Genomic DNA, 112177 nt, shown 5'->3' on the forward strand with positions numbered 1-112177 from the left:
CCAGACAGCGTCCTTTTTGCACTCCTGCTGCATCTGTATGGCGAATTTTATCGATTGGGATCCATTGGCAAAGAGAGCAAGGACACCGTCGCCAGCAACATTTTTTACCGACCCGCCATAGTCTTTCACCAATGATTTAACCAGGTTGATCGCGTGCTCGACACGCTTGGCGGTGCGCTCCTCGTCAGCAGCCATCAGGCGGCTGAAACCGCAGATATCCGCGAACACGACTGCGGAAAGTTCGCCACTGAGTTGTTTCTGAGCAATCATCCAATATTCCGCGCGGTCCGTGTTGGGTACAATCGAAAAGAATACAAGAACGGATAAAATATCTATTCCCGCACTATAACTGCAACTGCGGCACTCGAAAACGCTGAATCTAACCTTCTAGGTGAAATGTAATAAAGACATTTCCTCAAGTGATTGGCTAGTGGTCAGGTTGTTATTTTCGCAGATAGCCGGGCTTCACAAATGAGTGTTCTTTCGAAACCACTGAAAACAACAATCAACCAATGCATTGCTTTTCATCGAGAATTCGTCATCTACGTCAAGTAAGATGGAGAAGCACTCGTCCCTCGGCCGTCACCTCGTTCACTCAAAAAAGTATCGGATTTTCAACGGCCTGTGCCGCGGCGAAAGTGCTGAGGTGCATTCAGGCTCTATTGATTGAAAGTACCTGCCTACCCGCTGCGATAAGTGCGGTCGCAAAACGGCACGTCGGCCATCATTCTGTCGATCTGATGAATGAAGAGACTTTCCGCCGGATTTAAACTGCGTGAAGGATTTACGACAAAGAACACGTCCACTGCCGGTAGATCCTCATAAGGCGGCAAAGGCCACAGATTGCCCAGATCGACATCCTTCCTGGCGATATGAACCGGCAATGCACCAAGCCCCAGCCCTGCCATGATCATCCGGCGTATCTCTGGAAGGTTGGCGGAAATCCCCTTGGGAGAAATCTTCAAAAGCGCGCGTTCACGCAATTGACTGACTGAATGAAGCGGACCGCTTTCGCTTTCGGTTTGAAAGGAGATGGAGGATTCTCCTCGTAGCTCGTTCAAGTCTATTTGTTCTTTCCCGAAGAGCGGATGGTTGGGCCCGCAATAGAGACCAAAAAACTCGCGAAAGAGAGGCGCGGCCCGAAGCACTGAGTCCGGCTCTCGCATAAGACACAATCCGAAAGATGCCCTGTTCTGACGCAGACGGTTCATCACTTCGCTGCTCTCAGCTACTGAGATCGAGAATGTCACATCCTGATGGCTGTCGTTGAAAATTCTCAACAGCTCATCGAAGTGTGGAGATACCACATGACTGGTCATGACAATGGAGATGTGCCCGGTGACCCGTCCCTCTGTTTCGCTGACCAGACTGGGGATTTGTGAGACCGATCCATAGATGGCACTGCATTCCCTGTAGAGGGTCTGGCCCGCTTCCGTCACCTCGAAGAAGTTCGGGCGGCGGACAACAAGCAGTTGACCGATGGAATCTTCCAGTCTTTTCAGTGCGCTGCTGATCGTCGGTTGGGTCACTCCAAGAAACTCGGCCGCCCGGGTGATGCCCCCCTGGTCAACAACAACCATGAAAGTGCGCAGCAGGTTCCAATCCAGCTGCCAGGGAAATCGTTGCTCGTATGGTTTCATCATAAATTTGGTCTATCATTGCAATTTAAATTATTTTTTTGCCCTATGATGAATGCTCATGCAAGTGTCTCGCGACGATCGAGGACCAAGCCGCTTCGTCCAGAACGGTGCTCTCGTGACATGCAAGGGAGGACAACTTCATGAAGACCATTTCAAACCTGTTCAAGTCCGCACTCGCAGCCGGTGTTATGGTTGTGGCAACGTTGGGCGTTTCGCAGTCAGTTCAGGCTGACGAACTCGACACGATCAAGGAAAACGGCGTCATGCGCATCGCAATGAGCGGCGCCTACCCCCCGTTCAACTTCGTCAACGAGCAAAATGAGGTGGTCGGCTTCGATCCCGCCATCGGTGCCGAAATCGCCAAGCGCCTGGGCGTGGAAGTCGAAGTCGTGACCACAGCCTGGGACGGCATCATCGGCGGTCTTCTGGCAAACAAATACGATGCCATCGTCGGGTCCATGTCGATCACCGACGAGCGCAAGAAAGTGGTAGACTTCGTTGGTCCTTACTATCGGATGAGCCGAGGCATCTTCGTCAAGCAAGGTTCGGATGTTGCCGATCTGGCGGGACTTGAAGGTCGCAAGATCGGGGTTACGCTCGGCGAAACCCACGAGCAGTGGGCACAAGAACAGGAAGGCTGGGAAGTCCGCACCTACAAGGGACTACCCGAGCTGCTGCTGGAACTTGACAACGGCCGCATCGACGCAATCGTAACCGACGATATCCCTGTACTCCTTGCGATCCGTGAAAACGGAAACGCGATCACTCAACTTGATACCTCTGGTCTGGCTGGTGTCGCGGATCAGGCTGGCATCGCCATCCGCAAGGGCAATCCTGAACTGCACAAGGCAATGCAGGCAGCACTTGATGCAATTCAGGAGGACGGAACGTATCTCGCGATTGCAGAAGAATGGGTCGGCGGGGACATCCGCTAAAATATCCCATCGGGCCCGGCACAAATTCTCCCCCTTTTCACTGGGCCCACTCTTTCGGTTTAGCTTTACCGAGGAACTGCAATGGATTTCGACCTGATCCTGCGCGTCTTCCCTTATTTCCTGCAGGCTGCCGTGGTGACAATCGAGTTGTCGGTCTATTCGACAGCACTCGGCCTCGTTTGCGCAGCCCTTGGAACATTTGCCCGCCTTTCCCGGCACAAGATGCTGCGCGCCATCGGCACCACCTATGTGTCGGTTATCCGGGGAACACCCGCTCTGATCCAGCTCTTCATTCTCTATTTTGGCGGACCGCAAATCGGCATTCAGCTGGACGCTTTTGAAGCCGGTGTCATTGGGCTCGGGGTCAATATCGGCGCCTATATGACCGAGACGATGCGTGGCGCAATAATTGCGGTAGACAAAGGTCAAACCGAAGCCGCCCGTACCTTGGGGCTGAGTCGGACGCAGGCAATGCGGAAGGTTGTGCTTCCCCAGGCAGCCAGGTTGATGGTCCGTCCTCTTGGGGTGAACATCAACGCTCAGATCAAGGGCACTGCGCTGGTCGCAGCAATCTCCGTGGTCGAGCTGACCTACACCGCACAGCGCTACATCGGCTCGACCTACAAGCCGTTCGAAATGTTCCTGCTCGCCGGTGCCCTTTACATGGTGATCATCTACGTGGTGGGCATTTGCGTCACTTATCTGGACAGAAAGGTGGCCCTGAAATGACCGGACCTCACTTCTGGATCGGAGGCTGCAATGGGTCTTGATTTTGCAGTTGTGCCGGAATACCTGGATCGGCTTCTATTGGGATCCGCATGGACGATCGGCATCACACTTGCGGCCGCAGCTCTCAGCTTTTTCGGAGGCATCCTCTTTGCTGTCATAGCACTCTATGCACCTGCCTTTGTCAGATGGCCGTTCAAGGCCTTTGCCTGGCTGTTCATGGGAACACCTCTGCTGTTGCAGTTGTTCCTGATCTATTTCGGCCTGATCCAGATCGGCATCGATCTACCAGCTGTCGTTGCAGGGGTCATCGGTCTGGGGCTGCACTTTGCGGTCTACAATTCCGACATCATCCAGGCTGGCATCAGGGCAGTCGACAACGGGCAATACGAGGCGGGTCGGACACTGGGTCTCAGCCAGGCACAGACTATCCGCAAGATCGTTGTTCCCCAGGCAGTTCGCGCGGTTGTGCCGCCAATCGGCAACAACATGATAGCGCTGTTGAAAGACAGCGCGCTCGTGTCCGTTATTGGCGTCACGGAGCTGACACTCAGTTCGCAACTCGCCATATCCAAGACCTTCCGTCCGTTTGAATTCTACCTGGCTGCGGCCGCTTGTTACTACGTCATCAATCTGGCTCTGGAAGCAGGATTGCATCGTATCGAGCGCCGCATTCAGGTCGCGCGTTAGACCGCGCAAGGAGTGACTTTCATGACAGACAAACCCTTTGTCGACATTCGGCACGCCGCCAAAAGCTACGGTTCTCTCGAGGTCTTGCACGACATCAGCCTTCAAGTGAACAAGGGCGAGATCGTCGCCATCATCGGCCCTTCCGGATCCGGCAAGTCGACCTTGTTACGTGCGATCAACGATCTCGATCCATTGACCTCGGGTGAAGTGTGGCTGGAGGACACGCAAGTCAACGAGACACTGCCGCATCGCCAGTACGAAAAGCACATCAACAAGGTGCGCCAGGAGATCGGAATGGTGTTCCAGCACTTCAATCTCTTCCCGCATTTGACCGCACGCGGCAACATCGTGCTGGCCCCGAAGATGCTGAAAGGCATCTCGGACGCCGAAGCGAACACTCTGGCTGAGGAGCAACTCGACCGCGTCGGTCTGCTCGATCGGATCGACTACTACCCCAGTCAGTTGTCCGGAGGACAGAAACAGCGCGTGGCAATTGCACGGGCTCTGGCGATGAAGCCCAAAGTGATGCTGTTTGATGAAGCAACTTCAGCGCTTGATCCGGAACTGGTCGAGGAAGTCAATCTCGTGATGAAACAGCTCGCTGAAGAACACATGACCATGATCATCGTCACCCATGAAATGAAATTTGCCGAAAGCGTCTGCGATCGGGTCGTCTTCATGGATGGAGGATACGTCGTTGAGGAAGGTTCTCCTGAAGTGGTGTTCCGCAATCCGACTCACGATCGCACCCGCAACTTCCTGCGCAAACATCTGCAGGGCTAGAGTTACCGTGAAAGAAATGCTTCCTAAAGAAATCAACTCAATCTCTGGTCTACCGACGAACACCAGGAAACAGCGGGTGGTTTCATGATGTCTTTTTCCTTTCGGCATGCCGGTCCTGATGATGCTCAGACGATCTTTGAGCTGGTCCAAAAACTCAGCGAATACCTTGGGCAAACAGAAAAGCTGACCGCGGCTCCGGACGATTTCAGGGAGGTTGGACAGGGATCTCGCCCACTCTTCAGTGCCCTCCTCGCAGAAGATCGCGGTGAGACAGTCGGCATTTGTCTTTATTTCGACAGTTTTTCAAGCTTGCGGGGCCAACGCGGGGTCTACGTGCAGGACCTCTACGTGACGGATGCCGCACGCGGCTCGGGGCTCGGAAAGGCCCTGTTGGCGCAGGTAGCCAAGGAAGCAGCCGCCCAAGGTGCCACCTATCTTCGCCTCTCGGTCGATGTCGAGAATATTGCTGCCCAGAAGGCCTATGAAAGGATCGGATTGTCCGCTGCCACAGACGAACAGATCCGGAAAATCGACGGCTCCGCCTTTCAGCAATTGGCCGCCCTTGCAAATGAAACTTGAGACAAGATCCAACCACAAGAAAGACACCGAGATGGCGCAGTCAAACCTGTTCTACCAATCCCGACTGAGACGTCCGATGCTGGATCGGGCTGAAGGTATCTACATGTGGGATACATCGGGCAAGCGTTACATTGACGGTTCGTCCGGTGCGATGGTCAGCAATATTGGCCATTCCAATCCGAATGTCATTGCCGCGATGAAGGCACAGATGGACAAGTCCACATTCGGATACCGCCTGCATTTTCAAAACGAACCTGCGGAAACACTTGCGCGCAAGACGGCCGAATTGATGCCTGATGGTCTGGACCGGGTTTTCTTTGTCTCCGGTGGCTCTGAGGCAGTCGAAAGTGCCGTCAAACTTGCACGGCAGTATGCACTGACACAGGGACAGGACAACAGATGGAAAGTCATTTCCAGGTTCCCTTCCTATCACGGAGGTACCCTGGGCGCAGTAGCACTGACCGGATATGACCCGCTCTCCAAGCCATTCGCCCCCTTGCTTCGGGACATGCCAAAGATCGCGGCCCCCCTTTGCTATCTGGATAAGGACAACTTGAGCGAAGAAGAGCGTGGCTTGAAGTATGCGGAGTTGCTGCGCGAGAAAATTCAGGAAGAAGGGCCTGACAGTGTTCTGGCCTTCATCATGGAACCTGTCGGTGGCGCTTCAACCGGCGCGCTCGTGGCGCCGGACAGCTACTACGCGCGCATCCGCGAGATTTGCGGCGAATTCGGCATTCTTCTGATTTACGACGAAGTGATGACCGGGGCCGGACGCACAGGCAAATTCGTGGCCTCAGAACACTGGGGAGTAACGCCCGACTTCGTGGCTCTTTCGAAGGGGTTTGCCGCCGGATACGCTCCCCTCGGTGCAATGGTGGCCAGAACTCCGATTGTAGATGCGGTCCTTGATGCCGGTGGTTTCATGCATGGCTTCACATATGCAGGCAATCCGCTGGCCTGTGCTGCCGGCGTTGCGGTGTTGGATGAGCTGAAGCAACAGGATCTGATCGGCAATGCTGCAGACATTGGCGGCGTTCTCGAGCAGGAACTGACCGGCCTGATGGACCGCTACCCCTTTATCGGCGATGTGCGCGGAAAAGGTCTGCTTCTCGCCTTTGAACTTGTTTCCGATCGTGAAACGATGAAACCATTGCCGAAAGATTTCAATGCCTTCAACCGACTTGTTGATCTGGCCTATGAACGAGGCCTGATCATTTATTCCCGCCGTACACGTGGAGGTCACGAAGGCGACCATTTCCTCGTCTGCCCCCCCTTGATCGTGACCCGGGAACAGGTGAACGAGATCTTGGAAGTTTTGACAGAAAGCCTCGACGCTATGGCGAACGAGATGAACTTGCAGGTCATACGCTGATGCCAATGCCCGACAAATCCCGCTCAATTGAAGAGGCAATTGCGCAAATCCCTGACGGCTCAAGCATCATGCTTGGCGGTTTCGGAGTGCCGGGCACGCCGTTCTGCCTGATTCAAGAACTGGTACGCCAGGGACAAGGGGGACTGACCCTCATAAAGAATGACGCCAACGAAACCGGAATGGGTGTCGACTGGCTGCTAGAGAACGGACAGGTCGCCAAACTGATCACCAGTCACATCGGTTTGAACTCAAACGCTGTTTCCATGATGAACGCGGGCGAAATCGAAGTGGAATTCGCACCACAAGGTATTCTCGCCGAGCGCATCCGCGTGGCCGGAGCTGGAGTGATGGGCTTTGTGACCGACATCGGTCTCGGAACTCCGATGGCGGAAGGTAAGCAGAAGGTCACGATTGACGGGAAAGAAGGCATCGTGGAGACAGCGCTCCGGGCAGATTTCGCCTTGTTGCACGCCGACCGGTCCGACCCTTTTGGCAACCTTTGCTTCTCGGCAACCGCCCGCAATTTCAATCCTCTGATGGGCATGGCAGCCACCAGAACCATTGCGGAGGCGGAAGCCATCGTTCCGCTCGGCGGCATCACACCGGATGACGTCAACCTGCCTGGTCCCTTCGTCGATGACGTTGTTGCCCTTCCCGAACTGATGGAGGTCTATGGTGTCGTCGAGCGCTAAGGACAGAATGCTGAAACGGGCCGCGGCCGACATCAAGGCCGGCATGACGGTCAACCTGGGTATCGGCCTGCCGACACAGGTGCTGAAACACGTACCGGAAAACCTGCCTGTCTGCCTGCATTCGGAAAACGGCATTGCCGGCGTTGGCCCTGTTCTTGCCAATGAGAAAGCGGACCGTAACCTGATCGATGCAGGCGGAGCTTACGTGTCACCTGTTCCGGGCACATCCTATTTCGACAGCGCGCTCAGCTTTGCCATCGTGCGCTCCGGACGTCTCGACCTTACACTTCTGGGAGCATTCGAAGTTGCCGGCAATGGCGACCTCGCCAACTGGATGATCCCTGGAAAATTTACACCTGGAGCCGGCGGAGCCATCGAATTGGCGCAGAAGGCCCGACGGGTAGGAGTTATCACCACCCATACGGACAAGAAGGGCAATCCCAAAATCCTGTCTGCGTGCACTTTACCGCTGACCGCTCGCACGTGTGTCGACCGGATTTACACGGACATGGCAGTTTGTGATGTGACGGCGGACGGACTGTGCCTTACCGAAATTGCGGAAGGTGTCTCCGTTGACGATGTGATTGCCGCAACCGGGGCAAGGTTGATCATTCCCGACCAGCCCCTGCCCACCTTTTGATCGGACTTTCCATGGATACGCAGATCAAAACCTCGATCATGAACGCCGTCGACAATCTGTTCGATGCGGAAATCGACTTTCTGAGTGAATTGAGCAGCCATCCGTCAACACGCGGCAACGAACAATCCGCTCAGACCTTCATGGCAGAGGAGTTGGCGAACCGTGGCCTGGAGGTTGATCGTTGGCAGATCGATGTTGACGAGATTGCTCACCTCCCCGGTTTTTCTCCCGTTCTTGGCAACTATGACGACGCCGTAAACGTTGTCGGCACACTCCGGTCAGCATCGCGCAAAGGACGCAGCCTGATCCTGAATGGTCATATCGACGTCGTTCCGGAAGGCCCGCTCGATATGTGGGAGACGCCTCCATTCGCGCCGCGAGTGGAAGATGGGTGGATGTATGGGCGCGGCACCGGTGACATGAAGGCTGGGCTGGCAGCCAACCTGTTTGCCTTGGATGCGTTGCGCTCGCTGGGCGTTGCGCCCGCTGCCGACGTTTTCTTCCAATCCGTTGTCGAAGAAGAATGCACCGGAAACGGTGCCCTTGCCTGCCTGCATCGCGGTTACAAGGCGGATGCCGCCCTGATACCGGAGCCCTTTGCCGAAGATCTCGTCACCGCACAGCTCGGCGTTCTCTGGTTCCAGGTGCATCTACGCGGATTGCCGACCCATGTTGCGTACGCAGGAAGTGGCTCCAACGCGATCGAGGCCGCAATCCCTTTGATCGCGGCACTCCATGAAATGGAGCACCGCTGGAACCTGCCTCAGAACCGCCATGAGGACTATTGCAATCACAATCATGCACTCAACTTGAATGTCGGCAAGATCCAGGGAGGCGACTGGACCAGTTCGGTACCAGCCTGGTGCATCTTCGATGTCCGGATGGGACTGTTTCCAGGACAAGATCTGAACGAAGCCAAGCGCGAGATCGAAGACGTTCTGAGGGTCGCAGCCCAAAGCCACCCATTCCTGAGCAAGAATGCACCGGAAATCGTCTATCACGGGTTTCACGCGGAGGGTTATGCCCTTTCCGAAGACAAGGGCACTATAGCCAAAACGGCCATCGGAACTCTGGAACAGGCCCACCATGCTGTCACAGGACGGGATTTGAACAAGGTTGCAATCACGGCAACTACGGATGCCCGGTTCTTTGGTCTCTACGCGGATACTCCGGCACTCGTCTACGGACCAACGGCGGAAGCCATTCACGGGTTTGACGAGCGGGTGGATCTGGAGTCGGTCCGGCGCATCACCCAGGCAACAGCCCTTTTCATCGCCGATTGGTGTGGACTGGAAAAGATCTGAAGGATATCCCCATGCGCGACGCCGTAATCGTCTCGACCGCCCGTACACCAATTGGAAAAGCCTATCGCGGGGCTTTCAACGCCACGCAGGGGCCCGTCCTGGCCGCACATGCTGTGCGGGCGGCGGTCTCCAGAGCCAAATTGGAAGGAGGCGAAATCACAGACTTCACCATGGGCTGCGCATTGACCCAGGGTTCGACAGGGATCAACGCGGCTCGTCATACTGTCTTCGCCGCCGGACTGCCGGACAGCGTTGCTGCAGCAACCGTCGATCGACAGTGTGCGTCCGGTTTGTCCGCAATTGCGATTGCCGCAAATCAGGTTGCGACGGGTGAATGCGAGATTGCCCTCGCAGGCGGAGTGGACAGTATTTCGCTGGTACAGAATTCGGACTGGAACGGAAGTCACTATCGCATTCCGTCTGTGCGTGACGGCTACTACATGTCCATGCTGGAAACCGCAGAACTGGTTGCCGAGCGATATGGCGTAAGCCGTGCGGAACAGGATGAGTACGCACTGCTGAGCCAGCAGCGCACGGCAGTGGCTCAAGAAAAAAGATTGTTTGCGACCGAGATCGTGCCCGTCGAAACCATCAAGCGCTCAAAGGACAAGACAACCAATCAGGTCCACGACGAAACCGTGACGCTGGATGCCGATGAATGCAATCGACCGCAAACCACGTTGGAAGCTTTGTCTGCACTGGAGCCCGTTCTTGAAGGTGGCTCTGCAGTGACTGCAGGCAACGCCAGCCAGATGTCCGACGGCGCTGCTGCTTGCGTGATCATGTCGACTGCCGAAGCCGGTCGACGCAATCTCGAGCCACTCGGCCTCGTCCGGGGCATGTCGGTCGTCGGATGTGCACCTGAGGAGATGGGGATCGGACCGGTTCTTGCCATCCCGAAGCTGCTGCAACGGCATGGATTAAGTGTCGATGATATCGATCTCTGGGAAATCAACGAAGCCTTCGCCTCGCAGCTTGTCTACTGCCGGAACAGGCTCGGCATCGATCCTTCAAAGCTCAACGTGAACGGCGGAGCAATTTCCATCGGTCACCCTTATGGCATGAGTGGCACAAGAATGACCGGACACGCCTTGCTTGAAGGCAAGCGCCGCAACGCGAGGTTTGCAGTTGTCAGCATGTGTGTTGGCTGGGGTATGGGTGCAGCAGCACTTTTCGAGTTGTCCTGACCACCACGGCAACTCTCAAACAGAAGGAAAAGGCAGACATCGCGAGACCGAAAAAACTGCCTTTTCTTGCTTCCACCAGGTCCGTAGCAATCTGATTTCCGTCACTTACCGGCCGCGCAAGTCTGCGACGGAACCCCGTTCGACAATCTCTGCGTCGAGCCGGAGCGTCTCGATCTCTTTTGCGGCATCCAGTCTGCCCATCAGCGCCTTTGCGACGCTGGTGCCCATGCGCGCGGTCGGAAGGCGGATCGTGGTCAATGGCGGTACACTGTGCGCAGCCCAATCCAGATCATCGAAGCCCATCAGAGACAGATCCTGCGGAACTGCAATGCCATGACGGCCTGCCTCGAAAAGCACACCCAGCGCCAGAACATCCGACAAACAAAGGACTGCGCTTCCGGGTTGCCGTTTGAGAGCGAAGATGTTTGCAGCGGAACTCGCACCTCCGGCAACATCAAGTGATGTTTCGAACAGGTGAACCTCAGCCCCCGCCTCTTTTGCACCCGCCAGAACACCATCAATTCTCAGTCGTGTGCGATCATTGTTTTCTGTTGGCCCGTGAATGACCGAGACATTGTCATGACCTCGTGAAGCAAGGAAACGCAACGCTTTCTCGCCCAGCGCGGCATTGTCATAGCCAATAGCTGGCAAGCCGTCCTGTCCTTCACAGACACTGGTGCAAATCGCAGGAATGTTTCCAGCGGCAAGAAACTCAAGCAGAGCCATGTTGTGTTCCGCGCCAGACAGGATCAAACCTTCCGCACCCAGATCGACCAATTCACGGGCGCGCCGCTCTTCTGCTTCGGCATCACCTCCTGAAGTGGCGATCACAAGCGCATAGCCTTGACCGGCCAATTCCTGCTCAATCGCGTTCAGAAATCGCGCAAAGATCGAGTGAGCAAGCGTCGGCACAACGGCACCGATCGTTTTCGTGCGCTGCGTTGCCAGGGCACGAGCGGCTGGATTGCGCGTATATCCCGCCTTTTCAATGGCTTCCAGAACCTGGCGGCGTGTATCCTTGTTCACCAGCGCGGAATTGTTCAGCACTCGAGAGATCGTCCCCGTCGAGTAACCGGTCATCTTGGCCAGGGCCCGAACGCCCAGCTTTTTTGTGCCGGATGGTTCTTCCATCCATTCGTCTCCATCTTGTCCGGTTTCATAGAACACCAAAGAAATTTATTACAGGTTATTGACAATTGGAACCGGTTCCAGTTCAAATTATGGAACCGGTTCCAATAACCATTCCTCCAGAACCGACGGAGCTGATCGAATGCAGATTTATGCGCCTGTTTCAGGTGGTCTGTCTTCAAAGGGAGCGCGATATCCCGGGTTCGACGCCGAAGGTCGAACGAAGGTGATCGAGATTCATTGCGGCGAAGCAAAACGCGTGCACGTCTTTGAAGGTGCTCTCGTCACTCTGACGGATGTTGACGGCGACATCGCTGCCTTGGTCTGCGCTCTGACACCATCTGGTGAGGATGCGCTTGCAGAAAGCGAGATTGGTTTCAGCAGATCCAGTGGAATTCCCGACGGTATCGACGGAGAAGAGCTGCGCGGCTGGGTGGCTTCCAACGGTTCTTCCGAAGCGGATCTCGCTTTCAGAAGCGTGTTTGCTCCATCCGGGGCTCCCGATAACAAGTTTACACTGCGAGTTCCGACAGACTGCGATCTATGGATTGCAGTTCCTCGTTCCAACGACACGCTGGAGCATGGCGGCGGAGGTTCGGTCATTGCCGAGGTGTCCGAACTCAACAAGTCGGTATCCCGGCTCCCTGCCCCACTGGGAGACATACGCGATGAATTTCGAGTAAATCGCGGAACAGCTTATGCATATGAAGTCAAAAAGGGTGACCTAATTCAGGTCATCGACGTGGACGGTCGGCAATGTTCGGACTTCATGGCTCTGCGATCAGATGCACTTGACGCTGGTCTGGAACGTCATATCGATTCAACTGTAACACGGACGCTTGTTGGCGGCGGATATCCAGCCCCCGGTCTTTATGACAAGTTTTTCGACCAGGACATGCGCCCTCTGCTTTCAGTCGTTCAAGACACCGTCGGTCGGCATGACACGTTCGCCCTGGCCTGTACCGCGCGTGGCTACGAGGAACGGGGTTTCCCAGGCCATCTGAACTGTTCAGACAACATCTCGGATGTCTTTGAGCCCTATGGCATCGGACGCCGCAACGCATGGCCAGCTATCAACTTCTTCTTCAATTCGTGGATCCTGCCCGGAGACAATCGTTTGCAGTCCGACGAAGCCTGGTCGCGCGCCGGTGATTACGTGCTCATGCGCGCGATGACGGACCTGCTGTGCGTTTCGACCGCCTGTCCCGACGACATTGACCCTATCAACGGATGGAACCCGACCGACATACATGTGCGCGTCTACAAGCCGGAAAAGACAATCCGGCACGCCATCGCCCATCGTCCGTTTGCCGAGAGTGCCCCAGTCATGACAAGCGAAAGCGCCTTTCATCCAAGAACAAGCAAACTGACGAGCTCTTTTCACGTCGCACGCGATGTTTGGCTTCCGGCATCCTATGACGGCAGTCGAACGCTGGATGAATACTGGACCTGCCGAGAAGCCGTCACCGTCCAGGACATGTCATCCTTGCGAAAATACGACATTGCCGGACCGGATGCCGAACAGCTTTTGCAAATCTGCCTGACACGCAACATCGCTAAGCTTTCAGTCAATCGCGGCGTCTATGCACTTCTGCTGAACAACACCGGGTCGGTCATTGATGACGGAACTCTGTTCCGGCTTGCTCCTGATCTTTTCAGATGGTGCTGCGGCTCGGAGGAGAGCGCTCGCCAACTCAAACAAGTTGCAGAAAGTGAAGGCCTCAAGGTCTGGGTCAAGGCTCAATGGTCGTCCATGCCCAACCTTGCGATCCAGGGACCGAAAAGTCGCGAGCTCCTGAAACGCATCGTCTTTACACAACCCCATCAGCCTTCGCTGGAAAACATCAAGTGGTTCGGCTTCACCATCGCCCGTCTTCGTGACCGGGAAGGCCCGGCATTCATGCTGACACGCACCGGCTTCACGGGCGAGCTGGGCTACGAAATCTTCTGCGATCAGGGCTCTGCCTTAGAGATCTGGGACGCAGTCATGGAAGCAGGCGAAGACTTCTCCATCAAACCGATGGGGTCCGGGGCCCTCGAGACGATCCGGATAGAGGCGGGGTTGATGGTTGCGGGCGCTGAGTTCACCCCCGAGGTCGACGCTCTGGAGGCTGGCCTCGGTTTCGCTGTCGACATGAAGAAGGGCTCGTTTATCGGCCGTGAGGCGTTGGAGCGTAACGGAACAGCTACTCGGAGAAAACTGGTCGGTCTGAAGTTTGAAGGAACCGAGGTTCCCATTCACGGTGCTCCGGTTTTTGCGGGCCATCATCAGGTTGGTGTCATCACAAGCGCCACGCGCTCACCCATGCACGGTGCCGCAATCGCCATGTGCCGCCTCGCTATTGAAAATGCGGATATCGGAACGGAACTCGAGGTGGGTTGCCTGGACGGACACATGAAACGCCTGCCGGCACGGGTTCATGAACTTCCCTTCTTCGACCCCAAACGGGAGCGCGCTCGCGCATGAAAACGAAGTATTGAATGACAGGAGGACGCGATGAAAAAGGTACTACTTGGAGCAACTCTTGCGATCGCCACGGGTCTCTCATCGGTTTCGGCGAACGCCGCCGACAAGGTGACGATCGGTGAGCCAAGCTGGCCCGGAGCAAAGATAATGGCCAACCTGATCGGTCAGGTCATCACCTCACGTTTGGGCGGCGAAGTCGGCTACGCCCCAGGGGCCAATGCCGTCATCTTTGCCGCCATGGATGGAGGCAGAGGCGATATCGACGTTCATCCGGACGTGTGGCTGCCCAACCAGAAGTCCTTTACCGACGAGTACGTCGACCAGAAGGGAACCGTCGTGTTGTCGGAAGGGTCATATGAGGGCAGATCCGGTTTCTGTACACCGACCTACATGGCAGCAGAACACAACATCAAATCGGTCTTTGATCTTGGAACGCCGGACGCTCAAAAGCTTTTCGACGCCAACAATGACGGAAAAGGTGAGATCTGGGTTGGTGCATCGGGTTGGGCGTCCACCAACGTTCACAAAGTGAAAGTTCGGGACTACGGGATCGAAACCTTCCTGGAGCCGACAACCGAAGACGAAACTGTCTTCTACGCCCGGCTGAAAGATGCAGTCGATGCCAAACAGGGCGTCGTGTTCTACTGCTACAAACCACATTATGTTCACGCACTCTACGACGTGACGATGCTCGAAGAGCCGGAATTCGACCCGGAACAATACGCCATCGTTCAACCGGACCAGGATGCCGACTGGTACGAAAAGTCGAAGATCACCACAGGTGACCAGGTAAAGACCGTCCGCGTTGCGCACTCCAGGTCTCTTGAAGAACGTGCGCCCGCAGCTGCTGCTTTTCTCAAGAACATCAACATGAGTGCGGATGATCTGTCCGAACTGACCTATCAGGTCGTTGTGCAGAAAAAGGAAATCGAACCGGTCGTGTCTGAATGGATCGCCGGCAACTCTCAGACTGTCGACGGCTGGCTTGGGCTCAACTGACCACTGGCAACTTCCCGGCGCATCTGCGCCGGGTCCTTTTTGATAGATCCCGGGGGATGTCATGGACGCGGCCGTGTCGATCAGTGTTCGCGGTGTTTGGAAAGTTTTCGGCGATCGTGCCGGAGAAGCACTTGCGGCAATCAGAACCGAGAATCTCAGCAAATCTGAAGTTCTTGAAAAGTTTGGCTGTGTCGTTGGTGTAGCGGATGCTTCTTTCGACGTGCGCGAAGGCGAAATTTTCTGTGTGATGGGCCTGTCCGGCTCAGGCAAATCCACCCTGGTTCGTCACATCAACCGTCTGCTGGAGCCCACCGACGGGCACATTCTGATCGGCAATGAAGACGTTACAGAGCTGAACGAAACGCAATTGAGAGAACTGCGCAACCGCAGGGTCGCCATGGTCTTCCAGAACTTTGGCCTGATGCCGCATCGCACGGTTCGAGACAATGTCGCCATGCCGCTCGAAATCCGGGGAACCGGAAAGGCCAGACGCTGGGAAGAAGCCGACCGGGTCCTGTCGCTTGTGGAACTGACCGGCTGGGAAGACAAGTATGCGCATGAACTGTCAGGAGGGATGCAGCAGCGGGTCGGCCTGGCAAGGGCAATTGCCGCGGATCCGGACATTCTGCTTATGGATGAGCCGTTCTCGGCCCTTGACCCGCTTATCCGCAAACAGCTTCAGGACCAGTTCATGGAGCTGTCTGCCGAGCTGAAGAAAACCACCATCTTCATCACACACGATCTTGATGAAGCGATCCGCATCGGAAACCGGATTGCAATCATGAAAGATGGCCGCATCGTTCAGGTCGGCACACCCCAGGACATCGTGCTCAATCCCGCGGACGAATATGTCGCTGATTTCGTTGCCGGTATTTCAAAACTCAACCTGATCTTCGCTCACTCTGTCATGTCTCCCGTGGAAGATTATGAGGCTCGGCAGGGTGCCGTCGGAGCGGATGTTCCAAGAGCACACCCCGATACCGTTCTCAACGACCTGATTGATCTGAGCGTCGAAGGCGATGGCCTCATTGCCGTTGAAGACAACGGAGAGACGGTGGGTGTCATTGACCGTGTCGGGTTGATGAAGGCAATCCAGGGCGGCCGTGGAGGCGAAGCATTGTCATGAAGGACAACGTACAGACGGACACAAGCAAACTGGATGCGCTGATCTCAAACTTCGTTGGATCCAGTGTCGACTACTATCGCAAGACCTTCCATTACATGATGGAAGCGCCCGGCTACCGCTTCACACTGAACTGGACAGCCGGATTGCTTGGACCGGTGTGGTTTGGTGCCCGCGGGATCTGGTCATGGTTCCTCACCATGCTCGTTCTTGAAACCGTGGCATTCATTCAACTGGCAAACGGGCTGTTTGGAGACCTTGGACGTGACTCGCGCGAGCGCGCCGAAAGCATAGCCGCAACCCTCGAACTCAGGCGCCAGCAGATCGAAGCAGCCGAAAGGGCCGGATCCGGTTCTCTGGACGCATTGAAACGAGCAGCTCAATCTCTTGAGACAGCGCTCGCAGACGCAGAAGCTGCCACATCAGCAGCTGCTGCGACCGGTTTCACCTACATAGTCATCGGTCTCGTCCTGCTGGCCATATTCAAGTTCGCAAGCGCTGCAACGGCAAACTGGGTGCTAGAAGGTCAGTTTACCCGCTGGAGGTCCGACAACTCCGTGGCCAACGGTTTCAACCCTTCCCGACTCGTGATCGCAGCAGCGCTCTCCCTGATTGTCATCGTCCTCTCGGCAATCAAGTTTGCGCGGCCGGACGCGATCTCCCTGCTTCAAACGTTCCCGAACAACCGGAACTGGAGATTGTCTGTCGGGGACTGGGTTCAGGCGGGGTTCGACTGGGCCAAGACCGCCGGTCGCGGTTTCTTCGACAGTCTGACGTTCGGAATGCGGGTTCTGCTTGATGGCGTTGAAACGGTGCTCGTTGTCACACCCTGGCCGGTCGTGGCTCTGGTCATCATCATGCTTGCCTATCTATCAGCCGGCGCAAGGGTTGCCATCTTCACCGGTGCAGCACTTGCCTATCTGGGTCTCCTGGATTTCTGGGACAAAGCCATGACCACGGTCGCCTTGCTCGGCGCGGCAGCCCTGATTTCCATCACTCTGGGTATTCCGCTTGGCATATTGTGCGCACGAAGGCCGAAACTCTTTGCAATCGTGCGTCCGGTCCTGGATTTCATGCAATCGATGCCCTCGTTCGTCTACCTCATTCCGGTGGTTGCCTTTATCGGCTCGGGGAAGCCCGCCGGCGTCGTTGCCACGATGATCTTCGGAAGCCCACCGGTCATCCGCTTCACCGTTCTCGGACTACAACAGGTACCCGAGACCGTGCGCGAAGCCGCTCTCGCCTTTGGGGCCTCGCCCCGCTACCTCTTGTGGAAGGTGGATCTGCCTCTTGCTGCAAGAACCATCATGGCCGGGGTGAACCAGACGATACTCCTGTCTCTGGCCATGGTTGTTGTTGCGTCCCTCATCGGAGCAAAAGGTTTAGGTGAAGACGTTCTGGAGGCGCTTCAATATGCAGCCGCTGGACAAGGCATTCTCGCAGGGCTGGCAATTCTGTTCTGCGCCCTGATCCTTGACCGCATCGTCGCCGGAAAACCTAGTCGCTGATTTAGAAACAAGGAAGTTCCGTACCTTTGGCTGAAGGACACATGAAATTTCGAAGTTAAGTGAGAGTGTGAACCGGTACCGATCGCGCCTATCGGTTCCGGATGCTGGCAGGAATGGGATCGGGGTTGTCGTTTTGACACCCAGAATGGCGGCAGCCTCGTCATAGTGAAGCAGCGTTGCAAGACGAAACGTCAAACCAACGCTGCTTCGAATGATCAGCAGCTTGGACGTTGTCCTGGCAAGAGAACCTTGTCGATTACGTGGATGACACCGTTTTCTGCCTGGATATCAGCGATGATCACATTGGCGGTTGCACCGGAACCATCCGCAATACCTACTCCCTTGCCGCTACGCGTAATGCAGGTTCGCTCGCTCGTAAGCATCGGCTTGAAGTAGTTTGACCCCATTGGGATCTGCTTGGAGGTCAGCTTCCTGTCATCAACATGATAGAGCAGCACGTTGGTCAGCTGGCCTTTGTTCTCAGGCTTGAGCAACGTCTCCACAGTACCTTCCGGTAATGCGGCGAAAGCATCATTGACGGGTGCAAAGACGGTGAACGGGCCAGGGCCCTGGAGTGCATCCTGCAACCCGGCAGCCTGTACAGCGGCCACCAGCGTGCTGAAACGCTCATCATCTGCAGCAATCTCTACGATAGTCTTTGCGTTAACTTGCCCAGCAAGAAGACACACTGATGCTGCAAGTGCCAAGAGGCCTTTTTTCATGATCTATACTCCCGTTTTGATCAGATAACAGCATCAATTACGGAGTGAACTCACAGCTGGATCAGAAAAGGCGGTTTTTTTATTAACTATTTTCAATCCAATTCAGAAATTATTCCTCAAATCATTGACAGAACGATGTTTTTCCAATCGAGCATAATTTGATTGTTGAACACCTGACCGGATGTGAGGCCATTTCCGCGACTAGACATTCCTGTCTCCCAAACTAAATGCTAGAGCAAACGAAACGGCATCGACAGCTAAGACGGGATGACCTGATGGAGCTTGGCTCACCGCATTTCCCCTTTGACAATTCCTACGCCCGCGACCTGCCTGGGTTTTACGTTGACTGGGAAGGCGCGAAGGTGCCCGAACCCAGGATTGTTCTGTTCAACGCACCGCTCGCACGCGAACTCGGTCTCGATCCTGAGGAACTGAACACACCTGAAGGTGCCGAAATTTTTGCAGGCACTCGAAAGCCCGATGGTGCATCTCCCCTCGCCCAGGTCTATGCCGGTCATCAATTCGGAGGTTTTTCGCCTCAATTGGGAGACGGGCGTGCCCTGCTGATCGGCGAAGTGATCGACACTTCCGGCAAACGCAAGGACATTCAGCTGAAGGGCTCCGGCCCGACACCTTTTTCGAGGGGGGGTGACGGAAAGGCGGTGATCGGCCCTGTCCTTCGCGAATACATCATCGGTGAAGCGATGCATGCCCTAGGTATTCCGACAACGAGAGCACTGGCGGCTGCAACAACCGGCGAAACGATTTTCCGTGAAGGTCCGAAACCTGGCGCGGTGCTGACAAGGATCGCAAGCAGTCACCTGCGCGTAGGCACGTTCCAGTTTTTTGCCGCACGCGGCGAAACAGAAAAAGTCCGCCGACTGGCTGACTACGCGATAGCAAGACACGACCCGGACCTGGCGAATGCGGGAGACCGCTATCTCGGACTGTTGCAGCGGGTGACCGCAAGACAGGCTTCTCTGGTCGCCCGGTGGGTTCTGGTCGGATTTGTCCATGGGGTCATGAACACGGACAACACGACGATATCCGGCGAGACAATCGACTACGGACCCTGCGCTTTCATTGACACATACGACCCTGCCGCCGTCTTCAGCTCCATCGACCATGGTGGCCGATATGCCTTCGGACGCCAGCCGATGATCGCCCAATGGAACCTGGCGCGGCTGGCGGAGGCACTTTTGTCGCTCATAGATGCTGACGATCCGGACAAGGCCGTAGAAAGCGCAAGCGGCGTACTCAATAAATTTCCAGATCTCTATCGCAAGGCTTGGCTGGATGGCATGCGGTCGAAGGTTGGACTGAAAAGCGAGGAAGAAGGCGACCAGAAGCTTTTCGAACAATTGCTCACGACAATGCACGAGCAAAAGGTCGATTACACGATGCTGTTCCGCAGCCTCGGAGCGGCAGCGATCGGTGAAACTGGAAGTGCCCGATCCCTTTTTCAGGAGCTTGAACCGTTTGACGCCTGGGTTTCTGACTGGAAGGAACGACTGGCCCGGGAAAGTGCACAGCCATCGGAACTGAAATCCGGTATGGATCGGATCAATCCGGTTTACATCCCTCGTAATCACAAGGTGGAGGAAGCGCTGCAGGCAGCCGAAACCGGTGACTACAATCCGGCCCGGCAGCTGCTGGAAGTCCTGGCTTCGCCATTCGACGAGAAACCTGAGTTTCAAGCTTATGCCGGCCCTGCCCCAAGCGAGTTCGGACCCTACAGGACGTTTTGCGGAACCTGACCTTCAATCCTCTCATTACTGGTACTGACAGCCGCTCAAACTCCAGCAAGACGGTCGACAAGATACATCAGCTCGCTGTCCATCGAGTCCCCGGAAAGGCCGACAAACCGTTCCTCAAGACTGATTTCGACCAATCCATGGACGGCTGCGAAACAAGTACGTGTGCGCGCAGCGAGCTGTTCGTCGGAAAAGGTCGGGTCCAGCCGGCGCAATGGATCGGCGATGAATGCCAACAGCGCAATGTTGCCCTCTATATGTGTTTCCGGCACAGGCCTGCCCTGTGGGAGGCGATGAACAAACAAGGCTGTCCATAAATTCCGATTGCGTCGCGCGAACTCCAGGTAAGTTCTGGCCAGCGCTTTCAGCTGCATCAGAGGATCTTCCTCATCCCTGACGGCATCGGACATCGCTTTTCCTATACGCGCCAGCGTCAGTGTGTTGACCGCAATGAGCAGCTCATCCTGATCGGCGAAATGCTTGTATACAGAGCCAACCGAATAGCCTGCTTCCGCAGCAATCTTGCGGATGTTCACGGCATCCAATCCGCCTGCTTCGACAGCCTTGACCGCCGCGTCAAGAACCCGCCTTTGTGTTTCTTCACTTTTCGCTTTTTGAATACCGGCCATTTTCTGACACCTCCACTAAAAGTGAACTGAGTTCATTTTTCTCTTGACCTACCTCGATTCTTATGGCTTTGTCAAAAGGTGAACTGAGTTCACTTTTTTGGAGGCGATATGTTTGAACCGTTCATAAGTCAGCTGAAAGCACTGTTTGAAAACAATGCGACCAACAACCAGAACCGCCAGTCCTTGGCCGTTCTGAACGCCAACCTGCGCAACGCGGCAAACTCTGTCAGAGCTGCTCAGGCAGCGCTTGCACGGGCAAAAGCTGAGCAGCAGCAAGATCGCAAACGACTGAAACAAATAAAGAATTCCATTGAAGATCTGGAGAACCGGGCCAGAAACGCCCTCTTGAAAGGTCTGGAACCGCTTGCTCGCGAGGCAGCTGAAGCCATAGCCCAACTGGAAGAAGAAAAGTCTGCACTTGAGACCGCCATCGGGTCCTTCGATCAGGAGCTCGGCTCTCTGACCGAGACTCTAAACCGGTCGCAAAGCCGCTTGCGGGCTCTCAAACGCGGAGAACGTACAGCCGAGGTTCGAGAGCACATCCAGAAAGCGCAATCCCTGGGTTCTGCAGCCGGGCAGTCATCGCTAGCCCGGGCAGAAGAGCAGTTGGACACCATTTTGCAGCAGCAGGAGCGTGACCAGCTCGCGGACAGGGAATTCGCAATTCTGGCTCCTGCCGACACCCCCGGCGCTCTTGTCGAGAGACTTGCAGATGCTGGATGCGGAGAACCGGTGCGCAGCAGCGCCGATGACGTTCTTGCGCGGCTGAGAGCAGAAACACCTCTCCTTATTGAAAAGAGTAACTGAGAAAGGAATTTCCCATGCAGGAAGCACAAATCAAACATTCCAATAACTGGACAATCTTCACCATGGTCAGCTTCGGCGTTGCTGCGATCATGATGGCACTCGGCATCTACAACCTGGAAGCCAGCTTCTCCGCCAAGGGCTTTTACACGATGGCGTCGATAATGCTGGTCCACACGGCCGTCACGCTTACCAAGACGCTTCGGGACCGCGACGAGTCCGAAAAATTCCACAACCGCCTGGAAGACGCCAAGACCGAGAAATTGCTGATGGATATCAGCAAGCCGGACCAGGACTGATTTTTTCATCAAAACAAACGGGCGTGCCGTCAGCGGCCGTCCGGGAGGAATAGAGATGAGCAATTCACTCATGAAAACCAGGCGATTTGCGCCACTGTTTTGGACCCAGTTCCTTTCAGCCTTCAATGATAATTTCTTGAAAAACTCCCTGATCTTTCTGATCCTTTTTCAGGTCACCACAACTGGTATGGCCTCAGGGGATACCGGCGCCCTCATCGCATTGGCAGGCGCGGTCTTCATCGTGCCTTTTCTCGCCCTTTCCGCCCTTGGTGGAGAGCTGGCCGACCGATACGACAAGGCCCGCATGGCGAGAGTGACCAAACTGGTGGAAATTGCAGGGGCAGGATTAGCTGCGACCGGAATGGCTCTCTCTTCTCTTCCTGTCCTGTTTTCCGCTCTGTTTGTCTTTGGCGCAATGTCCGCGCTCTTCAGCCCCGTCAAATACGGAATGTTGCCGGAACTTCTGAAGACAGCAGAACTGCCTCGTGCCAATGCATGGGTGGAAGCAGGAACGTTTCTGGCCATTCTGGGCGGCACGATTTCAGCCGGATTGCTCTTCACATCCGGTGCTCCTGCACTGATCTTCGCACCGCTCATGATCGCTCTTGCCATTGCCTGCTATCTGACAAGCCGACAGATCCCTTCCGTACCCGCAGCGGCTCCGACACTCAAAATCGACTGGAACATTGCGACTTCAACCTGGAGGATCCTTTCCGACCTCAAGGCCGACAAGCGCCTTTTCAACGTCGCTCTGATGAACGCCTGGTTCTGGCTGATCGGTGCCATAGTTCTGTCGGTCCTGCCACTGATCGTATCCGACAGTCTTGGAGGCAACGAGAATGCCGTTACTTATTTCCTGACCATCTTCGCTGTATCGATCGGCATCGGCTCTGCACTTGCTGCCTGGATTTCCGCCGGCCGGGTGATCCTGCTGCCCGCACCTGTTGGCACCGCCTTGCTGGCATTCTTTTGCCTGGACGCAGCTATCGTCCTCTATGGGCTTCCCGCTGCTGTTCCGTCAGCCAATCTGATGGAGTTCGTTCAGCGTGACGGCGTCTTGCGCCTCAGCCTGGACATGGCAGGTCTGGCGATTTCCGGAGCACTTCTGGTGGTCCCCACCTTTACCGCCCTGCAATCCTGGGCGAAGCCTGAAAGCCGCGCACGCCGCATCGCCGGAGCCAATGCGCTTGGCGCCGGAATGATGACCATCGGCGGTCTTGTTCTTGCCGGTGCTCAGAAGGCGGGCATTTCCCTGCCGATGATCATGATTGCGCTGGCCGCTCTCAACGCCATCGCCTGCATGTTCATGTTCAAGATCTTGCCGACCAACGCTGTTCGCGATGCGATTTCCATCCTCTACCGCGCAATCTTCCGGATGGAAGTGAAAGGTCTGGAAAATCTGAAAACGGCCGGAGAGGCACCCATTCTTGCCCTGAACCATGTCAGCTATCTCGATGCAGGCCTCGCCCTGACACTGACAGACAAGGCTCCGACCTTTGCCGTTGATTACGAAGTTGCAAAACGCTGGTGGGTCAGACCGTTTCTGAAGCTCGCAAATGCACTGCCGGTCAACCCCGCCAAACCAATGGCAACGCGCTCCTTGATCAAGGTGGTGAAGTCCGGTGAACCGATGGTCATTTTTCCCGAAGGCCGCTTAACGGTCACCGGTGGCCTGATGAAGGTTTATGACGGCGCCGCAATGGTTGCGGACAAGACCGGCGCAATGATCGTCCCCATTCGCATCGATGGTCTGGAGAAAACACCTTTCTCTTATCTAAACCCTGCCCAAATCCGCAAACGCCTGTTCCCGAAAGTGAGGGTCACAATCATGGAACCGAAACGCCTGGAATTGCCGGAAGACCTGAAAGGGCGCAAACGCCGTGCGGCGGCTGGAAGTGCACTCTATCAGGTGATGTCGGACCTGATGTTCGAGACGAGCCTTGCGGAGAACCACACCATTGTCGATGAAGTCATCTCAACGGCCAGGGAGCGTGGCTTTTCTGCCCTTGCCCTTGAAGACCCGCTGTCCGGCACGCTGAGCTACGGCAAACTTCTTACTGGTGTTTCAGTGCTCGGCCGGAAGATCACGAAACTGACCGATGGCGAAGACACTCTGGGTGTGATGCTGCCCAACGCTAACGGTTCCGCCGTCACCGTCCTGGCAGTCATGTCTGCAGGCAAAGTCCCGGCAATGATCAACTTCACGGCTGGTAAGGAAAACATCCTGTCCGCTTGTCGCGCAGCCGGTGTCGAAACCATTCTGTCTTCCCGTACCTTTGTTAAACAGGCAAACCTGGAAGCCTTGGTTGCCGGCTTGGAACCGCATGTAAAATTCATCTGGCTGGATGAAGTGCGCACTCAGATCAGCATCCTGGAGAAGATCAAGGGAGCTCTCACCCGCAAACGTCCGATCGTGGAGCGTGGATCAAACGATACGGCCGTGATCCTGTTCACATCTGGCTCTGAAGGCACTCCCAAAGGCGTTGTGCTGACGCACAAGAATATTCTGGCCAATGCCAATCAGGCGGCCGCACGGATCGATTTTACGCCCTCCGACAAAGTGTTCAACGTCTTGCCGATGTTCCACTCGTTCGGTCTGACAGCCGGTACGATCCTGCCGCTGATCTCAGGCGTTCCGACCTATCTCTACCCGTCTCCGCTGCACTACCGGATCATTCCGGAACTGATCTACAGCTCCAACGCCACGATCCTGTTCGGCACGGATACGTTCCTCAATGGCTATGCCCGCGTTGCCCACGCATACGACTTCCGCTCCCTGCGTTACTGTTTTGCAGGTGCTGAACCGGTCAAGGCATCAACACGCGAAACCTACATGGAACGCTTCGGCTTGCGCGTGCTGGAAGGCTATGGAGTGACTGAAACCGCACCGGTCATCGCCATCAACACGCCCATGTTCAACAAACCGGGCACGGTCGGCAAGTTGATGCCAGGCATGACTGCAAGGCTGGAGCCTGTTCCAGGAGTAGAAACCGGCGGTCGCCTCTATGTGTCAGGACCGAACGTGATGGTCGGTTACCTGAAGGCAGACAATCCGGGAGTGGTTGAGCCTCTGGTCGACGGTTGGCACGATACGGGTGATATCGTTGAGATTGACGCCGATGGCTTCATCACCATCAAAGGCCGAGCCAAGCGCTTTGCCAAGATCGGCGGAGAAATGGTCTCGCTGGCCGCCGTGGAAGCCCTGGCCGGTCAGGTCTGGCCCGAACACCTGTCAGCGGTCGCTGCGGTAAAGGATCAGCGCAAAGGCGAAAAACTCGTCCTTGTGACCGAATGCCCTGATGCCAGCCGGACGACATTCGTTGAAGCGGCAAAAGCTCGGGGTGCTCAGGACCTGATGATCCCCGCGGAGATCCGGGTGGTGTCCAAGGTGCCGGTTCTGGGGTCGGGCAAGATCGACTTCGCAGGCGTCGCAAAGCTTGTTGCCAACGCAGCCGCGTTGGACCAAGCGGCCTGAATTACCCCTGAAACCGCATCTGTCGTTTCGCGGTAGATGCGGTTTCCGCCAACATTCATCACCCCTATTTCAAATCTCCTCAGCGAATGCACCAGCTGGGACTTGCCACCCAGGATTTAGCTGTATCATATTGCAAAATCAGTTCTTTACACCACAGGGATTGCAATGCGCGCACTGCTCTTAGCTTGGATTATCACTTTCAGTTTTGTCAGCAGCGCATTCGCCATGAACTTCAATGATCCTGACGGACGTTTCGATCCGAAGTTACTCAGCAAATCCGAAAGAATTCTCGTTCAGGCGGCTCTTTCCTTGACCAGGGACTATTTCGACGAACTTGATGGCATTTGGGGTCGAAATAGCGCGAGAGCTCTAAAGAACTACTTTGAGAGAAGCGAAAACATATCCGACTCAAGATACGTTCCGAATTGGGTCGTGATGTTGCTGGTTGCCGACACAGTCATAGAATTCAGGACGAATGACTGGGGTGAATTTCATCTGACGGACTCCAACGTTTCGTTCTTTGCGCCGGATCTGGAGCTTGTAGAAGAAAAACCCGGAAGTGCTCCACAAGGTCGATACAAAGGCACTAGCACAGGCTTGAAGATCTATTATTCGAGACAATCCAAAACGTCGATGCGCAGGTTTCATGAACATGTGGCGGAAAACGGCGGCGAAATCTCAAGACAAAAATCCAGCTATCACTGGAGTACCATTCTCAGGGTAGGAAACGGCGTCCAAGTCGTGGACTCAACGCGAGTTGGAAACCGCTGGTCAACGTTTCTCATATCGGCTCCAGAAGAAGATCTTGGCCGATTAAACCTCATCCTTCCAACGATCAGGAAAGGTAGTCCGGGTCTCATATCCGTTTCTCGCCGATTTACACTGCTGACCAACAGTTTCGAGGAGAAACTGGAAGAGAAAGAAGCCGAGGAACGGGCTCGCAGCGAGCAAATCGCGAAGGCCGAGCAACAGCAGGAGGACAAAGAACCCGTCTCAAGCACCGGAACGGGTTTCATTGTTTCGCTGGAAGGACACCTGCTGACGAATGCACACGTTGTGAGAGAATGTGAAACACTTGAAGTGAAGGGCCATCCAGCTTCGGTAATTGCAAGCGACGAACAATTCGATTTGGCACTCCTGCAAGTCCCGGACTTGCAGGTCAACAGTATCGCCACGTTTGCGACAACACCTGCCACACTGAATTCCGATGTTACAGTCGCTGGATATCCATTGTCAGGTTTGCTCGGCGGACTGAATGTTACGCGAGGCTCGGTAACCTCTCTCAAAGGTCTCGCTGGAGACGGCGTCACAATGCAAATTTCAGCACCGTTGCAACCCGGAAATTCGGGAGGTCCTGCAGTCAATGCTCAAGGCGCCATTGTCGGCGTGGTTGTTGCCTCTTTGAGTGGTGCCGATGTGGCGAGTGTGATTGGCGACATTCCTCAAAACGTAAATTTCGCGATAAGAGGAACGTTTGCCCAATTGTTCCTGCACCAGAACGGGATTACGCCAAAGAATGCTGGGAATGACAACTTGCTTGAACCTGAGGAGATTGCGTCGAACCTCAGCAGCATTACCCATCTCGTAAAGTGCAACTGACTCTCCATTTCGAAGAGTTCGAATTTCGCTGGAGTGAACCGAAGCGACTTCCGACGTTCGTCAATAGACGCGCTGCTGGTTCAGCACAGGAAATATATCACTCTTTCGTCGCCCCCAACTCGCCAACTTCAAACGCAGGGACTTAGGAAAAGAACTGGACACAGGAAAGCTGACGCGGGCCAAACGTTCACTCCTGCCGACGGGATCTAGCCTCAAATTATCCCAGCACTCTTGTTCTCATGAACCTGGCGCAAATCTGGGAAGTTTCCAATGAACCCCATCGGTTTTCAGGAACACCGATCTTGCTGTCTCTAAAAGTACGCCGTCGAACCTACAGCCAGACAACGAGTTACCAAGCTGTTCAATACACGCTCACCAAACTTCCGCTGAGCGCATCCCCTTCCACGGTCTATTTTTCCTCGAAAAAACAATGTGTAAGGAATATTACAACTCTCAAAAAAGATCTGACAACGTCTTGCAGCCCTGAGTTTAGCTGCGCCATATTGAGGAAACTTGGGTGATTGTCTGTGGGGCGGAAAATGCGATATCTGATTACTTCGCTCATTGTGTTGTTTGGTCTGACTAGCCCGGTAAGTTCCGAGAGCTTTCACGACGCAAACGCGACTTTTGATCCCGAGTACTTGTCCTTCTCAGAACGGCGGTTTGTACAAGCCGGCTTGGCATTCCAAGGCGTCTATTTCTCAGCGCTCGATGGCACCTGGGACTCCAGGAGCCAAGAGGCTTTGGAAAACTACAACGAAAAGATGCAGATCGACCCGGGCAAACCCACAAACTTCTCAGCACTCTATTTGGTTGCGCAGACGGTAATCGAATTCAGACTGCACGGATGGGAGTACAACTATTTTGATGGTGTCGATATTTCCATCCTCACGCCAACCCTGACCATTGTCGAGCAAAGCGAAATCGACGGCTACCGCAAGTATTATTCAGGCGGCTTATATGTCTATGAGTCGCTTGATGAAGCGGCTCGCATGCAAGAATACCATCTTCCTGACGAAGACGATGTCAAGTTTGCCAAAAGGGTTCGGGAAAAGGATTTCTGGATCACCTTTGCCGAAACAGAAAACGGTCTTGTGTATTCCTTCTCAACCAAACTCAAGCGCGCCTGGAAAACAGTTTCATTTTTTGCGAACCATGACGAATTCGATCGACTGAACCTCGTAATGGCAAGTTTACAACCAGGAAAAGCCAGACCAATTGGTCCTTCCCGGCGATTTGTAGACATGAGTGAAGAGTTTCTTGAGCTACTTGCCGAAGGCGAAAAAAATTTGGAGAAGGAGCAAGGAAAGTCTCGCGGCAACCGTGAAATGGCTGAAAGCGGCAAACCTTCAGACGCCCCCAAACAAAGGCAAAAGTCCTCCGGCACGGCGTTTGCCGTGTCTTCCAAGGGTCATCTCCTTACGAATGCTCATGTCGTCAATGAATGTGAACTGCTAGCTGTAAAGGACCTGGAGGCGTCACTGATCGCAAGTGATGAACAGTTCGATCTCGCTCTAATTCACGTGCCAGACCTCCAGAACGAAGAGGTCGCGGTTTTTGCTGATCGTCCAGCTGCATTGAATTCAGACATAACCGTTGCTGGGTATCCCTTGACCGGCCTATTGAGTGGCCTGAATGTCACTCGAGGTTCGGTCACGTCGCTCAAGGGTCTGGGTGGCAATGGCGTCAACATGCAGATTTCGGCGCCGGTGCAACCTGGCAACTCGGGAGGACCTGCAGTCAATGCTCGTGGCGCCGTCGTTGGCGTGGTTGTTGCAAAATTGAATGCTACGGAGGTCGCCAGCGCAATAGGTGACATTCCGCAAAATGTGAACTTCGCGATCAGAGGGTCTATTGCTCAACTGTTCCTGCACCAGAATGGAGTGATTCCTAAAAAGGCCAGTGATACAAAGCGACTGCAACCAGAGGAAATTGCCTCCAAACTCAGCGCGATGACATTTCACGTCCTGTGCAATTAAAAATTCCATTTCGTGGAAATGTTGCAGGGGCAAAGCAAGTTTTGCAGACCCAAGCGGCTCGCATTCGACAGCGATCGCTCACGAGCGCTTTTCCGCGTCCGTAATGTGACAAATCGCTGCCAGGACACGTTCAACGCACGTTGGTTTCCATGCAGTTCATCGAGCTTCAACCTCACTGAGCCCTGAAGTCGAAATTGTCATAACAGCTGCGCTTTCGCGTCTTTGATTGCCGAAACAAGCCGGTCCACGTCGTCATCAGATGTCGTCCAGTTCGAGACACTTATCCGAAAGCCTTTGCGTCCCTGCCATACCGCAGGACCGAACCAAGCTTCACCGGATGCCTGAACATGGGCGACAATTTGCGCGCACATTTCTTCGTTTCCGGGCAGCGTTGCAAACACCTGATTGAAGTGAACCTGATGCGGGACCTCGAACCCGAGTTCACGAAGCTCTCGAGCAACACGTACCGCGTGAAGATGAAACCGCGTCACCATGTCGGAAACGCCCTGGCGTCCCAGAGACAGCAAGGCCGCCCAGGTCTCGGCGCCACGCGCGGAGCGGCTGAATTCTGGTGCCCTGTCTGAGGGCCCCGGGTTGGTCGCCGGCAAGTACCCTGCCCCGATTGCCATGGACGCCTGCATCTCTTCCGGGTGGCGGCAAAGCGCTACCCCTGCGTCATAGGGGGTGTTCAGCGTCTTGTGAGAATCGACGACCCAGCTGTCAGCAAGCTCCAGACCGTCGAACGCGCGCCTGAGAAAACTGCCGGTGCGCGACCATAATCCGAACGCTCCATCGACATGCATCCAGGCACCGGCGGCTCTGCAGCTCTCCCCAATCTCTGTGAGGGGATCAACGGCTCCTGTGCAGACGTTGCCGGCCTGGCAGAGAACAAGCGTGCGTTCGTCCAGCTTTGGCATCTTGCCTGTGAGCATTCTGCCTTCGCCATCAACTTCGACCCACTCAATCCCATCCGTAGAGAGTCCCGCCATGCGCACGGATTTCAAGACTGTCGCATGGATTTCCCGACTGGCGACAATGCGCAATTGCGGAGCCCCGACCAATCCCGCTCCCCGCGCGTGTCCCAGGCGGCTAAGCAGCGTATCCCGGGCAGTGACCAGCAAAGTCATGTTCGCCATGGTCGCGCCGGTCGTAAAAGCACCGGAGGTTCCTTCCGGTAGTTGCAGGAGGTCAACAATCCAGGACAGAGCGGCTTTCTCCATTTCCAGAACCGAAGGACCGGTCAACTGATCGGCAACCTGGTCCCAGGCAGAAAGGAGGGCTCTGGCACCCGATGCGGCAGGCAGCGCACCACCGATCACGTATCCAAAGTAGCGTCCAGCCGCGGTGGCCACCGTGCCCTCGCCGCCCACGGTTTCCATCAGGTCGAGAACGCTTTTCACGTCCCTTCCATGCTCCGGTAGCGAAACTCCGAGTTCCGCGATTCTGGAGGTGTCGGCATCAACGTGACGCGAGCCGATCTGTCTGAGATAACGAACACCCCGGTTGGCAGCATCTGAAAAGGCTTCCGCCTGGAGTTCAAGAAGGCTATTTTCCATGCTCAAATCACACCACCTATATCGAAGAGTTTCTATATAGATGAATATCAATATAGATATTGAGTCAAGCTCCACTGCAATGTCGGCACTGTCGAGCCCTGTCAGGCTTCAAATCATGCTTTGGATTCTGGATCCTCGCGCTCACTTTCCCGAGCAAAAAGATGGAGACCTTGTGGAAGATGGCGTCTGCGTGGGGTTCATCACCGAAAAGGCGGGACTTTCACAACCGACGGTGAGCTCACACATGAAGAAGCTGGCTGACGCCGGGCTGGTAACCGGTAAAAAATTCGGCAACTGGATGTTTTACAAGCCCGACAGAAGCCGCCTGCAGGCGATTGGATCCAGCCTCGCTGAGGCCGCCAGAATTGAGCCGGTCAAACGAACGGTGAGTTAGACCGGATTCGAACACACGAAGGAACCTGGCTTCCCCCCTTGCCCCTTGGCAGACACAACGGCTAGTCTCCGCGCAACGGCCAGCAACGCCACAGACTCTCCTCAACACGGACCCCGGACCATGACAACTCCCGCCTATGACGATCAAAATGTTTTCGCAAAAATCCTGCGCGGAGAACTGCCGAGCCACAAGATCTACGAAGACGACATGACAGTCGCGATTATGGACATCATGCCCCGTGGTGACGGTCACCTTCTGGTGATTCCCAAAGCACCTTCGCGCAATATTTTTGACATTGCGACAGAAGATCTGAATGCCGTGATGGCTACGGTTCAGAAAATGGCGCGCACGGTCGTCAAGGCATTCGATGCCGACGGCACGACAATCCAGCAGTTTTCAGAACCAGCTGGCGGCCAGGTCGTTTTTCATACCCACGTCCATGTCATCCCGCGCTTTGATGGCGTCTCCCTGAAGCCGCATACCGGGGAGATGGCCGACAATGAACTGCTCGCCGCACAGGCAGCCAGGATCCGCGCAGCACTCGACTGACTCGGATACTTTTGTTGAATTTGCCGATGAAACACGCCCGCCTTTTCACATTTCAGCGGGCGTGTATCCTCAACCTGTTTGATGAGACAGGCAAATATACGCCAACCTGGAAAGGCATAAACGCCTCCGCGAAAGACCGGATTGCATACACATATGCCGGCTCGTTCCTGAAACGTCTCGGGCTGTCCGATGGAAACTGCCCTCCTGTCTGGACCTATGAGACCCAACCTGAAAACCTGGAACACCTCGCGACCATGCTCCTCTCCGATCATGAGTTGTCTCAGTCCGACTTCGTAACGCTTGAGCTTTCCGTCCCCTCAAACATGATCCTGCGCAGCTCTTATCACCAATGGTGCTCTGTCTATTTCGACTGCCTGGAGACCGGTGAGATCGGTGACGATGGCGGTTGGCTCGACTGGAGTTCCGCTTCAACTGACGATGCTGACGATGTCATCCAGGCAATTTTGCCATTCTTGAAGAGAACCTGGATCGTAAGCTGCGCACCTTTGCATCAGAACCCGCAAGTCTGATCGCATCATCAGAAGTCAAGCAATCCCCGCAAGAACAGCAGCATCCTCCTGCTCCGCAGCCATGGACTGGTCCTCTTCCAGAACCTTTCTTGGCGCGTCCCGCTGAAAGTAGCTATCCGTGAACGTCTTGAATTCCTCCAGTTCCGGGACGATCCCGAACATCATTCCCCAGCGCAGCCCCATGGCCCACATGATATCGACTGCTGTCATCCGTTCCCCCAGAACATACGGGCCGGTTGCCAACCGAACCCGCATGGTTTCCATCACCGTGTCAAACGTTCCGTAAGGCGACATGGAATGAGGTGGCTCGTCCCGATTTAGGGCCTTGTCCACCAAAGCCGGTTCGAAACAGGACGCCATGTAGACAAACCAGCGCAAATAAGGTCCGCGCAGCGGCTCGTTCAGCGACGGTGTAAGTCCTCGTTCGGGGAAGAGATCAGCAAGGTAGAGATAGATAGCCACCTGCTCGGTGATGATTGCATCGCCGCGGCGGACCACCGGCACCTTGCCGGACGGATTGATCTTCAGATAGTCCGGTTGACGGTTTTCACCCAGCTTGAAGTTCAGGACGTTCAGTTTGTAGGGCGCTCCCAGTTCCTCAAGGAGCACGCGCACACCGGTGGCACGGGTCTGCGGGGCGTAAAAGAGTTCCACCTGATCCGTCATTTTCGCCTCCTGCAATTGGAATCTTTCCCAGGAGACCTCAGCCTACCTTATCAAGCAGCAACCAGCCACCAATCAGGAAAACCTCGGCCGCAAGAACACCGACGATGACCCTTTGACGGGACAGGAAAAATGCACCGAATCCGAAGCCTGTTGCTGCAAGGCGAAGCCAGAGCGGCGTTTCTGCCAGGATGCCTTGAGGAAACAGGATCAATTTCGAAATCAGACCGGCAACCAGGGCTGTCGCCACGCAGCGAACCCAGATCAGAATTTCGCTGTCTTCCCGCAGCTTGCCGCCTGCAAAAACGCCTATCCAGCGCCAAATATCGGTTGCGAGCCAGCCGGCAACCAGGATCATCACAAAGGGCCACCACCAGGTGTCTGCAACAGAGCCCATCATGAAAACCCTCTGCGCATGAGGCGGGTACCGAAATAGGCTGCCGTTCCGCCGATCAACCCGGTCCAGAGAAGGTCCAGCCCTGGCGCGACGAGAAACACGATTGGTCCAAGTACGAGCCCCGCTGCCATCGCCACCTTGTCCGCATTCAACTGTGCCGCTCCCCAGAGTGAACAGAGGAAATAGACCGGTGTCAGCAGCACAAGCGCGCCGGCCACCACATCGGGCATTCTTTCAACAACGAGATAGGCTATGCCCGTCATGCAGAACACGAACCCAGTCAGCGCGGAACCGAAGCCGACAAAAAACGGGAGCCGCGCCTCTTTCGGATAATCAGGCAGGTTCTTCATTGCAAAGACCCACGCAGTCACCGCAACGAAATGCGAGGCTATCAGCAACTGCCAGGTCTTTGTCTTTCCCGGGATCTTGACCAGCGGCAGAAACGCTATGGTCATCGGCATGAGCCGCACCGACGCAAGTGCGACGGCAATCGCGGCGGGTATCAGACCCATTCCGGAATTGAGCGCCCCGGTCAGAACAACAATCGACGGCAATGCCCAGATCAGCCCGGTCATGGCAAGGGTTTCGGCAAGCGACAGCCCACTTTCCCGTGCAAGCCCTGCATAGCCAATGAAGGCAGCGGTCAATATCAACGCCGGAATCGACATCGCGGCCTGGGCCCCGCGAAACATCCAGACTCTGCCCGGCAGATTATTGTCAGCACTATCGATTGCAGCAACGCCATCTGGCGGAGACATGGCCAGCCCCTGACGAAATAGTAAGGTCTCCTTATAAAAATCCCTGATCAAAATTTGTCAATGTAAGACCTGTTCAGCTGCCCGCTGACCACATGGCAGCCATGCAATTCCAGTCGTGACAGGTTACGTTGGAAGTCTCTGTTTCCAACGAAGGTCAATTGCATGGGCGACATTGCCAAGGATGCCTGGCTGAACCAGCTGCTCGAAGAGTATCTGCTCGCAGACACTTTCTTTGACGACACTTCAATTCGTTGGGGAGAGTTTATTCAACCAACATCAGGCCCGAGCGCCAGCATCACACCCTCAAAGTTGAGAATTGCGGTGATCGGCAGCATGCCAGTCGGATTTTTGACCCTAAAGACTCTTCTTTCCTACGCACGACACTTTCCTGACCAGCTTCACATTGTTTGTCTGTTGACCGACGATGCGGGCAATCCGGACGCCAAGATCGGAGTGAGGAAGCGGATCTGGCACGTTTATCCGGAAGAAGTGCAACGCAGAATCGAATTCTCCACGATCAGGTCTGCTCTGGATGCCGGTGTTCCAGTTTACACAGGAGACATCAAAGCAGACTGGTTTCGCGAGACATTTTCTCAAATGAAGCCAGATGCGGTCATTTGCTGCGGCTACGGGCAGCTGATCGACGGTCCAATTTTGAAAACTCCGAAGCTCGGTATCTATAACCTTCACCCTGCGGACCTTGCCCATGGTTTCGGAGCCGGGCCTGCAATGTATGACGACAGCAGATCGAGAAATGCCGAGACGACCTGCTGGACAGTTCATCTCATGAACGAAGCCTTGGATTCAGGCCCGATTGTCGGCTCATCACCTGTCATCAATATCCGAATGCCCAACGGCGATTTTCCGGAAAACAAGATCGACTACTATACCAAGGTGATGGACGGGCTCGACTACCTCACCTTTCACACCGTTCAATCATTGATCGAGTGGTACCAAAACGGGCACACCACGCCCATGAAACATCTGGACTTTAATGCGCTTTTCCCAAGTGCCATCAAAAGCTGGATGCAGGAACCCATCCGGGAGTTTCCCCAACACATCGTTCCTGATCCAGCGCTATTTGATTGACCGGAATAATCCGGGCGAAACTAAACCGACCGTGTCAGCCCCCCGTCAATGCGAATGTTCTGACCGGTGATATATCCGGCTTCATCGCTGGCAAGGTAGGAGACCAGACTGGAGACCTCATCCGACCGGCCATAACGCCCCATGGGGATGCGCGCACGTCGATCTTCCTTCTCCGGCAGACTGTCGATGAACCCCGGCAGGATATTGTTCATGCGCACATTGTCCGCAGCGAACTTGTCGGAAAACAACTTGGTGAAACTTGCAAGCCCGGCCCGGAACACTCCGGACGTCGGAAACATCGGATCCGGCTCGAACGTGGCAAATGTCGAGATATTGATGATCGAACCACCAGCCTGACCCGCCATGATCGGCGCGACCAAACGAGCCGGTCGAATGACATTCATCAGGTAGTAGTCCATACCGAGATGCCAGTCTTCGTCAGAGATTTCCAGGATATCTCCCTTGGGACCATGGCCTGCGGAATTGACAAGAACATCAATTTGGCCAAAAGCATCCATTGATTTATTCACAAATGACTGCAGATCGTCAGGAACAAGGTTCGACCCAGTATGGCCAATCCCGCCAAGCTCCTTGGCAAGGGCTTCTCCCTTGCCGGAGGAAGACAGGATTGCAACCTTCATTCCATCTGCAGCGAGACGCCGGGCTGCCTCAGCCCCCATTCCCGAGCCGCCGGCCGTGATCAGTGCAACTTTCGCTTGGGACATCCCGCCACTCCTTGTTTCTCTTTAGTGGAAGCTAGGCATAGAAGCCGCCATCGGCAAATGATTTTGCCGAATGAATTGGATCAATGGAGTTGATGTTTGGATGCAAAGAAAAAGCCCCGGAATTTCCGGGGCTTTTTGGGATCAATCAGCCAACGGCACTTTGGGCACGAGGCTTTTCTTGGAGGTACCGCCTTTGCCTGATGAGGACTTCGTGTCCTTGGCAGCGGTCTTTGCAACGGCCTTGCGTTTGCGTTTTGGCTTCGGCTTTGCACTCGCCTTGGCCTTGGGTTTTGGCGGCGATGCTCGCTCTTCGACGCTTTCAAGCAGCAGGCCTTTGCCGTCTTCAGAGACCGAGACTTTGACCATCCCGCCTTTTTTCAACTTGCCGAACAGAACTTCATCCGCGAGCGGCCGCTTGATGTGTTCCTGGATGATCCGTCCGAGTGGACGCGCTCCCATCCGGTCATCATAGCCCTTGGTCGCCAGCCACTTCACGGCGTCTTCTGTCAGCTCGAAGGTAACGTTCCGATCCGCCAGCTGGACTTCCAGCTGCATGACGAACTTCTCGACAACCTTGTAAACCACTTCCATCGGCAAGTTGCCGAAGGGAATGATGGCATCCAGACGATTGCGGAACTCAGGCGTAAACAACTTGTTGATCGCCTCGGTATCATCCCCTTCACGCTTCACACGGTTGAAGCCAACAGGCATTTTTGCCATGTCGGCTGCACCCGCATTTGTCGTCATGATCAGGATGACATTACGGAAATCAACCTGCTTGCCGTTGTGGTCCGTCAGCTTGCCGTGATCCATGACCTGCAGAAGAATGTTGAACAGGTCCGGGTGCGCCTTTTCAATCTCGTCAAGCAACAGCACGCAATGCGGGTGCTGGTCGACTCCATCGGTCAGGAGCCCTCCCTGATCAAACCCGACATATCCTGGAGGCGCACCGATCAGTCTTGAGACTGTGTGCCGCTCCATATATTCCGACATGTCAAAACGGATCAGTTCGACCCCGAGCGAAGAGGCAAGTTGGCGCGCAACTTCGGTTTTACCAACACCGGTCGGGCCGGAGAACAGGTAGCTGCCGATCGGCTTGTCCGGTTCACGCAGACCTGCACGCGCGAGCTTGATCGCAGACGCCAGGGTCTCGATCGCATCGTCCTGACCGTAGACAACCCGCTTCAGGTCCTTGCCGAGGTTTTCCAGAACTTCGGCATCGTCCTTGGAAACGGACTTCGGCGGGATCCGCGCCATGGTCGCGATGGTGTTCTCGATTTCCTTCACACCGATCGTTTTCCTGCGGCGAGCTTCGGGAACGAGCATTTGCGATGCGCCGGTTTCATCAAGCACGTCGATCGCCTTGTCCGGCAGTTTTCTGTCGGAAATGTATTTGGCCGAGAGCTCCACCGCCGTCTTGATGGCGTCGTTCGTGTAACGCACCTTGTGGAAGTCTTCGAAATACGGCTTCAGACCTTTCAGGATGTCGATCGCATCCGGAATGGTCGGCTCATTGACATCGATCTTCTGAAATCGGCGGACGAGCGCCCGATCCTTCTCGAAAAACTGCCGATATTCCTTGTATGTCGTCGACCCGATGCAACGGATGGTTCCCGATGCCAGAGCCGGCTTGAGCAGATTGGACGCATCCATCGCTCCGCCGGAGGTCGCACCGGCACCGATCACCGTATGAATTTCATCGATGAACATCACCGCGCCCGGGTAGTCCTCAATTTCCTTGACGACCTGCTTCAGGCGTTCTTCAAAATCGCCGCGATAGCGGGTTCCGGCTAGCAGTGAGCCCATATCAAGCGAGAAGATGGTTGCATCGACCAGAACGTCAGGCACATCACCATTGACGATACGGTGCGCAAGCCCTTCGGCAATCGCCGTTTTGCCCACGCCAGGGTCGCCAACGAACAACGGATTATTCTTCGACCTACGGCACAGGATCTGGATCGTGCGTTGGATCTCGCTGTCGCGGCCGATCAACGGATCAATCTTGCCGTTGGTAGCCTTCTCGTTGAGATTGACACAATAGGCTTCAAGAGCATCGGTCTTCTGATTGGACTTCTTGTCGCCCTCGCCTCCCGGAAGAACATCCTCTTCGTCAGCCCCTTCAACCGGGCGCGCTTCGGACATGCCCGGGCGTTTGGCTATGCCATGAGAAATATAGTTGACCGCGTCGTAGCGGGTCATGTCCTGGTCCTGCAGGAAATAAGCAGCATGACTCTCGCGCTCGGCGAAGATCGCAACAAGGACGTTGGCACCCGTCACCTCTTCCCGTCCGGATGACTGGACATGGATGACTGCCCGCTGGATCACCCTTTGGAAACCCGCGGTCGGCTTGGAATCCTCGTCATTGTCGGTAACCAGATTGTCCAGCTCGGTCTCGATGTATTCCAGAAGATTCCGGCGGATCGTATCCAGGTCGACATTGCAGGCCCGCATGACCGCAGCCGCGTCCTGGTCGTCCAACAAGGCAAGAAGTAAGTGTTCTAACGTCGCATATTCCTGTTGGCGCTCGTTCGCGAACGCCAGAGCCTGATGGAGGGCTTTTTCAAGACTGCGTGAGAAGGAAGGCACGTGCGTTGGTCCTCACTTTTTTTCCATGACGCATTGCAGCGGATGCTGATGCTTGCGTGCAAAATCCATCACCTGGGTAACCTTGGTTTCCGCGACTTCGTAGGAATAAATCCCGCACTCCCCGACGCCGTGATGATGAACATGCAGCATGATACGGGTCGCCTCTTCCCTGTTCTTCTGGAAGAAGTTCTCCACGACATGAATGACAAACTCCATTGGGGTGTAGTCGTCATTCAAAAGCAGCACACGATAGAGATTGGGCCGCTTCGTAATTGTTTTCGTTCGGGTGACAACAACCGTTCCGGCGTCGCCACCGTCATTGTCATAATCAGAGCCCGCCGACATTGCCGTTTCTATCGCCTTTTTCACTCTGGCCACTACCAGTTTATCCGCTCGGTTCGTCCGATGTTACCGGCATTCCCGAGGCTATCTCGACAAAGCTGAGCTTCATCGAACCACGATCTGTCTGGTAATCCTGCCGCGCAAGTCGCGCTCGCGCAATGGCCGATTTTATCAACATTTGGGTGAACGCCGCATTTTGAGCGTAAACACCTCTGCTAAAGCTGAATGTAGGTGTCTGAAATGCGATTAAAAGATCAGGAAGCAAGGCAATTCGAAACGCGGGACAAAAGCTGCGCATGAATTGTGATTGGCTGGGCAAATCTGTGCATACACGAAAAAACCCGGCTCAGACGAGCCGGGTTTTTGTCCTTTTGCCGTCCAGCGGCAAGGAAAGCAGCGTTTATTTTGCCACTTTGCCAATAACACCTTCGTAAGGCTTGTAAGCATCCTTGGAGAGGTCGGAGACCATCTCGCCGATTTTTGTCATCTCGCCGACAAAACCTTCATAGGAGTTCTTTACGTATTCAGCCTGAGCTTCGAAAGCCTTGTCCAGGGACTTGGAAGCAACGACTTTCTCAACGGCTGCTGTACCTTCTTCGAAGGACTTTTTCTGATAGTCGGCAACTTCAGCAGCAATCGCCTGGAAACCCTTGCTCATGGAGCCGAAGGATTCCATGGCCATGTCCATGCTGTCTTTGCTCAACTTCTGAAACTCATCAAAGCTGTTCATCATTTCACTGACCTCATCCGGCGTACCGGTTCACAGAGACCAACAACGGCCCGTCGTGGCTGCCCGGCGCGCATATCGCGTTACCTAACGGGACCTAAATAGTGCACCGCACAATTTAAGTCAAGGTGATTTTGCAATGCAAAAACAACCATTACGAGAAATTAATTCTAAATACATTCCAACGCGCACCTGAGAACCGTGCATGCGATAAGTTGAATTTGCTTTTCAGCTCCATCCCACCTTCGCACGCCGGCTAATAATCGAAAGAAATGAAATAGAATTATTCAAACTTAACTCAAGACGAAACAACAAATATGCAAAAATAAACAAACTATTAACCGAAAAACTCGCAAAATTTCGACAAACTACACGAATTAATCAACAAGGTTATTTGTATCTTCCAATCTTTTGGAATTAACCAAAGATTAACTCTAACAAAAATCTATTTTTTAAAGTGGTTTTTATGTCGACTATTTACACATTCGTAACCGTGATTCCGTCAAATGTTTCGTAGATCGTTGGAGCGATGGGTTGAATCGCACGGGGGAATGATTAGACCCCTACCGCTCCGGAAACGAACCCAAGTGACCCGAAATGGGATAGTAACTGTGTTTGGTATGCGTATTCTCCGCAATGCAAAAGCTGTTGTACGCCTTGGCAAGGTGCTTGCCCTTGGCGCGCTGCTTCTCAGCGCACCCGCTGCTGCATTGGCAAACTCCAAATATGCCGGCATCGTTGTCGATGCGAAAACCGGCAAGACCCTCTATTCGTCCTCGGCAGACGCGTACAGGTATCCGGCCTCGCTCACAAAGATCATGACACTATATGTCGTCTTTGAAGAGCTTGAGGCAGGCCGCCTTTCATTGAATTCCAGACTCAAGGTATCGAAATATGCCGCTGGACGCCCGCCCTCCAAGCTTGGCCTGAAAGCCGGCACCTCAATCAAGGTCAAAGACGCGATCCTGGCTCTGGTGACCAAATCCGCAAACGACGTTGCGACTGTCGTGGCGGAGAATATTGGCGGTTCGGAGAAAAGATTTGCCGAACGTATGACCCGCACTGCGCGTCAGCTTGGCATGAAAAAGACCACTTTCCGTAACCCGCACGGGTTGCCCAATTCGGGTCAACGCACCACGGCTCGGGACATGGCCACGCTCGGTCGGGCGATCCAGGAACATTTTCCGCAGTACTACAGCTACTTTAAGACCCGTTCGTACAAGTACAAGGGCCGCACATACGGGAACCACAACAAGCTTCTCGGCCGCGTAAAAGGCGTTGACGGGATCAAGACCGGTTACATTCGTGCCTCCGGGTTCAATCTCGTAACTTCGGTAAACACCGGAGGCCGTAAGATCGTAGCGGTCGTCATGGGCGGCAGGTCGGGCGCTTCCCGAAACGCACAGATGACAAAGCTCATCAACCGCTACCTGTCAAAGGCAAGTCGCGGCAAGAAAACCGTTCCGATGATCGCCAAGCGGGCCGTGCAGCCTACCTTTGTGGCCGCCTCCATCAAGAACCCGCCTGCACCCGTTGCAAAGCCTGGTCGTGAACCAGTTCCCGCGACCGGCAGCCCGATGGTTCTTGCTCTTGCGGCACCAACCAAACCCGCAGCCGCCCCATCGCCTGCAGCGGCTGCTGCCGCGCTTGCAGACACAGCACCTCAAACGGTTCCCGGCTTTGGAGATGCCATTCCCGTTCCGCCGAAGATCGTAAAGCAGCGCTTTGACAGCACCTTCGCAGTTGCTACGGCCCTGCCGCCGATCCCGCCGCAAAGCCCGGATGGCAATGTGACCACCAACTCGATCTCGAAAACCGCGCTTCTGCAGGCCGCTCGTGCCGAGGCACTGAAACTCGGAACTCCGACACCTGGAGCAACTCCGTCCGACCTGCCAAAGACAATTGAGGTTGCTACGGTAAAGATCGAAGCCGTTCCGGCAATTGCTGTAGGCGCCGCCTCACCAGAGCCCGCAGCCCCGGTCACCAGTGTTCAGAGCGTTGCTGTAACGCCTGAAGTCGAGGACAAGGACGACACGGTCACCGTCGCAACCAGCGACACCCCCGACATCGAACCGGGTTGGCAGGTGCAGATCGCAGCGGCCGAAACCGAAGGCCAGGCCATCACCATGCTGAAGAAAGCCAAGGCTAGAACTGGAGCAGCCCTGCGAGGCCGCTCACCCTACACCGAACCCGTCGAAGCAAACGGCCAGACCCTTTATCGGGCTCGCTTTGTAGGCTTCGAAACGAAATCCGCAGCCCGGAAGGCCTGCAGAACCCTGAAGAAGGCGAAATACGCCTGCTTCACCATCTATCAGTAATCGCGTAACGGATGCCGTCAATGTCTTCTGAGAAGCGTGTCTTTAGCCTCGTTGATTTTCGCCGCGAGGAAACCGGAGCCCCCCTGGTCGGGATGAACCCGCATCATAAGCCTGCGGTGCGCGGCTCTAATTTCCGCGTCCCCGGCATCGGGCGTAAGCCCCAGGATCTGGTAGGCCTCCTCATCTGTCATGGGGCCCGTGCTCGTCGCGCTTCCCTGCCCCTCTGCTCCATCAGACTGGAAGTGTTCACGCCATCCGGCAAGCCGGCGGTCGAGATAGGCTTCGACTAGCTTGCGGCTTTGCTCATCCTGGGCTGTCTCCTGCCAGAAGGTATGGAGTTCCTCGTTGCTCAGTTCATCCAGCCTGCGGCCCTGAAAGCCGCCGGCAAGCACAGTACCGGTCATGGCTCCGGAATCATGATCCAGTTCCATTTCCACCATGGCGGTACGCACCCGTGAACGTTGCCCCGCTGATTTCCGGGGTTTGTAGCCACCGGACAGTTTTCGAAAGCCGGCAGCTCCCAGAAGCGACACTCCAAGTCCGAAAATCGGAATGGCGAACATGATCCGCCCGCCGATCGCGAAGAGCGCCGCAATCAATATCAGCAGCACCCCGCCGTAAGTCCTGATGCTTTGGGCAAGTGTTGCCGGATTGGCTTGTACGAAACTTCTTCCTGCCAGCAGGAGGACGAGAAGCAGGATCAGTCCGATCAGAAGATAGATCATTTGGCCGGTTTAAGTTGTTCCAACAGCAAACGAGCACCCTGCCCGCCACTTCTTTCAAGCGCTTGCAGCGCCGAATGTCCACCGCTCGCAAACACAGCAACAGCCTTTAGCAACTCGGCAAGTTGTCTCGCGGAACCAGCATCGAAGGGACAATAGGCTCCGTTCGTAAGCCGCGCCATTTCCCGAAAGGCACGTTCTGCCACGGCATCTCTGCCTTCCTGAAAAAGGAACATTGGCACTCCGCGCAGACCCAGTTCACCTGCCTTGTCACAAAGTATGTCGACATCCTCTTCCATGCAGTCGCCAACATAGACAAGCGCCGCGATCTTCTCCTTGTCGGCAGCTGCCAATGCAGCGGTTAGAACCTTGCGAATTTGAGTTCGTCCGCCCTGACAGGAGATTCGGCCCATCGCGTTGGCCAATTCTCCGCCATGTTCGAACCAACGAGAAGCCTTGCACTCTCCAAAGCCCCGAAAATAGACAAGCTTGATTTTCAATCCACTGATCTTGTCGGCTTCCTGGAACATTTCAGCCTGGATATGGCAAGCCTGGTCCCAGGTAGGTTGTCGGCTCATTGTTGCATCAAGTGCAAATATCAGTCTGCCGCAGCTGCCCGGCTGTGGTTTGATCTCCTTGGCCTTATCCAAAAACGCGGAAATATCAGAAGCGGCCGACGGAAAACTGTTTTTTTGCTGCTGAACCAGTCCTTCCTTTTTGGTGCCGCTGGTTTTTGCCATCCTGCGAGTCCTTCCTGCCTGTTCCTGTTACTGAAATTGGGACTGTTGGAACGATTTGACAAGATTGCTGACACACCTTCCACGAGAGTCGGTGACAGGGTGGGATTGCATCATGACTTTTGATGGCCTGAAGAAAATTTTGCCGATTGCCTCATCTGGACCTGTGCCAGAAACGGGCTGAAGGCGACCTGATGCCGGTCCTCCCCCGTGCTCAGTTTCAGCTATAGAAGGCAGAGTTCAGTCAGATCCCTGCGCATTGCATCGGGCATGGAAGCCGCCTCACCGGCAACACGCATATCGGCCGGCGCTTCATCCACCTTCAAATAGCGCCACCCCTGAAACGGGCGCTTGGGCTGGTACCGGGTCAGAATGAGGCGCGGTTCCATGACGAGATCGCAACGCTTGATGCCAGCCTCATCGGTAAAGGGACGAATGTCCAGAAGGTGCTGGCGGGCCTGTATCTTGCCCTTGATCACCCAGTAGAGCGATCCACCGTCCAACAGTTCATCCTTGCGTGTCGGCACCATTCTCGTCGTGTGTGTGGTTTCTTCCGGGAGGCCGGCCAACCTCGCCTGTTCGACCCGGTAGTCGATCCAGGCCTGCAACGATTCAGCACTGTCGGCGCCAACGCACAATTTCACGAGATGCAAGGTCATATCTTTGACCTAACAGCCCTGTAGCCAAGGTCAAGCGGGAGATCCCAAACGCCGGTGGATTGTATGGGGGGAACTCCTGCTTGCTCTTGCACGATCATCACGAAAGGAGTTCTCTTTAACTATGGACGTATTTGTGACTGGCGGAACCGGCAGCATCGGTACCGCAGTGGTGAAAAAGCTGGTTCAAGAGGATTTGCGTGTCATTGGCCTGGCAAGGTCCGATGATGCGACCGAAAAGCTGAGGTCTCTTGGCGCAAGTGCGTTTCCTGGTGATTTGCGCAACCCGGATAGCTGGGTTGCTCGGGCAGCCTCATGCGATGCCGTCATTCACACGGGCGCGACATTCACCGAGGACATGGGTCGCGTCGACCGGCAAAGCATGCTTGCACTCAAACAGGCGGCAAAGCACCGAAAACAACCTTTGCAGATTGTTTATACCGGAGGCATCTGGCTTTATCCCGCCTCCCAGGGTGACAAACCCATCACCGAGAAAACGCCCTTTTCACCACTTCCGGCATTCCGCTTCATGTCCGAGACAATTCGTACAATGTCCCATGGAACTGATCTGAACCTCACGGTCGTTCACCCGGCGCTGGTCTGCAGTCAGACGGCAGGACCGATCGCCGACATGACCAGGGCTCTTAAGGCTGGCGAACCGTTTGAAACCCGTGCGACCTCTTCAACAACCTGGCCTCTGGTGGAAGTGGGCGACCTAGCCTCACTTTACCTGCTCGCCCTTCGTCACGCCCGTTTCAGGATGTCCCTCATTGCCGGTAGTATCCCGGGAATATCAGTCGGCCACCTGGCCTCTCATATTTCTGCAAGGCATGGGAAACCGCTGGAAATAGTATCAGCACCGGAACCAGTCGAAAGCGTTGGCGACAATGACTGGGCTGCCGGATACGCCCTGTCGCAGAAGATCGATGTATCACATGCCCAAAGGGCGACCGGTTGGCAGCCGGAGCTTTCAACGATCGAAGACCTTGTCGTCACTTTGTCCCGATAACGCAGCGAGGGCTCAAGCCCTTCGGATGCAATCGGGAACTCGCTGATCAACCGTTTCGAATACTTTCTAAAGCATTGGGACATATGATTGCCTTGATATGACCTCTGGGGCGGGCAATGCTGAGAACACTCACTGTATTTCTATTTTCAATTTTCCTTTCCATCCATGTTTCAACCGCCAACGCCGTGCAATCGGGCAAGTACAAAGTGATCAATACTGACGGCTTTGTTCAGCACGAGGGAAAACGAACAAAGCTCGAAACAGAACGCAAATCGGGATTGGCAACGGTGGAAGTTGCCCCGGATGATAGCCTTCTTCTGCAAATCAACGGATCAACGATACGTCTCTTTCCAATCGAAAACGGGCTCGCGGCTGTGAAGTGGAATTCACAAGGCTCCACCCTTCTGCATGACACCGATATCCTCGCGCTAATTGAAGTCGACGACCCGTCCAATGTCGCTGCGTGGGGAGCAGATCTCGCGTGGCCGGACACAATCAGAACGCAACTGGTCCTTTTTACGCTCAGTTCCGATGCACTCGCCGGTTTTCTGGTCAGCGAGACAAAGGGCAAAACAATCGTTCGGCAAATGGAATTTCGGCAGGTCTTCGGTCCCTCCAACCGGCCTCACACTTCGACTCACTCAAATGTCGCAAGCAAAACCAGATAGAAATCAGTCTTGAAAACACAAAAGGCGCAGCCTGCCGCTGCGCCTTTGTTCTGAAAACGTCCCGTTGACTTACTTGGCAACGGCGACGGCTTGTTGTGCACTTTCCACGTCGTTGAACAGCACGACCATCGTCAATGCGAGACCAACTGCAGCGACAGTCCAGAGAGTGACGCTCCAACAAGATTTCTGCACGTTTTCGTCCATAAAGCCCTACACTTTGTTATGCGGCGCCAGCCCCCTGCGAGATCAAATATGGCGCCATTGAGGCGAGGAGGTAAACGATCGCTTACCATTTCGCAAGCGCAAAAAGTGTGCAGCTGCTCAGCCATTTTTGCAGACCTTGAATTATGTTCGGTTCTTCAGAGGTTTACGGTTAATTCTGTCCTCGCTTAGCGACTTGGTCATTCTCTGGTAAGAGATTAACGACGCCGGATTCGGCCCTGTTATCGCCTGAAAGGTTTTCGATGCAGTCGCTCTCGCAACTGGATTTTGCCGCCGCAGCCTGGTTTCTTTTTGCCTGGTTCGGCTTCAATCTGCTGATCGACGTCAGCCCGCTGCGCAAAAGGACACTGTCCTATGCAATGGATGACTACCGGCGAGGCTGGATGAACTCCATGTGCCTGCGCGAAGTGCGGATCATGGACACCGCAATCATGTCCGGCCTCCAACAAGGCACGGCGTTCTTTGCGTCCACTTCTCTGCTGGCAATCGGTGGCGGTTTCGCACTACTGGATGCGACAGAACGCATCGTCCAGGTGGCAGGCGACCTTTCCATTCCCGTCGCCGACAGCCGCGCACTGTGGGAAATCAAGGTGCTCGGCTTGATGCTTATCTTCGCCTACGGATTTTTCAAATTCGGCTGGGCATATCGCCTGTTCAACTATGCCAGCATCGTCATGGGAGCCGTTCCGGAAAAAGGCAACGCCACAGACGAGGATATCAAAAAGATGGCGATGCAGGCCGGCGAGCTGAATGTACTCGCCGGACGTCATTTCAATAGAGGTCAACGGGCATTCTTCTTTGCCATCGGCTTCCTGGGATGGTTCGCCGGACCTTATGTTTTTGCAGCCACTACTCTTGCGGTGCTGCTGGTGCTCATTCGCCGTCAGTTTGCCTCAAGAGCGAGGTCAGCAGTCTTGTCGGGACAGTATCCGAACCTGGGATCTCCCGTAAGATCCGGCGAATACACAGCCACCGGATCGTCGAACCCTTTCACCTGATAGCGACCGTAAAGACCGGAACGGCATCCCATGATTTCCGACAGGGCGTCGGAAACCAGGACCTGGCGTTCCAGATCCTTCGCCAGCTCGGCAATGCGTGCCGCCAGATTGACCACGGGGCCAACCACGGTAAAGTCCAGCCGCGTTTCACTGCCGACATTGCCGTAGAACACGTCACCTGCATGCAGGGCTATGCCGACGCTCATGTCAGGTGTCGCATGGCAGGTGTTCGAAGTGTTGATGGCTTCGATGCGCTTCAAGGTGTCTCGTGCAGCCAGAAGCGCCCTCATGGCAGCTTCCCTGGCTTCTTCTTGCGTTTCATACGGGAAGATTGCCATCACCTCATCACCGATGAACTTCAGCACTTCACCGCCATGCGCTTCAACTGCAGCCGTCATCGCCCCGAAATACTTGTTCAGGAACAGTACGATCTTGTCGGCCGGAAGGGTATTGGAGAGCCGGGTAAAGCCCCGAATATCGGCAAAGCTGACGACCGCCTTGATCCACTCCCCCTCGCCGCGCCGGGTCGTTCCGTCCAGAACTCTGGATCCCGCTCTTGGGCCAACGTAAGTGTCCAGAACCGTTTCAGCGGTTCTGCGAAGCGTCTTCAACTCACAGACCAGTGCAAGTGGCCGGATCAGGGACTCAAACACGCTGAGATGCGAACCGGAAAAACCACCCGGCGCCTTTGTCGCGAAACTCGCGACTTTGACCGAACCATCGGAAAACGGCATCGGCAGAGACACGTAGTCCGTATATCCTTCCTCGCGCAGGTCTACGGTGATCGGAAATTCATCAGCAGCCTCAGGGCTACGCTCGATTTTCACACGAACGGGTTTCAGGGTTTCGTGAACGCGTTTGATCGGGCTGTTCGTGTAGTCCTCATCGGAACTGTTGTCGGAGGTGTAAAGCCGCAGCTCACTGGTGCCATCGCTTGCCCACAGCGATTGCTCAGCTCGCACATTCGGATGAACAACCCAAATACCGGTGCTCGCCCGGTCAACCGGCACGTTGCCGGCACGCAGGCGTTCAGCCATTTCGCTTACGATTTCAAGCGTTCCATCCAGTTGCGAGGCATCGCTGTAGAGCCACTGCACAACGTCTGCCGTAACAATCGGCGCTTCGAGGACCATCTGCCCACGTCCTTTCAAATCCCTGAGACTGCTAACATATGGTGCGGCGCGGCATCTTGTAAAAGAGGCAAATTTCAAAATCAGCAGGTAAGATTAAAGTGATTTTTTAATCCTTTGGCCCCGGAAAGAACGACGTACTGCGGTCAGTCAATCGATAGACAGCCAGCCCCACCCATTCCTTGAAAGCTACGTCAAATCGCCGCAATCCCTTTGAGGCACCGCTGAAACCCAGGGTTTTGTCCTCCTCTCCGCGCGTTCTGTAATCCACCGGATAGGCAGTAAGACCCGTCCATCCGGCCCTTTCGAACACACCCATGGACCTGGGCATATGATATGCGGAGGTGACCAGTAGCCATTTTTGGCCTGGTTGAGGTTCCACCAGATCCTTGGAGAAGACGGCATTCTCCCAGGTGTTTCGGGAAACGTCTTCCAGGATTACTCTGTCCGGCGTAATGCCGAAGTCCTCAAACAGCCTTGCCGCACCTTCTGCCTCGGTCGCCTGTGCGCTGACAATGACACCCTGACCTCCTGTATGAATGATTTTCGCTTCAGGAAGTTTCCCGGCAAGGCGCGCGGTGATCGTGATGCGCTCACCCGAAGTCGTCAGAGCCGTGTCGCCGCGTCCACCGGTTACGATAGTATCCACAGCCCCCCCAAGAACAATGATGCCGTCGTAACTGCTGTCGAGCTCTGGTCTTGGAAACCGTTCCTCAAGCGGAAGAATTAGCCAGTTTGCGGCAGGTGAGAAGCCGCAGATCATCAGGCCAAACACGCCGAACCACGCAAGGCGTCGGCCGCTTCTCTTCCACTTTTCAGCGATTGAGAGAATCATGCCGAGCAAAACGCAAGCGACAAGGAAATTGGACGGCTGAATAAAGAAATAGCCGATTTTCGCCACATAAAAAAACATGTGTCACTTCCGTTTGCGGTCACACCAAATCAGTTCCGACGATAGCAGAGCACGGGAATGAAACATGGCTTGTTCGGGTGCGAAGTTGTTGAAATCTTCGGCTTGAGCCAGAAGTTGACACCCCTGAATTCTGACAATGTCATTTCATGAAGCGCTTCTGTGCGGTCGGTTTCATTATCGCCTCCCGCCCGTAGAGACGAGAACACCATCAGCAACCGGATCAAACGCCAGTTTATAATTTATCTTTTAATTTCAACAATTTAACACGAGAGCAGCAATTCTTCTACAATGACGAAGGTCCACATATACGTAACAAATCCGTAATCCGATTGACACACATTCAGGTGAAGCTTCAGCCCGAATTTTTGGTTCCTGACGAGTGTACCGGCAAAACAACGCGTTCTCCGGATGGGGAAAGATTGTCGTTTTTGGCAAAGGTAATATTCGTGATGGAGGTCACAGGGGCGTGAACCCAACTGCGGCAAGTTAGGGGTGTAACGTCAACGACAAAGTCGAGGGTAATCAAATGACGCTTTATTTGAAACTCGGAGGGCGCGATGCAATCATTCGTGTTATGCCGCGCCTGCAAGCACGACTTGAACAGGACGCTTGCTTCGATCATGCAGGGTTCCGGAAGGAATTTGAACACTCAGATGATCTGACGGAATTCCTGATCTTCCTCTCAGGTGGTGCACCGTTTTACGAGGGAAAACCCGTTTGCAACCTGCTATCTCCCATCTGCACCTGTCCAGATGTCTACGAACGGTTTGTTGACCATCTGGTTGCAGTGTTTTTTGCAGGAAGAGATCACCATAGCGATGAAGAGCACCTTCGTGACTTGATGGACCGCCTGCGTCCCCAGGTTCTGGACCCCAAACCCGTTTCCCCCATCCTTGTCTACTCGGTCGAGCAGGAAACTCTGAGCGCCTGACACAACTTGCCTGAGAAAGACGCAAAAAAACGCCAGCGGACTGAACCGAAGGCGTTTTTTGCTTGAGAATAGTTCTTTTCTTAGCCGAGTTCGTCGACGCTGGTGACAACCTTGCCCACGAGGCCGTACTCAATCCCTTCTTCAGGACCCATCCAGTAATCGCGATCGGTATCCTTCTCGATCCGCTCAATCGGCTGCCCCGTTGCATCCGCGAAAATCTTGTTCAGACGGTCACGCATCTTGATGATTTCCTTGGCCTGGATCTCAATATCCGTTGCCATACCACCGGCACCACCGGACGGTTGATGCAGGAGGAACCGTGTGTTGGGCGTGCAGAAACGCTTGTCCTTGGGCACCGACACGTAAATCAGAGCGCCGGCGCTGGCGACCCAGCCCATACCCAGAATGCGGACTTCCGGAGCGATGAACTTGATCGTGTCATGGATCATGTCACCGGATTCCACGTGTCCACCGGGTGATGAAACGATAACCGTGATCGGGTCGTTGGAAACCTGCGCCAATGCCAGAAGACGGGCACAGACGTCGCGGGCCATATCCTGGGTCACCGGACCGGTGATCAGAACTGTGCGCGCTTCGAACAGATGCTTATCAACCTGGATTGACGGCTGGCTCTTGGACTTGTCCTCGTCTTCATCGTCGAGGCGTGCAGGCACCGTGGTCGAATAGTTTTTCATGCGCAGGATTAAGCTCCCTTGGCTGTTGGCCGGTTTTCCGGCGTTTTCAACGGACTCACGGACTAATCCGCGGCCCTGGCATTGGTCCATGTGTAAGCGATGTCACGAGCACTCGCAATTCATGAGAACCTGAATAGCGTGAAAAGAGTTATCAGATTGGCAACGCCACACAGATCCATCCATTTCAATCTCCATGTTGCGTGTGCCCATGCGGATTTTTTTCCCTGCGTCCGACGATCACATGCCACACGAGCATCGCAGCAAACGGCAAGGATGGCCAAACGAACCAGAGAGACGACAAACCGGACGTCACGAGGTTTAGGAGAAAGAAGAAACCGATCATGAAAACGCAACTGCGCACTCGCCGCGGCTGCGCCCTCAACCAACGGCGCGCCTGTTCGAAACTGTTGGCGACAGCTTGAGTGTCCTTGTCCCATTGCGGATGACCAGCTCCACTGGGGCGGCCATCGGCTGAACGGGATTTATCCGAAACGTCCTGATTGGCCTCGGGTTCATTCCGCCCGCCCAAGCGTACCGAATAGGTTTCAACAGGTTCACTTACATTCTTGACCTGCTGCGGCCCCAAAGGGTCGAAACCGAGCGCAATCTTGGTCTTGACCTGATCATAAACGGATTGCGACAGCATGATGCCGCCTCTCGGCGCCAGTTCCTGAAGGCGCGCGGCAACGTTTACGCCGTCTCCGTATATGTCGTCGCCTTCAACCATGATGTCACCAAGGTTGATCCCGATACGGAATTCCATTCTGGTCATGTCTGGAAGGGAGGCATTCCGGTTTGACAATTCGTTCTGGATATCGACTGCGCACTGAACAGCTTCCATCACCGATACGAATTCGATGATGACGGCATCACCCCAGGTATTGACGATACGGCCATTATGCCGCTCTGTCAGTGCCGACATTACCGAGCGATAAGCCTTCAGCCGGTCAAGCGTGCCGTCTTCATCCCGCTCCATAAGCTTGGAATACTGCGCCACATCCGCGCACATTATGGCAGCCAGACGCCGCCTCACCCGTTGCATGCTCTTACCCCTGATTGGCTCAAGCTTAGGAATGGTAAGCGAGCGCCGGAATTACAAGGGCAAATCGCCTTGCGACGCCATGCGACACCTAATTATCTGTTCATTCCGCACCTGAGGACTTCAAGCTTGCTCAGCCAACTCTCGCAATGCCGTCAATGCGTCCTCTGCACGCTCCGCCGGAACGAAAACATGATCATGAAAATATGCGGCAACAACATTGGCAGAGATACCCTCTTCGGCAAGGGCCGCGGAAATAGCCGCAGTCAGTCCCACAGCTGCAAGGGATGAGTGTACCGTCAGCGTAATCCTGCGAAACCATTCAGCCTCGGCAAGACCCAGTTCGCGGGCCCGCTCGACTGGCAAAATCGCCGTAAGCCCTTCCGTTTCGGCAAAAAGTCCCACCGGATCATATTCCGCCATTTCGGCAATACTCTTCGATGCGAAGGTGCAGAAGACATATGGCTCAGGATCGAGCATCGGTCTCATGTGAGAAATCAGGGTCTTCAAATCGGTTTCGCCCGACATTGCGGAACTCCGGTAGCAAGTGACACTTTGGCGCTCTGTCATGGTCGCATGACGAAGAAATTGAGACCTGGGAACACCATTTTTGGGGAGCTAACGCTTCTAAGATGCAGGAATACTTGTTTCAGAAACGCGCAAGGCCATGTTGCACAACATCTCGAACATGATCGAAACCCCAAGAAACGCTGTTCCACCGCTGGCATCGAACGGAGGCGACACTTCCACAAGGTCTGCGCCGATGATGTTTACACCTTTCAGAAGCCTGGCAACCTGGAGTGCCTGATACGAATTCGGTCCACCAACTTCCGGCGTCCCTGTTCCGGGAGCGAACGCAGGATCGACAAAATCAATATCATAGGAGACATAGGTTCGGCCCTCCCCGGCGACCTCTCTGGCTTCCTGCATGACATCTTCCACACCACGATCATGAAACTCCTCAATGGGAATGACACGGATGCCAACGCTTCGCGCAAAATCTCGATCCTCGGTATCATAGGTCGAACCGCGTATGCCGATTTGGATTACTCGCTTCGGGTCAAGCAACCCTTCTTCAACGGCCCTTCGAAACGGCGTCCCATGGGTAAATTTCATACCCCCGAAATAGCTTTCATAAAGATCGGTGTGACTGTCGAAATGGATCATGCCCACGGGCTCGGACTTGGCGAGCGAGCGCAATATCGGCAATGAACACAGATGATCGCCGCCTGCTGACAGCGGTACGATACCGGCGTCGACAACGCGATCGTAAAATGCAGTCATGCGCCGGAGGCTGTCGTCTACGCTGGCCGGGTTGGGGCCGACATCTCCGAGATCTGCACAATTGACCAGCTCGAAAGGTCGAATTCCTGTCGCCCCGTTCTCCGCCCGGATCATCGTCGACATGTCACGCAATTGACGCGGTCCGTGCCGTGGCCCAGGACGATTTGTGGTCCCGCCATCCCACGGAGTTCCGATGAGGCCGATTTGAACATCTGAAATTCGAGGATCATCAAGATCCACATGCGGCAAACGCATGAAAGTCGGAACGCCTGCAAACCGGGGAAGATCAAACCCGGATACCGGGTGAAAGAATGAATCAGCCAACTGTGCCTCCCCAACCGTTCCAACTGACCGGATGTAAGCAGAAGTTCGCCGGGCTTCCAAGCCCGGCCGAGAGGTTCGCTGGTGCTCGTGTCGCAAAACCACCCGATTTTTTCAGATGGTCGGTAGCCAGATGCCTTTCACATATTCGGCCTCGTCATCTCCTGGCCAGGGTGGCATGGAGATACAAATGAACTTGAGCGAAGCATCACCGTCACACCGGTACTGAAACGCTGTTCCGGCCGGAATATCTATGGACACGCCAGCCTCAAGGTCGACGGTTGTTTCCTTCACGCCGTCTGAGCGCCAGATCTGGCCCTTGCCTTCCAGGACATGCCAGAATTCATGCACGGTCTTGTGGCGCGTCGCCCGGTTCACCTGCCCCGGAGCAACGGTTGAGTGGATCATGTTTCCGGTCGGGCCATCCATGATGAAACGGATTTCTGCTCCGGCCGGTGACTTGGCGTCGGGAAAACTCGGTAAGACAGTCTGCTTCATGATGTTCTCGTCCGCGCATCAATTCTGACCTGAAGATAGTTCGAAAACCACCCGTTGTATCGTTTCTACAAACCTGTGATTTGCCAGTCCTTCCCCGTGACGGTTCCACGACAGAGGAAAGATCCGCAAGCGCATTTCATTTGCCAGTCGTCGGCATCGCCGGTTGCATAATCGAACGTCAATTCCTCACCTCGCGCGATGTCACGCATGGCATGAAAGCAAATCTGTCCCCTTATGCCGACATTTGGCTCACACGAATGATTGAGATGCATCATCGATCCTTCCCGCTCCTCCGGCGTTACCGGGCCGATAAACAAATCATCCTCGATCTGGATTTCAGACGGTCCAAGTGTCAGGGACAGCTGATCTCTTTTGTTTCGATCAAAGAGGTGACCGCCTTTCACAACGAGCAGCTCGCCCTTCGCGATGTCCGTCAAGGCAAACAATCCCTTGCCTTCAATCTCGCTGAGCCGTTTTTCAACCTTGTCGGAAAACCAGGATCGTACCATCTGGTGCCTCGTCCTTATTGGGAGACGAGGCACAATAAACGATTTCAGGTTGTCTTGTTGAAAATCTCGCGGCCGATCAGCATCCGGCGAATTTCAGACGTTCCCGCACCGATTTCATACAGCTTGGCATCGCGCAGCAAGCGTCCGGTCGGGTATTCGTTGATGTAACCGTTGCCACCCAGAAGCTGGATCGCATCAAGCGCAAGCTTGGTGGCGTTTTCGGCCGCATAAAGAATTGCTCCGGCCGCATCTTCGCGTGTGGTTTCGCCCCGGTCGCATGCCTTGGCGACAGCATAGACGTAGGACTTTGTCGCGTTCATGGCGACATACATGTCAGCAATCTTGCCCTGGACCAGCTGGAAGGTTCCGATCGGTTTTCCGAATTGCTCGCGCTCGTGAACATACGGGATAACCACATCCATTGCTGCTTGCATGATACCGATGCAGCCTGCCGCCAGAACTGCCCGTTCGTAGTCGAGGCCGGACATCAGAACGTTGACGCCCTTGCCGACTTCGCCAAGGACGTTTTCTTCCGGAACCTCGCAGTTCTGAAAGACCAGTTCGCCTGTCTCCGAACCGCGCATACCAAGCTTGTCCAGTTTCTGCGCGACAGAAAAGCCCGGAAAGTCCTTTTCGACAAGGAACGCAGTAATTCCCTTCGGCCCGGCATCCGGATCGGTCTTGGCATAGATGATCATGGTGTCGGCGGAGGGGCCGTTGGTGATCCACATCTTGGAACCGTTCAGGATGTAACGGTCGCCTTTTTTCTCGGCGCGCAGTTTCATGGAAACCACATCAGAGCCGGCCCCCGGCTCCGACATTGCCAGCGCACCAAGGTGCTCGCCGGTGATCAACTTTTCCAGATAACGCTTCTTCTGGCTCTCGTTGCCCCAGCGTCGCAGCTGGTTGACGCAAAGATTTGAGTGGGCACCGTAGCTCAAGCCAATGGAAGCCGACGCCCGGCTGACCTCTTCCATGGCAATGCAGTGTTCCAGGTAGCCGAGGCCGGAACCGCCCCACTCCTCTTCCACCGTGATGCCGTGAAGACCGAGTTCACCCATCTCCGGCCAGATCTCACGCGGGAACCAGTCTTCACGGTCGATCTTTTCTGCCAGCGGTGCGATCCGGTCCTGACTGTAGGACCGGACAGTGTCTCGCAGCATGTCGGCGGTTTCACCCAGGTCGAAATTGAAACCCGGAAAATCGTTGCGGATCATTGGTGTTTCCTCCCAGGGCCCCTGTGTTCAGGGGCGCTCATAGCGAACATAATCACTCAAGACGCCGATGCGGTCGTAGAGCAGACGCGCCCGCTCGTTGTCTTGATTGGTGTGCCAGTAGACGTTGCCGCTGGCCGTCGGTTCGGCCTCGGCCGCTGCATAAACAGCTTCGATCAGCTTGCGTCCGGCCCCGCCACCGCGGGTTTCCGGGCTGACAAAAAGGTCTTCCAGATAACAGGTCTTTTTCAAAGACCAGGTACTGTCATGAAAGAGAAAATGGACAAACCCGACAAGTTTGCCATCGTCGACCGCGACGCACGCCCGGTGAAAGTCAGGCGACAGCAACCTTTGGAAGAGCTCATTCGATAGGGATTCCGGCAGGTCCTGTTCGTAGAACTCCAGATAACTTCGCCAAAGCGCATGCCAGGCAGGCTCGTCCGTGGCCTGCAAAGGTCGAATCGTGACGTCTGACATTTCTCAGTCCTTCACTCCGGAAACACTCATCAGGGTGAAAAGGCCCGTTGCGACATGGACCCGGTCACCATCGTCCAGTCCGTAGACATCGGCCTTCGCGATCGTCAGCGTACGACCCGGTTTCACCACACGGCCTCTGGCCAGAAGAACCGGCTGTTTTGCAGGATTGAGCAGGTTGATCTTGTATTCGCTGGTCAGAACCCCGAAACCTGATGCAAACAGGGTCAGAGCGGCATATCCGGCTGCGCTGTCCGCGATCGATGAGGTCGCACCGGCATGAAAGAAGCCGTGTTGCTGGGTAAGGTCATCCCGCATCTTCAACTCAAGATCGACCCCGCCAGGCGACAGATGCACCATTTGGGCTCCAAGGTGCTTCATGAAGTTCTGAGCACCGAAACTGGACCTGACACGGTTTTCCCAATCAGGGTCTCTCGGAGACAGTTCCATCACACTTCCTCCGGCTTCGCATTGCTCTGAAGCTCAGTCATACGCACCTTCGCACCGGCTTCCACTTCTTCAAGTTCCAGCAATGTCAGTTCGATGTCCCGTTGCTTTTCAAGCAACTCTTCGCGGCGGGCTGCAATCTTGTCCAGCAACAGCCTCAGCTGCCCGGTTTCTCCGGGAGCCTTGCCGTACATTTCGATCAGTTCCTTGACTTCGTTCAGGGAAAACCCGAGACGCTTGCCGCGCAGAATAAGCTTGATGCGCGTGCGATCACCGGGCGTGTAGAGCCGCTGACGTCCACGCCGTTGAGGCATCACCAGACCCTGCGCCTCATAAAACCGCAGGGTGCGTGTGGTGATGTCGAATTCCTGCGTCAGCTGGGTGATCGTAAAATAGCGTTGCATGCCCAATCCTTTTCGCGGGCACAGTTCCGTCTTTTTACGTTAAAGTCAATACATTGATTTTAAACATTACAAATCAATAAGTTAAATAATCATCTAAGATCGTTCAGCGTCGCACCGCTCGCCAGAACGTTCAAATCAACATTGCCCTCAACACCCTTGATGGACCCCCGGTCCTGATATTGCCAGAGGGACCAGTTTTTCACGTAGGAAGGAGAATGCCAGATCGAGCGTGCCCAGAACCGGCGGTTCAATCCCTGCCCTTTCAGGTAGGTTAGAAAGAAGTCTTCCGGTACGTAGAAAATCACCTGCTTCCCGCGTTCGCGCTCCACCAGCCCGGCAAAGTCGCTGACTTCCTGAAGGAGTTCCTCGACCGGCGGACGTCGCGCGCAATTGCCAAGAAATTCAAGGTCGAGCGCAGGCGCAAGCATCTCCGGATCGTCAGGCAGGACACTCAGAAAGTTTTCCGCCTGCTTCAGACCAGGCTTGCAAAGACTGAAATAGTGATAGGCGCCTCGGCGAATCCCGGCCGCTCCCGCTCCGGCCCAGTTGCGCGCAAATGCACCGTCCTTGAAGTCCTCGCCTTCACTGGCCTTCATGTAGGCAAAGGCAACATCATCCCCGGCGACCTGCCCCCAATCGATTTCACCCAGGTGATGCGAAACATCGATCCCGCGAATTGGAAAATCGTCTCGGTCAGGTTCCCAGTTCATGAAAAAAAAGGCCGCTCCCGCTATCGATATGACACCACCAACGACAACGTAGAACAAAGTCCGCAAAGCTGCCTGCAAGAAATTCATTCTGCCACCCAAAACAACCGCAAGTGGCTTTAGGGTGACGCAAACTTCTTAAAATTCACGATAGAAAATTCGGCCAAAGGGGAGCTGCCGCCAGTTCAAGGACATTGCCATCAGGATCGTTGAAATAGAGGCTGGTTCCTCCCGCCGACCATTTGACTTCGCTCGTAATCGCCACTCCCTTTTCGGCAAGATAATTGCGCCAGGGCTGCAGCTGGTCTTTTGAAATTCGAAAAGCGAAGTGCCCGTGCCCCGAAGTATCGTGCCCCGGCACCGTTCCTCCTGACGTGACAACATCTTCGCCGCAGTGTCCGCGGTGAAACACGAGCAACGTCTGGGCTGGTCCACAGTCATAGGCAAAGAGCCTGTCCCCCTCGACCATCCGCTTCAGTCCGAGAACTTCGGAGTAAAATGCATGGGCTGCTTCCATGTCATCGACATAAACAGCCGTTTCCAGAATACCGCCGATTGTCGGCCTGGACATCTTCCCTGCTTCCTTCTCTTATCCACCTACAAATTTCCCGTCCCGGCCGTGTGAATCCATCCGTTTCAGGCGCCGCATATTTCCTTCGCTTCTCACCCCGCTCCGGCTGTCCTTCGAACTTTGGCACATTAAAAGCTGAACTTGTATCTCTGCACGACCTCAGCCTGGAAACAAAACGCTTGCCCGCGGCGCTCAACAAGGGTTCGCGCTCAAAGACAAAAAGAAAAGAGCGCACTGCGAAGGCAGTGCGCTCTCAGGTTCAACGCGATCAGAGCCAAGCCCTGAGAAACTCAGCTCACGGTCAGCTTGACGTCAATGTTGTTGCGTGTGGCGTTTGAATACGGGCAGACCTGATGCGCCTTGGCGACAAGATCTTCCGCAGCAGACTTCTCCATGCCCGGCAGTGAAATCTCCAAGGCCACTTCCAGGCCAAAGCCACCTTCCGAACGCGGCCCGATGCCGACGGTCGACGTGATCGACGTATCTGCCGGAACTGCAATGTTTTCCTGCCCGCCGACGAATTTCAGTGCACCAATGAAACACGCCGCATAACCGGCCGCAAACAATTCCTCGGGATTGTTTCCTTCCCCGCCAGCGCCGCCAAGCTCCTTTGGAGTGGCAAGTTTTACATTGAAGGAACCACTCAGGGTTTCCGCTTTTCCATCGCGCCCGCCAGTCGCCTTGGCCCTGGTTTCATAAAGCACATCAACAGTCATCGTTTCATTCCTTTCAGCTTGCCAGCCACTGAATATCGCCAGCGATAAAATCGCGCACGATATAATTTACTCACATATACCTGCACCTGAACGACGTCAACAGGTTGCGACCATATCGCGCACGATTTATAAGATGCCGGATGAGCGAGACGACAAATCAGATGTCTCTCCTGGACGCGATTGGATTAAACGCGCCCGAAGAGACGAAAAAGACCAAAAAAGAAACTTCGGCAGAAGAGCAGAACACTGCGGAAAAGCCGAAGAAGAAGAAATCCGGCAAGGCAAAGGCAAAAGCGGAGAGCAAGCCTGAGCCTGTCCTGGCGGATGCCGAAACACCGGAACAGGCGAGCGAAATAGCGCCCGCTTCACCCGCCGTTGTTCAGACGGATCTCGAGGTAAGTGCGGAAGAGACCGTCGCGGCACCAACACCCGAAGATCCGCTGACGCTCGACAAGTTCCTGTGCTTTGCGCTCTATTCGGCCAATCACGCAATGCACGGGGTCTACAAGTCCCTTCTGAAGGAAGTTGGCCTCACCTATCCGCAGTTCCTTGCACTTAACGTGCTTTGGGAAACCAACAATGTTCCGGTGGGAACAATTACCTCGAAACTGCAGCTCGACACCAACACCTTGACCCCGCTGCTGAAACGCCTGGAAACCATGGGGCTGGTGACGCGCACACGCAACACCAAGGACGAACGTCAGGTCATTTTGAAACTGACTCGCAAGGGACGTGCGCTCCAGAAGAAAACCGAGCATTTCAGCAACTGTGTTCTGTCATCCACCGGTCTGACCATGGAAGACGTCATGGATCTTCAAACGAAGATCATGAAACTGAGAGACAATTTGCGGGACACCGGCACCGCCTGATGCATTCAGTTGCCGGCGGCACCATTCGAGCGAACAGGAAGGTCGGTTGATCTACCGGCCTTCCCGGCCAAGCAACGTTTGACAGCTTGTCCTTTTCAGGGTTGCCAGGGCCTCATCGACCGGCCATTTGCAATCGACGGTCAACAGTCCCCAGATTTGAACGCTAAACGACGCCCAGAGAAACTCCGACGCGGCTTCCGCGGTCCATTGTTCGTGCAGCGCCCGGTCTTTTTCCAATGAGCGTGTCAGCACGAGAAGCCATTCCCTCAGCTCACTCATGCGATCTTCCCAGGCCCCCGATGCCGCCTCATCGGTTGTCCTGAGCCGGATGAGATCTGTCGCGACCGGGAATATCTCCTGCACGAAACTGATCCAGACATCAATCGTCGCCTGAAGGCGAAGTTCCGGGTCAGCCTCCTCAAAGGCAGCAAACAGACGTGCCTTGATCTCAAGTCTTTCATCCGCCCTTCGCACAAGAGCAAGAAGCAATCCGCCCCGAGACCCGAAGTGGTCGTAAACGGACTGCCGGCTGATACCGGCGGCCTTGCCGATTTCAGCCAACGAGACTTCCGCCCCCCTCTGAACGATGAGGCTCCAGGCGCAATCCAGAATTTCCTTGCGTGTTCTTTGCAATTTTCCAGAACTTGACATATGTAAAGCTTCTCATAATTTGACACGTGTAAAGCTACGGAGTTTCACGATGGACGTCAACAAACAGGTTATTCGATACACCGACTGGTACGGCGACGGCACAACTGGTGAGAGCCCCACGTCACAACAGTGGCAAAGCATCCTCGGACGTGCGGACGACAAGCCGGTTACGCTCATAAACTTCTTCAAGCTTAGGGAAGTTGCGGACTACGGTGATGGCAAAAGCGATCTGACCGGAGAACAAGCTTTCGCAAAATATGCGGAGGTCAGCATACCGACGATGGAGCGGGTTGGCGGGCGATTTCTATTCGTCGGCCCCCATCAGGGCTCATTTCTTGGAAACAACGAGGACTGGGACCTGATCGCGATTGGCACCTACCCCGATCTGAAAGCGTTCAAGGAGCTCTATGCCGACGAAGGATATCGGAAAGTCTTCCATCACCGCTCAGCTGCATGCGCAGATCAGAAAGTGATTGTTTGCGGAGAATGAGCAAATCGGCCGCAGTTGAAGGACTGCGGCTCCCTATGAATCAAACGTATTCTTGACGTTCGCGTCTCAAAGTTCACCCTTCATGGCCTGACAAGCAACTTTGAATAAGTAATACAACATCGCAGAACCAAAGACTAAGCACGCCCCCAACCACAAATAGATTTTAAATGCGCTATCTATATAAAGCATCAAATACGCAACCGAAAACATCAGCACAAAGCAAAGAGCTAGCCTCTTTACATTTTTGTTCAGCCAAAAGCGCACAGATCGCGATACTTCTTTCAATTGGTCTCGCTCCTACTGAGTCACACCAAGCAGACCGGTGAAATACGCTTCAACGATCTTGCTATTGACGATGATATCGATGCTGAACCCTGCCAGCAAAAGCCGCACCCCGTCATCGACTGCCATTTACTGCTGCCGGTATTTCACGCCTCCTGCTCCTTTTACGGCCTTGAATCACTTCGACATGACAAAATTCAATGTCTGCTTTGGCGCCAAGACACTGCGGCTTGGTCCGTTAGGTCGACCGGTCGCTTGGAGCCCAAACCTACCGAGCTAAGCACGCCGAGTTTTGCTCGCAGGTGGCTTCCGGCAAGTCAAATAATCGGATCATCGTAAAGTCTAAATCGTGAGCAGACGGGTCACGCATTGCGATGATAACCGTGACCCAATTCTCTTCTTCGTGGTAGTAATTAGAGCTACTCCACTTTACCTCACCGAGTGCGGCATTTAACGTTGGATCTGGATGCTCGAAACCTTCCAAAAGGTCCTGTACCGTAGCCTTAATTTCGGAAATTATTTCGCTGCCATAAGGAACTGTTCCATTTGCGCATTGCTCGGTGGCGTCCTGTATTTTTGTCCCAGTTATGACAACTAAAGCACTGAACCCGCTCGCCTTGGCACGCGGATTAGGCCCATCCAAGACTTCCAAGCTAGCGACATTCTGATCCAATTCGCTGAGAAACTGAGAAACCCTCGAAGCATTGATTTCTTCAATTTCCGAACACAAGACAATGCTCTCGGCACTTAGCAAATTCGCATTACTGCGAAATGGCATTGGAATTTCTGCGATAGCAGAAAACGGCGTTAGGCAAATCCACAAGGACGCAATGAAGTAGAATTTCATTTGTACAGTTTCCGCAAAGGTCTTTTTCGTCGCAAGGCGACAATCGCATAAGAAATTGATGGAGCAAGCAAAACACTTGGGCTGGGAACAAAAAAGGCCAAAGGCTTCCTATGAGTCAATGAATCGAACAGACACCGACATCGCAACGATAGGTGAACCCCGGTTGCCCGAGATCATCATGAGGCGGCAGACCGCCCAGCCTGACCCAAACCCATAAAAGCACCAACGTTAAGAGAACTGCCGAAGCTATATTCTTCTTTCTCGAAATCACTGTGCGCTCCCTAGTTTTAATCCATGAATTTTCTGAACCTGAGAAATGCGTACAACCACATCGTGAACAACGCGATTAGTCCGACGTACTTTCCATAGGGACTCGGAGTGATGACAACAACAAATAGAAAAGCCATTGCACCCAAGAAAATGAAGAGCAAATACCAAAAAAAGTTCCCGAACTTTTCTAAGTCCCTCTTGTCCACGACTTCGGCTCCCTATGAGTCACGGTTCAAATTGAGACAGCGGCGGCCGGGAACCTCCAACCCTTCAACCCTGGTACGGTCTTATCGACTTACGCCAGGGGAGAAAAAGACCCGGCGGCGACCGCTGAATTCGCTCCTTATGAGTCAATCTTACTTTGGGGCATGCTTGCTCTGGCATCATCATTCAAAACCTTCGAAGCGAGCATTTTTCTTGCAGAAAGAAAAAACCGAACAAGAAAAAATGGGGGGAAAAAGAAAACCAACAGAGCGAGAGTCTGCGTATACTTAGACGGCTCTGCGTTTCGGGCAAACAAGAAGTAACCTATGGCAGCAACACACCACACAAAAAACTCTGAACGATGTGTTCTCCAGGCATGCTCGTAAGCGGATTTACGTTCTTCACTAAGAGATATTCTTGATCGAATAAAACCCGCCATATCAGCTCCTTAGTTACACACTCTTGAATTCGGCAATGATCGCTTCCCACCGTGCTCGAGTGGCTTTCCGAGCTACGATTTCATCCTGCGTAACGTCAACCGGTTCACCGCCTTCAGTATACGCAAAAGACTTTTTATCTCCGCGCTCGTAGTCTTCGATTTGCTTAGAAAGCTTTGCGATCTCGGACTCTAAATTTTCAATCGCGTCTTCAATAGACATTTGAACTCCTATTTTAACTCATCGTCATTTTTAAAGTGCCCTTGCGTATAAAGACGAAGTACCATCAGCCCTGCCAAAAAGCCGGAAATGAGAGCATATGGTATCAATACCAGAAAGTCTGAAATCTGATGTCCATGACCAAACCAAAACATGGCAGTCAGAACGACCCAAAACACGAAAAACCAAACCTTGGAAGAATCCAAAATTGCTAAGTATTTCGATTTTTTATCTAACTTTCTCACGAGCCACCGGCTCCTTATGAGTCACGGTTCAAATTGAGACAGCGGCGGCCGGGACCCCAACCCTTCAACCCTGGTACGGTCTTATCGACTTACGCCGGGGGAGAAAAAAACCCGGCTGCGACCGCTGAATTCGCTCCCTACTTATTCAACTAGGTGCTCAGTAGAATTGCCAGCTGGCGGCGAAAAGAATTCGCTAAACACCCCTTCCAACTTAGGGTCAAACAAACAAACAAGATCTTGCGCCAGATTTTGGAAGAGCTCTTGCAAAATACCGCTAGCTCCGTACCACTCGCGTGATCTTTGTTCGTCGTTGAAGATTGTTTCGTCAGAAAACGATACCCCAGCCGCGCTTGCCAACTTCGCCAGCTCAAAAATCTCCTGGAAACTCAGTTCATAGCGCAGATCATGGGCCATAGTGTTCCGAAGCTTTCCGATCTTTCGAAGCAGTCCTAAAACGTTGTCATCAATCATCCCCAGCGCCCGACACATCCCAACAATTCCGGAGTAGCTAAGCCTATCCAGCTCAATCGCTTCGGGATGCTCAAGCTTAGCTCGCAACGCTTCGACTAAAATGCCCTCGACAACTAACTGGCCACGCAAAAAAGCATAGTTCAAGCTATCTCCAGACGTTAACAAATCAAACACCTGGTCAACCTCAGGCACAGGTCGTTTCTTTTGAACCATCTGCAGTCCTCTATTTCCGTTTCATTTTCCCAGCACTCTGAAGCTCTGCCCCCCAATTGTTTCGCAGCGTTGCATTCGTAATGCCGTACTTCTTGGCAATGGCATTCATTGAAATCTTCGGATCAGCACAGTCTTTGAGGATTGCCGCAGCCTTCTCCGGCTCTTTCTCCTCCCAGACCTGACGCTTTGGAAGCGCACCGATCTGCTTGCCCTCTGCCCTCGCCGCTTCAAGACCTTTCTTGGTCCGCTCCGAAGCCAGCTCGCTTTCCATCTGAGCGAACGCCGCCATCATGCAATGTGCAGCTGTCCGCGCACCCGGTTTAACGGCCCTCAATTTGAGTGCCCGCAATGTCGTTGAGAAAGCGTGTTTCCCGCTGAATATATCGCGACCTGCCCCCCCAAATGGAACCTTTTAGTCTGGACGGCCATCTGCAATCCGCAAGGCCAAGCTCGATTAAAGCGGCAACCCGAACCAGAGGGCCGCGATCCCCAGAAACGCAAAGAACCCGACAACATCGGTCACCGTTGTCACAAACACGCTGGAGGCAATGGCCGGGTCCACATTGAGCCGGTCAAGCACGAGAGGAATAAGCAGGCCGGAGAGACCTGCAAACAGCATGTTGATGATGATTGCCCCGGCGATCACGATGCCAAGGCCGGGGCTCGCGAACCAGAGCCAGGCCGTCAGACCGATCAATATGGCAAGCGCAAAGCCGTTGAGCGCACTGACCAGGACCTCCCTGTTCAGAACCCGCATCATGTTGCGGGCGGTCAGCTCCTGGGTTGCAATTCCGCGCACCGCCACGGTCATTGTCTGGGTTCCGGCATTGCCGCCCATGGACGCCACGATCGGCATCAACACGGCAAGCGCCACCATGGCTTCGATCGTGTCCTCGAAAAGGGCAATCACCACAGAGGCCAGTATTGCCGTTCCCAGATTGACCACCAGCCATGCCAGGCGGGAGCGGGCAATCGTCACCACGCTGTCGGAAATCTCTTCGTCACCAACACCGGCAAGTGCACGCAGGTCTTCTTCAGCTTCCTCCTGGATAACGTCGACGATGTCATCGACCGTCAGGACGCCAACAAGCCGCTCGTTTTCATCGACCACAGCGGCAGAGACAAGGTTGTAACGCTCAAAGCGGCGGGCGACCTCTTCCTGATCTTCCGTCGCCAGAACCGCTTGCCGGGTCTCTTCCATGATGGAAGTGACCTTCTCCGCTCTTTTGGTGCGCAGGATCTTGTCCAGGTGAACCGACCCGAGAAGCTTGAAAGTCGGATCGACAACATAGATCTCGTAAAAACTGTCCGGCAGGTCTCTGGCTTCTCGCATGTAGTCGATCGTCTGTCCGACGGTCCAGAAAGGTGCGACCGCGATGAACTCGCTCTGCATGCGCCGGCCGGCGCTTTCTTCCGGATAATCAAGCGCCTTTTGCAGCTGGGCGCGGTCGGCATAAGGCAGCTCTTCGAGAATGGCTGCCTGATCGTCTTCATCGAGATCTTCCAGAATGTAGACGGCATCGTCGGAATCCAGGTCCTCAAGACCTTCCGCGATGACTTCATTCGGCAAGTCTTCAAGAACCTGCAGACGCACCGCCTCATCGGTTTCGGTCAGCGCGGTGTAGTCGAAGTCGTCGCCGAGCAGCCGGATGAAGTCGGCACGTTCGTCAGCACTGAGCGTCTCAAGAAGGTCACCGGTATCGGCTTCATGAAGATCACCGGCAAGCGCCCGCAGCCCGTACTGGTCCTGGGCCTGAAGGGCCGCTTCCACGGCCGCGATGAATTCTGGATTGAGCCGGTCTTCTTCGTCGCGTACGGGAATAGAGGGTTCTTCGGAGGCGATCACATCAAGCTTGGCTGCTTCGCTCATCCGGCGCCTCCCTCTCCAGGCCTAGACTGCTTCCGGTAGCGCTCTACCGGCATTCCCCGACCAGAACTAGCGTTTGCAGGACGAAAGCGCTACCGGAAAAGGGAAACAAGTCCACAAGCTTAGGCACGCTTGGCTGTTTTTTTGAAACGAAACCCGACACTTGGCTCCTCAAATGCGCCAAGGACAGATCAAAAACCCGAACAGCCCTTGTCCCTTGCCGTCTGTCTCAACTGACCGAGATAGTCACGCGCCTTGCGCGGCAAAATGCTCTCGTCCGCCGATATGCAGCGTTCAGCCCGGCTGAATGCCCGCCGCGCCCGCTCCGTCTTCAGACAGACCCGCCCCTCGGCCAGGACCTCCTGCTCCACGTACCAGAGTTGCTGACAAGTCATTCCTCTGAAGTTCGCCGGATTGGTCGAGAGCGATTGAGCTGAGGCCAGCGTTACGCCCTCCCCGACAAAGAGTGCCGAAAAAAGCAGGATTTGCAGTACGGTCTTCAACCTGTGCAACAGAGACAAGAAGACCCTGTCACCCGTGCTGTTGCTGTCCAAGTTGGAGCTCCCGTGCGTTGCGCGTGCATTCTTCAAGAGACATTGCAAACGGTCACCTTTCATTCCCAACGCCCCAGTCGCTGAGCATGAGGAACGAACGAGGCGGACAAGGATTGCGCCCTCGCGTGCAGCAACTCCCTGCGTCCATCCTGGGACCTGACCGACACCAGTTCGGCATTTGACACCCATTTCCTCCAGCACCTGGCAAAATGCTCAGCGTGCGTTTTCTTTCCTGCAATTGCATCGGGAACAGGGTGATAGTCAATGTGGGCCTTTCCGAAGAAGCGGGACTTGCGAACCAGAATGTATTTGGGTTTGCCCAAGGGTCCCAGAACTTGTTCCAGCGACGACAAAAACAGTTCGCGCTCTTTTGGCGCAGCACCTTCAAGAAAACAGTAATGTTCGTCCCCCTGTTTCCTGACGACAAACTTGAGTTTGCTGACAGGCGCCTGCATCTGACCGGTGTGCCGCAGTGTCTCAAGAAGAGCCTTGCCGATTTGCCGCAGATTACCTTGCACCGTCCCATTTCTCAGGAGAAATCCTGCGGATTTAACAATTTTCGGAGCTGCCAGCAGGGCGGCGAAAGCTCCCAGGGCAAAGATGGCAGCAACTGCCTGAATAGATGCTCCGGCCGACAAGGCCGCTAACAGAGCAAACGTGAACATCAAGACCCCGCCTCCACCTGCAGACAGCACACTGATTGAACTCCGATAGACCCAGTGCTGGCGGGCGCGCTGCGCGGTAACAGTAGGCCGCAGGCGGGCGTCAGGAGTGCAGGTCTGAAGCGCGTCGTGCCATTTATGCGCAACAACTGTCCTGTCGGCACTCTTCGCAAATGTGGCACCGTTAATCCGGTTCACCTCCTCTTCGTTCCAGGTGACATTGGAAAACCCCATCCGCCACAGACCCGACTCGATCAGAATCGGTTCAGTAGAGGTCAGGCCCTCAAAGGCCTTGAAGCGCCGGCCAAGCATGCTGTAATCCTCACCCAGTTCCTCTCTGATCGGGTTCCAGCCGCTTCTCGCTCCCGTTCCTGCCCCGCTCAACTTCCCTATCTTGATGAGACTCTCAAGAGGATTGCTGAGCTCTGGCAAATTGATGCAGGCCAGATGCCAAATGTTGGCGACTTTTCCCGGAGCCCTTGGATCATTCCGGATAGCACGTCCCCGCATCTGATTTGACAACATGAACGAACCGACAATGCTGGCGAGAACAAGACTGTTGATAGAAGGCGCATCCCAACCTTCGCCAAGCAGCGACTGCGTTCCGATGAGAACCGTAACCTCTCCTTGCTGGAACACTTCGGTCACGACATGAACCATTTCGTGCCGGAGAGGCCCCTTCAACTCGACTTCTACATAGTCACTGTCATGCCGAAGCCGGCGGAACCGGACATCATCATCGACGATCCCCTTTTCTCTCGCTGCAGCCCGGAAAGCCGGTTTGGCATTGCGAGGCAGAATAACCAGAGACCCGGTCAGAACACCAAGCTTGTAGTGATACTCTCCACGCTCGCGCAGGACTTCAAACAGCGGCACGACACCGATCTTTGCGGGTTGGTAGTTCCCTTTTGAGCCGCTCTGCATCTGATCCCGATGAATGTAGTCGGTCAGGATGACCATCCGCAGCGCATTGCCCAGGCTTGAGGACTCCGCCGCAACAATGGACCGGATGGACTGGATCTTCCCCAAACTGTTTTTCAAGAGTTTGTTTGCTTCATCCAGGTTTGCGAGCATCGGTTGCCCTCTGTGCAGGCCGCCAAACGTTCGCAGACGCTTCTGGATATCCTTGCGCATCCGGCCGGCGTCGAACCACCGGGAAAATTCCTCGCAAATCACTCCTTTGAGCAGCTGTTCAAGAAGTTGACGGTTGAGTTCCGGCAGCTCCTCAAGTTTCAGACTACAATAATCCAATGCATCCGGGTGTATGGGCTGCCCCGAGGCTTTCAGAAACACGAGCCCAGCAAGAAAAAAATCCGCATTCCCGACGATCTCGTCTTCACAATCTCCGGGAACCAAATACCAGGGCATGTTTGACAGCGCCGACAGGAACCGGCTGTCATTCAGAAGATCATAGGCAAACGCATTCAGATCCTTGGCAAAGGTCTCGATGAAATCAGCTTCCGGGCCCGTTGGGGCTGAAAAACACACGAGATCCTGATGGGGACAAAGATCACCCGACTTAACGAGTTCGGGAATCGGGATTTCACAGTCGACAGATCCGCACAAGCTCTCATAGTTCGCCCATTCCGAAGCATCTGCATCGTAAGGGGGGGTCGCTGTCAGGGAGACCGTCTTCACTGGCGCCGATAAAGCTTGCCTCAGCTGAACCAGAGAACGATACCACTCCTTTCGAAGATGGTGCGCCTCATCGAAAATGAGCGTGCCAACACCCAGATCCCGGCACTTTTGAAACAACGCTTCACCCAGCGGTTCACCACCGCTTTCATCTTCTTCGTCCCCCTCGCCGCTAAGCGCCGCATGCAGACCCTGATATGTGCTTATCGTCAAAAATCGAGGTCGCCGGATGTCCAGGGAAATCCAGTCCGGATTCGATCCCTCGGGCATAAACAGATCCACCAGCCGGGTCTTCCACTGGTTTCTGATTGCCAGGGATGGCGCAAAAATCAGTGTCGGTTTGCCAAGGCGCCGCATGACTTCCAGGCCAAGCACGGTCTTGCCCGACCCAGGAGCAGCAACGACGTGCAATTGAGCATCGCTCAGATGATCGTTCAGTTCATCGAGAACCCGTTGCTGGTAACTTCGCCAGGGAAACTTGAAACGCAATTCTTCCAATCAGCCGGCCCGGATTTCGATCAAGGGAATCAACGGTGTGTCCATCCAGCTTACAAGATCTTCACGCCGGAATTTGCAAAATGAATTCCAGTGCTCATTCGACGATTTTTCTCTCAACGTTGCCATCCGGCAATGTTTTCTGACAACTCTGAGAATGACAATCAGGGACCAAAAAACGCTGAGCGATTCTTCGCTCACGGCAGCAGTGAAACGAATCTCGCCGCAAGGCAGGCCCATCAAACGACCCGCTGGCATCTCCTGCCGATGACAAGCTCGCACCGGATTGTGTGCATCGCGACCTTCAATGAATCCTGATCGATTTTTCAAGCAAACGCAGCGCGCTCCTCACAGACAGATCGAACCAGCTGTTCTGACCCTATTGAGTCGGCGCCTCCAAGTTATTGAAAGTAAAACCTAAAAACCACTCCCTCGACCGACTGGTTGACAAGCAATTCCGTTTCTGCTTTTCAATATTTCAAATAAAGTAATATCATTTCATTATATGAAATACTCTGTTTTAACCGGTAGGGAGGCTGGTTTGAAGGACAAGAAGGAAGAGCAAAGCGGTACTTTGCAGACGGTGTCGCGCGCTGTGGCAGTGCTGAGGTGTTTCGACGAGGGAGAGAGATCACTAACGCTTGCTGAGCTGACGGCTCGCACGGGATTGAACAAGGTTACGACCTTCCGGCTTGCCGAAACACTTTTCGCCGAAGGCCTGCTCAACAAGGATGCGCGCACGGGCATCTATTCGATTTCGTACGGACTGATTTCGATGGCACGAGCGCTGCTCGATCCTTCGGGCCTGATCTCCCGTGCCCAACCGATCATTCAGGCAGCACGCGAGGCCACCGGCGAAACCGTCGACATCAACCTGCGCGAAGGACGTGAAGCCGTGGTCGTGAGCGAGATTCACTCACCTCAGCCCGTTCGATACACACTCGGTCAGGGTTTTCGTGCAGACCTGCGTGTTGGGGCTGCAGGTTGGGCAATCCTGTCACAACTTCCCGAAGAGGAAACTGAAAACATTCTGGCTGCCTCGGACATTCGCCTGGCCGATGGCGGGGACTTGTCGCCTGAGCTCATCCGATCTGGATTGGAAAAAGCCCGCGCGGAAGGATTTGCAACCACGGAAGGCCAGCGCGTTCCCGATGCTGCCGGCTACGCGGCGGCTTTCCGGGGCCCCAACGGTACGGTTATGGGGTCAATTGCCATCATCATGCCGTCCAGCCGCAACCGCAAACCGGAACGAAAAGAATTGTTCGCGGCAACTGTTCGCAGATCGGCTGACGAGTTGAGCAACATCTTGGGATCGGAGCGGTCCGTTGCTTAACAAAACGCAGCCCCAACCGAGGCAACAGGACAGCGCGGATCAGGCAACCGGTCCGCTGCGCGGCCTCAAGGTTCTGGACATCGCAACCATCATAGCCGGGCCTCTGGCCGGCGGCCTGCTCGCAGATTTCGGTGCTGACGTACTGAAAGTCGAAATGCCTGGCGATGGTGACGGATTGCGGGCCCTTCGCCCCCACAAGAATGGCGTCTCGCTGTGGGCCAAGGTCATCAACCGCAACAAGAAGGGAATAACTCTTGATCTGCGCACGCAGGAAGGCGTCGAGATCGTCAAGAGCCTGGTTCAGGAATGCGATGTTCTCATCGAAAATTTCCGTCCGGGCACCATCGAGAAATGGGGGATCGGACCGGAAGATCTGTGGGCAGTCAATCCCAACCTGACGATCCTTCGGGTAAGCGCTTTTGGCCAAAAGGGTCCATATGCAAATCGCCCCGGCTTTGCGCGCGTTGCCGACGCCATGTCAGGTTTCCTGTCGCTGTGTGGACAGGCTGACGGCGCACCCATGCATCCGGGCTACCCAATCGCCGACTCGGTAACTGGCCTCTTTGGTGCACTTGGAATTCTGATGGCTCTTCTGGAACGGCACGCAAACCCGGACGCAAAGGGACAAGTTGTCTCCGTATCGCTGTTTGAATCGATGTTCCGCATCCTCGATTTTCTGCCGATTGAATACGACCAGTTGGGCGAGATCCGGCAACGGACCGGCAATCGCAATCCCTACGCCGCTCCGGGCAATTGCTACCAGGCGCGCGATGGTCAGTGGTGCACGGTCGCAGCCAGCACTCAGACCTTGTTCGAACGGCTTGCATCCGCAATAGGTCGTGAGGACCTGATCATCGATCCACGCTTCCAGACCAATGTTTTGCGTCTGCAATACGCGGATCAGTTGGACGAGATTATCGGTGACTGGTTCGCGCAACGGAGCGCGGAGGAAGCCTGCGGCGAATTGGAGGCTTTCAGCGTGACCGCCGCCAAGGTTCGAACGATCGACGAGCTTTTCACCGACCCGCAGGTGATTGCCAACCAGATGATCGTGGGTCTGGAAGACGACGAACTGGGATCAGTGCGTATGCAGGGCGTAACCCCGAATTTCTCGCGCACCCCCGGGTCCGTTCATTCGCCCGGCCCCGCTCTCGGCGCGGATAACAACACCATATATGCCGGCCGCCTTGGCCTGAGCGAAGCAGAAATCACAACCCTGCGGAACAAGCAGGTGATCTGACGAATAACAAAACCAATGGGAGGATTGGCAACATGAAAAAGATACTGGCAACGCTCGGAATAATAACGACAGCAACCCTTGTTCCCGTGTCCGGACAGGCGACCGACAAGACTCAAATCTCGCTGATCACAGGCCCGTTTGGCACCGGTTCCTATGTTCTTGGCAATGCGGTTGAACAAATCGTCGCCAAACACTCAGACAAGGTGCAGGTCACCTCTTCGGAAACCCCCGGACTGGTTTACAACGCCAAGCAGCTGAACAGAGATCCGGACATGAAGAAAAACACCTTCATGGCTTTCACAACCGGGATCAACTACCTGGCTACCAGCGGCCAGAAACCTTTCGATAACAAGCTGCCGGACGTCAAGCTGATCGGCAACTACCTGCTCGGTTCGGTTTGGCTTGCCACCTTCGATCCTGGAATAAAGAGCGCCGCCGACCTTGAAGGCAAGACGATTGCTCTAGGACGACCGCCGCAGATCCTGTGGACCATTGAGCCCATGCACATCATTCGTGATGGCTGGCAGATGGAGGACAAGATCACCATCGAGCGCCTGGGTACCAAGGACGCTGCACAGGCACTGCTCAACGGCTCCGTGGATGCGGCGATTGTCGGTGGATATGCAGACCCGTTGACCGGCGAATTCAAGCCAAGCCCTCAAACGGTGGAACTGCTGGCTGCTGGCAAAAAGCTCTACCACATTCCGTGGGGCAAGGATGCCGTACAGGCCGTCATCGACAAAGGCATTGCCATGAATCACCTGTCTGTTCCGGCTGGATCCGTTGAGGGAGTTGATAGCGATCTTGACGGTTTCTTCGACGCAATCGCGTGGGTGTCCTATCCTGAACTCGACGACGACGCGGCTTATGAAGTTACCCGGACGCTGATCGACAATGTTGGCCAGTTCGGTGACTATCACGCGCTCGGAAAACTGATGTCGGCCAAGTCCCTCGCCTATGGCTGGGATCCCGAGAACATCCATCCTGGTGCCCTGCGGGCCTATCGAGAAGCCGGAATCATAGAATAAGTGCGCCGGAGGGAGGCCGGATGATGTCCGCAGACACAGCAAATGCAACGGGCGACAGCCTGCGCGGTCTCGCCCGCCGCGCCTTGATGATCCTCGGACTTTGCATGGTGCTCTACCACCTGATCAGCGCACAATTCCTGCTGATCGGGAGCATCGAGAACCAGAACATCCATCTGGCCTTCGTCTTCTCAATGGTGTTTCTGTCGGCGATGGCGGCAAGCCCGACGCGCCTGCACTTCGCGATCAACGGCCTGTTGCTGGCTGCCGGTCTCGCCGTAACGGCCTATGTCGGCTTCAATCTGAACCATCTGGAAGAACTATACGGATTTCCCGAGCCGATGGACGTCTTTGTCGGCGTCGTCATCGTCCTTCTCGCTCTGGAAGGAACCCGCCTCGCCTGGGGCTGGACCCTTCCGATTGTCGCCGCCGTGTTCGTTGCCTACTTCCTGTTGGGACACTTGATTCCAGGACCGCTCTTCCATCGTCCCTTCAGCTTCGACTACGTTGTTTCTTACCTGTCGATCGGCCTTTCGGGTGTTTACGGGAACTTTCTGTCCATCTCCGCCAATCAGATCTTTCTGTTTGTGGTGTTCGGCGCGCTGCTCAGCGTCATGAACGTCACGGACGCTCTCAACGAAATCGGAAAACTGGCCGGTGCACGGCTACGGGGAGGTCCCGGCCAGACAGCGGTGATTTCAAGCTCGCTTGTCGGCATGGTTTCAGGAGCTTCTGTTGCCAATGTCGCAATCACGGGCGCGTTCACAATTCCTTACATGAAACGCGTCGGATATTCAGGAGCGCTTGCCGGAGGCATCGAGGCAACAGCCTCAACGGGAGGTCAGTTGATGCCGCCGGTGATGGGAGCCGCCGCATTCCTGATGGCCTTTTTTGTCGGCGTGCCGTACGCGGACATCATGCTGGCCGGCATTCTTCCGGCAATCCTGTTCTATCTCGGTGTCATGGCGGCAGTGCAATATGTTTCCGTTGCCGAAGACATTGAGCCCCCCCATGAAGCTGCCGATCTTGGATTGATTGCGCGCGGACTACCGCTCTTCATCATTCCGGTCGGGATCATCACCGTGCTTCTCCTCTTGCGCATGAGCCCGGCCGTGGCGGCTTTCTGGGCAATCCTGGCGGCCTTTGTACTCAGTTTCTTCAGGCCTGGCCCAAAGCCAACCGTGAACGAGTTTCTGGAAGCTTTGACCAACGGCGCAGCGGTCGGAGCAAAAATTGGCATTTCGCTATGCGTTGTCGGGCTCATTTCGCAGACACTGATCACAACTGGCCTCGGTGCCAAGATTGCCGGGCTGGTCGAACTGTTGAGCGCCGGAAACATGCTCATGGGTCTGGTGATCACGATGATCGTATCGATCATCCTTGGGTGCGGCGTGCCACCTGTGGCTGCCTACAGCCTCGTTGCCATCGTCGCTGTACCCACATTGATCAAGATGGGTGTTCCGGTGATTTCCGCGCACTTCTTCTGCTTCTATTTCGCCATTCTGTCCGCGGTCACCCCGCCTGTCGCCCTCGGAGCCCTGGCGGCTTCGGCCATATCCGGAGCCAACTACTTCACCACGTCGCTGAAAGCCTTCAAACTTTCGATCGCGGGCTTCATCATCCCCTACCTGATCGTCTTCAATCCGCTGCTCAACTTACGTTCGGAGAGCGCAATGACCACCGTTCTCTCCTTGATCGCCATACCGGTGGCCCTGCTCACAATGACGATGTTGATCTACGGTGTGCAGAAGATCTGGTTGACCGCGATGGAGAGACTTTTCGCCCTGGTCGCCTGCGTATCCATGTTTGGATACGCAACATTCGGTCACGATCACTGGGGCGTTGCAGGTATCGCACTATTCGGCGTTGGTTTCACCGGCTTTGTGGCTCTTCTCGTCAGCCAGCATGTCAGGGCAAAAGCACCGGTCAAGAATGTGACGGCTTGAACTGAACAGTTGATAAACGCTCTGAGAGGCAGAAGTCGACAAAATCTCATCGTGCAACAGCCAATGGCACTGCTGACCAGTTTTCCGACAAGTATCGTTTCTGAATGCAAACGCAAAAAAACCGGCGCAAGGCCGGTTTTTTTGTCGTACCAAACTCCTGAGAGAATGGTGCGGTCGAGAAGACTCGAACTTCCACGGGTTTTACCCCACAGCGACCTCAACGCTGCGCGTCTACCAATTCCGCCACGACCGCTTATTCGATTGTTTTCGGCGCCTCTCAGCGTCGAGGCGCCCCATGTAGCAAAAGGAATTTAGGGGCGCAAGTACTGAAATGGCAATAATTCACAGGCATGCAAAATTTCTTTTGAAAGCAGCTCATTATCGCTCATAGCGGCCCGTCGGTCCGCATGGGCCTGATCTCTGGTGCACGCATCAGAACTTCCGTGATGGAAATACCGATCCGTTCGCCCAGCAACACCACCTGTCCTCTGGCAACAAGCGTGTTGTTCGCATAAATCTTCACGTCGTCATCCTCGTTGACGTCGAGGTCGATGACCGCGCCGCGGCCCATGCGCAAAAGCTGATGGACCGGCATTTCGGACTCACCGAGAACGACGGAAATATCGACTTTGATTTCATCAAAGGTGGTCATCGGACGCTTGGTTCCTTAAATAGGCGATACCCGCCAGCGCTTAACCATACCACGGCCCGGCAAGCCAGCTCAAAAAACAAAGAACTGTCATCCACATGTCACCTGACGAAAGAGACAACCTATCCGTCAATTTCCTGCCGAAAACGGGCGATGCACCGGTCGAATGGAAGATTTCCGACGAACTCGTTGACTATGAGACCGCCCTGGCCGCGATGGACGAACGGGTGAAGAGAATCATCGATGGCGAAGCTCGCGAGCAGGTCTGGCTGCTGGAACACCCACCCATCTACACCGCGGGAAAGAGAGCCGACGACAGTGATCTGGTCGCGCCCGATCGGTTTCCGGTCTATCGGACAGGTCGCGGTGGCCAGCACACCTATCATGGCCCGGGTCAAAGGGTTGCCTATGTCATGCTGGATCTGAGGCGGCGGTATCAGGATGTGCGTGCCTTTGTGTCTGCGCTTGAGGCATGGCTGATCAACACGCTCTGGAACTACCACATTCGAGGCGAGCGTCGGGAAGATCGTGTTGGTGTATGGGTTCGCCGTCCCGAAAAGGGCACTAATGTGGAAGACAAGATCGCAGCCATCGGCATTCGGCTGCGCAAATGGGTCACGTTTCACGGCATAAGCTTCAACGTCGAACCGGAGCTGGAGCATTTTTCCGGCATCGTTCCGTGCGGCATTACCGAGCATGGCGTCACCAGCCTGGTCGACCTGGGCATACCCGTCACGATGGCCGAGAACGATTCCGTGCTGCGTGGCGAATTTGAGAAGATTTTTGGACCTGTTGAAGCTATCTAGAGGGGCGGTCAGTCCTGATTGCCTGCTTCACTTTCCTGGCAGGTTTCAAGAAAGGACTGTAACCGTGCATCCCCACCCGGCTGCCAACCCAGCACTTTCAGTTTACCCGCATCCATGACGCCTAAAGGACCAGGTGCCCGCGCCGGCAAATCCGCCGTGATGTTTCTCACGCGGGCATAGCTTTTGAGAAGGTCCTGCCGGTCGAGAAGAATGTCGGACACGTTGAAAACTTCAAAGCTGTTTCCTTGGGAAGTGTCTCGGTTCAACACCTTCAAAACGGCATCTCCCAGGTCTTCTCCGTGGACTTCGGTTCCAAGCCGCGGAGCAATGTCCTCGCCATTTTCAAAGCGGATGAACAAATCACTCCATTTGTGCTCTCTCAGGCCGGGTGGGCAGCCGTAAACGCCGGTTGCGCGAAGAACACTCCCGACAAACTGCTCATCACACATGGTCCTCAGAGCTTCCTCCCCCGCGAGTTTCACCTGCCCATAAAGCGTCTCAGGTTGCGTCGCCGAACTCTCACTCAAGACAACCCAGTTGCCGGTATCCGTGTAGACAGCCCGGCTGGAGAGAAACACGCAGTGCCGAACACCTGCCTGCTTTGCAGCTTCGAACAAACGCTGCGTTCCTTCGACATTCGCCTGGATGAACCCATGAGGATCGTCGCCCTCGCCTCCACGATATTTACCCGGTTCATGCTGAAACGCACAATGAACGAGCACATCTGCTTCCGGCAGTTCTTCAGACACTTCCGACAGGTCAAACTGACAAAACCTAGTCGTCCAACCTTCCATCGGTTGCCGGCCGAGCACGGTCACGCCATGGCCAAGATCCAGCATCCGTCTGGTAATGAAACGGCCGACAATACCGTTGGCACCGGTAATGAGTACATGCATCAGGAGGTCCCGGAAAAACGCTCACGCGTGGTTGGCTTTGAAGTCTGCCCGACAAGGGCGCGAGTCGGAGTTCTTATACTCCAACAGCGTGCGGCAAACGAAGGGCTTACAAAGTTCCAGGTCCAGGGTCAGCAAGCTGCGAAACGTTTTCCGGTATCCCCTTGCCTGTTGCGTAGGCCTGCCAGAGTTCAATCAGCGGGCGAACAAGATCTGCCCTTTCATGATTTTCCTGCCAGGGTTTTTCATACTGAAAATGCAGGATGTGAATGTCGCTCCATCGCCAAAGGTCAGGCAGATTGAACCAGACATACTGCAACATGTTGTAGAAAACCGGCAGGCCGTGCCAGTCGGGAAAGTAGGTTTCGAGGAAGGTCTGGTCCGTGCGACGCCAAAATACACCGGGTTGATCCAGCTTTTTCAGCATGTCGTTGAAAGTCGCAATGCTCGGCTCAGCGGTGAAAACACCACTGTTGAGCCGGTGAAAATCGGCGACACTCTCATAAACATTCGGCGCTGCACAGAATTGGGGATAAGCAAACAGTTTGTCGCAGTTCTTCAGAACAAGCGCGTCCGCATCGATGAAAACCACCTTCTCGTATTCCGTCAGTTGCCAAAGTCGCAGCTTGACGAAATTGTCGAGCGGTGTGTGAAACACGGGTTTGCCGCCCTTGGAGAAAGGTGCTGCCTTGTGCAGTCGGCCTCGTTCGTGACGTTCGTTGAACGCCGCAGAAGTCGGCAACCGCTGGCAACATCCCAATCGAGGCTCAAACTCGTGCAGCGTCTCAAGGTCTCGTGGGTCGACACCCGGGGTGAAAAGCACGACGAGATCGGATTCGGTGCAGGTTCGGCGAAGCGACCGCAAAAGTGCGGTCGCCCCCAGAACATAATCCCTGTTGGTGACCAGCGTGACGTAAGCAGTCTTGCTGGCCGGGGCCCGGTCGAACGCGGGAACATCAACCATCTCAGGTCCTCAGGAAACCGACTTGAGACGCGGGTGCTCCGGATCATGTTCGATTTCTTCGGCAATTTCCTTCGTCCAGGCGGAAACCGCTGGAACCCGGCTGCGATCAACCCTGTAGGCAAACGTTTTTGCCACATCGACAACTTCACCCAACAGGCCGTCTTCCAGCGTGATTGGATTGAGACCAAGCTCCAGAAACTGCTTGTTTTCCACCACCAGCTCGTTCTCAGGTGCTTCTTTACGCGGGTTCGGCAGGTAGGCAACCTTTGCGCCTGTCAAACGGGAGATCAGCTCCGCCAGGTCCCTCACCCGGTGGGTTTCAGTCATTTGATTGAAAACCTTCACCCGGTCACCCTTTTGCGGTGGATTTTTCAAGGCAATCTCGATGCAGCGCACCGAGTCCTGAATATGGATAAAGGCCCTTGTTTGCCCACCCGTACCATGAACAGTCAGAGGATAATCGATAGCTGCCTGAATGAGAAAGCGGTTCAGAACGGTTCCATAATCACCGTCGTAGTCAAATCTGTTGATCAGTTGCTTGTGGCGCAGCGTCTGCTCAGTATGGGTGCCCCAGACAATTCCCTGGTGCAGGTCAGTGATCCTCAACGCATCATTCTTGGCGTAGAACTGGAAGAGCAGCTGATCAAGACACTTGGTCATGTGATAGATCGAGCCGGGATTGGCAGGATAAAGGATTTCCTGATTGGCCTTCTCACCGGAAAGCGTCTCGACATCGACCCCCAGATAGCCTTCGGGGATAGCCGCGCCGACATTGGAGTATCCGTAAACGCCCATCGTCCCCAGATGGACCAGATGAGCATCGAGCTCCAGATCGACCATGGCATTCAGCAGATGGTGGGTGGCGTTGACGTTGTTGTTGACCGTGTAGTTCTTGTGCCTGTCCGACTTCATTGAGTATGGCGCGGCGCGCTGCTCGGCAAAATGGATAATCGCATCGGGACGGTTCTCTGACAGCCAGGCTTTGAAGACTTCATATTCCTCGGCGATATCGATGAGATGGAATCGAATGGTCTTTCCGGTTTCCTGTTTCCAGATACGCACACGTTCTTGAATGGAATCCATCGGTGTGAGCGATTGCACGCCTAGTTCGGCATCGATCCAGCGGCGGCTCAAATTGTCGATGATATGAACTTCATGCCCCTGGTCGGATAAATGCAGGGAAGTTGGCCAACCAACAAAACCGTCGCCACCGAGAATCGCAATCTTCACGAGAAATCTCCTAGGTTACTCAACACAGGGCCCGGCAGCACGGATCATGCGGCTCAAAGTCCTGATTGTTCCACGCGAGAAATCAGATCATTGCGATATTTCAATGACAACTCAACATTGAATTTCGTAATTGATACACAGCAAGCAAATCGCCACGAACGGCTAGATCGTATCGCGAATGGCAAAAACGCCATTTTCCGGATCTACCGGATCGAGATCCTTGATGGTTGTGACCCGGGCAAAGGAAGGTCCTTGCCACAACACATCGAGCATATCGACGACCGTATCCGACGGGCCGAAAAACACAGCCTCAACGGCTCCGGATCGTCGATTTCGAACCCATCCGGATAGATTGCGCGCTTCTGCCTCTCCAGCGCACCAAGCCCTGTAACCCACTCCTTGCACCCGGCCTTCAATCAGAACATGAACGTTCAAGGGATCGGCGGTCATTGGGCCCTCCAATCAACAAAACAGGAGAATCATAAATCAAGACCGCCGATTCCGGAAATTTCGCGAGTTTCAATTCGTGAATTCAGACTTCACCGGCAGCGGTTTGCCGCGCGGTTCGCTTCTGTTCCTCCAGCATCACAAGCAGTGAAGCTCCCACAATCACCAAGGCTCCGGGCCAGAATGCTCCGGTCGGCGCAAAGCCGAAAGCGAGAAAACCGACTGCAATGTTCAACGGCAGTTTCAGATGATCGAATGGCTGAACAAATGCGGCATCCGCCTTCTGATAGGCAAGTGTCAGAAGGTAGTTGGCGAGAACAGTCAGAACCCCTGCCCCCACCAGCAGCCAAAGCGCTGTTCCGGATGGCACAATCCCTCCATCGCCCAGCGCCAGAAGGGCGTTGACCGGCGTCAGCAGCAACAAGAGATACAGCGTTATGGAATCGGCCTGCTCCGTTCTGGTCAGCTTCTTCGTAACCAGGGACGTTCCTGCCCAGAATGCGGCAGCCCCTATCGGCAACACGGCTCCCCAGCTAAAGGCTTCCGTCCAGGGCTGAAGGATCACCATGCCACCGGAAAAGCCCGCAAAGGTCGCGAGCCAGCGAACCATACCGACCCGCTCACCAAAAAACAGTTTGGCACCGATTATGACAAAGAATGGAGAGGTCATCACCAGGGCGATTGCTTGCCAGATCTCGACACGAGCAAGACCGGCGACCCAAAGTTGGATGCCGACAACGGCAAGTGCGCCGCGCAGCAAGTGCCAGCCAATCTGGTTTGTCTTCAAGGCCGTGCGGCCTCTGCGCAATACCCACGGCAGTGCCACCAGCAGGCCAAGCGCGTATTGCCAGAATGCTGCTGAAGTGGATGGCACGCCAAGCTGCATGGTGGATGCCTGCAATGCTCCGTTGACGAGCGCAAACGATGCGCCAGCACCAACCATGGCCAACGCGGCAAGCAGCGGTCTTTGAGTAAAAGTTGCCGAAGGTTCCGTCATGTTTCAGGTCCGTTCCAGTTCATTTTCCAGAACAGCCCCAAAAGACACGCGCCCGCCAGCTCTCACTGAAGAGCCCGCAACCAAGTTCTCTATCATCCGGACTATAACCGTCGGCTCCGGCCTCACACCGGATCTGCTGACCCTTGGCACATTTCCGATTGTACCAAGGCGCTCGCGGGCTCCAGGTTTCCCTGATACCGCCGGTGGGGACTTCCACCCCGCCCCGAGAACTGTTCTCTGCCCAGTTATCTAACTTCGATTTTTCACAATGACAATGATAACCGCATCAAATTTTCAGTATCACTGAAACATTCGTTGCGCGAGAACCCAACCTGTGTGCCAGGGTCCGGTTGCACATTGCTTGCGACCGGACATTTTCGTGAAAAGCGTCCGGCCGCAATGGAAATCAGCCATTGGTCTTCCAAAGCTACCCCAGATGTCGGACGATCTCGGCTGGTTGCTGCGCGATCAGAATCGGATCTTCTACTGCCAGTTCTTCATGGCTTCCGTACCCCCAAAGCACGCCAATGCTCGCGACTTTGTTGGCATTGGCTCCGATGAGGTCGTGCTTACGGTCGCCGATCATCACGGTTTCCGACGCTGACAAGCCTTCTTCTTCAAGGATGTGGGCAATCAGCTCCGCCTTGGCGGACCGCTTCCCACTGAGTTCCGAGCCGTAAACCGTTCCGAAATGCGGCATCAGCTCGAAGTGCTCCACAATCTTGCCGGCATATGCATGAGGTTTTGAGGTACACACGTGCAGGCGATACCCCGCATCACGCAGAGCCTGCAAAGCTTCAGGAATTCCTTCGATCAATGTGTTCTCGAACAGGCCCGTAACCGTGTACCGCTCTCGATAAAGAGCCACCGCCTCATCCAGTTTTACGCGCTCGTCTGTTTTCAAAAGAACTTCAAAACTGTCCCAGAGCGGCGGCCCGATACACCAACGCAAGTCACCGGCGTCCGGTACAGGAGCATCCAACTTGTCCAGGGCATATTGAATGGAACGGGTTATGCCGTCGAAAGGGTCTGTGAGTGTCCCATCAAGGTCAAACAGGATAGTCGAATACGCCATGCACCCTCCGCAGAAAACAAAACGGCCCGTGACTCGTCTGTCACAGGCCGTTGAAGTACCGAGCGAAACGGTTAGCTGTCAATCACTGTTCGATCAGGAAAATTCCATGATCACGGCATCAACCGCCAGGCTGTCTCCCGGGTCCGCCTTGATAGCGGAAACAACGCAATCTCGCTCTGCGCGCAACACGTTTTCCATTTTCATTGCCTCGACAACAGCGAGCTGTTCACCTGCCTTGACTTCCTGCCCTTCGCTCACCGCGATCGAAACGACCAATCCCGGCATCGGACAAAGCAGCATCTTGGAAGTATCGGGCGGCAGCTTCTCCGGCATCAACTGGTCGAGTTCCGCAATGCGCGGTGTCATGACCTTGGCCAGAATGGAATAACCCTGCCAATCCAGTCGATAGCCGCCAGTCACCTGTCTGACCTGAACCGTCACTTCGCGAGAGCCGACTTTACCGGCCCAGATGTGGTCCCCTGGAGACCAGTCCGATTCCACATTGATGACAGGCCCCTCTCCAATGGCAACGTCCAGTTCCACCGGTGTTCCAGGATAGCCTGCCGCCAATCGGATTGGCACATAGGTCTTGTCCAGTTTGACCACCCACTCTTCGCGGATCGCTCCGGAATGTTGCCGAAGACGTCCCGGCAAATGGTCCAGCCTCTCCCGCTCCAGCGCTCCCATGGAAAGGGCAACAGCGGAAAGAACCGCATTGGCCTCATCATTAGGAACCGCATTTGAAAAGCCGTCAGGATACTCGTCAGCAATGAAACTTGTCGCCAGCTCGCCTGAACGCCAGCGCGGATGGTTCATCAATGCTGTCAGGAACGGAACGTTGTGCTGAATGCCGTCAACATAGAAGGCATCAAGCGCCGAACTCATGGCTTCGATTGCCTCCGCACGTGTCGGGGCATGCGTGATCAGCTTTGCGATCATCGGATCGTAGAACATTGAGATTTCGGATCCTTCGACAACACCCGTGTCATTGCGGATCGTAAGCGTCTCGGTAGACATCTCTTCCGGCGGCTGATAGCGAACAAGACGGCCGATCGACGGCAGGAAGTTCCTGTACGGATCCTCTGCGTAAATGCGGCTCTCAACAGACCAGCCGTTCAGCTTCACGTCAGCCTGCCCAATCGACAGTTCTTCGCCTGCAGCGACCCTAATCATCTGTTCGACGAGGTCGACGCCGGTGATCAGCTCAGTCACCGGGTGCTCCACCTGCAATCGGGTGTTCATTTCAAGGAAGTAAAAACTCTTGTCCTGACCGGCAACAAACTCAACCGTACCGGCGCTGTCGTAATCGACGGCTTTTGCAAGGGCGACGGCCTGTTCGCCCATCTTGCGGCGGGTTTCCTCATCCAGAAGCGGCGACGGCGCTTCCTCGATCACTTTCTGATTGCGCCGCTGGATCGAACATTCACGTTCTCCCAGATAAATCGCGTTTCCGTGCTTGTCACCCAGAACCTGGATTTCAATGTGACGCGGGTTTTCGATGAATTTCTCAACGAAAACACGGTCATCACCGAAGGAAGACGCTGCTTCGGACTTCGACCTTGCATAGCCATCACGCACTTCATCCGCGTTCCAGGCGATCCGCATGCCCTTGCCACCGCCGCCGGCTGACGCCTTGATCATCACCGGAAAGCCGATGTCTTCGGCAATCTGCACCGCATGGTCCGGCGTTTCGATGACGCCGAGATATCCTGGCACCGTGCTGACATTTGCATCATTGGCAAATTTCTTGGATTCGATCTTGTCGCCCATCGCCTCAATCGCACGCGGATTGGGACCGATCCATACAATCCCTTCCTTGGCGAGGGCTTCGGGAAAACTTGCCCGTTCCGACAGGAAACCATATCCGGGGTGAACCGCCTCGGCACCGGTTTCCTTGCAGGCAGCGATGATCTTCTCGGCGATGAGATAGGACTCTGCTGCGGCAGCCGGACCGATGTGAACCGCCTCGTCAGCCATTTCAACATGCAAGGCATCCCGGTCGGCGTCTGAATAGACGGCAACGGTCTTTATGCCCATGCGGCTCGCTGTCTTGATAACCCGGCACGCTATCTCGCCCCGGTTGGCGACAAGGATTTTCGAGAACATGTATTTCCACCCAACTGGATCGTTTTTTCGTTTGTAAGACGCGCCATACGGCGGCGCAACTTATCCAAAGGGCGAGAGGTGTTTTACGGATGGAGATCATCCGTCGATCGCCGAAACGGTAGTTCGATCATTCGTCCGCAGATTTACCGCCCGTCAGGATTGTTCCTCTTACGTTATTTTAACAATAGATTGGCACAACTACCAAGATTTCGCTTGGGAGGATTTATGAATAAGGCCGCTACGATTGTTCTGATTGCGTCCACCGTACTGTCGAGCGGTGCCATGGGCAAAACAGTCGGCAAGTGGAACAGTGGAAAGGTCGACGGTTTTACACGCTATTGGACAACCAATAACGTTGGCGCAAACTTTGTGGTCTGGTGCCATCCGGAGCGCAAAGTCAATGGCACACTTCTGCATATTGAGATCGAAGGCAAAACGCCTCCTCCCGAGTCTCGTATCAAACTGATCCTCGATCAGGAGATTCTGGACCTGCCCGTCAACAATCAAGGCTACGTCAGCAGTGCCTGTGCCACATGCGCGGACAGTTTCGGCTACGTCTGGCACAAGTTGAGATCAGCCCAGACGATGGCGGTCAAATTCAACGACGACAGTTATGCGGGATTTTCCCTGAAAGGCGCCCAAACAATCCTTCCGGGGACCGTTTGCCCCACGGACTGGGAAAAACGAAACTAACCGGATTTCATAGGTTTACGCTCGTTATTCCCAACTTCTTCCTAGCTCACGTGTCACACTGACACGAAAAGACCACACCACCTGCCAACTCATGAACGCGCTTTTTGTGGTGACGGTCACACCCTTGCTGTGAAGTCTGCTGCACACTTAAATTTGTAACTGACGTAAAGGTAAGATCTGTTAGCTTCAAGTTAGCGTAGAAATCGATAAGCACATTCTTGCCCGGAAAATACGGGAGGTAACTCAATGCGAAAGACACATCTGCTGACAGCCAGCCTTGCGCTTGGCAGCATTTTTTTGACAACGGCTGCTGAAGCGCGGCCGGATTTGCGGCAACTGACCTGTTCACAAGCCCAGAACATGGTTCGCCAGCACGGTGCTGTGGTGTTTACGACCGGCCAGTACACATATTCAATGTTCGTCTCAAACCGAAGCTACTGCGATTACAATCAGGTTCTTTTTGTCCAATACGGCCCAACCCGGGACAACCGCAAATGCCCTGTTGCCTATGAATGCAAAGAACCTCTGTTCCAACGCGGCTTCAACCGCTGGGACTAAAACGAATACGGGCCGGAAAGCCGGCCCGCTCGTGTATGTTTTTTTCGCTCGGAACGATATCGTTATAGTGGAATATTGTCGTGTTTCTTCCACGGCAACTCCGCTTTCTTGGACCGAAGCAGTGCCAAGGCTTTTGCCACCCGTCGGCGCGTTGAGTGCGGGCGGATGACATCATCGATGTAACCACGCTCTGCTGCAACGAACGGATTGGCAAACCGGTCCTCGTAATCCTTCGTCCGCTTCGCAATCTTGTCCGCGTCTCCAAGTTCTGTACGGTACAGGATCTCGACGGCTCCTTTCGCCCCCATCACGGCAATCTCGGCAGATGGCCATGCATAGTTGATGTCGCCACTGATATGCTTTGAGCTCATGACGTCATAGGCGCCGCCATAGGCCTTGCGGGTGATGACAGTAATTTTCGGAACGGTTGCCTCCGAATAGGCAAAGAGCAGCTTTGCTCCGTGCTTGATCAGACCGCCATACTCTTGCGACGTGCCCGGCAAGAAGCCCGGGACATCCACAAACGTCACAATCGGGATACTGAAACAGTCGCAGAAGCGGACAAACCGGGCCGCCTTCCGGCTGGCATCGGAATCAAGAACACCGGCAAGTACCATCGGCTGGTTGGCGATGATGCCGACAGTGCGGCCCTCCATACGACCGAAACCCGTGATGATGTTTGCAGCGAAATTCGCCTGCAACTCGTAGAAATCACCTTCATCAACCGTTTTCAGGACAAGCTCTTTCATGTCATAGGGCTTGTTCGGGTTGTCAGGGATCAGAGTGTCCAGGCTCATGTCGACCCGGTCCGGATCGTCGTAGTTGGTCAGCTCCGGCAGGTCTGCCTGATTGTTCACCGGCAGAAAATCGATCAGCCGGCGCATTTCCTGCAAAGCCTCAACGTCGTTGTCGAAGGCTCCGTCCGCAATCGAAGACTTGGTCGTGTGGATCGATGCGCCGCCCAGCTCTTCTGCAGTCACAGTCTCATTCGTCACGGTTTTGACGACATCGGGACCGGTCACGAACATGTAGGATGTGTCGCGGACCATGAAAATGAAATCGGTCATCGCCGGGGAATAAACGTCACCGCCGGCACACGGTCCCATGATCAGTGAAATCTGCGGAATGACGCCTGAAGCCAGCACGTTCCTCTTGAAGACCTCGCCATAACCGCCGAGAGCCGCAACGCCTTCCTGAATGCGTGCGCCGCCGGCATCGAACAGGCCAATAATGGGCGCCCTGTTCTGCAGTGCCATGTCCTGCAGCTTGGTGATCTTCTCGGCGTGCGTTTCGGAAAGAGAACCGCCAAAGACAGTGAAGTCTTTCGAGAACACATAGATTGTCCGGCCGTTCACCGTACCCCAGCCTGTCACCACGCCGTCGCCTGGAATGTGCTGTTCCTCCATGCCGAAGTCATTGCAGCGGTGCTGCTTGAACATGTCGAACTCCTCAAAGGAGCCTTGGTCCAGCAGGATTTCGATGCGTTCGCGCGCGGTCAGCTTGCCCTTGGAATGCTGTGAGTCGATGCGGCGCTGTCCGCCGCCCAGGCGTGCCGTTTCGCGGCGCCGTTCCAATTCGGCCAGAACTTCTTTCATCCGGTCCTCCCAATATTCGTTCCCACAGCCCGTACCACGATCCACAAATCCGGCAAAGTCAGCACATGGGCTTATGGAGATTTACTCCGATGTGAAGAATGCCTCAAATTTTGTATGCGACTTCAATAGGAAAGCCTCTGGTCTCCCTCCCTTCAACCGCCTTTCATCAGCAGCAACAAAAGTCGCTCCGCAAAGGGTTTTGAACGATGCCCCCACAACAATGTCATTCGAGACAATCATTCGGCAAACACAGCTCCTTGCAACCAAACGAAGAATGTAAGCGGCGGAAGGAAAAACAACCCCAGGATCAGACTCAACCACCGGTGCGCCTAATTTGCAGGCAGCGTCGCCGAGATATTGACCTTTGACACCCTTCAGAATTTTGCCATGATTGCTCAACAACGAAGCATAGCAAAGGGGAGGCAATGGCGGACGCTCGCACTTTCTTCAATGAAATGCTTGACGAGTCTGGCGGATCACGCCAGCCATATTCAAGGCTCGCCGAATGGCTTGAAGACAAGCCACCCAATTTCCTCACCAAGAAAGGCCGTGACGCTGAAACTATTTTCCGCCGTCTCGGAATTACCTTTGCGGTTTATGGCGCGGAAGAAGCAACCGAGCGCCTGATACCCTTCGACCCGATCCCCCGCATCATATCTGCATCGGAATGGCGGCGCCTTTCGGCCGGGATAGACCAGCGTGTTCGAGCGTTGAACGCCTTCATGCACGACATCTACCACCGCCAGGAAATCCTGCGGGCCGGTCGCATTCCCGCCGATCTCATTTTGCAGAACGAAGCCTTCCTGCCTGAGATGGCTGGCTTCACCCCGGCCAGAAAGGTCTATGCCCATATTATTGGCACCGATCTCGTCCGGGTTTCGGAGAACGAGTTCTACGTTCTGGAAGACAATACCCGCACGCCTTCCGGTGTTTCCTACATGCTGGAGAACCGGGAAACCATGATGCGGCTGTTTCCCGAACTCTTTCAGACCCACAGGGTTGCTCCGGTGGAGCAGTATCCCGAATTGTTGCGCCGAACACTCGAAAGCGTCGCGCCCGATCCGGCCAAATCGGCCCAGACAGTCGTTGTTCTCACTCCGGGCATCTACAACTCCGCATATTTCGAACACGCGTTTCTGGCCGATTCCATGGGTGTTGAACTGGTGGAAGGACGCGATCTGTTCGTGGACGCAGGCAAGGTGTTCATGCGCACCACGCGTGATCCGAAGCAGGTGGATGTGATCTACCGGCGCATCGATGACGCCTTCCTCGATCCCCTCACCTTCAATCCGGACAGCATGCTTGGCGTACCCGGCCTTTTCGATGCTTATCGTGCCGGCAACGTCACGATCTGCAATGCGCCAGGCACGGGCATTGCCGACGACAAGGCGATTTACGCTTACGTCCCGGACATCATTGAATTCTACACCGGGCAAAAGCCCATCCTGAACAATGTCCCGACCTGGAACTGCTCGCGGCCGGACGATCTTGCCTATGTTCTCGACAATCTGCAGGACATTGTGGTCAAGGAAGTTCACGGTTCGGGTGGCTACGGCATGCTGATCGGCCCGACGGCTTCGAAGCGCGAAATCGCCGACTTCCGGAAAATACTGGAAACCAATCCTTCCAATTACATCGCCCAACCGACCCTCGCGCTGTCGGCCTGCCCCACCCACGTGGCATCCGGTGTTGCACCTCGTCACGTGGACCTGCGCCCCTTCGTGCTGATCGGCGATCAGGTCAGGATCACACCGGGCGGGTTGACCCGCGTCGCACTCAAAAAAGGCTCCCTCGTCGTCAATTCCAGCCAGGGCGGCGGCACCAAGGACACCTGGGTACTTGAGGACTGAGAACTAGATGCTTGGAAGAACCGCTTCTTCACTGTTCTGGATGTCTCGTTACCACGAGCGCGCACAGAACGTGACCAAACTTCTGGAAGTCGCCTATCGCGGCGCCATCATGTCCCATACCGGACAGGAACACGGAACCCACTGGACCTTCGCCATGTCCTGTTCCGGGTGCGACAGTGACTTCAGCGAAAGATATGACGAGCTGAACCTTCGCAACGTCGTGAATTTCATGGTCTTTTCGAAAGACAATCCGGTAAGTGTTCGCAACAGCCTTGAATTGGCGCGTAACAACGCCAGGGCTGTGCGAACCGGAATTACCGCGGAACTCTGGGAGGCCATCAACACCACCTGGATCGACTTTGCTGATGTCAATCCGCAGACAATCACCCAGGAAAAGCTGCCGGATTTTCTCGCCTGGACAAACCAGCGTTCACACCTGTTTCGCGGAGCGTTGTTGAACACCATCCTGCGCGATGACGGGTACTTCTTCAGTCAGATGGGCAATTTTGTCGAACGTGCGGATAACACTGTCCGGATCCTGAACACGCAATACTATTCGCTACTGCCGGACAACGACATTGTCGATGATGGCTCGATGGAGCGTTATCAGTGGTCGGCAATCCTGAGGGCGCTCTCAGGCAGAAGAAGCTACAGGTTCGCTTATCCCAACGCGCGCCTCAAGCCGTTCAACATTGCGGAGTTCCTGATCCTTCGAAGGGAAATGCCGCGTTCGCTGGCCCATTGCTACCATTGGCTTTCCGACACCGCCGAAGACCTGGGTCAATTCTACGGCTCGCGAGAACCGAGCCTGGACATGGCCAAGGAGATTGCCCTTTCCCTATCTGAAAAGCAGATGCGTGAGATCTATCAGGAAGGCTTGCATGAGTTTCTGACCGACTTCATTGGAAGGAATAACCTGTTCGCGCAAAAACTGTCCGAAGACTACAATTTCGCCTGACCTACCAACCAATTCTCCGGTGACGCATGCGACTGACCGTTCGACATACCACCCGCTATCGCTACGATGTTCCCTTGGCAAACGCCATGCAGCAGCTTCGCCTGACGCCTGAGGACACTGCGTCGCAAAAAGTCGTCGAATGGTCAATCGAAGCCCCCGGCATAGAGCGGGCGACAACCTACAAGGACGCCTTCGGCAACCGGGTGCACATGGTGTCCCGCAGCGAGCCGGTGGAGGACGTTGAGATTACGGCGGCAGGCGTTGTTGACACGCAGGACACGAACGGTGTGCTGGGACACGAACCAGACGCAGGAGTGCCGCCTCGCCTCTTCACAAGAGTGACACCACTGACCCAGTCCAATCAGGCAATCCGCAAACTTGCGTCTCATGCGGAAGGGCACGATAGGATCGGTGGCTTTCACGCGCTCATGCATGCCATCAGAGAAAAGGTCGAATACAAAATCGGTGTCAGCGAGACACACGCCTCGGCAGCTTCGGCGCTTGCTGCGGGTGAAGGTGTCTGCCAGGACCATGCGCATATCTTCATTGCAGCGGCCAGAGCCATCGGCATTCCGGCCCGCTATGTGTCCGGCTACTTGCTTCTGGAAGACGAGCAGGCTTCCGAGGCGCACCACGCCTGGGCAGAAGTGCTCATCGACGGGCTTGGCTGGACGGGGTTCGACGTTTCCAACGCAATGTGTCCGACCGAACGATACATCCGCCTGACAGCAGGTCTGGACTCCCGCTCGGCGGCCCCAATCAGAGGCATCCGCTTCGGCGGTCTGGAAGAAAATCTGGAAGTTGAAGTCGACGTGGCACAAGCGGCTTTTCAACAGCAGCAATAACTGTCATTTTCCGGCGCCATGATCGGGCTCTCCGGTCGGGGAAACGTCACGCAAGATGACCAAGGGGCTTGGGGATGACCTATTGTGTCGGCATGAAGCTGAATCGCGGCCTGCTGTTTGCCGCAGACACCAGAACGAATGCCGGTGTCGACAACATATCGACCTTCAAGAAACTGCATGTGTGGGAAGAACCGAACGAGCGTGTGATCACACTGCTTTCCGCAGGCAATCTCGCCGTTACGCAAGCCGTCATTTCTTTGCTGAGCGAACACATGGCGTCTGCCGACAATGACCGGGCAACGCTGATGACCGCAAAAACCATGTTCCAGGTCGCGCGTCTCGTCGGCAGTGCGGTGCGGGAGGTCAAACAGATCGACGGAGAAGCGCTGGCCACCAGTGCGGAAAGCTTCTTTGTCACATTCATCCTGGGCGGACAGATCAAGGGCGAAGAGCCGCGCATGTTTCAGGTCTATGCCGCCGGAAACTTCATCGAAGTCTCGGAAGACACGCCTTTTCTGCAGATCGGTGAACACAAATACGGCAAGCCGATCCTGGACAGGGTTACCAAAGCCGACATGAGACTTGGAGAAGCGGCAAAGCTCGCATTGATCTCGTTTGACTCCACGCTTCGTTCCAACTTGTCTGTCGGCCTGCCCATCGACATGCTGCTTTACAACACGGATTCCTTTTCCACCGAGCGGCAGGTTCGTATTGAGCGCGACGATCCCTACTTTCAAAGACTGTCGCGCGGTTGGTCCGACAAGTTGCGTGAAGCCTTTGCGGATATAGAAGAGTTCGAGGTTTAATCGTACAAATTTGCCTGTCAGGATGCCGTCATAAACCGGCAGTAGAAGCGGACACGTCCTAATACGGAGCCATTTTCATGAGCAATGTCAGTTCAGTGTCCGAGCTTCACCCAGTAACCTGGATTCGTGAACCGGCTCAGGAACCCCTTGAAGCAAACGACGCCGCGCTCAGGGCTGTCCGTGACCTCATCAGGGACGGCAAGCGAACCCAGCTCGTTGAACTGCTCAAGCGTTGGGACCCGGTTGATGTCATGCAGCTTCTGACGAGGCTGCGTCTGAAACATGCCCGCAAACTGTTTCACTGGTTGCCTGCAAACCCTTCCATCAAAGTAGTGGCTGAACTGCGTCCGGAGTTTCGCTCCATTTTGATGGAGGATTCCACCCTCGACCAGTTCCGCGACATTCTTGCCGGCCTTGATCCGGAAGATGCAATCGAGATCCTCAACGAATTTCCGGACGACGTTGCCGACACTCTGATCGCGAGATTGCCAGACGTGGAGGATATAGCGACCCGGGCCTCATATGCCGATGACACCGCTGGACGGGTCATGGCACGGAAGTTTGTCGCGCTGCCTGAAACCTGCACTGCCGGAGATGCGGTGGCTCAGATGCGCGCCGAGGCAACCAGAATACGCAGAGTTTTCACCGTCTACGTGACGGATGCCAACGGGAAACTGACTGGCACAGTGGAAGTGGGAAGGTTGCTGCTTGCCCCGGGTGAAACAACGCTCGGAAGCATCATGAACCGCGACTTTATCGCTGTTTCGGCCGACACCGATCAGGAGGAGGTGCTCCGTCTGGCCCGAAAACGCGACATGCGGACGGTTCCCGTCATCAACAGCGACGGTGTTCTGATCGGTCGCGTCACTCCAAAACAGCTCACAAGAATTGCCTCCGAAGAAGCCAATGAGGACATGCTTCTCATGAGCGGCGTGTCAGCGGAAGCCCGGTCCGACGATACGATACTGCGTATTGTTCGTGGTCGCTTGCCCTGGCTGCTTGCCGGTCTCGTCGGGGCCAGCGTGGCAGCAACCGTCGTTGGGTCCTACGAGGATCAACTTGCCGAAGCTGCAATTCTGGCGGCTTTCATTCCAGTCATCATGTCCATGGCGGGAAACGCGGGTCTGCAGGCCTCGGCAGTCGCCGTTCAGGGCATCGCCACCGGAGCCCTTTGGTCCGGTGACATCTTGTTTCGATTGATGAAGGAACTTGTTGCTGCGCTTTTCAATGGAGCCATTGCGGGCACCATTCTGTGTGGCCTGGTGCTGATTGCATCGCTGGTGGTTCCCATTGATGCCCCTGTCCGGCTGGCACTCGCAACCTCGTTGTCGTTGCTGTGCGTCACGACACTTGCTGCAATGGTCGGTGCCACCATCCCGCTCATCCTCGACAAGATCGGCGTCGACCCGGCGATGGCGATTGGAGTTTTCATCACCTCGTCAAACGACGTTCTAGGCGTGTTGATCTTCTTCCTGATGGCCACGACGTTTTATCTGGGGTGAGAACCCCAGATTCAGCGGGTTGATCCGGAAGTCAAACAGATCGCAGATGATAGAGCGTTTTGAGCAGGTCAAAAATGCTCGTCACGCTTCCTTCAAAATCAGTACTGCCGCGTCAAATTCAGTCCGCTTGTAGGCTCTGATTTGTGCAGCTTCCGCGTCTTCACCCCAACGTTCGATGTTGAAGTCTTCCTCGACATGTGCAGCTGTCCAGACGGCGTCGGCCTCCAAATGCCCTTCCCTGAGCGCCAGTGCCAGAATTGCTGAGCCGGTCAGACTGGTGAGCGTGTGAAGGGCTGCGAGGCGAAGAGCGGTTTCATTCGCAATGCGGGCTCGATAGGCTTGCATCACGTTTTCCGGCTGCGGTTTGTGCATGATGCCTTCAATTAGAACAAACTGTCCGCCGAGCAATTCTCCAGCCCAATCCACGACAGGATCCCAAAGTCTGCGCTGTGTCTCGACAAGAGTTTCCGGGTCGTCCGCCCGGTAGCAGAGCGCATCGTTTCCTGCAAAGTTGGTGATGTCGTCGGCAACTTCTCCGAACCTTACTGTCACCGCGTCCTGTGCCGTGTTGGCAAGGCGCGTGAGCGGCATGGTGGCCGGATTGATTTCCTTCTCCTGAGCGGACCACTCACCGGCAACCGCGGCCCCAAGCGCTTCATTTGGCAACAGCAAGGTGGCTTTGCCCGGTGTCTTCACCTGCCGGCCATCCAGGTGGATTGCATAGCCGCCTTCGGCTGCAACATGTTGGGCTTCCTTGTAAAACCGCTTCGGCAGCTCGCGCTTGGAGAGTTCACGTGCGCGCTGTTCGGGATCTTTGGCCGCATCCTCATGCAATGCCTCAAGAAAATCTCGCATCACACTGTTTCCTCGTTCATTTTCAATAGATCAATCAGTGCCTGATCAAGTTCATCAAAACTGTCTATGATCTTGTCCGCGCCTTCTTCAACCAGTCGCGAATGATCGTGATATCCCCAGCTCACTCCAAGTGCGTGAGCGCCTGCAGCCTTGGCCATTGCCATATCGAACCCCGTATCACCGATCATCAGCGTTCTGTGCGGGTCGGCACCCGTTTCAGCAATGGCTCGAAGAACCATGTCCGGATGCGGTTTGGAGGGCGAGGTATCGGCAGTCTGAATTGTAACGAACCGGCCGTGAAGGTCATGCGTGTCCTGCATGTGCTTTACGCCGCGTCGGGCTTTTCCGGTCGCAACCCCGAGAAGGATGTCGTCTCTGGCATGCAACTTTTCGATTGCTTCTCTTGCACCCGGATACATCGGATCGATTTCAAGTCCCTGCTCTCGACGCGTAATTTTCGCATGCCTGTATGCCGCTGACATCTCGTCAATCTTGTCGTGGTGCTCTGGTGCAAGCAGATCGGCAAATGCCTTTTCAAGCGATAACCCGACGATGGACAACGCCGTCTTGCGGTCCGGCATCGGCAGTCCAACGGCCTCAAACCCGACCTGAAGGCCGTGGTAAATGCTGTTCTGGCTGTCAACCAGGGTTCCATCGACGTCGAATATGATCAGATACATGGAGGGCCTTTTGAAAGCATCTGCAGGGAGCCCCGCATGTGCAGGGTTTTCCCGTCGGGGTCAAGGGTTCTTCAAGCGCCAACCTTATGAGCTCGATCGAAACCATCCGATGCTCGATCAATCGTCTCTCCCTCCGTCGAAACGACAATGCCGTCACGCAAAAAACGCCCGACACATCGGTTTTTTCGCGCGTCTGGTGAAGGTGCCCGAAAATTGCCTCTTTCTGGTGATTATCGCACCACCGATTCTGAGCGCAACATTTGGTTAACCATGTTTGTAAACGGCCTGGTTACCATGAATAGCAATACTGATGCGCACGGGTGGGCACGATCGTTTGGGGCAATTTTGCCACCAGATTTTGCGGAATTTAGGAACGCGGCACGTTTTGCCGCGGGTGTCGGCTCGTTAGTGAGCCTCTGACCTAGAGTGGTTTTGCCTGAATGCTTCACAGTGAACAGAAGATCAATCAAGAGAGCCAAAAATCTTTCACGATTGATCACTGGCCGATCTATGCGATCCTTGCGGCGATTGCGATCCTCATTGCCGGGCTTGCGTTAGGAATGTTCAAATTCGTTCCCAAGCTGGTTCCAGGTCATTTCGTCGCCGAAGCTCCCAGTACTGAGACAATCGAACTTTCTTTTGTCAGGCAGGATGGCCTATCCCTCGAAGCACAGCACTTCACGTCAAATGAAGATCTGAGTGAGCGAACGAACCAGGCGCAGATTGCAGCCAGGCTTGCCGAAATCGAGCGCATGCAGGCAGACATTATTGCAAGGCAAGAAGCGAGATCTGCTTTGGCCGCGCAGCTTGCCCATCAGCAGCTTACAAGAACAATCTTGACTGCTCAGACGGACACGGGTTTGAAACTTCCTCGCACCGATGTCGCGAATTTCGCTATGGCAGAGCCTGGCTTGGGGACCGGCACCAGTGATCCAATTGCCGATGAGACAGCTCCAGCTTCCGTCACCGGGTCTGAGTCCTTAGCAAATTTCGCCGAGCTTTCACATCCAACTCCCCGAACGAAGCCAGAAGCTCCCAGAGTGACAGTAGCGGCAAAAGCTGAGGCAAAGCCGGGCAATCCGGACACGGCGCTTGGTTACGCGGCTGCCGGGAACCCGGAAGCTGAAGAAGGGAGTGTCTTCAGCGGCATCGGCAAACTGTTCAGTGGTTCAAATACCGGCCTGCCCGGGCGGCATCGGGGCATAGCAGTCTATGACATCAGCGCAGCGACTGTTCACATGCCGGATGGAACGAAACTGGAAGCGCATTCGGGTATTGGCCACCGCAAGGACAATCCCAAATATGCGCACGTGAAGAACCTCGGCCCGACCCCTCCGAACGTTTATGATCTCAGAATGCGTGAAAGCTTGTTCCACGGTGTCGAAGCCATCCGAATGACGCCGCGCGATGTTTCCGCCATGAAAGGCCGGGATGGCATGCTTGCCCACACGCCTTTGCTGCGCAGAACCAACGGTTCTCACGGCTGTGTTGCATTCAAGGACTACAAGAAATTTCTGAAGGCCTTCAAAGCCGGCAAAGTGAAAAAGATGATCGTTGTGCCGTCAATGAACGACCTGCCGACCTATATGGCAGCTCTTTAAAGGACCTGCGTAGGAAAACCATGTAGATTCACGTGCTTGCGACTTGGCCGGGAATTGGCTATGCCGCTTGCACGAACCCGATCTGTCCTGTGCGGAGCCTCCCGTGACCAAAATCATCCTGTTGCTGCTATTTCTTGTCGCCGCGATACAGGTGATCAAACCGCTTGGCTGGCCGGGTCTCAAAAAACGCTCTGATGCCTGGAAGCTGGTTGCCGGCGTCGTTTGTGTCACTTTCGTATCCGTGATCGTGAGCGCCTTGTTTCAGGGACCTTGATCAGGCCTTTCTCTACCAAAATTGAGATGGAAATCGCGACCTCAGGGGATCCCGAATGACCAATCAGGCAACGCTTTATCTTCTGTGCGGCAAGGTTGCTTCCGGCAAATCCACTTTTGCAAATGCACTGGCTGCAGAGCCAGGCGTCCTTCTTCTGCAGGAAGATTTCTGGTTGGCCGGTCTGTTTGCTGATGAGCTTGTCACGCTTGCAGATTACGTTCGCTGTTCCCGCCGGCTCAGGCAGACGATGACACCGCACATCACTGCGCTTCTTCAGCAAGGACTTTCAGTCGTCCTGGATTTCCAGGCAAACACCGTTGAAAGCAGACAATGGATGATGGAACTCATCATGGCAGCCGGATGTCAGCACCAACTTCACTACTTCGACGTTCCGGATGAAGTCTGCAAGGCCAGGCTGAACTTGCGGAACGCGTCCGGAAAGCACGAATTTTCAGTCTCGGACGATGAATTTGACCGGATCAGCCATCATTTTCAGCCACCATCAGAAGATGAAGGCTTCAACGTGCTGACCCACACAGCCGAATAGTCCTGTCTCAGCCAGCTTACCCAAACCCTACCGCTTGATCAGCGTCTCGTCCGGATCGTCTGCTTCCGGATCATAGTCACTGGCATCAAAGCCAAGCAGGTTCCAGGTCTGCTGCATATGTGGCGGCAGCGGGGCGGAAACGTCAATCATCCCGTGGCCGGACGGATGTGGAATGACGATCCGGCGTGCGAGCAGATGGAGACGGTTCTGAATACCGCCCGGCAGTTCCCAGTTTTCAATGTTGAAATACTTGTCATCCCCGATGATCGGATGACCGATATGAGCTGCGTGCGCTCTGAGCTGATGTGTCCGCCCAGTGACCGGTTTCATTGTTACCCAGGAGAGCTTTTGCGCAGATTGCTCAAACACGGAATAGAGCGAAACCGCGTGCTGGGCATCATCATCGCCCTGACGCACGACCTGCATACGCTCCTCACCTTCGCTGCGGGCAAGGAAGGTGGAGATCCGGCCCTGTTTGGGCTTGGGAACGCCTGCCAGCATCGCCCAGTAGATCTTGCGGGTGTTCCGGTGACGGAAGGCTTTGGTGAGTTCCTGTGCGGCCTGACGCGTCCGTGCGACCAGAATGATGCCTGAGGTTTCACGGTCGAGACGGTGAACCAGTCTTGGCTTGTTGCCTTTCCGGTCGGTGAACGCCTCCAGCATGCCGTCCAGATGCCGTTTCAGGCCCGAGCCGCCTTGCACTGCAAGACCTGCCGGTTTGTTGAGGACCATGACCTGATTGTCCTCAAACAGCAGCATCTCTTCGATAGCCTTGCGGTCATCGGCAATCAATTTGGTGGATTTGGGCTTGGCGTTCTTTTTATCGTTCGCCGGCAGATCGACACCCAGCGGGGGTATCCTGACCATCTGCCCTTTGGCGATGCGGGTATTGGCTTCCGCCCGCTTGCCATCCACACGCACCTGCCCGGTGCGCAGGAGCTTTTGCAGGCGACCAAAGCCGAGACCTGGATAGTGAGCCTTGAACCAACGGTCGAGGCGCATGCCCGCTTCGTCAGCGGTCACCTTTTTCTGTTCAATCGCGGACATGTTTTTCTCAAATCTGGCAGAAGACCGGTTCCGGTCTCGCTCAACCACAAGCCCCGCAAATCACGCACAGGGCAAAATTCGTTCCGGAGCGTATAGGCGCAATTGGCTTGAAAAGAAAGAAAAACCTACGAAGCGAGCTGACGCATGAACATCAAGCCGGCGAAGACGGCGAGGATCGACAACAGGACAGACGCAACCACATAAATCAGCGCCAGATGCGTGTCACCACGCTCCCAGAGAACCGAAGTGTCGAGGGAAAAGGCCGAGAAAGTGGTGAAACCACCGAGGATACCTGTTGCAATGAAATACCGGACGGTCTGTATGTGGCCGAAATCAGACTTTGCCAGCCACCCGATCAACAACCCCATGACAAGCGAACCGACAATATTGACTGTCAGAGTGCCGACCGGAAACGCGGTTCCGAACATGCGTAGCGTTGCCAGCGCTACGAGGTGCCGGGCACCTGCCCCAATTCCTCCACCCAGCATCACAAGAAGGAGATGTTTCAAAGCCTATTGCCGCCTGCTTCTGTCACCTTCATCCCGCCAGGCTTGGGTCAGCGAACAGGATAAAAAGACCAGTTTGATGTTACTTCCCAAGTGCCGTGGATTTCTCCGCAGCCCCCTTACCCATCTTTTCGAACACCTTCACCTGCTCATCATACTTCGGGTCGATTGTGCCGCAGATACGGTCCCAGAAGGAGAAGAAGTTGGCGAAGTTGTACTTGAACCGGGAATGATGCTGATCGTGAAACGTCACACAGACCATAGGTGACGGCAGGCGAGACATTGGCGAAGCATAAAATTCGAAACCCGAATGCCCGATGGTGCCGTTGAAATGATCCCAAAGCCGGTGAAGGATCAGAACTTCCACCGGAATCGGCAGAAAAATGACCGCCCATAGATAATAGCTCTGCATGACAAACGCATCTACCAGATCATCGGAGTAGGTGCTCCAGACCGTTGGCGCCACGGAACGGTGGTGTTCTGCATGGAAGCGATACAGCCATTTGGTGTGCATTAGCCTGTGTCCCCAGTAGAACCAGGTATCGAAGGCGAGGATGGACACCACGAACATCAAAATTGCAGACCACCAGGTCAGTGGCAGAGGTTCAACAAGCGTCCAGCCTTTGAGCGACAGAAAGATGCCGCCGGCAAGACAGCCAGCCGTAACGGTCAACGAATAGACGCTGGCCCGGATTTCCTTCCACATGCGTTTTTCACCGCGCCGGTGTTGCTGAATGCGCCGCTCCGGGTGGCGGTTCTGGATCTGGACAAGTACCCAGCCTGTCGCGAAATACAGGAAGACGTTGATCCCGTAGCACGCCGCGTAGATCGGTAGAAATTCAAGAAAAACGGTCAGCGCCTGATCCAGCATATCGTCTCTTACTTCCAGTTATTCGGTTGGCTGACACATGCCTGAAAACTTGTGCGGCTTATCCGGTTGCCTTGACTTTGGTTTCTTCAGAATCCGGGATTTCACCGGTTTCTTCCATGGATCGTACCAGGTCATCGTATTTCGGATGCACCGTGCCACAAACCCTGTCCCAGAACGAAAAGAAGTTACCGTAGTTATAGTGAAACTGCGAATGATGCAGATCATGAAATGTGGTGCAGATCAGTGGTGATGGAAACCGCGATGACTTCGAGGCGAAATACTCAAATCCGGAATGCCCGACCATTCCGGAGATCTGGTCGAACAGACGCAGCGCAAACACGCTCAAAGCCGGTACCGGCAGTACGAACCAGACGATGAAATAGAAGAAATGCTCGATCAGCGTATCGACCGTTGTTGAGCTGTCGTTGCTCCACACAGTTGGCGCAATGGAGCGATGATGCGGAACATGGAACTTGTAAAGCGCCGGAATGTGCAACAGCCGGTGGCCCCAATAGAACCACGCATCGAACAAGACAAAGCAGACTGCGAACATCAGCGGAAACGACCACCAGGACAGGTCAAGCGGTGTAACCAGAGTCCAGCCTTGCAACTGAGCGAAATAACCGGCTGAAAGCAGGACGGAAGAAGTTGCCAGCGCCTTCATCGAGGCACGGATCTCCTCGGCCTGCCGTTTCATGCCGTCCCGGTGTTTCTGGATGCGCCTCTCAGGATGGCGCGCATTGATCATGAGCACGGTGAAACCGGTCGCGAAATAGACCGTCACCATCGCGAGATAGGTCAGTGCAAAAACAACAAGATAGTCAATCAACACGGACATTGGCGTTTAGTCCTTCTTGCCCGCGTAAAGCTCTTCAAATCCCTCTACCCTCTCGTCATAGGTAGGGTGAATGGTACCGCACAGGCGATCCCAGAAGGAAAAGTAGTTGGCGTAGTTATAGACAAAGTACTGGTGATGCTGGTCGTGATAGAGCGTGCACAGCAAAGGCCACGGCTTGCGCGCCGTCGGGCTGGCGAAATGTTCAAAACCGCAATGACCGATTGCAGCAGAGATCTGATCGAAAATCCGATGTCCGAGAAACACCAAAGGCGGCATGGGCACCACAAACAGTACCAGCGCATAGTAGGAATGCGCAAACAGCGTATCGACGCTCGAACCGGCATCGTTCGACCAGACCGTCGGTGTGACGGTCATGTGGTGGGGTTTGTGGAACCGGTAGAACATCTTCGTGTGAAGTATCCGATGCCCCCAGTAGAACCATGTGTCGTGGAGGATGAGCGAAAGGACAAAAAAGACCGGAACCGACCACCAGGAAAGCGCTACCGGTGAAAACAATGTCCAGCCACGCATCTGGGCATAAAGCCCGATGGCAAGACAACAACTTGTAATTGAAAGCTGCACCATCGAAGACTTGATGTCACGGATGGCATCATGCGTGGGCTGGCGCTTCTGTATCCTTCGATCGGGATGACGCCTGTTCAGGGCGGTCATCGTCAACCCTGTCGCAAACAGGATCACCAGACTTGCAAGATAAAGACCGGCCGCAAGGATCAGAAAGGCGCCGATACCGTTTCCAAACATGTCTTCAAAGAATTTCATAAACTCTAAAATCCGTCTGCGAAAATCCGCGATATCAGTGCGTAGCCAAATCACGATCCTTCCGTCAAGGAAACACTTCGCAAAAACTCAAAATGTCGCGCTCAAACCTCTTCCGTGACATGCGCAAAATCCGGATAAATGGACCTGATCAGATCGTCAACCCGGTCCAGTTCCTCGGGGATCTGCGAGAGGTTCTCACGCTCTTCTTCCAAAATGGCCAGGAATATGCGTGCCCTCGCCTGATTGACCTGAGGTTGCGGCAAGGTACCCTCACCGGCTGCTGACAGGACAATGCTGACCAGCCTGTCGGCAGCGTTCAAACGCCCCCACAGATAGTCGTGCTCTCTCCATCCACGGTTGAAAAACGCTCCGAAAGCATTCAACGCCTTGCCCTTCAGGTCAAAACCTTCCGTGTAGAGGCTTGAAGCGTCCCTTGGGCTTATCCTGTCAACCAGGATTTCCGTGACCTCTGAGAAGTCGTTTCTCTGCAGCACAGGAAACGTGATCAGGTCATAGAAGCCAAAGCCGATATAGGCCCGCAACAGGGATGCATGTCGCTCCGCGTCCAGCAGATCTCGCGCCGTTTCCGCAAACAACTCATCTTGCAGCCTGTCCAGATCCGTCAGCCCCATCATGTGGGTATAGCCGTTCAAAAGCGGAACAACCTGCTCACAGGCCGTGGACGACCCGGCCTCCACCGCCTTTAAAAATTCTTCCGCCTGCTTGCGGCTTCGACCGCCATAAAAACGCTCGGTCCACCGCCAGGTCAAATGGTCTATCTGCTCGTAAAGGAGCCCCTTCATATGGTCGAGTGCACCCGTGTTGGGCGGCGGCAGTTTGGAAGAAGGTTGATAGTTGTAGAAACCGTTCAGTTTCCGGATCACAAAGCGCAGTCGCCGTATGCGATAGTCCACATCCAGCCCACGCAAGAGAGCAACAACATTCGGATCCGTGCGACCCAATACATCGGTGCTCTCTGCAGTAAGCTTGGTAAAATGCTGACTGTAGTGCCCCAGGACTGTTTCTTCGTACGTATGTGCTCCCGGCACTTCGCTGATGCGCGCGGTCAGTCCTGCAAGACGTTCTGCCAGGGCATGGAGTTTCAGCGACTGATAGTTCAGGAAAGCAAACCCTGCCTGCTCGAAGGCAGTGACGGTGGCGTCTTTTCGGCACTTGGACAGAATATCGGCAGTCACGGCCCGTCGCTTTGGCAGCAATCCGGAAACCGCCTGCTCCACCATGGGACCGGCCGCATCGATCAGCTGTGACAACCACCGACTTCGGCGATTGTTCTGTTCAAGTTCTTTCAGGTCGTCGCCAATGGGCTCGTTCCGGGGAATATGGGCGAGAGATGCAAGAATAACCCGGAAAAATCCCGGAAGTTCAATCGGCCCGCCCTTTCCTTCCATGAGTTCGACGGGTGCTGGATCGACATATATGAGCCGCCGGGCAACTTCGCGTGCAGCCGGCCGGTCCTCGATAACGTTGATGACAGGTGCAAAAGGCTTGTTCATGACGACGCTGCCGTCGACAAAGCAGTGATTGCTCATCGTTTCAGGTGTCAGACAAAGCCTTTGTGTCAGGAAGTCTTCACGGTTGTCCCAGGTCTCGCCGTGCCTTGCGAGCACTCTTTCCATCTCCGACATCGTTGCCGGTGGGAACGCCCCTGGAAAGGATGACGTTGCTCTGGCAGCAAAGACGAGCTCAGGAATATTGTCGGCGGTAAATTCACTGTCGACGAACCCTGGCGTCCGGTGCACAGCATGAAAATTCAAAATGCGCCGATGATCCCACTCTTCCACATAGGCGGGATCATCGAGAAGAATGCGCCGCTTGACACCGTTGTAGTCGGTAATCGTGACGAACAGATCGAGGGTCTGCCCGCGCGGAATGAGCGAGCCCTTCGGCTCTTCACCCTTTTCCATGTTCTTGCAGGCATCCAGCATCCAGCCGATGAACCTTTCACCCGAAAAGGGTGGTGAAAACCATCTGGCCTGCATGAACTGGCGCAGCTTTTCGCGCGTTTCGGCACTCTCGATCTGCTTGTTCAATCTTGACGAGACGAGACGGTCGAGCACCGGTGAAACAGATATCTTCAGATAACGGGACAGACCGGTCTGAGGTCGTGACAGTCGGGTGACATCCGCATTTTCAAGCCACATCCTGCTGTGGCTTTCCAGCGGCAAGTCGTGCGCGATCGCCCTGGCCAGCATGATGCCGTTGACCCCGCCTGCCGATGCGCCTGCGATGGCATCGACAACAACACGAATATCGGCGACGGACGACAACAGATCGAGCAGATCCTGAAAGGCGACCTGGACCGGCGTCAATTCCTCGATGGTCCCGCCATTGAGCGAACCGTTCGCCTTGCGATCGAGCCTGTAACTGGACGCGCGCACAAGGTTCAATATTTCGCGGCTGACACCATGCATGTAGATGGCAAGCGACACGCCGCCATAAAGGACAAGAGCAAGCCTTAGTTCAATTTCCTTCATCGATCCGCCGCCAGGTCAATTCTGACTTTCTATCATAAAGAGTATTCACAATCTTTATGTGGCGACGAATTTCAGTGTTCGAAGTCAGCGAACAGCCGAACGCGATCATACCTGTTCACATACACGGGTTGTTCGCGTGTTCGGACGGAGATTTCACCATTACCAGAGGAGACGGAGGGCTCAGCTGCGGTCTTTTCGGAGCTTGTTCCAGTATTCCAACCGCTTGCGCAAATCTCGCTCGAAGCCTCGCTCGGGCGGATCGTAGAAAGTCTTGCGTCCCATTTGCTCGGGGAAATAGTCCTGGCCGGAAAAGCCATCAGGCGCATCGTGGTCGTACTGGTAGCCGTCGCCATAGCCTTCCTGCTTCATCAGCTTCGTGGGAGCGTTCAGAATGTGCTTCGGCGGCAGAAGGGAGCCGCTGGACTTTGCCTCGCGCATGGCCGCCTTGTAGGCCACGTAAGCGCCGTTCGACTTGGGGGCGGTCGCCAGATAAATCACCGATTGCGCCAATGCGAGCTCGCCTTCGGGAGATCCGAGCATCTGATAGGCGTCCCGTGCGGCATTTGCCTGTACCAATGCGTTTGGATCCGCAAGGCCGATGTCCTCAACGGCCATGCGAATAAGCCGGCGCGCGAGATACATCGGGTCCTCGCCCCCATCCAGCATGCGGCAGAACCAGTAAAGCGCTGCATCCGGATCAGAGCCCCGAACGGATTTGTGAAGGGCTGAAATCAGATTGTAATGGCCATCCGCACTCTTGTCGTAGATGGGTGCGCGGCGTTGCACGATTTCCTGAAGTCTTTCCGCATCGAAGACTTCTTCCTCTCCTGCGGCACGCCAGACGTCTTCAGCCAAAGTCAGCGCTGAACGGCCGTCTCCATCCGCCATTCGCATCAGCACTTGCCGGGCATCCGCGTCGAGGGGAAGTTTCTTTTCCTCGGTTTCTTCTGCGCGCGCCAGGAGCTGCTCAATCGCCTGGAGAGACAGCGAATGAAAGGTCATCACATGCGAGCGCGAAAGCAAGGCGGCATTCAGTTCGAAGGACGGGTTTTCTGTGGTGGCACCTACAAGTGTGATCGTGCCGTCTTCCATGACGGGCAGAAAACTGTCCTGTTGAGCGCGATTGAAGCGATGAATCTCGTCTACAAACAGCAACGTTGCCTTGCCACCCATCCGCCTGACCCTGGCGGTCTCAAATACCTTCTTCAGTTCCGAGACGCCGGAAAAAATGGCTGAGATCTGCTCGAACGCCAAGTCTGTTTCATTGGCAAGCAAACGGGCAATCGTGGTCTTGCCCGTTCCCGGAGGTCCCCAGAAAACGAGCGACCCCAAAGTCCGGGTCTTCAACATGCGTGAAAGCGTTCCATCCTCGCCAAGAAGATGGTCCTGCCCGACGACGTCCGATAGCTGCGAAGGTCGCATCCGGTCCGCCAGGGGACGCGGACCAGATTGCGACAGACCAGATGCTTCGAATAGATCGCTCACCGCTGCCCTACCGCAATATGAGCTGGGAAACCTTGCCGTCCCGCTCGATATCAAGCCGCCAGACCCGCGGTGGCGTCTTCGTCACGGTTTCCAGCATTCTCGTGGTCTCAATCTTCTGCTCGTTGACGCCGCGGACAATGTCACCTGGACGCAGACCAACCTGATTGGCTGTACTGCCAGGGTTCACAGAGGCGATGACGACGCCCTCAAACACGCCTTCCACGCCAACCTCTTCGGCAACAGCCGGCGACAGGTTCATCACCGTCGCGCCTTCAAAAGGTGAGAACTCGCGCAGCTCACGCGTGTCACGCGGCACGGTTTCAGGTGCGGGCTTGAGCGAAATCGACAAGGATACTTCCCTGCTGCCGCGCAGAACGACAAATTCCGTCTGCTCGCCGATCATCTTGGTCGCGAACCGGTACCCGAAAGAGTTCGGGTCGGTGATCTCCTTGCCCTCGATCGCGATCACCAAGTCACTGACCCTCAGGCCTGCCTCGTGCGCCGGAGACCCGTCAAAGACAGCTGTGACCAGAACACCCTGGGGGCGTTCAAGCGACAGTGCTTCGGCAATTTCCGCGTTGACCAACTGCACCGTCGCACCGAGCCACGGCCGCTGCACTTTCCCTCCCTGGTCAGCTGCTCTGGCGACGAAACGAGCCATATGCGCCGGGATCGCAAAACCGATCCCGTTCGAGCCTCCGGACCGAGAGAAAATCGCTGTGTTGATGCCGACAAGCTTGCCTGTCATATCAACAAGCGCACCGCCCGAGTTACCGGGATTGATCGCAGCGTCAGTCTGGATGAAAAACTGAAAGTCCGTAACGCCGACCTGCGTGCGGGCAAGCGCCGAGACAATGCCTTGTGTCACCGTTTGACCAACACCGAACGGGTTGCCGATCGCAAGGACAATGTCACCGACCTCGAGACTGTCGGAATCGGCAAAGGTCACATGTTCAAACGGTCCCTCGCCACGAATTCTCAGAACGGCCAAATCCGTGCGTTCATCCATCAGCACGATGTCGGCGTCAAATTCCCGCCTGTCGCTGAGTGCCACCCGGACTTCATCCGCGCCCTTGATCACGTGATGGTTGGTAATGACTGTCCCGTCGGCTGAGATCACTACCCCCGACCCGAGGGAGGATTCAACACGCTCTCTCGGCCGGTCGAAGTTTCCGCCCGGTTGTCCGAAAAAGCGGCGAAAGAACGGATCATCGAAAAACGGTGAAACCCGCCTGCGTTGAACCACCTTGCGGCTGGCGTAAACGTTGACCACCGCCGGAGCAACCTGCTTCACGACCGGAGCGAAGGACAGTTTGATCTGCGCCTCGTTCTGCGGAACGAGTCTCAGGTCCGCAGCTGTGGGCTGCGCGCTTTGCGCAATCGCCGCACTTGTCCATATTCCAATCAGACCCGCAAGAAGTGCACGGATCAAAAAGTCTGTTTTGACAGCATGTGCCAGGCGCATAGCCGGAGCCCTCAATTTCGAATCTTTCTTGTTACTTGGCGATACATGGCAGATAGGGAGGAAAAGAGGCAAATACAAAAGCGTAAGAACGCTTCAATTCCAGGCAGAACGAGCGCTCAAGATTACTGGAATTCTGCACAACGAGCGCACAAGCTTACAGATCTCCCATCAACATGGCAGAAACTCGCACTTCGTATCCGTTTGAAAACACGACGATATGCCCTCCCTGTCTCCGGAACGCACGTCGCGAGTCTTCAGCTGCAGCACGGAAAACAGGGTACCGAACAAAAAAGAGCCACCGGAAATCCGGCGGCTCTTCACATTTGCGTAGGTCTAACCCTTAGGCGGAGCGAACCTGATCCAGGAAACTGCGAACTTCCTTGTCCAGTTGTTCCGCATCCATCGCCATATCTGCTGCTTCTTCAGAAAAGTTCTGTGCAGCCATGTTGGTATCGTTGGACAGGGCCGATACGTTGCGAATGTCTTCGGTGACCTTGGAGGTACCGCCGGCAGCTCGCTGAGTGTTTTCTGCAATGCCCTGGGTCGCATAGCTTTGCTCGGTTACGGCTGCTGCGACATCACTGACCGATTTGGTGATTTCATCAATGGTCTTCTTGATATCACCAATGGCGTCAACGGCATCGTCGGTCGCACCACGGATAGCGTCGATCTGCTGCTGAATTTCACCCGTGGCCTTACCAGTCTGGGATGCCAGATCCTTGACTTCCGAAGCAACAACGGCAAACCCCTTACCGGCCTCGCCGGCACGCGCAGCCTCGATGGTTGCGTTCAAGGCAAGTAGGTTCGTCTGATCGGCGATATCACTGATCAAGGTCACGACCTCACCGATCCGGTTTGCAGCTTCAGCCAGTGACTTGACGGTTTCATTTGTGGTTTCGGCGCGCTTGGTTGCGGCCGCTGCCACGCTTGAAGACCGTTCAATCAGGGTAGAGATCTCCTGAATGGAACTCGAAAGCTGGTCAGAGGCCGCTGCGATCGATTCAACTTCAGCCAGCGTCTCTTCAGACATGGAGGCCGCATTGACGGAGGTCTCGCCTGCAGTATCTGTCATGTCGCGCATCTTGTTTGCCGATTCGCGCAGCGATGCCGCTGAACGGGCAACCTTGTCGACAACGCTTCCGACAGTCGATTCAAAGTCACCGGCAAGGCTCGACAGCATCTCCTGACGCTGCTCTGCCTGACGGCGCGCATCGTCTGCTTCTTCAGCTGCGCGTCTTTCGTTTTCTTCAGCCGCATTCTGACGGATCTGCAAAACGGCCCGGCCAATATCGCCAATCTCGTCTCTGCGCTTTGCTGCTTTGATCTCGGCTCCAAGATCGCCTGATGCAATGGCGTTGAGCGCACTCACCAGAGTTGAAAGCGGGCGCGTGATCGATTGAGAGAAGAAGAGCGCAATGACGGCAGCGATGGCAACGGCGCCCAGGGACCAGAAGATCATCTGATCCCGCATATTGGTGACTGCAGCAAGCGTTTCATCCACGCTCTTTTCCGCGACGATCGCCCAGTTCTGGCCCTGGAAGCTCATCGGACGCGCAACCATGAGATCGGCGACACCATCATCACCAGTCACAATCGCAGCGGCTTCGGAGCCCCCTGCGGCGGCCAGAGCCGGTTCCGCGGTGCTTTTGGCAACAAGCGCTGTTGGTTCTGCGGACAGCGGCATATCGCTCAGAACAAGACCATTCTGGTCAACGACGTAAACCTGACCAGTCTGTCCAAGATCATCTCGGCTCGCCACAACGTTATTCAGGAAGGAGGAACCCAGCCGCATGACCGCAACGCCACTCAGGCTTACTTCACCAAAGGAGTTCATGTAGACCGGCGAAGCCAGGAACAGAGACCCTTCCCCACCTGCCGGGTCATAAGCCTCGAACACGCTGGAGACAATTTCGCCTTCCCCCAGTGTCATTGCCGCATCGTACACCGCCTCAATGCCGGTGCCGTCGGCGATGCTGCCCTGACCTACGCGAGACAGAAATTCATTGCCCTTCGTAACCGAATAAAGAACAAGTCCGGCTGGGTCGATCAGATAGATGTCGGCGTAGCCGCCGTTCTTCCAGACATTGTAGAGAGCCGGATGCGCCTCGGAGTGACGCCAGGCATACATTGTCTTCTGCTCCTTGCCCGTCAGCTGCGCACGTTCTTCAGCGGTTGCCGGTGCATGGAACAGGCTGAGGATCTCTCCTTTTTCCTTGGAGAGATTCATGGTGGCGTTGCCGAGATCGCTCATGGAACTTGCGACGCTCGAGGCAAGATTGACGACTTCAGCTTCCGCCGCCTTCAATTTGCTTTCCAGCAAAGCGGACCTTGCCGTGATGACCATACCTAGCTCGGCTTCAGCTGCTTTCTGCAGCCCGTCGCGGCCTGACATGTAGCCAATCACACCAACGGCTGCACACGCAGCAACGGTGATGACGATCATCAATGCAGGAATAACAATAGAAAGTCGAAATGAAGGTGTAGCCTTCTTCGAACCTGAACTCTTTTTGCCGAACACGATAAATCTCCCCAGCCCCGAATCCGTCTCCAATGGGCACGCGGGAAAAATAGGCAGAGTTCCTTAAAGCATTGATAATCAGAGGTTTCATTATCTGGCACAGGGCAACCTGCACCATGTAATGAACCTGTCCGAAAAGAAAAAAGGCGAGCCGAAGCCCGCCTTTTCAAATACTGTTGAAACAGTTCTTACGCTGCGTCTTCAGCCGCTTCTTCAGCTTCGACGCGTGCACGATCGTCAGCGCCGCGAGCTTCAGGGTCACGGTCAACCAGCTCGATGACAGCCATCGGAGCATTGTCGCCGTACCGGAAACCGGCTTTCAGAACGCGGGAATATCCGCCGTCGCGGTCCTTGTAACGCTCACCGAGCGTTTCGAACAGCTTTGCAACCATGGCTGTGTCGCGAATCTGCGAGATAGCCTGACGGCGTGCGTGCAGATCACCGCGTTTGCCCAAAGTGATGAGCTTGTCGATGATCGGCTTCATTTCTTTAGCCTTGGGCAGGGTCGTGACGATCTGTTCGTGCTTGATCAGCGACGCTGCCATGTTCGCGAACATAGCCTTGCGGTGGCTAGAGGTCCGGTTGAGCTTGCGGCCGGATTTACCGTGGCGCATGGCCCTCTCCTTTTTCTTTCAGGCAGTCAGCTAATGTTGAAGCTCTTGCCTGGTTGATCCTTAGGGACGCGTACGCCCCTCAATACTGATGGTCTTCGTAGCGCTTGGCGAGATCGTCGATGTTCTCAGGCGGCCAGTTGGCGACTTCCATGCCGAGATGGAGACCCATCTGGGCGAGAACTTCCTTGATTTCGTTGAGCGACTTGCGGCCGAAATTCGGGGTCCGCAGCATTTCCGCTTCGGTCTTCTGAATGAGATCGCCAATATAAACGATATTGTCGTTCTTCAGGCAGTTTGCAGACCGGACAGACAGTTCCAGCTCGTCGACTTTCTTCAGAAGCGCAGGGTTGAAAGCCAGTTCCGGGACGGTGTCCTCGGCGACTTCACGCTGCGGCTCTTCGAAGTTGACGAAGATGGAGAGCTGATCCTGCAGAATGCGCGCTGCGAATGCCACGGCATCATCCGGCTTGACGGAACCATCGGTTTCGACAGTCAGGGTCAGCTTATCGTAGTCAAGAACCTGGCCTTCACGGGTATTTTCAACCTTGTAGGAGACCTTCTTGACCGGAGAGTAGAGGCTGTCGACCGGGATCAGGCCGATCGGTGCATCTTCCGGGCGGTTACGGTCCGAGGAATGATAGCCCTTGCCGGTGTTGACGGTGAATTCCATGCGGATTTCAGCGCCTTCATCAAGCGTGCAGAGCACCAGTTCCGGGTTGAGAACTTCAACGTCGCCGACGGTCTGGATGTCACCAGCAGTCACAACACCCGGGCCCTGCTTGCGCACGACCATGCGCTTCGGACCTTCGCCTTCCATACGGATGGCGATTTCCTTGATGTTGAGAACGATGTCGGTGACGTCTTCCCGAACGCCCGGTATCGAAGAGAACTCGTGCAGAACGCCGTCGATCTGAACAGCGGTCACGGCAGCACCCTGAAGCGAAGACAGCAGGATACGGCGCAGCGCGTTGCCCAAGGTCAGACCGTAGCCACGCTCGAGAGGCTCGGCAACAACGGTTGCCAAGAAGCGCGGATCTTCACCCGGCTTGATCTCGAGTTTGGTCGGCTTGATCAGTTCTTGCCAGTTTTTTTGAATGGTCACGTTTTCGTCCCTTCGGCTATCCCGCCTGGCACTTCCAAGTCCAGGCCATTCTTTGCCATTTGGAGAAACAGGTACCTAAAGCTGGGAAGCCTTAGACGCGGCGGCGCTTGCGCGGACGGCAGCCATTGTGCGGGATCGGCGTCACGTCACGGATGGACGTGATGAGGAAACCGGCAGCCTGCAGAGCGCGAAGAGCAGATTCACGACCAGAACCTGGACCACGGACTTCAACTTCCAGAGTGCGCATGCCGTGCTCGGCAGCTTTCTTCGCTGCATCTTCAGCAGCAACCTGAGCAGCATACGGCGTGGACTTACGAGAGCCCTTGAAACCGAGAGCGCCGGCAGACGACCATGAAATCGCATTGCCCTGTGCATCGGTGATCGTAATCATGGTGTTGTTGAACGTGGAGTTCACATGCGCAACGCCAGAAGAGATGTTCTTGCGCTCGCGGCGACGCACGCGCGTCGTGTCTTTAGCCATTCTCTTATCCTTGTATTGATCTCGTCACTGCCGTAATTCCGGCAGCTCCACCACCAATCGCGGTGTTGATGATTATTTCTTCTTACCTGCGATCGGCTTCGCCGGACCCTTGCGGGTACGTGCGTTTGTGTGCGTCCGCTGACCACGAACCGGAAGGCCGCGGCGGTGACGCAGGCCGCGGTAGCAGCCAAGGTCCATAAGACGCTTGATGTTCATTGCAGTCTCACGACGAAGATCACCTTCCACGAGATAATCGCGGTCGATGGTTTCGCGGATGGACAGAACTTCAGCGTCGGAAAGTTCGTTCACACGGCGGGCCGCGTCGATGTTGTTCTTTTCGACGATTTCCTGGGCAAATTTCTTGCCGATGCCGTGAATGTACTGAAGCGCGATGACAACGCGCTTGTTTGTCGGGATGTTAACGCCAGCAATACGTGCCACGTTCGTCTCCATGTTAAGCGGCAGATGCAGGACCTGTCCGCAGTGGGTAATACCCGCGTCCGGTGGAGTCCGGCCCTTGCGGGGTACGAATATGCCGGGCAGCACCCGGCACAGAGAATGCCGGTCCCACATACATGGAACCGGCTAAACTTTCTGATAGAGCGCGTCCTTTAGCCGCTCTACACCTCTTCGTCAAGTCCTTGAAGCAGGCTTTCTACGGAAGCCGAGACTTCATCAATGGACTGCATGCCATCAATCACGGAAAGATGGCCTGACTTCTCGTAATACGGCACAACGACTGCAGTATCCCGATTGTATGCTTCAAGCCTTTGCTTGAAGACTTCCGGGTCATCATCTTTGCGCACCGGCTGTCCGGCAGCCTTTGCATCTTCGGCCCGTTTGACGATTCGGTCGACGAGTTTGGTCTGGTCCACCCGCAGTTCGAGAACGGCATTCAACTTGAGACCATTGGCCTCCAGCATATCGTCGAGTGCTTCGGCCTGAGCCAGGGTCCGCGGAAAGCCATCGAGAATGAAACCGTTCCTGGCATCATCCTCAGCGATCCGGTCGCGAATGATTCCAACGACAATTTCGTCAGAAACCAAACCACCGGCATCCATGACTTCCTTGGCCTTGAGCCCGATCGGAGTCTCTGCGGCGACAGCTGCCCGCAACATGTCGCCAGTCGACAGTTGCGGAATGCCGTATTTCTCAACGAGGCGGGTGGCTTGCGTCCCCTTCCCCGCTCCTGGCGGTCCAACCAGAATTAGCCTCATCGACGTCTCCCCCTGAGTTTAGCTTTCTTCACCAGCCCCTCATATTGATGCGCGAGCAGATGGCCCTGGATCTGAGACACGGTATCCATTGTCACGCTAACGACAATCAACAAAGAGGTTCCACCGAAATAGAACGGAACGCCCGTCGCTGAAATGAGGAATTCGGGTAATAGACAAACGATGGTGATGTAAATCGCACCTACGACCGTGATCCGGGTCAGGACATGGTCGATATACTGCGCCGTCCGTTCCCCTGGACGGATGCCCGGAATGAAGCCGCCATGCTTTTTGAGATTATCAGCGGTGTCGCTCGGGTTGAACACGATTGCCGTGTAGAAG

Annotated in this window: 113 protein-coding genes, 1 tRNA gene and 1 riboswitch (2 of these 115 only partly in view); of the genes, 46 read left to right on the top strand and 68 right to left on the bottom strand. The window is 55.0% G+C overall.

The features are described 5' to 3' along the window. Both ABLO27_RS06685 and ABLO27_RS06690 read right to left on the bottom strand, forming a co-directional pair. Positions 1-270, bottom strand: partial view of an adenylate/guanylate cyclase domain-containing protein gene (locus ABLO27_RS06685; protein ID WP_353031438.1) — the 5' end (the start) only. The gene continues 1491 nt to the left of window position 1, outside the view; 270 of the gene's 1761 nt are visible here — the first part of the coding sequence; it begins with the start codon at positions 268-270; its stop codon lies off the left edge, out of view. 410 nt (positions 271-680) lie between these two features. Further along, positions 681-1643 carry a LysR family transcriptional regulator gene (locus ABLO27_RS06690; RefSeq protein ID WP_353031439.1) on the bottom strand — a complete coding sequence of 321 codons (963 nt, stop codon included), beginning with the start codon at positions 1641-1643 and terminating at the stop codon, positions 681-683. 146 nt (positions 1644-1789) lie between these two features. On the opposite strand from ABLO27_RS06690, the gene ABLO27_RS06695 reads away from it, so the two are divergent. The 10 genes from ABLO27_RS06695 (at position 1790) to ABLO27_RS06740 (ending at position 10548) form a co-directional block, all read left to right on the top strand. Further along, positions 1790-2575 (top strand): transporter substrate-binding domain-containing protein, encoded by a 786-nt coding sequence (locus ABLO27_RS06695; protein WP_417714754.1) that lies wholly within the window; start codon positions 1790-1792, stop codon positions 2573-2575. A gap of 81 nt (positions 2576-2656) precedes the next feature. After that, the gene (locus ABLO27_RS06700) at positions 2657-3304 is read left to right on the top strand and encodes an amino acid ABC transporter permease (RefSeq protein ID WP_353031441.1); all 648 of its coding nucleotides are present in this window, start codon (positions 2657-2659) and stop codon (positions 3302-3304) included. A 30-nt stretch (positions 3305-3334) separates the two neighbouring features. Then, positions 3335-3991: an amino acid ABC transporter permease gene (locus ABLO27_RS06705; protein WP_353031442.1), complete on the top strand. Its 657-nt coding sequence runs from the start codon at positions 3335-3337 to the stop codon at positions 3989-3991. Between the two features lie 21 nt (positions 3992-4012). After that, complete coding sequence (locus ABLO27_RS06710) at positions 4013-4774, top strand: amino acid ABC transporter ATP-binding protein (RefSeq protein ID WP_353031443.1); 762 nt, start codon at positions 4013-4015, stop codon at positions 4772-4774. Between the two features lie 84 nt (positions 4775-4858). Continuing rightward, positions 4859-5353, top strand: coding sequence for a GNAT family N-acetyltransferase (locus ABLO27_RS06715; protein WP_353031444.1), 495 nt, complete (start codon positions 4859-4861; stop codon positions 5351-5353). Next, positions 5343-6725 (top strand): aspartate aminotransferase family protein, encoded by a 1383-nt coding sequence (locus ABLO27_RS06720; RefSeq protein ID WP_353031445.1) that lies wholly within the window; start codon positions 5343-5345, stop codon positions 6723-6725. The genes ABLO27_RS06715 and ABLO27_RS06720 overlap by 11 nt, the downstream gene beginning before the upstream one ends. 5 nt (positions 6726-6730) lie before the next feature. Continuing rightward, positions 6731-7417: a CoA transferase subunit A gene (locus ABLO27_RS06725; RefSeq protein WP_417714744.1), complete on the top strand. Its 687-nt coding sequence runs from the start codon at positions 6731-6733 to the stop codon at positions 7415-7417. Positions 7418-7424: 7 nt separating this feature from the next. After that, complete coding sequence (locus tag ABLO27_RS06730; RefSeq protein ID WP_353031448.1) at positions 7425-8057, top strand: 3-oxoacid CoA-transferase subunit B; 633 nt, start codon at positions 7425-7427, stop codon at positions 8055-8057. Positions 8058-8068: 11 nt separating this feature from the next. Further along, positions 8069-9361 carry an ArgE/DapE family deacylase gene (locus ABLO27_RS06735; protein WP_353031450.1) on the top strand — a complete coding sequence of 431 codons (1293 nt, stop codon included), beginning with the start codon at positions 8069-8071 and terminating at the stop codon, positions 9359-9361. An 11-nt stretch (positions 9362-9372) separates the two neighbouring features. Continuing rightward, the gene (locus tag ABLO27_RS06740) at positions 9373-10548 is read left to right on the top strand and encodes an acetyl-CoA C-acyltransferase (protein WP_353031451.1); all 1176 of its coding nucleotides are present in this window, start codon (positions 9373-9375) and stop codon (positions 10546-10548) included. Between the two features lie 105 nt (positions 10549-10653). Here the strand turns inward: ABLO27_RS06740 and ABLO27_RS06745 are convergent, their stop codons facing one another. Then, positions 10654-11679 carry a LacI family DNA-binding transcriptional regulator gene (locus ABLO27_RS06745; protein WP_353031452.1) on the bottom strand — a complete coding sequence of 342 codons (1026 nt, stop codon included), beginning with the start codon at positions 11677-11679 and terminating at the stop codon, positions 10654-10656. A 139-nt stretch (positions 11680-11818) separates the two neighbouring features. Here ABLO27_RS06745 and ABLO27_RS06750 point away from each other — a divergent pair, with 139 nt between their 5' ends. The 4 genes from ABLO27_RS06750 (at position 11819) to ABLO27_RS06765 (ending at position 17773) form a co-directional block, all read left to right on the top strand. Beyond that, positions 11819-14143, top strand: coding sequence for a DUF1989 domain-containing protein (locus ABLO27_RS06750; RefSeq protein WP_353031453.1), 2325 nt, complete (start codon positions 11819-11821; stop codon positions 14141-14143). A gap of 30 nt (positions 14144-14173) precedes the next feature. Beyond that, complete coding sequence (locus tag ABLO27_RS06755) at positions 14174-15142, top strand: glycine betaine ABC transporter substrate-binding protein (protein WP_353031454.1); 969 nt, start codon at positions 14174-14176, stop codon at positions 15140-15142. Positions 15143-15203: 61 nt separating this feature from the next. After that, on the top strand, positions 15204-16268 hold the full coding sequence (locus ABLO27_RS06760) for a quaternary amine ABC transporter ATP-binding protein (protein ID WP_353031456.1): 1065 nt from the start codon (positions 15204-15206) through the stop codon (positions 16266-16268). After that, positions 16265-17773, top strand: coding sequence for an ABC transporter permease (locus ABLO27_RS06765; protein WP_353031458.1), 1509 nt, complete (start codon positions 16265-16267; stop codon positions 17771-17773). The genes ABLO27_RS06760 and ABLO27_RS06765 overlap by 4 nt, the downstream gene beginning before the upstream one ends. A 215-nt stretch (positions 17774-17988) precedes the next feature. Here the strand turns inward: ABLO27_RS06765 and ABLO27_RS06770 are convergent, their stop codons facing one another. Beyond that, positions 17989-18495 (bottom strand): fasciclin domain-containing protein, encoded by a 507-nt coding sequence (locus ABLO27_RS06770; protein ID WP_353031460.1) that lies wholly within the window; start codon positions 18493-18495, stop codon positions 17989-17991. Positions 18496-18770: 275 nt separating this feature from the next. On the opposite strand from ABLO27_RS06770, the gene ABLO27_RS06775 reads away from it, so the two are divergent. Further along, positions 18771-20252, top strand: a complete 1482-nt coding sequence (locus ABLO27_RS06775) for a protein adenylyltransferase SelO (RefSeq protein ID WP_353031462.1) — start codon at positions 18771-18773, stop codon at positions 20250-20252. Between the two features lie 35 nt (positions 20253-20287). On the opposite strand, the gene ABLO27_RS06780 is transcribed toward ABLO27_RS06775, so the two are convergent. Next, positions 20288-20878 (bottom strand): TetR/AcrR family transcriptional regulator, encoded by a 591-nt coding sequence (locus ABLO27_RS06780; protein WP_353031464.1) that lies wholly within the window; start codon positions 20876-20878, stop codon positions 20288-20290. 108 nt (positions 20879-20986) lie between these two features. Between ABLO27_RS06780 and ABLO27_RS06785 the strand changes: the two genes are divergently transcribed. The 5 genes from ABLO27_RS06785 to ABLO27_RS06805 all read left to right on the top strand — a co-directional run bounded on the left by ABLO27_RS06785 (position 20987) and on the right by ABLO27_RS06805 (position 29034). After that, complete coding sequence (locus ABLO27_RS06785) at positions 20987-21685, top strand: PspA/IM30 family protein (RefSeq protein ID WP_353031466.1); 699 nt, start codon at positions 20987-20989, stop codon at positions 21683-21685. A 14-nt stretch (positions 21686-21699) separates the two neighbouring features. Continuing rightward, entirely contained in the window at positions 21700-21981 is a 282-nt protein-coding gene (locus ABLO27_RS06790) for a YiaA/YiaB family inner membrane protein (protein WP_353031468.1), read from the top strand. A 55-nt stretch (positions 21982-22036) separates the two neighbouring features. Next, on the top strand, positions 22037-25456 hold the full coding sequence (locus tag ABLO27_RS06795; RefSeq protein ID WP_353031470.1) for an acyl-[ACP]--phospholipid O-acyltransferase: 3420 nt from the start codon (positions 22037-22039) through the stop codon (positions 25454-25456). A gap of 165 nt (positions 25457-25621) precedes the next feature. Further along, the gene (locus ABLO27_RS06800) at positions 25622-27055 is read left to right on the top strand and encodes a S1C family serine protease (protein WP_353031472.1); all 1434 of its coding nucleotides are present in this window, start codon (positions 25622-25624) and stop codon (positions 27053-27055) included. Positions 27056-27594: 539 nt separating this feature from the next. Then, positions 27595-29034, top strand: a complete 1440-nt coding sequence (locus ABLO27_RS06805) for a S1 family peptidase (protein ID WP_353031474.1) — start codon at positions 27595-27597, stop codon at positions 29032-29034. Between the two features lie 197 nt (positions 29035-29231). Here ABLO27_RS06805 and ABLO27_RS06810 read toward each other — a convergent pair whose 3' ends face one another. Next, positions 29232-30590 carry a pyridoxal phosphate-dependent decarboxylase family protein gene (locus ABLO27_RS06810; RefSeq protein WP_353031476.1) on the bottom strand — a complete coding sequence of 453 codons (1359 nt, stop codon included), beginning with the start codon at positions 30588-30590 and terminating at the stop codon, positions 29232-29234. A gap of 115 nt (positions 30591-30705) precedes the next feature. On the opposite strand from ABLO27_RS06810, the gene ABLO27_RS06815 reads away from it, so the two are divergent. The 3 genes from ABLO27_RS06815 to ABLO27_RS06825 all read left to right on the top strand — a co-directional run bounded on the left by ABLO27_RS06815 (position 30706) and on the right by ABLO27_RS06825 (position 32063). Beyond that, positions 30706-30984 carry an ArsR/SmtB family transcription factor gene (locus ABLO27_RS06815; protein ID WP_417714745.1) on the top strand — a complete coding sequence of 93 codons (279 nt, stop codon included), beginning with the start codon at positions 30706-30708 and terminating at the stop codon, positions 30982-30984. Between the two features lie 120 nt (positions 30985-31104). Beyond that, positions 31105-31533 (top strand): HIT family protein, encoded by a 429-nt coding sequence (locus tag ABLO27_RS06820; RefSeq protein WP_353031478.1) that lies wholly within the window; start codon positions 31105-31107, stop codon positions 31531-31533. 26 nt (positions 31534-31559) lie between these two features. Next, on the top strand, positions 31560-32063 hold the full coding sequence (locus ABLO27_RS06825; RefSeq protein ID WP_353031480.1) for a hypothetical protein: 504 nt from the start codon (positions 31560-31562) through the stop codon (positions 32061-32063). A gap of 15 nt (positions 32064-32078) precedes the next feature. On the opposite strand, the gene ABLO27_RS06830 is transcribed toward ABLO27_RS06825, so the two are convergent. From ABLO27_RS06830 to ABLO27_RS06840, 3 genes are read right to left on the bottom strand one after another with little or no spacing between them, the layout of a single operon-like run. Beyond that, positions 32079-32729 (bottom strand): glutathione S-transferase family protein, encoded by a 651-nt coding sequence (locus ABLO27_RS06830; protein WP_353031482.1) that lies wholly within the window; start codon positions 32727-32729, stop codon positions 32079-32081. A 37-nt stretch (positions 32730-32766) separates the two neighbouring features. Beyond that, a complete protein-coding gene (locus ABLO27_RS06835) occupies positions 32767-33123 on the bottom strand; it encodes an AzlD domain-containing protein (protein WP_417714755.1) in 357 nt (118 codons plus the stop codon). Continuing rightward, on the bottom strand, positions 33123-33881 hold the full coding sequence (locus tag ABLO27_RS06840) for an AzlC family ABC transporter permease (protein ID WP_353031486.1): 759 nt from the start codon (positions 33879-33881) through the stop codon (positions 33123-33125). Before ABLO27_RS06840 ends, ABLO27_RS06835 begins: the two co-directional genes overlap by 1 nt. A 162-nt stretch (positions 33882-34043) precedes the next feature. On the opposite strand from ABLO27_RS06840, the gene ABLO27_RS06845 reads away from it, so the two are divergent. Further along, positions 34044-34970: a formyltransferase family protein gene (locus ABLO27_RS06845; protein ID WP_353031488.1), complete on the top strand. Its 927-nt coding sequence runs from the start codon at positions 34044-34046 to the stop codon at positions 34968-34970. A 20-nt stretch (positions 34971-34990) separates the two neighbouring features. Here ABLO27_RS06845 and ABLO27_RS06850 read toward each other — a convergent pair whose 3' ends face one another. The 4 genes from ABLO27_RS06850 to ABLO27_RS06865 all read right to left on the bottom strand — a co-directional run bounded on the left by ABLO27_RS06850 (position 34991) and on the right by ABLO27_RS06865 (position 39356). Beyond that, positions 34991-35695 carry an SDR family oxidoreductase gene (locus tag ABLO27_RS06850; RefSeq protein ID WP_353031490.1) on the bottom strand — a complete coding sequence of 235 codons (705 nt, stop codon included), beginning with the start codon at positions 35693-35695 and terminating at the stop codon, positions 34991-34993. Between the two features lie 141 nt (positions 35696-35836). Then, positions 35837-38281: an ATP-dependent Clp protease ATP-binding subunit ClpA gene (gene clpA / locus ABLO27_RS06855; protein WP_353031492.1), complete on the bottom strand. Its 2445-nt coding sequence runs from the start codon at positions 38279-38281 to the stop codon at positions 35837-35839. Positions 38282-38293: 12 nt separating this feature from the next. Then, positions 38294-38626: an ATP-dependent Clp protease adapter ClpS gene (clpS, locus tag ABLO27_RS06860; protein ID WP_352943144.1), complete on the bottom strand. Its 333-nt coding sequence runs from the start codon at positions 38624-38626 to the stop codon at positions 38294-38296. Positions 38627-39023: 397 nt separating this feature from the next. Further along, positions 39024-39356 (bottom strand): phasin family protein, encoded by a 333-nt coding sequence (locus tag ABLO27_RS06865; protein WP_353031494.1) that lies wholly within the window; start codon positions 39354-39356, stop codon positions 39024-39026. 614 nt (positions 39357-39970) lie between these two features. Between ABLO27_RS06865 and ABLO27_RS06870 the strand changes: the two genes are divergently transcribed. Next, positions 39971-41668 (top strand): D-alanyl-D-alanine carboxypeptidase, encoded by a 1698-nt coding sequence (locus tag ABLO27_RS06870; protein ID WP_353031496.1) that lies wholly within the window; start codon positions 39971-39973, stop codon positions 41666-41668. A 17-nt stretch (positions 41669-41685) separates the two neighbouring features. Here the strand turns inward: ABLO27_RS06870 and ABLO27_RS06875 are convergent, their stop codons facing one another. The 3 genes from ABLO27_RS06875 to ABLO27_RS06885 all read right to left on the bottom strand — a co-directional run bounded on the left by ABLO27_RS06875 (position 41686) and on the right by ABLO27_RS06885 (position 43786). After that, a complete protein-coding gene (locus tag ABLO27_RS06875; RefSeq protein WP_353031498.1) occupies positions 41686-42393 on the bottom strand; it encodes a DnaJ domain-containing protein in 708 nt (235 codons plus the stop codon). Then, the gene (locus tag ABLO27_RS06880; RefSeq protein ID WP_353031500.1) at positions 42390-42968 is read right to left on the bottom strand and encodes a VWA domain-containing protein; all 579 of its coding nucleotides are present in this window, start codon (positions 42966-42968) and stop codon (positions 42390-42392) included. Before ABLO27_RS06880 ends, ABLO27_RS06875 begins: the two co-directional genes overlap by 4 nt. A gap of 383 nt (positions 42969-43351) precedes the next feature. Continuing rightward, positions 43352-43786, bottom strand: a complete 435-nt coding sequence (locus ABLO27_RS06885) for a DUF1489 family protein (RefSeq protein ID WP_353031502.1) — start codon at positions 43784-43786, stop codon at positions 43352-43354. Between the two features lie 121 nt (positions 43787-43907). On the opposite strand from ABLO27_RS06885, the gene ABLO27_RS06890 reads away from it, so the two are divergent. Both ABLO27_RS06890 and ABLO27_RS06895 read left to right on the top strand, forming a co-directional pair. Continuing rightward, positions 43908-44792, top strand: coding sequence for an SDR family oxidoreductase (locus ABLO27_RS06890; RefSeq protein ID WP_353031504.1), 885 nt, complete (start codon positions 43908-43910; stop codon positions 44790-44792). Between the two features lie 116 nt (positions 44793-44908). Then, positions 44909-45460, top strand: coding sequence for a hypothetical protein (locus ABLO27_RS06895; protein WP_353031506.1), 552 nt, complete (start codon positions 44909-44911; stop codon positions 45458-45460). A 69-nt stretch (positions 45461-45529) separates the two neighbouring features. Here the strand turns inward: ABLO27_RS06895 and ABLO27_RS06900 are convergent, their stop codons facing one another. Beyond that, positions 45530-45652 carry a hypothetical protein gene (locus ABLO27_RS06900; protein ID WP_353031740.1) on the bottom strand — a complete coding sequence of 41 codons (123 nt, stop codon included), beginning with the start codon at positions 45650-45652 and terminating at the stop codon, positions 45530-45532. A gap of 272 nt (positions 45653-45924) precedes the next feature. Between ABLO27_RS06900 and ABLO27_RS06905 the strand changes: the two genes are divergently transcribed. Then, positions 45925-46680 (top strand): DUF599 domain-containing protein, encoded by a 756-nt coding sequence (locus tag ABLO27_RS06905; RefSeq protein ID WP_353031508.1) that lies wholly within the window; start codon positions 45925-45927, stop codon positions 46678-46680. On the opposite strand, the gene ABLO27_RS06910 is transcribed toward ABLO27_RS06905, so the two are convergent. Then, complete coding sequence (locus ABLO27_RS06910; protein WP_353031510.1) at positions 46566-47813, bottom strand: adenylate/guanylate cyclase domain-containing protein; 1248 nt, start codon at positions 47811-47813, stop codon at positions 46566-46568. The two genes, ABLO27_RS06905 and ABLO27_RS06910, sit on opposite strands and share 115 nt — an antisense overlap. A 106-nt stretch (positions 47814-47919) precedes the next feature. Next, complete coding sequence (locus ABLO27_RS06915; protein WP_353031512.1) at positions 47920-48723, bottom strand: YdcF family protein; 804 nt, start codon at positions 48721-48723, stop codon at positions 47920-47922. Between the two features lie 526 nt (positions 48724-49249). Here ABLO27_RS06915 and ABLO27_RS06920 point away from each other — a divergent pair. Beyond that, positions 49250-49654, top strand: a complete 405-nt coding sequence (locus ABLO27_RS06920) for a Clp protease ClpP (protein WP_353031514.1) — start codon at positions 49250-49252, stop codon at positions 49652-49654. An 80-nt stretch (positions 49655-49734) separates the two neighbouring features. Here ABLO27_RS06920 and ABLO27_RS06925 read toward each other — a convergent pair whose 3' ends face one another. The 13 genes from ABLO27_RS06925 to ABLO27_RS06985 all read right to left on the bottom strand — a co-directional run bounded on the left by ABLO27_RS06925 (position 49735) and on the right by ABLO27_RS06985 (position 58533). Next, positions 49735-50349, bottom strand: coding sequence for an ATP-dependent Clp protease proteolytic subunit (locus ABLO27_RS06925; RefSeq protein ID WP_353031516.1), 615 nt, complete (start codon positions 50347-50349; stop codon positions 49735-49737). 184 nt (positions 50350-50533) lie between these two features. Continuing rightward, a complete protein-coding gene (locus tag ABLO27_RS06930) occupies positions 50534-51391 on the bottom strand; it encodes an adenylate/guanylate cyclase domain-containing protein (protein WP_353031518.1) in 858 nt (285 codons plus the stop codon). Between the two features lie 120 nt (positions 51392-51511). Further along, positions 51512-51916: an ACT domain-containing protein gene (locus ABLO27_RS06935; RefSeq protein WP_353031520.1), complete on the bottom strand. Its 405-nt coding sequence runs from the start codon at positions 51914-51916 to the stop codon at positions 51512-51514. A gap of 99 nt (positions 51917-52015) precedes the next feature. Next, positions 52016-52996 carry an agmatinase gene (speB, locus tag ABLO27_RS06940; RefSeq protein ID WP_353031522.1) on the bottom strand — a complete coding sequence of 327 codons (981 nt, stop codon included), beginning with the start codon at positions 52994-52996 and terminating at the stop codon, positions 52016-52018. 111 nt (positions 52997-53107) lie between these two features. Then, on the bottom strand, positions 53108-53491 hold the full coding sequence (locus ABLO27_RS06945) for a cupin domain-containing protein (RefSeq protein ID WP_353031524.1): 384 nt from the start codon (positions 53489-53491) through the stop codon (positions 53108-53110). A 65-nt stretch (positions 53492-53556) separates the two neighbouring features. Continuing rightward, positions 53557-54000 carry an SET domain-containing protein gene (locus ABLO27_RS06950; protein WP_353031526.1) on the bottom strand — a complete coding sequence of 148 codons (444 nt, stop codon included), beginning with the start codon at positions 53998-54000 and terminating at the stop codon, positions 53557-53559. Between the two features lie 44 nt (positions 54001-54044). Next, on the bottom strand, positions 54045-55217 hold the full coding sequence (locus ABLO27_RS06955) for an isovaleryl-CoA dehydrogenase (protein ID WP_353031528.1): 1173 nt from the start codon (positions 55215-55217) through the stop codon (positions 54045-54047). Positions 55218-55244: 27 nt separating this feature from the next. Continuing rightward, a complete protein-coding gene (locus ABLO27_RS06960; protein ID WP_353031530.1) occupies positions 55245-55691 on the bottom strand; it encodes a GNAT family N-acetyltransferase in 447 nt (148 codons plus the stop codon). 3 nt (positions 55692-55694) lie between these two features. Further along, on the bottom strand, positions 55695-56138 hold the full coding sequence (locus ABLO27_RS06965) for a PaaI family thioesterase (RefSeq protein ID WP_353031532.1): 444 nt from the start codon (positions 56136-56138) through the stop codon (positions 55695-55697). Further along, positions 56138-56539 (bottom strand): MerR family transcriptional regulator, encoded by a 402-nt coding sequence (locus tag ABLO27_RS06970; protein ID WP_353031534.1) that lies wholly within the window; start codon positions 56537-56539, stop codon positions 56138-56140. The genes ABLO27_RS06965 and ABLO27_RS06970 overlap by 1 nt, the downstream gene beginning before the upstream one ends. Before the next feature lie 89 nt (positions 56540-56628). Continuing rightward, positions 56629-57336, bottom strand: a complete 708-nt coding sequence (locus ABLO27_RS06975; RefSeq protein WP_353031536.1) for a glycoside hydrolase family 25 protein — start codon at positions 57334-57336, stop codon at positions 56629-56631. Positions 57337-57391: 55 nt separating this feature from the next. Then, a complete protein-coding gene (locus ABLO27_RS06980) occupies positions 57392-57817 on the bottom strand; it encodes a VOC family protein (RefSeq protein ID WP_353031538.1) in 426 nt (141 codons plus the stop codon). A 290-nt stretch (positions 57818-58107) separates the two neighbouring features. After that, on the bottom strand, positions 58108-58533 hold the full coding sequence (locus tag ABLO27_RS06985; RefSeq protein WP_353031540.1) for an organic hydroperoxide resistance protein: 426 nt from the start codon (positions 58531-58533) through the stop codon (positions 58108-58110). A 140-nt stretch (positions 58534-58673) separates the two neighbouring features. Here ABLO27_RS06985 and ABLO27_RS06990 point away from each other — a divergent pair, with 140 nt between their 5' ends. Next, complete coding sequence (locus ABLO27_RS06990; protein WP_353031542.1) at positions 58674-59402, top strand: MarR family winged helix-turn-helix transcriptional regulator; 729 nt, start codon at positions 58674-58676, stop codon at positions 59400-59402. 51 nt (positions 59403-59453) lie between these two features. Here ABLO27_RS06990 and ABLO27_RS06995 read toward each other — a convergent pair whose 3' ends face one another. Then, positions 59454-60053 (bottom strand): TetR/AcrR family transcriptional regulator, encoded by a 600-nt coding sequence (locus ABLO27_RS06995; protein WP_353031544.1) that lies wholly within the window; start codon positions 60051-60053, stop codon positions 59454-59456. Positions 60054-60102: 49 nt separating this feature from the next. On the opposite strand from ABLO27_RS06995, the gene ABLO27_RS07000 reads away from it, so the two are divergent. Further along, complete coding sequence (locus tag ABLO27_RS07000) at positions 60103-60543, top strand: DUF1330 domain-containing protein (protein WP_353031546.1); 441 nt, start codon at positions 60103-60105, stop codon at positions 60541-60543. Between the two features lie 550 nt (positions 60544-61093). Here the strand turns inward: ABLO27_RS07000 and ABLO27_RS07005 are convergent. From ABLO27_RS07005 to ABLO27_RS07040, 8 genes are all read right to left on the bottom strand, one after another. Continuing rightward, positions 61094-61672 (bottom strand): hypothetical protein, encoded by a 579-nt coding sequence (locus ABLO27_RS07005; protein WP_353031548.1) that lies wholly within the window; start codon positions 61670-61672, stop codon positions 61094-61096. Positions 61673-62598: 926 nt separating this feature from the next. Beyond that, entirely contained in the window at positions 62599-62805 is a 207-nt protein-coding gene (locus ABLO27_RS07010) for a hypothetical protein (protein WP_353031550.1), read from the bottom strand. A gap of 8 nt (positions 62806-62813) precedes the next feature. Beyond that, a complete protein-coding gene (locus ABLO27_RS07015; protein ID WP_353031552.1) occupies positions 62814-63047 on the bottom strand; it encodes a hypothetical protein in 234 nt (77 codons plus the stop codon). 141 nt (positions 63048-63188) lie between these two features. Continuing rightward, positions 63189-63731, bottom strand: coding sequence for a hypothetical protein (locus ABLO27_RS07020; RefSeq protein WP_353031554.1), 543 nt, complete (start codon positions 63729-63731; stop codon positions 63189-63191). A 10-nt stretch (positions 63732-63741) separates the two neighbouring features. Further along, positions 63742-64023, bottom strand: a complete 282-nt coding sequence (locus tag ABLO27_RS07025) for a recombinase family protein (RefSeq protein WP_353031556.1) — start codon at positions 64021-64023, stop codon at positions 63742-63744. 162 nt (positions 64024-64185) lie between these two features. Beyond that, positions 64186-65601, bottom strand: coding sequence for a magnesium transporter (gene mgtE / locus ABLO27_RS07030; protein WP_353031558.1), 1416 nt, complete (start codon positions 65599-65601; stop codon positions 64186-64188). A 188-nt stretch (positions 65602-65789) separates the two neighbouring features. Further along, positions 65790-66152 (bottom strand): hypothetical protein, encoded by a 363-nt coding sequence (locus ABLO27_RS07035; protein WP_353031560.1) that lies wholly within the window; start codon positions 66150-66152, stop codon positions 65790-65792. A 59-nt stretch (positions 66153-66211) separates the two neighbouring features. Continuing rightward, positions 66212-68947 carry a DEAD/DEAH box helicase family protein gene (locus ABLO27_RS07040; protein ID WP_353031562.1) on the bottom strand — a complete coding sequence of 912 codons (2736 nt, stop codon included), beginning with the start codon at positions 68945-68947 and terminating at the stop codon, positions 66212-66214. A 538-nt stretch (positions 68948-69485) separates the two neighbouring features. On the opposite strand from ABLO27_RS07040, the gene ABLO27_RS07045 reads away from it, so the two are divergent. Genes ABLO27_RS07045 through ABLO27_RS07060 form a run of 4 tightly spaced genes read left to right on the top strand, consistent with a single transcriptional unit; the run spans position 69486 to position 74488 of the window. Continuing rightward, a complete protein-coding gene (locus tag ABLO27_RS07045) occupies positions 69486-70277 on the top strand; it encodes an IclR family transcriptional regulator (RefSeq protein ID WP_353031564.1) in 792 nt (263 codons plus the stop codon). Next, entirely contained in the window at positions 70270-71517 is a 1248-nt protein-coding gene (locus tag ABLO27_RS07050; protein ID WP_353031566.1) for a CaiB/BaiF CoA transferase family protein, read from the top strand. The genes ABLO27_RS07045 and ABLO27_RS07050 overlap by 8 nt, the downstream gene beginning before the upstream one ends. Before the next feature lie 32 nt (positions 71518-71549). After that, entirely contained in the window at positions 71550-72545 is a 996-nt protein-coding gene (locus ABLO27_RS07055; RefSeq protein ID WP_353031568.1) for a TAXI family TRAP transporter solute-binding subunit, read from the top strand. 20 nt (positions 72546-72565) lie between these two features. Then, entirely contained in the window at positions 72566-74488 is a 1923-nt protein-coding gene (locus ABLO27_RS07060; RefSeq protein ID WP_353031569.1) for a TRAP transporter permease, read from the top strand. Positions 74489-74654: 166 nt separating this feature from the next. On the opposite strand, the gene ABLO27_RS07065 is transcribed toward ABLO27_RS07060, so the two are convergent. Next, positions 74655-74741 (bottom strand) — tRNA-Leu (locus tag ABLO27_RS07065). A gap of 132 nt (positions 74742-74873) precedes the next feature. Next, entirely contained in the window at positions 74874-75140 is a 267-nt protein-coding gene (locus tag ABLO27_RS07070) for a FliM/FliN family flagellar motor switch protein (RefSeq protein ID WP_352943028.1), read from the bottom strand. Between the two features lie 95 nt (positions 75141-75235). Here ABLO27_RS07070 and lipB point away from each other — a divergent pair, with 95 nt between their 5' ends. After that, positions 75236-75943, top strand: a complete 708-nt coding sequence (lipB, locus tag ABLO27_RS07075) for a lipoyl(octanoyl) transferase LipB (protein ID WP_353031571.1) — start codon at positions 75236-75238, stop codon at positions 75941-75943. Between the two features lie 8 nt (positions 75944-75951). Here the strand turns inward: lipB and ABLO27_RS07080 are convergent, their stop codons facing one another. The 7 genes from ABLO27_RS07080 to ABLO27_RS07110 form a co-directional block, all read right to left on the bottom strand. Further along, complete coding sequence (locus tag ABLO27_RS07080) at positions 75952-76839, bottom strand: NAD-dependent epimerase/dehydratase family protein (protein ID WP_353031573.1); 888 nt, start codon at positions 76837-76839, stop codon at positions 75952-75954. Between the two features lie 106 nt (positions 76840-76945). Then, entirely contained in the window at positions 76946-77800 is an 855-nt protein-coding gene (locus tag ABLO27_RS07085; protein ID WP_353031575.1) for a glycosyltransferase family 8 protein, read from the bottom strand. Positions 77801-77809: 9 nt separating this feature from the next. Further along, a complete protein-coding gene (locus tag ABLO27_RS07090; RefSeq protein ID WP_353031577.1) occupies positions 77810-79030 on the bottom strand; it encodes an NAD-dependent epimerase/dehydratase family protein in 1221 nt (406 codons plus the stop codon). 162 nt (positions 79031-79192) lie between these two features. Further along, entirely contained in the window at positions 79193-79480 is a 288-nt protein-coding gene (locus ABLO27_RS07095) for an acylphosphatase (RefSeq protein ID WP_353031579.1), read from the bottom strand. An 82-nt stretch (positions 79481-79562) separates the two neighbouring features. Beyond that, on the bottom strand, positions 79563-80474 hold the full coding sequence (locus tag ABLO27_RS07100; protein WP_353031581.1) for a DMT family transporter: 912 nt from the start codon (positions 80472-80474) through the stop codon (positions 79563-79565). Between the two features lie 80 nt (positions 80475-80554). Then, a riboswitch (FMN riboswitch) is annotated at positions 80555-80709 on the bottom strand. 192 nt (positions 80710-80901) lie between these two features. Continuing rightward, positions 80902-81549, bottom strand: coding sequence for an HAD family hydrolase (locus ABLO27_RS07105; RefSeq protein WP_353031583.1), 648 nt, complete (start codon positions 81547-81549; stop codon positions 80902-80904). A 93-nt stretch (positions 81550-81642) separates the two neighbouring features. Next, positions 81643-83655 carry an acetyl/propionyl/methylcrotonyl-CoA carboxylase subunit alpha gene (locus tag ABLO27_RS07110; RefSeq protein WP_353031585.1) on the bottom strand — a complete coding sequence of 671 codons (2013 nt, stop codon included), beginning with the start codon at positions 83653-83655 and terminating at the stop codon, positions 81643-81645. A 225-nt stretch (positions 83656-83880) separates the two neighbouring features. Between ABLO27_RS07110 and ABLO27_RS07115 the strand changes: the two genes are divergently transcribed. Together ABLO27_RS07115 and ABLO27_RS07120 are read left to right on the top strand one after the other, a co-directional pair. After that, positions 83881-84348 (top strand): hypothetical protein, encoded by a 468-nt coding sequence (locus ABLO27_RS07115; RefSeq protein ID WP_353031587.1) that lies wholly within the window; start codon positions 83881-83883, stop codon positions 84346-84348. A gap of 246 nt (positions 84349-84594) precedes the next feature. Continuing rightward, positions 84595-84906: a hypothetical protein gene (locus ABLO27_RS07120; protein ID WP_352942995.1), complete on the top strand. Its 312-nt coding sequence runs from the start codon at positions 84595-84597 to the stop codon at positions 84904-84906. Positions 84907-84968: 62 nt separating this feature from the next. Here ABLO27_RS07120 and ABLO27_RS07125 read toward each other — a convergent pair whose 3' ends face one another. Then, a complete protein-coding gene (locus ABLO27_RS07125; protein WP_353031589.1) occupies positions 84969-86501 on the bottom strand; it encodes an acyl-CoA carboxylase subunit beta in 1533 nt (510 codons plus the stop codon). A gap of 425 nt (positions 86502-86926) precedes the next feature. Between ABLO27_RS07125 and ABLO27_RS07130 the strand changes: the two genes are divergently transcribed. From ABLO27_RS07130 to mgtE (ABLO27_RS07150), 5 genes are all read left to right on the top strand, one after another. Next, positions 86927-88351, top strand: a complete 1425-nt coding sequence (locus ABLO27_RS07130) for a circularly permuted type 2 ATP-grasp protein (RefSeq protein ID WP_353031591.1) — start codon at positions 86927-86929, stop codon at positions 88349-88351. 7 nt (positions 88352-88358) lie between these two features. Continuing rightward, the gene (locus tag ABLO27_RS07135) at positions 88359-89309 is read left to right on the top strand and encodes an alpha-E domain-containing protein (RefSeq protein ID WP_353031593.1); all 951 of its coding nucleotides are present in this window, start codon (positions 88359-88361) and stop codon (positions 89307-89309) included. Between the two features lie 26 nt (positions 89310-89335). After that, the gene (locus ABLO27_RS07140) at positions 89336-90154 is read left to right on the top strand and encodes a transglutaminase family protein (RefSeq protein ID WP_353031595.1); all 819 of its coding nucleotides are present in this window, start codon (positions 89336-89338) and stop codon (positions 90152-90154) included. Positions 90155-90228: 74 nt separating this feature from the next. Continuing rightward, positions 90229-90960 carry a proteasome-type protease gene (locus ABLO27_RS07145; protein WP_353031596.1) on the top strand — a complete coding sequence of 244 codons (732 nt, stop codon included), beginning with the start codon at positions 90229-90231 and terminating at the stop codon, positions 90958-90960. A gap of 77 nt (positions 90961-91037) precedes the next feature. Then, entirely contained in the window at positions 91038-92462 is a 1425-nt protein-coding gene (gene mgtE, locus ABLO27_RS07150; protein WP_353031598.1) for a magnesium transporter, read from the top strand. Between the two features lie 81 nt (positions 92463-92543). Here mgtE (ABLO27_RS07150) and ABLO27_RS07155 read toward each other — a convergent pair whose 3' ends face one another. Then, positions 92544-93317: an ATP12 family chaperone protein gene (locus ABLO27_RS07155; protein WP_353031600.1), complete on the bottom strand. Its 774-nt coding sequence runs from the start codon at positions 93315-93317 to the stop codon at positions 92544-92546. After that, positions 93317-93997: an HAD-IA family hydrolase gene (locus ABLO27_RS07160; protein WP_353031602.1), complete on the bottom strand. Its 681-nt coding sequence runs from the start codon at positions 93995-93997 to the stop codon at positions 93317-93319. Before ABLO27_RS07160 ends, ABLO27_RS07155 begins: the two co-directional genes overlap by 1 nt. A 440-nt stretch (positions 93998-94437) precedes the next feature. Between ABLO27_RS07160 and ABLO27_RS07165 the strand changes: the two genes are divergently transcribed. From ABLO27_RS07165 to ABLO27_RS07175, 3 genes are all read left to right on the top strand, one after another. Then, a complete protein-coding gene (locus ABLO27_RS07165) occupies positions 94438-95598 on the top strand; it encodes a DUF2778 domain-containing protein (RefSeq protein WP_353031603.1) in 1161 nt (386 codons plus the stop codon). Positions 95599-95701: 103 nt separating this feature from the next. Beyond that, positions 95702-95872, top strand: a complete 171-nt coding sequence (locus tag ABLO27_RS07170; protein ID WP_353031604.1) for a hypothetical protein — start codon at positions 95702-95704, stop codon at positions 95870-95872. A 55-nt stretch (positions 95873-95927) separates the two neighbouring features. Further along, the gene (locus tag ABLO27_RS07175) at positions 95928-96419 is read left to right on the top strand and encodes an AAA family ATPase (protein ID WP_353031605.1); all 492 of its coding nucleotides are present in this window, start codon (positions 95928-95930) and stop codon (positions 96417-96419) included. A 27-nt stretch (positions 96420-96446) separates the two neighbouring features. On the opposite strand, the gene ABLO27_RS07180 is transcribed toward ABLO27_RS07175, so the two are convergent. The 15 genes from ABLO27_RS07180 to secY form a co-directional block, all read right to left on the bottom strand. Further along, positions 96447-97466, bottom strand: coding sequence for an RluA family pseudouridine synthase (locus ABLO27_RS07180; protein ID WP_353031607.1), 1020 nt, complete (start codon positions 97464-97466; stop codon positions 96447-96449). A 125-nt stretch (positions 97467-97591) separates the two neighbouring features. After that, complete coding sequence (crcB, locus tag ABLO27_RS07185) at positions 97592-97975, bottom strand: fluoride efflux transporter CrcB (protein ID WP_353031608.1); 384 nt, start codon at positions 97973-97975, stop codon at positions 97592-97594. Between the two features lie 79 nt (positions 97976-98054). Beyond that, positions 98055-98843 carry a sterol desaturase family protein gene (locus tag ABLO27_RS07190; protein ID WP_353031609.1) on the bottom strand — a complete coding sequence of 263 codons (789 nt, stop codon included), beginning with the start codon at positions 98841-98843 and terminating at the stop codon, positions 98055-98057. Positions 98844-98901: 58 nt separating this feature from the next. Beyond that, complete coding sequence (locus ABLO27_RS07195; RefSeq protein ID WP_353031610.1) at positions 98902-99681, bottom strand: sterol desaturase family protein; 780 nt, start codon at positions 99679-99681, stop codon at positions 98902-98904. A gap of 6 nt (positions 99682-99687) precedes the next feature. After that, complete coding sequence (locus ABLO27_RS07200) at positions 99688-100461, bottom strand: sterol desaturase family protein (RefSeq protein WP_353031612.1); 774 nt, start codon at positions 100459-100461, stop codon at positions 99688-99690. 101 nt (positions 100462-100562) lie between these two features. Then, positions 100563-102956: a patatin-like protein gene (locus tag ABLO27_RS07205; protein ID WP_353031614.1), complete on the bottom strand. Its 2394-nt coding sequence runs from the start codon at positions 102954-102956 to the stop codon at positions 100563-100565. Positions 102957-103136: 180 nt separating this feature from the next. Further along, entirely contained in the window at positions 103137-104441 is a 1305-nt protein-coding gene (locus ABLO27_RS07210; protein WP_353031616.1) for a replication-associated recombination protein A, read from the bottom strand. A 7-nt stretch (positions 104442-104448) separates the two neighbouring features. Next, complete coding sequence (locus ABLO27_RS07215) at positions 104449-105906, bottom strand: Do family serine endopeptidase (protein ID WP_353031618.1); 1458 nt, start codon at positions 105904-105906, stop codon at positions 104449-104451. A 340-nt stretch (positions 105907-106246) separates the two neighbouring features. Then, positions 106247-108424: a methyl-accepting chemotaxis protein gene (locus ABLO27_RS07220; RefSeq protein ID WP_353031620.1), complete on the bottom strand. Its 2178-nt coding sequence runs from the start codon at positions 108422-108424 to the stop codon at positions 106247-106249. A 188-nt stretch (positions 108425-108612) separates the two neighbouring features. Next, the gene (gene rplQ, locus ABLO27_RS07225; RefSeq protein WP_353031622.1) at positions 108613-109038 is read right to left on the bottom strand and encodes a 50S ribosomal protein L17; all 426 of its coding nucleotides are present in this window, start codon (positions 109036-109038) and stop codon (positions 108613-108615) included. 79 nt (positions 109039-109117) lie between these two features. Continuing rightward, positions 109118-110140 carry a DNA-directed RNA polymerase subunit alpha gene (locus ABLO27_RS07230; protein ID WP_094071083.1) on the bottom strand — a complete coding sequence of 341 codons (1023 nt, stop codon included), beginning with the start codon at positions 110138-110140 and terminating at the stop codon, positions 109118-109120. A 91-nt stretch (positions 110141-110231) separates the two neighbouring features. Continuing rightward, a complete protein-coding gene (rpsK, locus tag ABLO27_RS07235) occupies positions 110232-110621 on the bottom strand; it encodes a 30S ribosomal protein S11 (RefSeq protein WP_006936427.1) in 390 nt (129 codons plus the stop codon). A gap of 72 nt (positions 110622-110693) precedes the next feature. Next, a complete protein-coding gene (gene rpsM / locus ABLO27_RS07240) occupies positions 110694-111062 on the bottom strand; it encodes a 30S ribosomal protein S13 (protein WP_353031624.1) in 369 nt (122 codons plus the stop codon). A 179-nt stretch (positions 111063-111241) separates the two neighbouring features. Next, on the bottom strand, positions 111242-111838 hold the full coding sequence (locus tag ABLO27_RS07245; protein ID WP_353031626.1) for an adenylate kinase: 597 nt from the start codon (positions 111836-111838) through the stop codon (positions 111242-111244). Then, positions 111835-112177: the final stretch of a preprotein translocase subunit SecY gene (secY, locus tag ABLO27_RS07250; RefSeq protein WP_353031628.1), read on the bottom strand. Its footprint extends 989 nt past the window's final position; only the last 343 of its 1332 coding nucleotides appear in the window; its start codon lies off the right edge, out of view; it ends in the stop codon at positions 111835-111837. Before secY ends, ABLO27_RS07245 begins: the two co-directional genes overlap by 4 nt.

It is taken from the genome of Roseibium sp. SCP15, assembly GCF_040329435.1.
In the GTDB taxonomy this organism is placed as follows: Bacteria; Pseudomonadota; Alphaproteobacteria; order Rhizobiales; family Stappiaceae; genus Roseibium.

What these genes read in the sequence shown, in the direction of transcription:
- ABLO27_RS06880 (WP_353031500.1), bottom strand. Translation starts at nt 42,968, where the DNA reads ATGAGCCGACAACCTACCTGGGACCAGGCTTGCCATATCCAGGCTGAA.
- ABLO27_RS06700 (WP_353031441.1), top strand. Translation starts at nt 2,657, where the DNA reads ATGGATTTCGACCTGATCCTGCGCGTCTTCCCTTATTTCCTGCAGGCT.
- ABLO27_RS07205 (WP_353031614.1), bottom strand. Translation starts at nt 102,956, where the DNA reads ATGAAGGAAATTGAACTAAGGCTTGCTCTTGTCCTTTATGGCGGCGTG.
- mgtE (WP_353031598.1), top strand. Translation starts at nt 91,038, where the DNA reads ATGAGCAATGTCAGTTCAGTGTCCGAGCTTCACCCAGTAACCTGGATT.
- ABLO27_RS07060 (WP_353031569.1), top strand. Translation starts at nt 72,566, where the DNA reads ATGATGTCCGCAGACACAGCAAATGCAACGGGCGACAGCCTGCGCGGT.
- ABLO27_RS07190 (WP_353031609.1), bottom strand. Translation starts at nt 98,843, where the DNA reads ATGCTGGATCAGGCGCTGACCGTTTTTCTTGAATTTCTACCGATCTAC.
- ABLO27_RS07010 (WP_353031550.1), bottom strand. Translation starts at nt 62,805, where the DNA reads ATGTCTATTGAAGACGCGATTGAAAATTTAGAGTCCGAGATCGCAAAG.
- ABLO27_RS06800 (WP_353031472.1), top strand. Translation starts at nt 25,622, where the DNA reads ATGCGCGCACTGCTCTTAGCTTGGATTATCACTTTCAGTTTTGTCAGC.
- ABLO27_RS07025 (WP_353031556.1), bottom strand. Translation starts at nt 64,023, where the DNA reads ATGATGGCGGCGTTCGCTCAGATGGAAAGCGAGCTGGCTTCGGAGCGG.
- ABLO27_RS06775 (WP_353031462.1), top strand. Translation starts at nt 18,771, where the DNA reads ATGGAGCTTGGCTCACCGCATTTCCCCTTTGACAATTCCTACGCCCGC.
- ABLO27_RS06705 (WP_353031442.1), top strand. Translation starts at nt 3,335, where the DNA reads ATGGGTCTTGATTTTGCAGTTGTGCCGGAATACCTGGATCGGCTTCTA.
- ABLO27_RS06945 (WP_353031524.1), bottom strand. Translation starts at nt 53,491, where the DNA reads ATGAAGCAGACTGTCTTACCGAGTTTTCCCGACGCCAAGTCACCGGCC.
- lipB (WP_353031571.1), top strand. Translation starts at nt 75,236, where the DNA reads ATGTCACCTGACGAAAGAGACAACCTATCCGTCAATTTCCTGCCGAAA.
- ABLO27_RS06745 (WP_353031452.1), bottom strand. Translation starts at nt 11,679, where the DNA reads ATGGAAGAACCATCCGGCACAAAAAAGCTGGGCGTTCGGGCCCTGGCC.
- ABLO27_RS06955 (WP_353031528.1), bottom strand. Translation starts at nt 55,217, where the DNA reads ATGATCCGCAACGATTTTCCGGGTTTCAATTTCGACCTGGGTGAAACC.
- ABLO27_RS07070 (WP_352943028.1), bottom strand. Translation starts at nt 75,140, where the DNA reads ATGACCACCTTTGATGAAATCAAAGTCGATATTTCCGTCGTTCTCGGT.
- ABLO27_RS06975 (WP_353031536.1), bottom strand. Translation starts at nt 57,336, where the DNA reads ATGAATTTCTTGCAGGCAGCTTTGCGGACTTTGTTCTACGTTGTCGTT.
- ABLO27_RS06960 (WP_353031530.1), bottom strand. Translation starts at nt 55,691, where the DNA reads ATGTCAGACGTCACGATTCGACCTTTGCAGGCCACGGACGAGCCTGCC.
- ABLO27_RS06725 (WP_417714744.1), top strand. Translation starts at nt 6,731, where the DNA reads ATGCCCGACAAATCCCGCTCAATTGAAGAGGCAATTGCGCAAATCCCT.
- ABLO27_RS06720 (WP_353031445.1), top strand. Translation starts at nt 5,343, where the DNA reads ATGAAACTTGAGACAAGATCCAACCACAAGAAAGACACCGAGATGGCG.
- ABLO27_RS06990 (WP_353031542.1), top strand. Translation starts at nt 58,674, where the DNA reads ATGAGCGAGACGACAAATCAGATGTCTCTCCTGGACGCGATTGGATTA.
- ABLO27_RS07135 (WP_353031593.1), top strand. Translation starts at nt 88,359, where the DNA reads ATGCTTGGAAGAACCGCTTCTTCACTGTTCTGGATGTCTCGTTACCAC.
- ABLO27_RS06795 (WP_353031470.1), top strand. Translation starts at nt 22,037, where the DNA reads ATGAGCAATTCACTCATGAAAACCAGGCGATTTGCGCCACTGTTTTGG.
- ABLO27_RS06845 (WP_353031488.1), top strand. Translation starts at nt 34,044, where the DNA reads ATGGGCGACATTGCCAAGGATGCCTGGCTGAACCAGCTGCTCGAAGAG.
- ABLO27_RS07200 (WP_353031612.1), bottom strand. Translation starts at nt 100,461, where the DNA reads ATGAAATTCTTTGAAGACATGTTTGGAAACGGTATCGGCGCCTTTCTG.
- ABLO27_RS06915 (WP_353031512.1), bottom strand. Translation starts at nt 48,723, where the DNA reads ATGTTTTTTTATGTGGCGAAAATCGGCTATTTCTTTATTCAGCCGTCC.
- ABLO27_RS06885 (WP_353031502.1), bottom strand. Translation starts at nt 43,786, where the DNA reads ATGACCTTGCATCTCGTGAAATTGTGCGTTGGCGCCGACAGTGCTGAA.
- ABLO27_RS07160 (WP_353031602.1), bottom strand. Translation starts at nt 93,997, where the DNA reads ATGTATCTGATCATATTCGACGTCGATGGAACCCTGGTTGACAGCCAG.
- ABLO27_RS07215 (WP_353031618.1), bottom strand. Translation starts at nt 105,906, where the DNA reads ATGCGCCTGGCACATGCTGTCAAAACAGACTTTTTGATCCGTGCACTT.
- ABLO27_RS07105 (WP_353031583.1), bottom strand. Translation starts at nt 81,549, where the DNA reads ATGGCGTATTCGACTATCCTGTTTGACCTTGATGGGACACTCACAGAC.
- ABLO27_RS06865 (WP_353031494.1), bottom strand. Translation starts at nt 39,356, where the DNA reads ATGATGAACAGCTTTGATGAGTTTCAGAAGTTGAGCAAAGACAGCATG.
- clpS (WP_352943144.1), bottom strand. Translation starts at nt 38,626, where the DNA reads ATGTCGGCGGGCTCTGATTATGACAATGACGGTGGCGACGCCGGAACG.
- ABLO27_RS07140 (WP_353031595.1), top strand. Translation starts at nt 89,336, where the DNA reads ATGCGACTGACCGTTCGACATACCACCCGCTATCGCTACGATGTTCCC.
- ABLO27_RS07155 (WP_353031600.1), bottom strand. Translation starts at nt 93,317, where the DNA reads ATGCGAGATTTTCTTGAGGCATTGCATGAGGATGCGGCCAAAGATCCC.
- ABLO27_RS07085 (WP_353031575.1), bottom strand. Translation starts at nt 77,800, where the DNA reads ATGGTTGATGTTCCCGCGTTCGACCGGGCCCCGGCCAGCAAGACTGCT.
- ABLO27_RS07100 (WP_353031581.1), bottom strand. Translation starts at nt 80,474, where the DNA reads ATGACGGAACCTTCGGCAACTTTTACTCAAAGACCGCTGCTTGCCGCG.
- ABLO27_RS07095 (WP_353031579.1), bottom strand. Translation starts at nt 79,480, where the DNA reads ATGACCGCCGATCCCTTGAACGTTCATGTTCTGATTGAAGGCCGGGTG.
- ABLO27_RS06995 (WP_353031544.1), bottom strand. Translation starts at nt 60,053, where the DNA reads ATGTCAAGTTCTGGAAAATTGCAAAGAACACGCAAGGAAATTCTGGAT.
- ABLO27_RS06810 (WP_353031476.1), bottom strand. Translation starts at nt 30,590, where the DNA reads ATGGAAAATAGCCTTCTTGAACTCCAGGCGGAAGCCTTTTCAGATGCT.
- ABLO27_RS07130 (WP_353031591.1), top strand. Translation starts at nt 86,927, where the DNA reads ATGGCGGACGCTCGCACTTTCTTCAATGAAATGCTTGACGAGTCTGGC.
- mgtE (WP_353031558.1), bottom strand. Translation starts at nt 65,601, where the DNA reads ATGAGCGAAGCAGCCAAGCTTGATGTGATCGCCTCCGAAGAACCCTCT.
- ABLO27_RS06930 (WP_353031518.1), bottom strand. Translation starts at nt 51,391, where the DNA reads ATGCAACGGGTGAGGCGGCGTCTGGCTGCCATAATGTGCGCGGATGTG.
- ABLO27_RS07145 (WP_353031596.1), top strand. Translation starts at nt 90,229, where the DNA reads ATGACCTATTGTGTCGGCATGAAGCTGAATCGCGGCCTGCTGTTTGCC.
- ABLO27_RS07120 (WP_352942995.1), top strand. Translation starts at nt 84,595, where the DNA reads ATGCGAAAGACACATCTGCTGACAGCCAGCCTTGCGCTTGGCAGCATT.
- ABLO27_RS07020 (WP_353031554.1), bottom strand. Translation starts at nt 63,731, where the DNA reads ATGGTTCAAAAGAAACGACCTGTGCCTGAGGTTGACCAGGTGTTTGAT.
- ABLO27_RS06710 (WP_353031443.1), top strand. Translation starts at nt 4,013, where the DNA reads ATGACAGACAAACCCTTTGTCGACATTCGGCACGCCGCCAAAAGCTAC.
- ABLO27_RS06820 (WP_353031478.1), top strand. Translation starts at nt 31,105, where the DNA reads ATGACAACTCCCGCCTATGACGATCAAAATGTTTTCGCAAAAATCCTG.
- ABLO27_RS06890 (WP_353031504.1), top strand. Translation starts at nt 43,908, where the DNA reads ATGGACGTATTTGTGACTGGCGGAACCGGCAGCATCGGTACCGCAGTG.
- ABLO27_RS06910 (WP_353031510.1), bottom strand. Translation starts at nt 47,813, where the DNA reads ATGGTCCTCGAAGCGCCGATTGTTACGGCAGACGTTGTGCAGTGGCTC.
- ABLO27_RS06735 (WP_353031450.1), top strand. Translation starts at nt 8,069, where the DNA reads ATGGATACGCAGATCAAAACCTCGATCATGAACGCCGTCGACAATCTG.
- ABLO27_RS06925 (WP_353031516.1), bottom strand. Translation starts at nt 50,349, where the DNA reads ATGAAAAACTATTCGACCACGGTGCCTGCACGCCTCGACGATGAAGAC.
- ABLO27_RS06770 (WP_353031460.1), bottom strand. Translation starts at nt 18,495, where the DNA reads ATGAAAAAAGGCCTCTTGGCACTTGCAGCATCAGTGTGTCTTCTTGCT.
- ABLO27_RS06840 (WP_353031486.1), bottom strand. Translation starts at nt 33,881, where the DNA reads ATGTCTCCGCCAGATGGCGTTGCTGCAATCGATAGTGCTGACAATAAT.
- ABLO27_RS06830 (WP_353031482.1), bottom strand. Translation starts at nt 32,729, where the DNA reads ATGACGGATCAGGTGGAACTCTTTTACGCCCCGCAGACCCGTGCCACC.
- ABLO27_RS07115 (WP_353031587.1), top strand. Translation starts at nt 83,881, where the DNA reads ATGAATAAGGCCGCTACGATTGTTCTGATTGCGTCCACCGTACTGTCG.
- ABLO27_RS06950 (WP_353031526.1), bottom strand. Translation starts at nt 54,000, where the DNA reads ATGGTACGATCCTGGTTTTCCGACAAGGTTGAAAAACGGCTCAGCGAG.
- ABLO27_RS06790 (WP_353031468.1), top strand. Translation starts at nt 21,700, where the DNA reads ATGCAGGAAGCACAAATCAAACATTCCAATAACTGGACAATCTTCACC.
- ABLO27_RS06780 (WP_353031464.1), bottom strand. Translation starts at nt 20,878, where the DNA reads ATGGCCGGTATTCAAAAAGCGAAAAGTGAAGAAACACAAAGGCGGGTT.
- ABLO27_RS06755 (WP_353031454.1), top strand. Translation starts at nt 14,174, where the DNA reads ATGAAAAAGGTACTACTTGGAGCAACTCTTGCGATCGCCACGGGTCTC.
- ABLO27_RS06785 (WP_353031466.1), top strand. Translation starts at nt 20,987, where the DNA reads ATGTTTGAACCGTTCATAAGTCAGCTGAAAGCACTGTTTGAAAACAAT.
- rplQ (WP_353031622.1), bottom strand. Translation starts at nt 109,038, where the DNA reads ATGCGCCACGGTAAATCCGGCCGCAAGCTCAACCGGACCTCTAGCCAC.
- ABLO27_RS07180 (WP_353031607.1), bottom strand. Translation starts at nt 97,466, where the DNA reads ATGTCCGCGATTGAACAGAAAAAGGTGACCGCTGACGAAGCGGGCATG.
- ABLO27_RS06905 (WP_353031508.1), top strand. Translation starts at nt 45,925, where the DNA reads ATGCAGTCGCTCTCGCAACTGGATTTTGCCGCCGCAGCCTGGTTTCTT.
- ABLO27_RS06985 (WP_353031540.1), bottom strand. Translation starts at nt 58,533, where the DNA reads ATGACTGTTGATGTGCTTTATGAAACCAGGGCCAAGGCGACTGGCGGG.
- ABLO27_RS06690 (WP_353031439.1), bottom strand. Translation starts at nt 1,643, where the DNA reads ATGATGAAACCATACGAGCAACGATTTCCCTGGCAGCTGGATTGGAAC.
- ABLO27_RS06750 (WP_353031453.1), top strand. Translation starts at nt 11,819, where the DNA reads ATGCAGATTTATGCGCCTGTTTCAGGTGGTCTGTCTTCAAAGGGAGCG.
- ABLO27_RS06965 (WP_353031532.1), bottom strand. Translation starts at nt 56,138, where the DNA reads ATGGAACTGTCTCCGAGAGACCCTGATTGGGAAAACCGTGTCAGGTCC.
- ABLO27_RS06870 (WP_353031496.1), top strand. Translation starts at nt 39,971, where the DNA reads ATGCGTATTCTCCGCAATGCAAAAGCTGTTGTACGCCTTGGCAAGGTG.
- ABLO27_RS07165 (WP_353031603.1), top strand. Translation starts at nt 94,438, where the DNA reads ATGCTTCACAGTGAACAGAAGATCAATCAAGAGAGCCAAAAATCTTTC.
- ABLO27_RS06935 (WP_353031520.1), bottom strand. Translation starts at nt 51,916, where the DNA reads ATGTCGGGCGAAACCGATTTGAAGACCCTGATTTCTCACATGAGACCG.
- ABLO27_RS06850 (WP_353031490.1), bottom strand. Translation starts at nt 35,695, where the DNA reads ATGTCCCAAGCGAAAGTTGCACTGATCACGGCCGGCGGCTCGGGAATG.
- ABLO27_RS06980 (WP_353031538.1), bottom strand. Translation starts at nt 57,817, where the DNA reads ATGTCCAGGCCGACAATCGGCGGTATTCTGGAAACGGCTGTTTATGTC.
- ABLO27_RS06825 (WP_353031480.1), top strand. Translation starts at nt 31,560, where the DNA reads ATGAAACACGCCCGCCTTTTCACATTTCAGCGGGCGTGTATCCTCAAC.
- ABLO27_RS06740 (WP_353031451.1), top strand. Translation starts at nt 9,373, where the DNA reads ATGCGCGACGCCGTAATCGTCTCGACCGCCCGTACACCAATTGGAAAA.
- ABLO27_RS07110 (WP_353031585.1), bottom strand. Translation starts at nt 83,655, where the DNA reads ATGTTCTCGAAAATCCTTGTCGCCAACCGGGGCGAGATAGCGTGCCGG.
- ABLO27_RS07175 (WP_353031605.1), top strand. Translation starts at nt 95,928, where the DNA reads ATGACCAATCAGGCAACGCTTTATCTTCTGTGCGGCAAGGTTGCTTCC.
- ABLO27_RS07245 (WP_353031626.1), bottom strand. Translation starts at nt 111,838, where the DNA reads ATGAGGCTAATTCTGGTTGGACCGCCAGGAGCGGGGAAGGGGACGCAA.
- ABLO27_RS06765 (WP_353031458.1), top strand. Translation starts at nt 16,265, where the DNA reads ATGAAGGACAACGTACAGACGGACACAAGCAAACTGGATGCGCTGATC.
- ABLO27_RS06835 (WP_417714755.1), bottom strand. Translation starts at nt 33,123, where the DNA reads ATGGGCTCTGTTGCAGACACCTGGTGGTGGCCCTTTGTGATGATCCTG.
- ABLO27_RS07000 (WP_353031546.1), top strand. Translation starts at nt 60,103, where the DNA reads ATGGACGTCAACAAACAGGTTATTCGATACACCGACTGGTACGGCGAC.
- ABLO27_RS06715 (WP_353031444.1), top strand. Translation starts at nt 4,859, where the DNA reads ATGATGTCTTTTTCCTTTCGGCATGCCGGTCCTGATGATGCTCAGACG.
- ABLO27_RS06970 (WP_353031534.1), bottom strand. Translation starts at nt 56,539, where the DNA reads ATGCAACGCTATTTTACGATCACCCAGCTGACGCAGGAATTCGACATC.
- ABLO27_RS07055 (WP_353031568.1), top strand. Translation starts at nt 71,550, where the DNA reads ATGAAAAAGATACTGGCAACGCTCGGAATAATAACGACAGCAACCCTT.
- ABLO27_RS07195 (WP_353031610.1), bottom strand. Translation starts at nt 99,681, where the DNA reads ATGTCCGTGTTGATTGACTATCTTGTTGTTTTTGCACTGACCTATCTC.
- rpsK (WP_006936427.1), bottom strand. Translation starts at nt 110,621, where the DNA reads ATGGCTAAAGACACGACGCGCGTGCGTCGCCGCGAGCGCAAGAACATC.
- ABLO27_RS06895 (WP_353031506.1), top strand. Translation starts at nt 44,909, where the DNA reads ATGCTGAGAACACTCACTGTATTTCTATTTTCAATTTTCCTTTCCATC.
- ABLO27_RS06920 (WP_353031514.1), top strand. Translation starts at nt 49,250, where the DNA reads ATGACGCTTTATTTGAAACTCGGAGGGCGCGATGCAATCATTCGTGTT.
- ABLO27_RS06760 (WP_353031456.1), top strand. Translation starts at nt 15,204, where the DNA reads ATGGACGCGGCCGTGTCGATCAGTGTTCGCGGTGTTTGGAAAGTTTTC.
- ABLO27_RS06875 (WP_353031498.1), bottom strand. Translation starts at nt 42,393, where the DNA reads ATGATCTATCTTCTGATCGGACTGATCCTGCTTCTCGTCCTCCTGCTG.
- ABLO27_RS06730 (WP_353031448.1), top strand. Translation starts at nt 7,425, where the DNA reads ATGCTGAAACGGGCCGCGGCCGACATCAAGGCCGGCATGACGGTCAAC.
- ABLO27_RS06815 (WP_417714745.1), top strand. Translation starts at nt 30,706, where the DNA reads ATGCTTTGGATTCTGGATCCTCGCGCTCACTTTCCCGAGCAAAAAGAT.
- ABLO27_RS07005 (WP_353031548.1), bottom strand. Translation starts at nt 61,672, where the DNA reads ATGAAATTCTACTTCATTGCGTCCTTGTGGATTTGCCTAACGCCGTTT.
- ABLO27_RS06805 (WP_353031474.1), top strand. Translation starts at nt 27,595, where the DNA reads ATGCGATATCTGATTACTTCGCTCATTGTGTTGTTTGGTCTGACTAGC.
- ABLO27_RS07080 (WP_353031573.1), bottom strand. Translation starts at nt 76,839, where the DNA reads ATGCATGTACTCATTACCGGTGCCAACGGTATTGTCGGCCGTTTCATT.
- ABLO27_RS07125 (WP_353031589.1), bottom strand. Translation starts at nt 86,501, where the DNA reads ATGAAAGAAGTTCTGGCCGAATTGGAACGGCGCCGCGAAACGGCACGC.